The 108,451-nt window shown below is 59.0% G+C and carries 125 protein-coding genes, 6 tRNA genes and 1 pseudogene (2 of these 132 only partly in view); 98 read left to right on the forward strand and 34 right to left on the reverse strand.

The genetic code is table 11. From position 1 onward, the window contains the following. From leuC to AB4O16_RS26735, 19 genes are all read left to right on the forward strand, one after another. On the forward strand, positions 1–686 hold the 3' portion of the coding sequence (leuC, locus tag AB4O16_RS26645) for a 3-isopropylmalate dehydratase large subunit (RefSeq protein ID WP_460156217.1). Its footprint begins 745 nt before the window's first position; the window shows 686 of its 1,431 coding nt (coding positions 746–1,431); its start codon lies off the left edge, out of view; the stop codon is at positions 684–686. Positions 687–688: 2 nt separating this feature from the next. Next, positions 689–1,333 (forward strand): 3-isopropylmalate dehydratase small subunit, encoded by a 645-nt coding sequence (gene leuD / locus AB4O16_RS26650; RefSeq protein WP_460156218.1) that lies wholly within the window; start codon positions 689–691, stop codon positions 1,331–1,333. 135 nt (positions 1,334–1,468) lie between these two features. Next, positions 1,469–2,236 (forward strand): class I SAM-dependent methyltransferase, encoded by a 768-nt coding sequence (locus tag AB4O16_RS26655; protein ID WP_460156219.1) that lies wholly within the window; start codon positions 1,469–1,471, stop codon positions 2,234–2,236. Positions 2,237–2,287: 51 nt separating this feature from the next. Further along, entirely contained in the window at positions 2,288–3,370 is a 1,083-nt protein-coding gene (gene leuB, locus AB4O16_RS26660) for a 3-isopropylmalate dehydrogenase (RefSeq protein WP_460156220.1), read from the forward strand. Between the two features lie 66 nt (positions 3,371–3,436). Continuing rightward, the gene (asd, locus tag AB4O16_RS26665) at positions 3,437–4,549 is read left to right on the forward strand and encodes an aspartate-semialdehyde dehydrogenase (protein WP_057715575.1); all 1,113 of its coding nucleotides are present in this window, start codon (positions 3,437–3,439) and stop codon (positions 4,547–4,549) included. A gap of 281 nt (positions 4,550–4,830) precedes the next feature. After that, positions 4,831–5,841 (forward strand): aspartate-semialdehyde dehydrogenase, encoded by a 1,011-nt coding sequence (locus AB4O16_RS26670; protein WP_460156221.1) that lies wholly within the window; start codon positions 4,831–4,833, stop codon positions 5,839–5,841. A gap of 205 nt (positions 5,842–6,046) precedes the next feature. Further along, on the forward strand, positions 6,047–8,668 hold the full coding sequence (locus AB4O16_RS26675; protein WP_460156222.1) for a FimV/HubP family polar landmark protein: 2,622 nt from the start codon (positions 6,047–6,049) through the stop codon (positions 8,666–8,668). A 295-nt stretch (positions 8,669–8,963) separates the two neighbouring features. After that, positions 8,964–9,788, forward strand: a complete 825-nt coding sequence (gene truA, locus AB4O16_RS26680) for a tRNA pseudouridine(38-40) synthase TruA (protein ID WP_460158089.1) — start codon at positions 8,964–8,966, stop codon at positions 9,786–9,788. 63 nt (positions 9,789–9,851) lie between these two features. Then, positions 9,852–10,478 (forward strand): phosphoribosylanthranilate isomerase, encoded by a 627-nt coding sequence (locus tag AB4O16_RS26685; RefSeq protein ID WP_460156223.1) that lies wholly within the window; start codon positions 9,852–9,854, stop codon positions 10,476–10,478. Positions 10,479–10,688: 210 nt separating this feature from the next. After that, positions 10,689–11,609, forward strand: coding sequence for an acetyl-CoA carboxylase, carboxyltransferase subunit beta (accD, locus tag AB4O16_RS26690; RefSeq protein ID WP_008047319.1), 921 nt, complete (start codon positions 10,689–10,691; stop codon positions 11,607–11,609). After that, complete coding sequence (folC, locus tag AB4O16_RS26695) at positions 11,606–12,913, forward strand: bifunctional tetrahydrofolate synthase/dihydrofolate synthase (RefSeq protein ID WP_460156224.1); 1,308 nt, start codon at positions 11,606–11,608, stop codon at positions 12,911–12,913. The genes accD and folC overlap by 4 nt, the downstream gene beginning before the upstream one ends. Further along, the gene (locus AB4O16_RS26700; RefSeq protein WP_460156225.1) at positions 12,897–13,556 is read left to right on the forward strand and encodes an SPOR domain-containing protein; all 660 of its coding nucleotides are present in this window, start codon (positions 12,897–12,899) and stop codon (positions 13,554–13,556) included. Before folC ends, AB4O16_RS26700 begins: the two co-directional genes overlap by 17 nt. Positions 13,557–13,655: 99 nt before the next feature. Then, on the forward strand, positions 13,656–14,216 hold the full coding sequence (locus tag AB4O16_RS26705) for a CvpA family protein (RefSeq protein ID WP_056722189.1): 561 nt from the start codon (positions 13,656–13,658) through the stop codon (positions 14,214–14,216). 41 nt (positions 14,217–14,257) lie between these two features. Next, positions 14,258–15,763 carry an amidophosphoribosyltransferase gene (gene purF, locus AB4O16_RS26710; RefSeq protein ID WP_095943671.1) on the forward strand — a complete coding sequence of 502 codons (1,506 nt, stop codon included), beginning with the start codon at positions 14,258–14,260 and terminating at the stop codon, positions 15,761–15,763. A gap of 73 nt (positions 15,764–15,836) precedes the next feature. Next, the gene (locus tag AB4O16_RS26715) at positions 15,837–17,048 is read left to right on the forward strand and encodes an O-succinylhomoserine sulfhydrylase (RefSeq protein ID WP_150715390.1); all 1,212 of its coding nucleotides are present in this window, start codon (positions 15,837–15,839) and stop codon (positions 17,046–17,048) included. Continuing rightward, positions 17,045–17,821: an SDR family oxidoreductase gene (locus AB4O16_RS26720; protein WP_460156226.1), complete on the forward strand. Its 777-nt coding sequence runs from the start codon at positions 17,045–17,047 to the stop codon at positions 17,819–17,821. The genes AB4O16_RS26715 and AB4O16_RS26720 overlap by 4 nt, the downstream gene beginning before the upstream one ends. Before the next feature lie 207 nt (positions 17,822–18,028). Further along, positions 18,029–18,104 (forward strand) — tRNA-Val (locus AB4O16_RS26725). Positions 18,105–18,157: 53 nt separating this feature from the next. Beyond that, positions 18,158–18,234, forward strand: a tRNA-Asp gene (locus AB4O16_RS26730). Positions 18,235–18,328: 94 nt separating this feature from the next. Continuing rightward, a tRNA-Asp gene (locus tag AB4O16_RS26735) sits at positions 18,329–18,405 on the forward strand. Between the two features lie 180 nt (positions 18,406–18,585). Here AB4O16_RS26735 and aldA read toward each other — a convergent pair. From aldA to AB4O16_RS26755, 4 genes are read right to left on the reverse strand one after another with little or no spacing between them, the layout of a single operon-like run. Beyond that, positions 18,586–20,019: an aldehyde dehydrogenase gene (gene aldA / locus AB4O16_RS26740; protein ID WP_460156227.1), complete on the reverse strand. Its 1,434-nt coding sequence runs from the start codon at positions 20,017–20,019 to the stop codon at positions 18,586–18,588. A 19-nt stretch (positions 20,020–20,038) separates the two neighbouring features. Next, the gene (locus tag AB4O16_RS26745) at positions 20,039–20,839 is read right to left on the reverse strand and encodes an aldolase/citrate lyase family protein (protein WP_160389396.1); all 801 of its coding nucleotides are present in this window, start codon (positions 20,837–20,839) and stop codon (positions 20,039–20,041) included. Positions 20,840–20,853: 14 nt separating this feature from the next. Then, positions 20,854–22,038, reverse strand: a complete 1,185-nt coding sequence (rhmD, locus tag AB4O16_RS26750; RefSeq protein WP_460156228.1) for an L-rhamnonate dehydratase — start codon at positions 22,036–22,038, stop codon at positions 20,854–20,856. A gap of 33 nt (positions 22,039–22,071) precedes the next feature. Then, on the reverse strand, positions 22,072–23,367 hold the full coding sequence (locus AB4O16_RS26755; protein WP_460156229.1) for an MFS transporter: 1,296 nt from the start codon (positions 23,365–23,367) through the stop codon (positions 22,072–22,074). Between the two features lie 125 nt (positions 23,368–23,492). Here AB4O16_RS26755 and AB4O16_RS26760 point away from each other — a divergent pair, with 125 nt between their 5' ends. The 5 genes from AB4O16_RS26760 to AB4O16_RS26780 all read left to right on the forward strand — a co-directional run bounded on the left by AB4O16_RS26760 (position 23,493) and on the right by AB4O16_RS26780 (position 30,185). Then, the gene (locus AB4O16_RS26760) at positions 23,493–24,434 is read left to right on the forward strand and encodes a LysR family transcriptional regulator (protein ID WP_460156230.1); all 942 of its coding nucleotides are present in this window, start codon (positions 23,493–23,495) and stop codon (positions 24,432–24,434) included. 176 nt (positions 24,435–24,610) lie between these two features. Beyond that, on the forward strand, positions 24,611–27,439 hold the full coding sequence (locus AB4O16_RS26765) for a xanthine dehydrogenase family protein molybdopterin-binding subunit (protein ID WP_460156231.1): 2,829 nt from the start codon (positions 24,611–24,613) through the stop codon (positions 27,437–27,439). Then, a complete protein-coding gene (locus AB4O16_RS26770) occupies positions 27,432–27,971 on the forward strand; it encodes a (2Fe-2S)-binding protein (protein ID WP_007982256.1) in 540 nt (179 codons plus the stop codon). The genes AB4O16_RS26765 and AB4O16_RS26770 overlap by 8 nt, the downstream gene beginning before the upstream one ends. 2 nt (positions 27,972–27,973) lie before the next feature. Beyond that, positions 27,974–29,212 carry a c-type cytochrome gene (locus AB4O16_RS26775; protein ID WP_460156232.1) on the forward strand — a complete coding sequence of 413 codons (1,239 nt, stop codon included), beginning with the start codon at positions 27,974–27,976 and terminating at the stop codon, positions 29,210–29,212. A 1-nt stretch (position 29,213) separates the two neighbouring features. After that, entirely contained in the window at positions 29,214–30,185 is a 972-nt protein-coding gene (locus tag AB4O16_RS26780) for an XdhC family protein (RefSeq protein WP_460156233.1), read from the forward strand. Positions 30,186–30,311: 126 nt separating this feature from the next. Here the strand turns inward: AB4O16_RS26780 and AB4O16_RS26785 are convergent, their stop codons facing one another. After that, complete coding sequence (locus tag AB4O16_RS26785; protein WP_160389389.1) at positions 30,312–31,595, reverse strand: NAD(P)/FAD-dependent oxidoreductase; 1,284 nt, start codon at positions 31,593–31,595, stop codon at positions 30,312–30,314. A 184-nt stretch (positions 31,596–31,779) separates the two neighbouring features. On the opposite strand from AB4O16_RS26785, the gene AB4O16_RS26790 reads away from it, so the two are divergent. After that, positions 31,780–31,856: transfer RNA gene (locus AB4O16_RS26790), tRNA-Val, on the forward strand. Positions 31,857–32,336: 480 nt separating this feature from the next. Here the strand turns inward: AB4O16_RS26790 and AB4O16_RS26795 are convergent. After that, positions 32,337–32,543, reverse strand: coding sequence for a hypothetical protein (locus tag AB4O16_RS26795; protein WP_160389388.1), 207 nt, complete (start codon positions 32,541–32,543; stop codon positions 32,337–32,339). 251 nt (positions 32,544–32,794) lie between these two features. On the opposite strand from AB4O16_RS26795, the gene AB4O16_RS26800 reads away from it, so the two are divergent. Continuing rightward, positions 32,795–32,989 carry a hypothetical protein gene (locus AB4O16_RS26800; RefSeq protein WP_460156234.1) on the forward strand — a complete coding sequence of 65 codons (195 nt, stop codon included), beginning with the start codon at positions 32,795–32,797 and terminating at the stop codon, positions 32,987–32,989. A 57-nt stretch (positions 32,990–33,046) separates the two neighbouring features. On the opposite strand, the gene AB4O16_RS26805 is transcribed toward AB4O16_RS26800, so the two are convergent. Then, positions 33,047–33,799 (reverse strand): carbonic anhydrase, encoded by a 753-nt coding sequence (locus AB4O16_RS26805; RefSeq protein ID WP_460156235.1) that lies wholly within the window; start codon positions 33,797–33,799, stop codon positions 33,047–33,049. A 192-nt stretch (positions 33,800–33,991) separates the two neighbouring features. Here AB4O16_RS26805 and AB4O16_RS26810 point away from each other — a divergent pair, with 192 nt between their 5' ends. Then, positions 33,992–34,447: a DUF2214 family protein gene (locus AB4O16_RS26810; RefSeq protein ID WP_460156236.1), complete on the forward strand. Its 456-nt coding sequence runs from the start codon at positions 33,992–33,994 to the stop codon at positions 34,445–34,447. Positions 34,448–34,619: 172 nt separating this feature from the next. On the opposite strand, the gene csrA is transcribed toward AB4O16_RS26810, so the two are convergent. Continuing rightward, positions 34,620–34,811, reverse strand: a complete 192-nt coding sequence (csrA, locus tag AB4O16_RS26815) for a carbon storage regulator CsrA (RefSeq protein WP_053161267.1) — start codon at positions 34,809–34,811, stop codon at positions 34,620–34,622. Between the two features lie 251 nt (positions 34,812–35,062). On the opposite strand from csrA, the gene AB4O16_RS26820 reads away from it, so the two are divergent. Next, positions 35,063–35,428: an SPOR domain-containing protein gene (locus AB4O16_RS26820; protein WP_460156237.1), complete on the forward strand. Its 366-nt coding sequence runs from the start codon at positions 35,063–35,065 to the stop codon at positions 35,426–35,428. A gap of 83 nt (positions 35,429–35,511) precedes the next feature. Here the strand turns inward: AB4O16_RS26820 and AB4O16_RS26825 are convergent, their stop codons facing one another. The 3 genes from AB4O16_RS26825 to AB4O16_RS26835 all read right to left on the reverse strand — a co-directional run bounded on the left by AB4O16_RS26825 (position 35,512) and on the right by AB4O16_RS26835 (position 37,746). Further along, positions 35,512–36,201 carry an endonuclease gene (locus AB4O16_RS26825; protein WP_160389383.1) on the reverse strand — a complete coding sequence of 230 codons (690 nt, stop codon included), beginning with the start codon at positions 36,199–36,201 and terminating at the stop codon, positions 35,512–35,514. Positions 36,202–36,205: 4 nt separating this feature from the next. Then, positions 36,206–36,475 carry a DUF1654 domain-containing protein gene (locus AB4O16_RS26830; protein WP_160389382.1) on the reverse strand — a complete coding sequence of 90 codons (270 nt, stop codon included), beginning with the start codon at positions 36,473–36,475 and terminating at the stop codon, positions 36,206–36,208. Between the two features lie 182 nt (positions 36,476–36,657). Then, complete coding sequence (locus tag AB4O16_RS26835; RefSeq protein WP_160389381.1) at positions 36,658–37,746, reverse strand: asparaginase; 1,089 nt, start codon at positions 37,744–37,746, stop codon at positions 36,658–36,660. Positions 37,747–38,100: 354 nt separating this feature from the next. On the opposite strand from AB4O16_RS26835, the gene AB4O16_RS26840 reads away from it, so the two are divergent. The 8 genes from AB4O16_RS26840 (at position 38,101) to AB4O16_RS26875 (ending at position 45,755) form a co-directional block, all read left to right on the forward strand. Continuing rightward, positions 38,101–38,562: a hypothetical protein gene (locus AB4O16_RS26840; RefSeq protein WP_160389380.1), complete on the forward strand. Its 462-nt coding sequence runs from the start codon at positions 38,101–38,103 to the stop codon at positions 38,560–38,562. A gap of 194 nt (positions 38,563–38,756) precedes the next feature. Beyond that, the gene (locus AB4O16_RS26845; RefSeq protein WP_460156238.1) at positions 38,757–39,716 is read left to right on the forward strand and encodes a substrate-binding domain-containing protein; all 960 of its coding nucleotides are present in this window, start codon (positions 38,757–38,759) and stop codon (positions 39,714–39,716) included. A 54-nt stretch (positions 39,717–39,770) separates the two neighbouring features. Further along, entirely contained in the window at positions 39,771–41,324 is a 1,554-nt protein-coding gene (locus AB4O16_RS26850; RefSeq protein WP_460156239.1) for a sugar ABC transporter ATP-binding protein, read from the forward strand. Further along, the gene (locus AB4O16_RS26855; protein WP_160389377.1) at positions 41,321–42,298 is read left to right on the forward strand and encodes an ABC transporter permease; all 978 of its coding nucleotides are present in this window, start codon (positions 41,321–41,323) and stop codon (positions 42,296–42,298) included. Before AB4O16_RS26850 ends, AB4O16_RS26855 begins: the two co-directional genes overlap by 4 nt. Before the next feature lie 3 nt (positions 42,299–42,301). Further along, entirely contained in the window at positions 42,302–43,321 is a 1,020-nt protein-coding gene (locus AB4O16_RS26860; protein WP_160389376.1) for a LacI family DNA-binding transcriptional regulator, read from the forward strand. Between the two features lie 43 nt (positions 43,322–43,364). After that, entirely contained in the window at positions 43,365–44,282 is a 918-nt protein-coding gene (gene rbsK, locus AB4O16_RS26865; protein ID WP_460156240.1) for a ribokinase, read from the forward strand. Continuing rightward, positions 44,279–44,683, forward strand: a complete 405-nt coding sequence (gene rbsD, locus AB4O16_RS26870) for a D-ribose pyranase (protein WP_160389374.1) — start codon at positions 44,279–44,281, stop codon at positions 44,681–44,683. Before rbsK ends, rbsD begins: the two co-directional genes overlap by 4 nt. Before the next feature lie 43 nt (positions 44,684–44,726). Then, positions 44,727–45,755, forward strand: coding sequence for a nucleoside hydrolase (locus tag AB4O16_RS26875; RefSeq protein WP_460156241.1), 1,029 nt, complete (start codon positions 44,727–44,729; stop codon positions 45,753–45,755). Between the two features lie 24 nt (positions 45,756–45,779). Here AB4O16_RS26875 and AB4O16_RS26880 read toward each other — a convergent pair whose 3' ends face one another. After that, positions 45,780–45,992 carry a hypothetical protein gene (locus tag AB4O16_RS26880; protein ID WP_160389372.1) on the reverse strand — a complete coding sequence of 71 codons (213 nt, stop codon included), beginning with the start codon at positions 45,990–45,992 and terminating at the stop codon, positions 45,780–45,782. 132 nt (positions 45,993–46,124) lie between these two features. Between AB4O16_RS26880 and AB4O16_RS26885 the strand changes: the two genes are divergently transcribed. Together AB4O16_RS26885 and AB4O16_RS26890 are read left to right on the forward strand one after the other, a co-directional pair. Beyond that, positions 46,125–46,430 (forward strand): hypothetical protein, encoded by a 306-nt coding sequence (locus AB4O16_RS26885; RefSeq protein WP_160389371.1) that lies wholly within the window; start codon positions 46,125–46,127, stop codon positions 46,428–46,430. A gap of 165 nt (positions 46,431–46,595) precedes the next feature. Then, positions 46,596–46,916, forward strand: coding sequence for an I78 family peptidase inhibitor (locus tag AB4O16_RS26890; protein WP_460156242.1), 321 nt, complete (start codon positions 46,596–46,598; stop codon positions 46,914–46,916). Between the two features lie 69 nt (positions 46,917–46,985). Here AB4O16_RS26890 and AB4O16_RS26895 read toward each other — a convergent pair whose 3' ends face one another. Together AB4O16_RS26895 and AB4O16_RS26900 are read right to left on the reverse strand one after the other, a co-directional pair. Continuing rightward, positions 46,986–47,198, reverse strand: a complete 213-nt coding sequence (locus AB4O16_RS26895) for a cold-shock protein (RefSeq protein ID WP_003179963.1) — start codon at positions 47,196–47,198, stop codon at positions 46,986–46,988. A 292-nt stretch (positions 47,199–47,490) separates the two neighbouring features. Further along, on the reverse strand, positions 47,491–47,793 hold the full coding sequence (locus tag AB4O16_RS26900; RefSeq protein ID WP_150715356.1) for a hypothetical protein: 303 nt from the start codon (positions 47,791–47,793) through the stop codon (positions 47,491–47,493). Positions 47,794–48,168: 375 nt separating this feature from the next. On the opposite strand from AB4O16_RS26900, the gene thrS reads away from it, so the two are divergent. The 9 genes from thrS (at position 48,169) to AB4O16_RS26945 (ending at position 55,622) form a co-directional block, all read left to right on the forward strand. After that, the gene (thrS, locus tag AB4O16_RS26905) at positions 48,169–50,091 is read left to right on the forward strand and encodes a threonine--tRNA ligase (RefSeq protein ID WP_110656646.1); all 1,923 of its coding nucleotides are present in this window, start codon (positions 48,169–48,171) and stop codon (positions 50,089–50,091) included. Further along, positions 50,091–50,642 (forward strand): translation initiation factor IF-3, encoded by a 552-nt coding sequence (gene infC / locus AB4O16_RS26910; RefSeq protein ID WP_172668659.1) that lies wholly within the window; start codon positions 50,091–50,093, stop codon positions 50,640–50,642. The genes thrS and infC overlap by 1 nt, the downstream gene beginning before the upstream one ends. A gap of 60 nt (positions 50,643–50,702) precedes the next feature. Next, the gene (rpmI, locus tag AB4O16_RS26915; protein WP_002553160.1) at positions 50,703–50,897 is read left to right on the forward strand and encodes a 50S ribosomal protein L35; all 195 of its coding nucleotides are present in this window, start codon (positions 50,703–50,705) and stop codon (positions 50,895–50,897) included. A 28-nt stretch (positions 50,898–50,925) separates the two neighbouring features. Then, positions 50,926–51,282, forward strand: coding sequence for a 50S ribosomal protein L20 (rplT, locus tag AB4O16_RS26920; protein WP_007905879.1), 357 nt, complete (start codon positions 50,926–50,928; stop codon positions 51,280–51,282). A gap of 109 nt (positions 51,283–51,391) precedes the next feature. After that, positions 51,392–52,408, forward strand: a complete 1,017-nt coding sequence (gene pheS, locus AB4O16_RS26925; RefSeq protein WP_007992477.1) for a phenylalanine--tRNA ligase subunit alpha — start codon at positions 51,392–51,394, stop codon at positions 52,406–52,408. Between the two features lie 26 nt (positions 52,409–52,434). Continuing rightward, on the forward strand, positions 52,435–54,813 hold the full coding sequence (gene pheT / locus AB4O16_RS26930; protein ID WP_460156243.1) for a phenylalanine--tRNA ligase subunit beta: 2,379 nt from the start codon (positions 52,435–52,437) through the stop codon (positions 54,811–54,813). A 3-nt stretch (positions 54,814–54,816) separates the two neighbouring features. Beyond that, complete coding sequence (gene ihfA, locus AB4O16_RS26935; protein WP_002553164.1) at positions 54,817–55,119, forward strand: integration host factor subunit alpha; 303 nt, start codon at positions 54,817–54,819, stop codon at positions 55,117–55,119. Continuing rightward, positions 55,100–55,456: a MerR family transcriptional regulator gene (locus tag AB4O16_RS26940; RefSeq protein WP_003179985.1), complete on the forward strand. Its 357-nt coding sequence runs from the start codon at positions 55,100–55,102 to the stop codon at positions 55,454–55,456. Before ihfA ends, AB4O16_RS26940 begins: the two co-directional genes overlap by 20 nt. An 89-nt stretch (positions 55,457–55,545) precedes the next feature. After that, positions 55,546–55,622: transfer RNA gene (locus AB4O16_RS26945), tRNA-Pro, on the forward strand. Between the two features lie 79 nt (positions 55,623–55,701). Here the strand turns inward: AB4O16_RS26945 and AB4O16_RS26950 are convergent. Both AB4O16_RS26950 and AB4O16_RS26955 read right to left on the reverse strand, forming a co-directional pair. Beyond that, complete coding sequence (locus tag AB4O16_RS26950) at positions 55,702–56,865, reverse strand: tyrosine-type recombinase/integrase (RefSeq protein WP_460158090.1); 1,164 nt, start codon at positions 56,863–56,865, stop codon at positions 55,702–55,704. Beyond that, complete coding sequence (locus AB4O16_RS26955; RefSeq protein WP_460156244.1) at positions 56,751–57,170, reverse strand: hypothetical protein; 420 nt, start codon at positions 57,168–57,170, stop codon at positions 56,751–56,753. The genes AB4O16_RS26950 and AB4O16_RS26955 overlap by 115 nt, the downstream gene beginning before the upstream one ends. 373 nt (positions 57,171–57,543) lie before the next feature. Between AB4O16_RS26955 and AB4O16_RS26960 the strand changes: the two genes are divergently transcribed. Together AB4O16_RS26960 and AB4O16_RS26965 are read left to right on the forward strand one after the other, a co-directional pair. Continuing rightward, positions 57,544–57,891 carry a DUF6864 domain-containing function gene (locus tag AB4O16_RS26960; protein WP_460156245.1) on the forward strand — a complete coding sequence of 116 codons (348 nt, stop codon included), beginning with the start codon at positions 57,544–57,546 and terminating at the stop codon, positions 57,889–57,891. After that, entirely contained in the window at positions 57,891–58,259 is a 369-nt protein-coding gene (locus AB4O16_RS26965) for a hypothetical protein (protein ID WP_460156246.1), read from the forward strand. Before AB4O16_RS26960 ends, AB4O16_RS26965 begins: the two co-directional genes overlap by 1 nt. Before the next feature lie 312 nt (positions 58,260–58,571). On the opposite strand, the gene AB4O16_RS26970 is transcribed toward AB4O16_RS26965, so the two are convergent. After that, entirely contained in the window at positions 58,572–58,883 is a 312-nt protein-coding gene (locus tag AB4O16_RS26970) for a hypothetical protein (RefSeq protein WP_460156247.1), read from the reverse strand. Positions 58,884–58,977: 94 nt separating this feature from the next. Here AB4O16_RS26970 and AB4O16_RS26975 point away from each other — a divergent pair. Continuing rightward, positions 58,978–59,062: transfer RNA gene (locus AB4O16_RS26975), tRNA-Ile, on the forward strand. A gap of 50 nt (positions 59,063–59,112) precedes the next feature. Here AB4O16_RS26975 and AB4O16_RS26980 read toward each other — a convergent pair. Further along, positions 59,113–60,918, reverse strand: coding sequence for a DNA cytosine methyltransferase (locus AB4O16_RS26980; protein WP_460156248.1), 1,806 nt, complete (start codon positions 60,916–60,918; stop codon positions 59,113–59,115). An 88-nt stretch (positions 60,919–61,006) separates the two neighbouring features. Here AB4O16_RS26980 and AB4O16_RS26985 point away from each other — a divergent pair, with 88 nt between their 5' ends. Both AB4O16_RS26985 and AB4O16_RS26990 read left to right on the forward strand, forming a co-directional pair. Continuing rightward, positions 61,007–61,252: a hypothetical protein gene (locus AB4O16_RS26985; RefSeq protein WP_460156249.1), complete on the forward strand. Its 246-nt coding sequence runs from the start codon at positions 61,007–61,009 to the stop codon at positions 61,250–61,252. A 49-nt stretch (positions 61,253–61,301) separates the two neighbouring features. Further along, a complete protein-coding gene (locus AB4O16_RS26990; RefSeq protein ID WP_460156250.1) occupies positions 61,302–62,207 on the forward strand; it encodes a hypothetical protein in 906 nt (301 codons plus the stop codon). A gap of 54 nt (positions 62,208–62,261) precedes the next feature. Here AB4O16_RS26990 and AB4O16_RS26995 read toward each other — a convergent pair whose 3' ends face one another. Next, on the reverse strand, positions 62,262–62,411 hold the full coding sequence (locus AB4O16_RS26995) for a hypothetical protein (RefSeq protein WP_460156251.1): 150 nt from the start codon (positions 62,409–62,411) through the stop codon (positions 62,262–62,264). A gap of 156 nt (positions 62,412–62,567) precedes the next feature. Here AB4O16_RS26995 and AB4O16_RS27000 point away from each other — a divergent pair, with 156 nt between their 5' ends. The 3 genes from AB4O16_RS27000 (at position 62,568) to AB4O16_RS27010 (ending at position 64,041) form a co-directional block, all read left to right on the forward strand. After that, positions 62,568–62,846, forward strand: coding sequence for a hypothetical protein (locus AB4O16_RS27000; protein WP_460156252.1), 279 nt, complete (start codon positions 62,568–62,570; stop codon positions 62,844–62,846). A 227-nt stretch (positions 62,847–63,073) separates the two neighbouring features. Continuing rightward, on the forward strand, positions 63,074–63,706 hold the full coding sequence (locus AB4O16_RS27005; protein ID WP_460156253.1) for an SMI1/KNR4 family protein: 633 nt from the start codon (positions 63,074–63,076) through the stop codon (positions 63,704–63,706). A gap of 89 nt (positions 63,707–63,795) precedes the next feature. Next, positions 63,796–64,041 carry a hypothetical protein gene (locus AB4O16_RS27010; RefSeq protein WP_460156254.1) on the forward strand — a complete coding sequence of 82 codons (246 nt, stop codon included), beginning with the start codon at positions 63,796–63,798 and terminating at the stop codon, positions 64,039–64,041. Positions 64,042–64,044: 3 nt separating this feature from the next. Here the strand turns inward: AB4O16_RS27010 and AB4O16_RS27015 are convergent, their stop codons facing one another. The 8 genes from AB4O16_RS27015 to AB4O16_RS27050 form a co-directional block, all read right to left on the reverse strand. Beyond that, positions 64,045–64,356, reverse strand: coding sequence for a hypothetical protein (locus tag AB4O16_RS27015; RefSeq protein ID WP_460156255.1), 312 nt, complete (start codon positions 64,354–64,356; stop codon positions 64,045–64,047). Between the two features lie 69 nt (positions 64,357–64,425). Beyond that, positions 64,426–65,019 carry a hypothetical protein gene (locus tag AB4O16_RS27020; protein WP_460156256.1) on the reverse strand — a complete coding sequence of 198 codons (594 nt, stop codon included), beginning with the start codon at positions 65,017–65,019 and terminating at the stop codon, positions 64,426–64,428. Continuing rightward, complete coding sequence (locus tag AB4O16_RS27025; protein ID WP_460156257.1) at positions 65,016–66,653, reverse strand: YqaJ viral recombinase family protein; 1,638 nt, start codon at positions 66,651–66,653, stop codon at positions 65,016–65,018. Before AB4O16_RS27025 ends, AB4O16_RS27020 begins: the two co-directional genes overlap by 4 nt. Beyond that, on the reverse strand, positions 66,650–67,453 hold the full coding sequence (gene bet / locus AB4O16_RS27030; protein WP_460158091.1) for a phage recombination protein Bet: 804 nt from the start codon (positions 67,451–67,453) through the stop codon (positions 66,650–66,652). Before bet ends, AB4O16_RS27025 begins: the two co-directional genes overlap by 4 nt. Positions 67,454–67,621: 168 nt before the next feature. Beyond that, positions 67,622–67,816 (reverse strand): hypothetical protein, encoded by a 195-nt coding sequence (locus AB4O16_RS27035; RefSeq protein ID WP_460156258.1) that lies wholly within the window; start codon positions 67,814–67,816, stop codon positions 67,622–67,624. Continuing rightward, positions 67,813–68,004 (reverse strand): hypothetical protein, encoded by a 192-nt coding sequence (locus tag AB4O16_RS27040; protein WP_460156259.1) that lies wholly within the window; start codon positions 68,002–68,004, stop codon positions 67,813–67,815. The genes AB4O16_RS27035 and AB4O16_RS27040 overlap by 4 nt, the downstream gene beginning before the upstream one ends. Beyond that, complete coding sequence (locus tag AB4O16_RS27045) at positions 68,004–68,399, reverse strand: hypothetical protein (RefSeq protein ID WP_460156260.1); 396 nt, start codon at positions 68,397–68,399, stop codon at positions 68,004–68,006. The genes AB4O16_RS27040 and AB4O16_RS27045 overlap by 1 nt, the downstream gene beginning before the upstream one ends. Positions 68,400–69,321: 922 nt before the next feature. After that, positions 69,322–69,996 (reverse strand): polysaccharide lyase family 7 protein, encoded by a 675-nt coding sequence (locus tag AB4O16_RS27050; protein ID WP_460156261.1) that lies wholly within the window; start codon positions 69,994–69,996, stop codon positions 69,322–69,324. 519 nt (positions 69,997–70,515) lie between these two features. Between AB4O16_RS27050 and AB4O16_RS27055 the strand changes: the two genes are divergently transcribed. Then, positions 70,516–70,827, forward strand: coding sequence for a DUF1654 domain-containing protein (locus AB4O16_RS27055; RefSeq protein ID WP_460156262.1), 312 nt, complete (start codon positions 70,516–70,518; stop codon positions 70,825–70,827). Positions 70,828–71,065: 238 nt separating this feature from the next. On the opposite strand, the gene AB4O16_RS27060 is transcribed toward AB4O16_RS27055, so the two are convergent. The 4 genes from AB4O16_RS27060 to AB4O16_RS27075 all read right to left on the reverse strand — a co-directional run bounded on the left by AB4O16_RS27060 (position 71,066) and on the right by AB4O16_RS27075 (position 74,230). Next, entirely contained in the window at positions 71,066–71,908 is an 843-nt protein-coding gene (locus AB4O16_RS27060; protein WP_460156263.1) for a DUF3037 domain-containing protein, read from the reverse strand. After that, a complete protein-coding gene (locus tag AB4O16_RS27065; RefSeq protein ID WP_460156264.1) occupies positions 71,905–72,648 on the reverse strand; it encodes a HipA family kinase in 744 nt (247 codons plus the stop codon). The genes AB4O16_RS27060 and AB4O16_RS27065 overlap by 4 nt, the downstream gene beginning before the upstream one ends. Before the next feature lie 458 nt (positions 72,649–73,106). Beyond that, complete coding sequence (locus tag AB4O16_RS27070) at positions 73,107–73,310, reverse strand: hypothetical protein (RefSeq protein ID WP_460156265.1); 204 nt, start codon at positions 73,308–73,310, stop codon at positions 73,107–73,109. A 56-nt stretch (positions 73,311–73,366) separates the two neighbouring features. Beyond that, entirely contained in the window at positions 73,367–74,230 is an 864-nt protein-coding gene (locus AB4O16_RS27075) for a LexA family transcriptional regulator (RefSeq protein WP_460158092.1), read from the reverse strand. A gap of 83 nt (positions 74,231–74,313) precedes the next feature. On the opposite strand from AB4O16_RS27075, the gene AB4O16_RS27080 reads away from it, so the two are divergent. From AB4O16_RS27080 to AB4O16_RS27110, 7 genes are all read left to right on the forward strand, one after another. Then, positions 74,314–74,553 (forward strand): helix-turn-helix domain-containing protein, encoded by a 240-nt coding sequence (locus AB4O16_RS27080; protein ID WP_460156266.1) that lies wholly within the window; start codon positions 74,314–74,316, stop codon positions 74,551–74,553. A gap of 292 nt (positions 74,554–74,845) precedes the next feature. Continuing rightward, positions 74,846–75,268, forward strand: coding sequence for a phage regulatory CII family protein (locus AB4O16_RS27085; RefSeq protein WP_460156267.1), 423 nt, complete (start codon positions 74,846–74,848; stop codon positions 75,266–75,268). 180 nt (positions 75,269–75,448) lie between these two features. Next, entirely contained in the window at positions 75,449–76,420 is a 972-nt protein-coding gene (locus AB4O16_RS27090; RefSeq protein WP_460156268.1) for a phage replication protein, read from the forward strand. Next, a complete protein-coding gene (locus AB4O16_RS27095) occupies positions 76,407–77,201 on the forward strand; it encodes a hypothetical protein (RefSeq protein WP_460156269.1) in 795 nt (264 codons plus the stop codon). Before AB4O16_RS27090 ends, AB4O16_RS27095 begins: the two co-directional genes overlap by 14 nt. Beyond that, positions 77,201–77,671 (forward strand): hypothetical protein, encoded by a 471-nt coding sequence (locus AB4O16_RS27100; protein ID WP_460156270.1) that lies wholly within the window; start codon positions 77,201–77,203, stop codon positions 77,669–77,671. The genes AB4O16_RS27095 and AB4O16_RS27100 overlap by 1 nt, the downstream gene beginning before the upstream one ends. Next, positions 77,668–78,270, forward strand: a complete 603-nt coding sequence (locus AB4O16_RS27105) for a recombination protein NinG (RefSeq protein WP_460156271.1) — start codon at positions 77,668–77,670, stop codon at positions 78,268–78,270. The genes AB4O16_RS27100 and AB4O16_RS27105 overlap by 4 nt, the downstream gene beginning before the upstream one ends. Continuing rightward, on the forward strand, positions 78,267–78,812 hold the full coding sequence (locus AB4O16_RS27110) for a hypothetical protein (RefSeq protein WP_460156272.1): 546 nt from the start codon (positions 78,267–78,269) through the stop codon (positions 78,810–78,812). Before AB4O16_RS27105 ends, AB4O16_RS27110 begins: the two co-directional genes overlap by 4 nt. Positions 78,813–79,133: 321 nt before the next feature. Here AB4O16_RS27110 and AB4O16_RS27115 read toward each other — a convergent pair whose 3' ends face one another. Continuing rightward, on the reverse strand, positions 79,134–79,559 hold the full coding sequence (locus tag AB4O16_RS27115) for a type II toxin-antitoxin system HicB family antitoxin (protein ID WP_460156273.1): 426 nt from the start codon (positions 79,557–79,559) through the stop codon (positions 79,134–79,136). Between the two features lie 51 nt (positions 79,560–79,610). Continuing rightward, positions 79,611–79,790: a type II toxin-antitoxin system HicA family toxin gene (locus tag AB4O16_RS27120; protein ID WP_072458260.1), complete on the reverse strand. Its 180-nt coding sequence runs from the start codon at positions 79,788–79,790 to the stop codon at positions 79,611–79,613. Positions 79,791–79,891: 101 nt separating this feature from the next. Between AB4O16_RS27120 and AB4O16_RS27125 the strand changes: the two genes are divergently transcribed. From AB4O16_RS27125 to AB4O16_RS27240, 24 genes are all read left to right on the forward strand, one after another. Beyond that, positions 79,892–80,221, forward strand: a complete 330-nt coding sequence (locus AB4O16_RS27125) for a hypothetical protein (RefSeq protein ID WP_028236772.1) — start codon at positions 79,892–79,894, stop codon at positions 80,219–80,221. Then, positions 80,218–80,562 carry a hypothetical protein gene (locus AB4O16_RS27130; RefSeq protein ID WP_460156274.1) on the forward strand — a complete coding sequence of 115 codons (345 nt, stop codon included), beginning with the start codon at positions 80,218–80,220 and terminating at the stop codon, positions 80,560–80,562. Before AB4O16_RS27125 ends, AB4O16_RS27130 begins: the two co-directional genes overlap by 4 nt. 81 nt (positions 80,563–80,643) lie before the next feature. Then, on the forward strand, positions 80,644–81,120 hold the full coding sequence (locus tag AB4O16_RS27135; protein WP_460156275.1) for a hypothetical protein: 477 nt from the start codon (positions 80,644–80,646) through the stop codon (positions 81,118–81,120). A 386-nt stretch (positions 81,121–81,506) separates the two neighbouring features. Continuing rightward, positions 81,507–82,115 (forward strand): putative metallopeptidase, encoded by a 609-nt coding sequence (locus tag AB4O16_RS27140; RefSeq protein WP_460156276.1) that lies wholly within the window; start codon positions 81,507–81,509, stop codon positions 82,113–82,115. 31 nt (positions 82,116–82,146) lie between these two features. Continuing rightward, complete coding sequence (locus AB4O16_RS27145) at positions 82,147–82,608, forward strand: DUF2280 domain-containing protein (RefSeq protein WP_460156277.1); 462 nt, start codon at positions 82,147–82,149, stop codon at positions 82,606–82,608. Then, entirely contained in the window at positions 82,595–83,896 is a 1,302-nt protein-coding gene (locus AB4O16_RS27150; protein WP_460156278.1) for a terminase large subunit domain-containing protein, read from the forward strand. The genes AB4O16_RS27145 and AB4O16_RS27150 overlap by 14 nt, the downstream gene beginning before the upstream one ends. Continuing rightward, positions 83,893–85,353 (forward strand): DUF4055 domain-containing protein, encoded by a 1,461-nt coding sequence (locus AB4O16_RS27155; protein ID WP_460156279.1) that lies wholly within the window; start codon positions 83,893–83,895, stop codon positions 85,351–85,353. The genes AB4O16_RS27150 and AB4O16_RS27155 overlap by 4 nt, the downstream gene beginning before the upstream one ends. Next, a complete protein-coding gene (locus AB4O16_RS27160; protein ID WP_460156280.1) occupies positions 85,328–86,416 on the forward strand; it encodes a minor capsid protein in 1,089 nt (362 codons plus the stop codon). The genes AB4O16_RS27155 and AB4O16_RS27160 overlap by 26 nt, the downstream gene beginning before the upstream one ends. Before the next feature lie 66 nt (positions 86,417–86,482). After that, on the forward strand, positions 86,483–86,767 hold the full coding sequence (locus AB4O16_RS27165; RefSeq protein WP_460156281.1) for a hypothetical protein: 285 nt from the start codon (positions 86,483–86,485) through the stop codon (positions 86,765–86,767). Between the two features lie 166 nt (positions 86,768–86,933). Beyond that, positions 86,934–87,644, forward strand: coding sequence for a hypothetical protein (locus AB4O16_RS27170; protein ID WP_460156282.1), 711 nt, complete (start codon positions 86,934–86,936; stop codon positions 87,642–87,644). 11 nt (positions 87,645–87,655) lie between these two features. Then, positions 87,656–88,624 (forward strand): major capsid protein, encoded by a 969-nt coding sequence (locus tag AB4O16_RS27175; RefSeq protein WP_078825126.1) that lies wholly within the window; start codon positions 87,656–87,658, stop codon positions 88,622–88,624. 50 nt (positions 88,625–88,674) lie between these two features. Then, the gene (locus AB4O16_RS27180; protein WP_460156283.1) at positions 88,675–89,250 is read left to right on the forward strand and encodes a hypothetical protein; all 576 of its coding nucleotides are present in this window, start codon (positions 88,675–88,677) and stop codon (positions 89,248–89,250) included. Positions 89,251–89,309: 59 nt separating this feature from the next. Then, complete coding sequence (locus AB4O16_RS27185) at positions 89,310–89,813, forward strand: DnaT-like ssDNA-binding protein (RefSeq protein WP_460156284.1); 504 nt, start codon at positions 89,310–89,312, stop codon at positions 89,811–89,813. A 90-nt stretch (positions 89,814–89,903) separates the two neighbouring features. Then, positions 89,904–90,230 (forward strand): helix-turn-helix domain-containing protein, encoded by a 327-nt coding sequence (locus tag AB4O16_RS27190; RefSeq protein ID WP_460156285.1) that lies wholly within the window; start codon positions 89,904–89,906, stop codon positions 90,228–90,230. 51 nt (positions 90,231–90,281) lie between these two features. Then, positions 90,282–90,650 carry a hypothetical protein gene (locus AB4O16_RS27195; RefSeq protein WP_460156286.1) on the forward strand — a complete coding sequence of 123 codons (369 nt, stop codon included), beginning with the start codon at positions 90,282–90,284 and terminating at the stop codon, positions 90,648–90,650. Next, positions 90,647–91,303, forward strand: a complete 657-nt coding sequence (locus tag AB4O16_RS27200) for a hypothetical protein (protein WP_460156287.1) — start codon at positions 90,647–90,649, stop codon at positions 91,301–91,303. The genes AB4O16_RS27195 and AB4O16_RS27200 overlap by 4 nt, the downstream gene beginning before the upstream one ends. After that, complete coding sequence (locus AB4O16_RS27205) at positions 91,300–91,716, forward strand: phage tail terminator-like protein (RefSeq protein WP_460156288.1); 417 nt, start codon at positions 91,300–91,302, stop codon at positions 91,714–91,716. Before AB4O16_RS27200 ends, AB4O16_RS27205 begins: the two co-directional genes overlap by 4 nt. A gap of 71 nt (positions 91,717–91,787) precedes the next feature. After that, positions 91,788–92,435 (forward strand): phage tail protein, encoded by a 648-nt coding sequence (locus AB4O16_RS27210; protein WP_460156289.1) that lies wholly within the window; start codon positions 91,788–91,790, stop codon positions 92,433–92,435. A 9-nt stretch (positions 92,436–92,444) separates the two neighbouring features. Beyond that, a complete protein-coding gene (locus AB4O16_RS27215; protein WP_409078676.1) occupies positions 92,445–92,828 on the forward strand; it encodes a phage tail assembly chaperone in 384 nt (127 codons plus the stop codon). A 17-nt stretch (positions 92,829–92,845) separates the two neighbouring features. Next, positions 92,846–93,148, forward strand: coding sequence for a DUF1799 domain-containing protein (locus tag AB4O16_RS27220; protein WP_460158093.1), 303 nt, complete (start codon positions 92,846–92,848; stop codon positions 93,146–93,148). A 27-nt stretch (positions 93,149–93,175) separates the two neighbouring features. Then, complete coding sequence (locus AB4O16_RS27225; protein ID WP_460156290.1) at positions 93,176–96,208, forward strand: phage tail tape measure protein; 3,033 nt, start codon at positions 93,176–93,178, stop codon at positions 96,206–96,208. Continuing rightward, positions 96,208–96,546 carry a phage tail protein gene (locus tag AB4O16_RS27230; protein ID WP_460055559.1) on the forward strand — a complete coding sequence of 113 codons (339 nt, stop codon included), beginning with the start codon at positions 96,208–96,210 and terminating at the stop codon, positions 96,544–96,546. Before AB4O16_RS27225 ends, AB4O16_RS27230 begins: the two co-directional genes overlap by 1 nt. Positions 96,547–96,555: 9 nt before the next feature. Then, positions 96,556–97,305 carry a phage minor tail protein L gene (locus AB4O16_RS27235; RefSeq protein WP_460156291.1) on the forward strand — a complete coding sequence of 250 codons (750 nt, stop codon included), beginning with the start codon at positions 96,556–96,558 and terminating at the stop codon, positions 97,303–97,305. Positions 97,306–97,307: 2 nt separating this feature from the next. After that, entirely contained in the window at positions 97,308–98,072 is a 765-nt protein-coding gene (locus AB4O16_RS27240) for a C40 family peptidase (protein WP_460156292.1), read from the forward strand. 98 nt (positions 98,073–98,170) lie between these two features. On the opposite strand, the gene AB4O16_RS27245 is transcribed toward AB4O16_RS27240, so the two are convergent. Continuing rightward, a complete protein-coding gene (locus tag AB4O16_RS27245; protein ID WP_460156293.1) occupies positions 98,171–98,419 on the reverse strand; it encodes a hypothetical protein in 249 nt (82 codons plus the stop codon). 190 nt (positions 98,420–98,609) lie between these two features. Between AB4O16_RS27245 and AB4O16_RS27250 the strand changes: the two genes are divergently transcribed. The 11 genes and pseudogenes from AB4O16_RS27250 to AB4O16_RS27300 all read left to right on the forward strand — a co-directional run. Further along, positions 98,610–99,011 (forward strand): hypothetical protein, encoded by a 402-nt coding sequence (locus tag AB4O16_RS27250; RefSeq protein WP_460156294.1) that lies wholly within the window; start codon positions 98,610–98,612, stop codon positions 99,009–99,011. Between the two features lie 55 nt (positions 99,012–99,066). Continuing rightward, entirely contained in the window at positions 99,067–99,675 is a 609-nt protein-coding gene (locus AB4O16_RS27255; protein ID WP_460156295.1) for a tail assembly protein, read from the forward strand. Positions 99,676–99,732: 57 nt separating this feature from the next. Then, a complete protein-coding gene (locus tag AB4O16_RS27260) occupies positions 99,733–103,686 on the forward strand; it encodes a TipJ family phage tail tip protein (RefSeq protein ID WP_460156296.1) in 3,954 nt (1,317 codons plus the stop codon). A 308-nt stretch (positions 103,687–103,994) separates the two neighbouring features. Next, positions 103,995–104,864, forward strand: a complete 870-nt coding sequence (locus AB4O16_RS27265) for a hypothetical protein (RefSeq protein WP_460156297.1) — start codon at positions 103,995–103,997, stop codon at positions 104,862–104,864. Between the two features lie 9 nt (positions 104,865–104,873). Then, positions 104,874–105,653 (forward strand): phage tail protein, encoded by a 780-nt coding sequence (locus AB4O16_RS27270; protein ID WP_460156298.1) that lies wholly within the window; start codon positions 104,874–104,876, stop codon positions 105,651–105,653. Then, positions 105,653–105,943: a hypothetical protein gene (locus tag AB4O16_RS27275; RefSeq protein ID WP_460156299.1), complete on the forward strand. Its 291-nt coding sequence runs from the start codon at positions 105,653–105,655 to the stop codon at positions 105,941–105,943. The genes AB4O16_RS27270 and AB4O16_RS27275 overlap by 1 nt, the downstream gene beginning before the upstream one ends. After that, positions 105,940–106,200 (forward strand): hypothetical protein, encoded by a 261-nt coding sequence (locus AB4O16_RS27280; RefSeq protein WP_460156300.1) that lies wholly within the window; start codon positions 105,940–105,942, stop codon positions 106,198–106,200. Before AB4O16_RS27275 ends, AB4O16_RS27280 begins: the two co-directional genes overlap by 4 nt. 59 nt (positions 106,201–106,259) lie before the next feature. Then, complete coding sequence (locus tag AB4O16_RS27285; protein WP_460156301.1) at positions 106,260–106,685, forward strand: cell wall hydrolase; 426 nt, start codon at positions 106,260–106,262, stop codon at positions 106,683–106,685. Beyond that, positions 106,675–107,187: pseudogene (locus AB4O16_RS27290) on the forward strand (hypothetical protein); the annotation flags it as partial. The gene AB4O16_RS27285 and the pseudogene AB4O16_RS27290, both read left to right, overlap by 11 nt. Before the next feature lie 456 nt (positions 107,188–107,643). Beyond that, positions 107,644–108,387 (forward strand): hypothetical protein, encoded by a 744-nt coding sequence (locus AB4O16_RS27295; protein ID WP_460156302.1) that lies wholly within the window; start codon positions 107,644–107,646, stop codon positions 108,385–108,387. Next, positions 108,384–108,451 carry the start of a hypothetical protein gene (locus AB4O16_RS27300; RefSeq protein ID WP_460156303.1) on the forward strand. It continues 472 nt past the right edge of the window, so 68 of the gene's 540 nt are visible here — the first part of the coding sequence; it begins with the start codon at positions 108,384–108,386; the stop codon falls past the right edge of the window. The genes AB4O16_RS27295 and AB4O16_RS27300 overlap by 4 nt, the downstream gene beginning before the upstream one ends.

The following is a 108,451-nucleotide window of genomic DNA, read 5'->3' on the forward strand; positions in this document are numbered from 1 at the left end:
AGGGTCGTCCGTTCGCTCCGAAAGGCGCAGAGTGGGACCTGGCCGTCGAAGCCTGGAAAGACCTGGTGTCTGACGCCGACGCCAAATTTGACACCGTGGTCGAGCTCGACGCCGCGCAAATCAAGCCGCAAGTCAGCTGGGGCACTTCGCCGGAAATGGTCCTGGCCGTTGACCAGAACGTGCCGGATCCTGCCAAGGAAATGGACCTGGTCAAGCGCGATTCCATCGTCCGCGCCTTGAAATACATGGGTTTGACCGCCAATCAGGCGATCACCGACATCCAGCTCGACCGCGTGTTCATCGGTTCGTGCACCAACTCGCGGATCGAAGACCTGCGCGCTGCGGCCGTGATCGCCAAGGGCCGCAAAGTGGCCTCGACCATCAAGCAGGCCATCGTGGTGCCGGGCTCGGGCCTGGTGAAGGCGCAAGCCGAGTCGGAAGGCCTGGACAAGATTTTCCTCGAAGCCGGTTTCGAATGGCGCGAGCCGGGTTGCTCGATGTGCCTGGCGATGAACCCGGACCGTTTGGAAAGTGGCGAGCATTGCGCCTCGACCTCCAACCGTAACTTCGAAGGCCGTCAGGGTGCCGGTGGCCGTACTCACCTCGTCAGCCCGGCCATGGCCGCGGCCGCCGCCGTGAACGGTCGTTTCATCGACGTCCGTGAATTGATTCAGGGAGCGCAGTAAGCATGAGAGCATTTACCCAACATACTGGTCTTGTCGCGCCTTTGGATCGTGCCAACGTCGATACCGACCAGATCATCCCGAAGCAGTTCTTGAAGTCGATCAAGCGCACGGGTTTTGGCCCGAACCTGTTCGATGAATGGCGTTACCTGGATGTGGGGCAGCCGTACCAGGACAACTCCAAGCGTCCGCTGAACAAGGACTTCGTCCTCAACGCCGAACGTTACCAGGACGCCAGCGTTTTGCTGGCCCGGGAGAACTTCGGTTGCGGCTCCAGCCGTGAACACGCGCCGTGGGCACTGGAAGAGTACGGTTTCCGCAGCATCATCGCGCCAAGCTATGCCGACATCTTCTTCAACAACAGCTTCAAGAACGGCTTGCTGCCGATCATCCTGAGCGATGCCGAAGTCGATGAGCTGTTCCAGCAGGTCGAGGCCAATCCGGGTTATCAGTTGCAGGTCGATCTGCAGGCCCAGACCGTGATCCGTCCTGACGGCAAGGTGTTGAGCTTCGAAATCGATGCCTTCCGCAAACACTGCCTGCTCAACGGCCTGGACGATATCGGCCTGACCTTGCAGGACGGCGATGCGATTGCGACGTTTGAGGCCAAGCACCGTGCGAGCCAGCCTTGGTTGTTTCGCGACGCTTGATTTGATGTAGTCAGGGCCGGCCTCATCGCGGGCAAGCCCGCTCCCACAGGTTTTGTGTACACCGCAATTACTGTGGGAGCGGGCTTGCCCGCGATGAGGTCGGAACAGGCACCACAAGACTAAAAGGAAGTCCCCATGACCAGCACCGCCCAGCACAGCCAGGTAGTCCAGAAGCAATTCGGTGAACAGGCTTCGGCCTATCTGAGCAGCGCCGTACACGCTCAAGGCACCGAATTCGCGCTGCTACAGGCCGAGCTGGCAGGGCAGGGCGAGGCGCGGGTGCTGGACCTTGGCTGCGGCGCCGGTCACGTGAGTTTCCACGTCGCCTCGTTGGTGAAAGAAGTCGTGGCCTATGACCTGTCGCAGCAGATGCTCGACGTGGTGGCGACCGCCGCTGCCGATCGTGGATTGAGCAATGTATCCACGGTCAACGGGGCCGCCGAACGGCTGCCGTTCGCCGATGGCGAGTTCGATTTCGTCTTCAGCCGCTATTCGGCGCATCACTGGAGCGATCTCGGCCTGGCCTTGCGCGAAGTGCGTCGGGTGTTGAAGCCGGGCGGCGTCGCAGCGTTCATCGACGTGTTGTCACCGGGTAGCCCGCTGTTCGACACTTACCTGCAAAGCGTCGAAGTGCTGCGCGACACCAGCCATGTGCGCGATTATTCCGCCGGCGAGTGGTTGCGCCAGGTCAGCGAGGCGGGGCTGCACACCCGCAGTACCACCCGTCAGCGTTTGCGTCTGGAGTACAGCAGCTGGGTCGAGCGCATGCGCACACCCGAGGTGATGCGCGCGGCGATCCGCGCGTTGCAGCAGTCGATGGGCAATGAAGTACGCGAATATTTTGAGATTGAGGCCGATGGTTCGTTCAGTACCGATGTACTGGTGCTGATGGCTGAGCGATAGAATTTTTCCGGGTGCGTCCAAGGGCGCACCGACTGATGACATGAGGAAAGCATGAGCAAGCAGATTCTGATTCTCCCAGGTGACGGTATTGGCCCGGAAATCATGGCCGAAGCGGTTAAAGTACTTGAGCTGGCCAGCGACAAGTTCGCATTGGGTTTCGAGCTGAGCTTTGATGTGATCGGCGGCGCCGCCATCGACAAGCACGGCGTGCCGCTGGCCGATGAAACCCTGGAACGCGCCCGCGCATCCGACGCCGTGTTGCTGGGCGCTGTGGGTGGCCCGAAATGGGACGCCATCGAACGTGACATCCGCCCTGAGCGCGGCCTGCTGAAAATCCGTGCGCAACTGGGCCTGTTCGGCAACCTGCGTCCGGCGATCCTGTACCCGCAACTGGCCGAGGCTTCCAGCCTGAAAGCCGAAATCGTTGCCGGCCTGGACATCCTGATCGTTCGCGAACTGACCGGCGGCATCTACTTCGGCGCGCCACGCGGCACCCGTACCCTGGAAAACGGCGAGCGTCAGTCCTACGACACCCTGCCGTACAGCGAAAGCGAAATCCGCCGTATCGCCCGTGTCGGTTTCGACATGGCGATGGTGCGCGGCAAGAAGCTGTGCTCGGTGGACAAGGCCAACGTACTGGCGTCCAGCCAGCTGTGGCGCGAAATCGTCGAAGAAGTGGCCAAGGATTACCCTGAGGTCGAACTGAGCCACATGTACGTCGACAACGCCGCCATGCAACTGGTGCGCGCACCGAAGCAGTTCGACGTAATCGTCACCGACAACATGTTCGGCGACATCCTGTCCGACCAGGCCTCGATGCTCACCGGCTCCATCGGCATGCTGCCGTCGGCGTCCCTGGACACCAACAACAAGGGCATGTACGAGCCGTGCCACGGTTCGGCGCCGGACATCGCGGGCAAGGGCATTGCCAACCCGCTGGCGACCATTTTGTCGGTGTCGATGATGCTGCGTTACAGCTTCAATCAGCAGGCTGCCGCCGATGCCATCGAGAAAGCCGTGAGCCTGGTGCTGGATCAGGGCTTGCGCACGGGCGACATCTGGTCGGCCGGTTGCACTAAAGTCGGTACGCAGGAAATGGGTGACGCAGTAGTCGCCGCGCTGCGGAATCTGTAATCTCTCGGGCCCGCTGCCAAAATCAAGACAAGGCAGCGGTCCACATTTCAAGAAGGTGTAGTTGCGATGAAACGTGTAGGTCTGATCGGTTGGCGCGGTATGGTCGGTTCCGTGCTCATGCAGCGGATGCTGGAAGAGCAGGATTTCGATCTCATCGAGCCGGTGTTTTTCACCACTTCCAATGTCGGTGGCCAAGGCCCGTCCGTGGGCAAGGACATTGCTCCGCTCAAGGACGCTTACAGCATTGAAGAGCTGAAAACCCTTGACGTGATTCTGACCTGCCAGGGTGGCGACTACACCAGCGAAGTTTTCCCGAAACTGCGCGAAGCCGGTTGGCAGGGTTACTGGATCGACGCCGCTTCCAGCCTGCGCATGCAGGATGACGCGGTGATCGTTCTGGACCCGGTGAACCGCAAGGTCATCGACCAGCAGTTGGACGCGGGCACCAAGAACTACATCGGCGGCAACTGCACCGTCAGCCTGATGCTGATGGGCCTGGGCGGTCTGTTCGAAGCGGGTCTGGTGGAGTGGATGAGCGCCATGACCTATCAGGCGGCCTCCGGTGCCGGCGCGCAGAACATGCGTGAACTGATCAAGCAAATGGGCGCGACCCACGCCGCTGTCGCCGATCAACTGGCCGATCCGGCCAGCGCGATCCTCGACATCGACCGTCGTGTGGCCGAAGCCATGCGCAGCGACGCGTACCCGACTGAAAACTTCGGTGTACCGCTGGCCGGCAGCCTGATCCCGTGGATCGACAAGGAACTGCCGAACGGTCAGAGCCGCGAAGAGTGGAAAGCCCAGGCCGAGACCAACAAGATCCTCGGTCGTTTCAAGAGCCCGATCCCGGTCGATGGCATCTGCGTGCGTATCGGCGCCATGCGCTGCCACAGCCAGGCACTGACCATCAAGCTGAACAAAGACGTGCCGATCGCTGATATCGAAGGTTTGATCAGCCAGCACAACCCTTGGGTCAAGCTGGTGCCGAACAACCGTGAAACCAGCATCCAGGAACTGAGCCCGAACAAGGTCACCGGTACCCTGAACATCCCGGTTGGCCGTCTGCGCAAACTGAACATGGGTTCGCAGTTCGTCGGCGCGTTCACCGTCGGCGACCAACTGCTGTGGGGCGCGGCCGAACCGCTGCGCCGCATGTTGCGGATCCTGCTCGAGCGTTGATCGACTGAAGCAATGAAAGAACCCGCGCCTTGCAAGAGGTGCGGGTTTTTTTATCCCTGACAACCTTGAGTTTATGGGTTGCCCATACCGGCCTCTTCGCGGGCAAGCCCGCTCCCACAGTGTTCGGTGTCGATCACAAGGTTTGTGTACACCGCTGAAACCTGTGGGAGCGGGCTTGCCCGCGAAGGGGCCATCACAGGCACCACAAGCCCCGGCGGAATTGCTTGGATGCCACCCACCCGGTAAAGTGCCGCTCCCCCCGTTTCGCCAGAGGCAGAACCATGACCCAGACCATTGATATTGCCGTGATCGGCGCCACCGGTACTGTCGGCGAAACACTCGTGCAGATTCTCGAAGAGCGCAATTTCCCGATCGGCACCCTTCATCTGTTGGCCAGCAGCGAATCGGCCGGCAGTTCGGTGCCGTTTCGCGGCAAGAACCTGCGGGTGCGGGAAGTCGATGAGTTCGATTTCAGCAAGGTGCAGCTCGGGTTCTTCGCGGCCGGCCCGGCGGTTTCCCTGAGTTTTGCTTCCCGGGCGATCGAGGCCGGCTGCTCGGTGATCGACCTGTCCGGCGCCTTGCCGGCCGACAAGGCGCCGCAGGTCGTGCCCGAAGCCAATGCCCAGGTGCTGGCCGGCTTGAAAAAGCCCTTCCAGCTCAGCAGTCCAAGCCCGTCCGCCACCACGCTGGCGGTGGTGCTCGCGCCGCTGATGGGGTTGCTCGATTTGCAGCGCATCAGCCTGACCGCCAGCCTGGCAGTGTCGGCCCAGGGCCGTGAAGCCGTGAGTGAGCTCGCCCGGCAAACCGCCGAACTGCTGAATGTACGACCGCTGGAACCGAAGTTCTTTGACCGGCAGATGGCGTTCAACCTGCTGGCCCAGGTCGGCAAGCCGGATGAGCAGGGTCATACGCTGCTGGAGAAACGCCTGGTACGTGAGCTGCGCCAGGTCATGGCGTTGCCTTCACTGAAGATTTCCGTCACTTGCATTCAAGCCCCGGTGTTTTTTGGCGATAGCTATAGCGTGGCCCTGCAATGCGCGAGTGAAATCGATCTGGCGAAAGTCAATGCGGCCCTGGAGGACGCTCCGGGAATCGAGCTGGTCGAAGCGGGCGATTACCCGACGCCGGTGGGCGATGCGGTAGGGCAGGATGTGGTCTACGTGGGTCGGGTTCGCCAGGGTATCGACGACCTGTCGGAACTTAATTTGTGGCTGACGTCAGATAACGTACGCAAAGGCGCCGCGCTCAACGCTGTGCAGCTGGCTGAGTTGTTGATAAAAGACCTGCTGTAAAAGATACTTTGCAACAATTTGTCGAATGATTCCGGGCGGGCCTATGCTTGCCGGAATGCTGAAGGCGAGCCACTCTGCGGGGCTTTCCGGGGCATCAATCAAATGATCGCGCGCGACGACCTTTGCCGTTGCACGCAATGCCTTACGGCGGCGGCTATCAATATCTTCTCGCTGGCCGAGGAATGTTCAAACTAAGGATGAGCTAATGGTTCAAGTTCGCAAACTGGTGTTAGCAATAGCGGCCGCCTCGGCGCTGTCCTCCGGTATGGCGCATGCTCTCGGGCTCGGGGAGCTGACCCTGAAATCGACGCTCAACCAGCCGCTGGTAGCGGAAATCGAGCTGCTCGATGTCAAGGACCTCACCGCCGCCGAAGTGGTGCCGAGCCTGGCTTCGCCGGAAGATTTCGCCAAGGCCGGTGTCGACCGCCAGGCGTTTCTCAATGACTTGACCTTTACTCCGGTGCTGAACGCCAGCGGCAAAAGCATCCTGCGCGTGACTTCCAGCAAGCCGCTCTCCGAGCCCATGGTGAAATTCCTGGTTCAGGTCATGTGGCCGAACGGCCGCTTGCTGCGCGACTACAGTGTGCTGCTCGATCCATCGAAATTCTCGCCGCAAACCGCCGAGGCGGCCGCGCAACCGGCACCGACGCCAGCCGTCGCCGCGCCGGTTACCGGTGCGACCAAGCCTTCCCAATACACCACCACGCCGCGCGATACCCTGTGGGAGATCGCCGCGAAGGCGCGTAATGGCGGTTCGATCCAGCAAACCATGCTGGCCATCCAGGCGCTGAATCCGGACGCCTTCATCGACGGCAACATCAACCGCCTGAAAACCGGCCAGGTGCTGCGCATGCCGGACCAGGCACAGAGCACGAACCTGCCGCAGCCCAAGGCGATCAGCGAGGTGGCAGCGCAAAACAAGGCTTGGCGTCAGGGGCGTCGTTATGTGGCCAAGCCCGGGGCAGGGCAGCAACAGCTCGACGCCACCCATCGTGCTCGCACCGATGGCGCTCCGGCTCAACCGGCCAGCGACAAACTGAGCCTGGTTTCTGCCGAGTCCGGCAAGAACCGTGGCAAAGGGGCCGCAGGAGATGCCGCGGCCCTCAGCAACAAGCTGGCGGTGACCCAGGAAAGCCTCGACTCCAGTCGTCGTGATAACGCTGAACTGAAAAGCCGCATGGCCGATCTGCAGAGCCAGATGGACAAGCTGCAGCGCCTGATCGAGTTGAAGAACAATCAACTGGCCAAATTGCAGGCCGAGGGCGCAAATGGGGCGCCAGCTGTAGCGGCAGCAGCTCCGGCAATGTCGGCCGAGCTCACAGCAAGCCCTGCGCCTGCTCCGGCTGAAAGTGCGCCACCTGCGCCAGCGTCCGAGGCAGCTCCGGTTCCGGCCGAGAAACCTGTCGAGGCGACTCCGGCCGCCTCCGACGAGCAGAAATTCAATGAGCTGCTGAGCAATCCGGTGCTGTTGGGCCTGGTGGGTGGTGGCGCGGTGATTCTGCTGCTCCTGCTGCTGTTGCTGGCGCGCCGCCGCAAAGCCCAGCAAGAAGCCGAGAAGCATCTGCGCATGGCACGTGCCCTGGCCGAAGAACAGCCGTTCTCGGCGGATCTCGACCTGCCGGAAAGCAGTTTCGAAGGCCTGGAAGTCCCGGCGCCGAGCGTGAAGCTGGCGACAGTCTCGGCACCGGCAATGGCACCAGCCCCAGCCCCCGCGCCGGCCCCGGTCATTGCTCCGGTGGTGATGACCACGCCGATCGCCGCGCCATTGGTGGCGCCGGCTGCCGAGCGTTCTCACGACGTGTTGGGTCAGGCTCAGTCGCACATCAATGCCGGTCGTCTGAACCAGGCTGCCGCGTTGCTCGAAGACGGCGTCAAGCAAGAGCCTCAGCGCAGCGACTTGCGCTTGAAACTCATGGAAGTCTACGGCCAGCAAGGCGATCGCGATGCGTTCGTCGCTCAGGAGCGCAAGTTGGTGGCCAATGGCGACAACTTCGCCCAGGTCGAAAAACTCAAGAGCCGTTTCCCGGCCATGGCGCTGGTGGCTGCCGGTGGTATCGCCGCAGCCGCCGTTGCGGCCGAACTGGATGCGCAATACGTCAAGGATCTGTTGCTCGATGAGCCGCCGGCTCCCGCGCCGGAGCCGGCACCGCTCGATGACGACCTCGACAGCGCCTTCGACCTGAGCCTGGATGATCTGGACACGATCAAGCCCGTGGCGCCTGCACCTGAGCCTGAAGTGACGGCGCTGGCAGACCTGGACGAGTTCCCGCTGGATGACGATCTGAGTTTTGAGTCGGTCTTGCAGCAGCAGACTGAAATCAAGGAAAACCTCGACGATCTGTCGGACTTCGATCTCGATCTGGACCTCGGTGCAGAACCGTCGCCGGCGATGCTGGCTGAAGACGATTTCCTGCTGGATCTGGATGACGGCGTGAAGGATTTCCCGGTCGCCGAAACCCCGGCTGTTCCTGACGTGGCGCTGGATGACCTGGATCTGCCGGCCGATTTCGATCTGTCGCTGGCCGACGAAACGGGCACGCCGGATGCGTTCGCGGCGGAGCTGGATGATGTCAACGCCGAGCTGGAGAGCTTGTCCAACAGCATCGGCGAGCCGACCTTCACCGAGGCGGATGCCGCACTGGGCGACGATGATGACTTCGACTTCCTCTCGGGGACCGACGAAGCGGCAACCAAGCTCGATCTGGCCCAGGCCTATATCGACATGGGCGACAGCGACGGCGCCCGCGACATCCTCAATGAGGTCGTGAGCGAAGGCAATGCCGAGCAGAAGACCGAAGCGAGGGAGATGCTGTCGCGCCTGGCTTGAGTGATCGGTAGGTTGTAAACAGAACGGCAGCCCATTGAGGCTGCCGTTTTTGTCTGGCCGGTGATGCGTTGGTGTCTGCGAAATTGCTATCGCGGGCAAGCCCGCTCCCACAGTGATTTGTGTCGTTCACAAAACCTGTGGGAGCGGGCTTGGTCCGGGCGGCGATCCGACGATGGGGCCCGAACAGTCAAAGGAGATCCCTCTGGCATCCCCGCCCGACGGCCTTATAATGCCCGCCTTTGATACATCATCAGGCTGTCCCTCCTTGGCAAATATAGATAACCCGGCCGCCGAAATGGCCGCCGACGGCTTTTTCCGGATCGCGCTGGGCGTCGAATACAAAGGCTCGCGCTACCGCGGCTGGCAGCGCCAGGCGTCCGGGGTGCTCACCGTGCAGGAAACCCTCGAGAACGCCTTGTCCAAAGTCGCCGACTCGCCCGTTTCGCTGATGTGCGCCGGGCGTACCGACGCCGGCGTGCATGCCTGCGGGCAGGTGGTGCATTTCGACACCCAGGTCGAGCGTTCGATGAAGGCCTGGACCATGGGCGCCAACATCAACTTGCCCCACGACGTCAGTGTCAGTTGGGCCAAGGTCATGCCGGCGCATTTCCATGCACGGTTCAAGGCCATCGCCCGGCGTTATCGCTACGTGATCTACAACGATCAGATCCGTCCGGCGCAAATGAACGAAGAAGTGACCTGGAATCACCGTCCACTGGACGTCGAGCGCATGGCCGAGGCCGCCCGGTACTTGCTCGGCACCCATGATTTCAGTGCATTCCGCGCCGGTCAGTGCCAGGCCAAGTCGCCGATCAAGGAACTGCATCACCTGCGCGTCACCCGCCACGGCAAGATGATCGTGCTGGACATTCGCGCCAGCGCCTTCCTGCACCACATGGTGCGCAACATTGCCGGGGTGCTGATGACCATTGGCGCCGGCGAGCGTCCGGTGGAGTGGATGAAAGAGGTGCTGGAGAGCCGGATTCGCCGCACCGGTGGCGTGACCGCGCATCCGTTCGGCCTGTATCTGGTGCAGGTCGAGTACCGCGACGAGTTCCAATTGCCCGAGCGTTACATCGGTCCACACTTCCTGACCGGCTTCTCGGAACTTGGCGGCTGACGCCCTCGAATGCTTTTGTTACCATCCGGGACTTTCCCGGATTTGTCTTGGAGTTGTGTCGACATGTCAGCCGTTCGCAGCAAGATCTGTGGGATTACCCGCATAGAGGATGCGTTGGCAGCCGTCGAGGCCGGGGCGGATGCCATCGGATTCGTGTTCTACGCCAAAAGCCCCCGTGCGGTGACGTTCCAGCAGGCGCGCTCGATCATCAAGGCGCTGCCGCCGTTCGTGACCACCGTGGGCCTGTTCGTCAATGCGAGCCGGTGCGAGTTGGGTGAGCTGCTCGACGCGGTGCCCCTGGACCTTCTGCAATTTCACGGCGATGAAAGCGCAGAGGATTGCGAAGGCTGGCACCGCCCGTACATCAAGGCGCTGCGGGTCAAGGCGGGCGATGACATCGCCGCGGCCTGCGATGCCTATGCCAGTGCCAGTGGAATCCTGCTCGATGCCTATGTCGAAGGCGTTCCCGGAGGAACCGGCGAGGCCTTTGACTGGTCACTGATACCGCAGGGCTTGAGCAAACCGATCATTCTGGCCGGCGGTCTGACGCCGGATAACGTCGCCGAAGCGATTGCCCGCGTCCGGCCTTATGCCGTGGATGTCAGCGGCGGGGTAGAGGCGAGCAAGGGCATCAAGGATCACGCAAGGATCCAGGCATTTATCAAAGCGGTACGCGGTAGCACCTGTTGATGTGACGGCTGGCAGACTGCCGCCGTCCACTGCACTGTACAAAGCGGATGCACTGCACAATGCAGGCAGATCCGAGGGTTTGTGGTTGCACGCAGGTCATGTTTCGCGCTGACCGCGGCAGTCCATCACCGCACACATGAATTTAGCGCTAGGGCATACACGGGGCTGCGAACCAGAGCGTTCGGGCCGCCGGTACTGGAGAAAGAAAGCATGAGCAACTGGTTAGTAGACAAACTGATCCCTTCGATCATGCGTTCCGAGGTCAAGAAGAGCTCGGTGCCTGAAGGTCTTTGGCACAAATGCCCGTCTTGCGAGGCTGTGCTGTATCGTCCGGAGCTGGAAAAGACCCTGGACGTTTGCCCCAAGTGCAACCATCACATGCGTATCGGCGCCCGCGCCCGCATCGACATCTTCCTCGATGTTGAAGGCCGTGCCGAGCTGGGTGCGGACCTTGAGCCGGTTGACCGTCTGAAATTCCGCGACGGCAAGAAGTACAAGGACCGCCTGACCGCTGCACAAAAGCAGACTGGCGAAAAAGACGCACTGGTTTCCATGAGCGGCACGTTGCTGGGCATGCCGGTGGTGGTTTCGGCGTTCGAGTTTTCCTTCATGGGCGGTTCGATGGGCGCCATCGTCGGCGAGCGTTTCGTACGCGCCGCCAACTACGCCCTGGAAAAACGTTGCCCGATGATCTGCTTTGCCGCTTCCGGCGGTGCGCGGATGCAGGAAGCGCTGATTTCCCTGATGCAAATGGCCAAGACCTCTGCGGTGCTGGCGCGTCTGCGCGAAGAAGGCATCCCGTTCATCTCCGTGTTGACCGATCCGGTCTACGGCGGCGTTTCCGCCAGTCTGGCGATGTTGGGTGACGTGATTGTCGGCGAGCCGAAGGCTTTGATCGGTTTTGCCGGTCCGCGCGTGATCGAGCAGACCGTGCGTGAAAAACTGCCGGAAGGCTTCCAGCGCAGCGAGTTCCTGCTGGAGCACGGTGCCATCGACATGATCATCGACCGTCAGGAGTTGCGTCCGCGCCTGGGCAACCTGCTGGCGCAAATGATGGGCCTGCCGACGCCGAAGTTCGTCGCTGCACCCATCGAGCCGATCGTGGTTCCACCGGTACCTGCCAGCCTATGACCCAACGTACCCTTGGCGAATGGCTCGCCTACCTTGAACAGTTGCACCCTTCGGCCATCGACATGGGGCTGGAGCGGTCGCAGCAGGTAGCGTCCCGCATGGGACTGGGCAAGCCGGCGCCACGGGTGATCACGGTCACCGGGACCAACGGCAAGGGTTCCACCTGCGCGTTCGTGGCGTCCTTGTTGCGGGCCCAGGGCTTGAGAGTGGGGGTCTACAATTCCCCACACTTGCTGCGCTACAACGAGCGGGTGACGGTCAACGGCGTCGAGGCCAGTGACGCCGAGCTCTGCGAGGCCTTTGCTGCGGTCGAGGCCGGGCGTGGCGACACTTCCCTGACGTACTTCGAAATGGGCACCCTGGCGGCGTTCTGGCTGTTCCAGCACTCCGGGCTCGATGCCGTGGTGCTGGAAGTCGGTCTGGGCGGTCGCCTGGACACGGTCAACGTGGTGGACGCCGACATGGCGCTGGTTACCAGTATCGGCGTCGATCATGCCGATTACCTCGGTGACACCCGTGAGTCCGTGGCTTTCGAGAAGGCCGGCATATTCCGTCAGGACGCGCCTGCGCTCTGCGGCGACCTGAATCCTCCACAACCCCTGCTGGACAAGGCGCGCGAGCTCAATTGCGCGTTTTTCCTGCGTGGACGTGATTTTGATCTCGGCCTCACCGATCACAACTGGCAGTGGCGCGGTGTCGATGCGCAAGGGCGTGCGGTTGAGCTGCGCGATCTGCCGCTGCTCGATCTGCCGATGGAAAACGCCGCGCTGGCGTTGCAGGCTTACCTGCTGCTCGGTCTGCCTTGGGTGGATGCGCAGATTGTCGAAGCGCTGCGGGCAACGAAGGTGGTCGGTCGCCTGGATCGCCGCGAAATCGAATGGCAAGGCAAGCGTTTGAATTTATTGCTGGATGTGGGGCATAACCCGCATGCGGCGGAGTATCTGGCCCGTCGCCTGGCCAGCCGTCCACCGGTCGGCAAGCGCCTGGCGGTGTTCGGGTTGCTGGCGGACAAGGATCTGGATGGTGTTGTCGGCGAATTGAGTGCTAGTGTCCAGCACTGGGCTGTCGCACCGCTGGATTCGCCCCGGGCGCGTCCGGTTGCGGACCTGCGCGATGCATTGCAGGGTCTTGGTGCTTCGGTCACGTCATACGACAGTGTCGCGGCCGCTCTGGAAGGGCAGTGCGCGCAGGCCACGAGCGACGACGAAATACTGTTGTTCGGATCATTTTATTGTGTCGCCGAGGCCCTTGAATGGCTGGCCCGGCGCTCCACGGAGGAAGCGGCAAATGGCATTGCTGGATAAGGCATACAAACAGCGCATGGTTGGCGCCCTGGTGTTGGTCGCGCTGGCGGTGATTTTTCTGCCGATGCTGTTTTCCCGCCAGGACGAACAGCGCCAGGTGACGGTCGAGGCGCCCGCGGCTCCGCAGGCGCCTGCGTTGCCGCCGGTGCAGGTCGAGCCCGTGGTGGTGCCTGAGCCGCAAGCCTTGCCTCAGGAACCTGTGCCGAGCGACGACGAAATCGCCCAGCAGGAATCGGCAGTGCCGGTTGCGCCCGTTGCTCCGGCACCGGCCGCCAAACCGGTTACGCCATCGCCTGCACCGGTCCCGGCGCTGGCCGCCAAGCCTGCAACTGCGCCTGCCCAGCCGATCACGGCGGCACCGGGCAAGCCGGACACCACGCCAAGCCGCGTCGATGCCAATGGTTTGTCGGTCAGCTGGTCGGTGCAACTGGCCAGCCTGGCGAGCCGTGAAAGCGCGGAAAAGCTTCAGAAAACCCTGCGCAGCCAGGGCTACAACGCCTACATCCGTACCGCCGACGGCAAAAACCGGGTGTTTGTCGGGCCGCTGATCGAGCGCGCAGAAGCCGACCGTCTGCGTGACTTGCTCAACCGCCAGCAGAACCTCAAGGGGTTTGTGGTGCGCTTTCAACCGGAACGTGGCTAAAAACTATCGCCCCGATATGAAATGCACTGACAATCGCAGCTTACCGATAAGCATGGGCTCTGCTAAAATGCGCCGCCTTATCCGTCTGTAGGCTGCACTGTGCCATTTACCTGGGTTGACTGGGCGATCGTAGCAATCGTCGCCATCTCCGCATTGATCAGTCTGAGCCGCGGCTTCGTCAAAGAAGCGCTGTCGCTGCTGACCTGGATCATCGCAGGAGTCGTTGCCTGGATGTTCGGTGGCTCACTGTCCGAGTACCTCGGCGGGTACATTCAAACACCGTCGGCCCGTATAATCACGGGCTGTGCCATCATGTTTGTCGCCACTTTAATCGTAGGCGCAATGATCAATTATCTTATCGGCGAACTGGTTCGCGTCACCGGGCTCTCCGGGACCGACCGATTCCTCGGCATGGCCTTCGGCGCCGCGCGTGGCGGGTTGCTGGTGGTCATTGCCGTCGGGCTGTTGAGCCTGGGGCCGGTACAGCAGGACGGGTGGTGGAAAGAGTCACAGCTCGTGCCAAAATTTCTATTGGTCGCCGACTGGTCCAAAAACCTGATCCTCGGGTGGAGCAGTCAGTGGCTTGCCAGCGGAATCAGCGTGCCCGCTGATATTCCGTTCAAGGAGCAACTCTTGCCGACGGCCAAAACGCCTCAGTGAGTAGTGCTCAGTTCAGATCCATTAAGTAGGGGTTGCGTCGCATGTGTGGCATCGTCGGTATCGTCGGTAAGTCGAACGTCAATCAGGCGCTGTATGACGCGCTAACCGTCCTCCAGCACCGCGGCCAGGACGCTGCCGGTATCGTGACCAGCCATGATGGCCGGTTATTCCTGCGCAAGGACAACGGCCTGGTGCGTGACGTGTTCCAGCAGCGTCACATGCAGCGCCTGGTCGGTCACATGGGCATTGGCCATGTGCGTTATCCGACCGCGGGCAGCTCGACGTCGGCCGAAGCTCAACCGTTTTACGTCAACTCGCCTTACGGCATCACCCTGGCGCACAACGGTAACCTGACCAACGTTGAACAACTGGCCAAGGAGATTTACGAATCTGACCTGCGCCACGTCAACACCAGCTCCGATTCGGAAGTGCTGCTCAACGTGTTCGCTCACGAACTGGCCCAGCGCGGCAAGTTGCAGCCGACCGAAGAAGACGTGTTCGCCGCCGTCACCGACGTGCACAACCGTTGCGTCGGTGGTTACGCCGTCGTGGCGATGATCACCGGCTACGGCATCGTCGGTTTCCGCGATCCGCACGGCATCCGCCCGATCGTGTTCGGCCAGCGTCACACCGACGAAGGCGTCGAGTACATGATCGCCTCGGAAAGCGTTTCCCTGGACGTGCTGGGCTTCACCCTGATTCGCGACCTGGCACCGGGCGAAGCGGTCTACATCACTGAAGAGGGCAAGCTCTACACCCGTCAGTGCGCGACCAACCCGTCCCTGACCCCGTGCATCTTCGAACACGTCTACCTGGCGCGTCCGGATTCGATCATCGACGGCGTATCGGTCTACAAGGCCCGCCTGCGCATGGGTGAGAAACTCGCCGAGAAGATCCAGCGCGAGCGTCCGGATCACGACATCGACGTGGTCATCCCGATCCCGGACACCAGCCGCACCGCCGCGCTGGAACTGGCGAACCACCTGGGTGTGAAGTTCCGCGAAGGCTTCGTGAAGAACCGCTACATCGGCCGGACCTTCATCATGCCGGGCCAGGCTGCGCGCAAGAAATCCGTACGGCAGAAACTCAACGCCATCGAACTGGAGTTCCGCGGCAAGAACGTGATGCTGGTGGATGACTCCATCGTTCGCGGTACCACGTGCAAGCAGATCATCCAGATGGCCCGCGAAGCCGGCGCCAAGAACGTCTACTTCTGCTCCGCGGCGCCAGCCGTTCGCTACCCGAACGTCTACGGCATCGACATGCCGAGCGCGCACGAGCTGATCGCACACAACCGTTCGACCCAGGACGTGGCTGACCTGATCGGCGCCGACTGGCTGATCTATCAGGACCTGCCTGACTTGATCGAAGCGGTCGGTGGCGGCAAGATCAAGATCGACAAGTTCGATTGTGCGGTGTTCGATGGCCAGTACGTCACCGGCGACGTCGACGAGGCTTACCTGAACAAGATCGAACAGGCACGCAACGATGCCTCGAAGGTCAAGACGCAGGCAGTCAGCGCGATCATCGACCTGTACAACAACTGAGTAATTACCGGCCCTGAGGGGCCGGTTTTGTATCTGGCTTTTAATTTTCGAGATTAGGGAAAGGAGTGACAGCATGAGTCAGGATTGGGATGCCGGTCGGTTGGACAGCGACCTCGAAGGCGTAGCGTTCGATACCCTGGCCGTACGTGCCGGTCAGCACCGTACGCCGGAAGGCGAACACGGTGATCCGATGTTCTTCACTTCCAGCTATGTATTCCGTACCGCTGCCGACGCCGCTGCACGCTTTGCTGGCGAAGTACCCGGCAACGTTTACTCGCGCTACACCAACCCGACCGTGCGCGCCTTCGAAGAGCGCATCGCCGCGCTGGAAAGCGCCGAGCAAGCCGTGGCCACTGCAACCGGCATGGCGGCGATCATGGCGGTGGTGATGAGCCTGTGCAGCGCCGGCGATCACGTATTGGTGTCGCGCAGCGTGTTCGGTTCGACCATCAGCCTGTTCGAGAAGTACTTCAAGCGTTTCGGCATCGAAGTCGATTACGTGGCCCTGGCGGATTTGTCCGGTTGGGACGCAGCGATCAAGGCCAACACCAAACTGCTGTTCGTCGAATCGCCGTCCAATCCGCTGGCCGAACTGGTCGACATCGCCGAACTGGCGAAAATCGCTCACGCCAAAGGCGCGATGCTGGTAGTCGACAACTGCTTCTGCACCCCGGCCTTGCAACAGCCGCTGAAAATGGGCGCGGACATCGTCGTGCACTCGGCGACCAAGTTCATCGACGGCCAGGGTCGTTGCATGGGCGGCGTGGTTGCCGGTCGCAGCGAGCAGATGAAAGAAGTGGTGGGTTTCCTGCGTACCGCTGGGCCGACCCTGAGCCCGTTCAACGCCTGGATCTTCCTCAAGGGCCTGGAAACCCTGAACCTGCGGATGAAGGCGCACTGCGCCAACGCCCAGCAACTGGCCGAGTGGCTGGAGCAGCAGGACGGCATCGAGAAAGTCCATTACGCCGGCCTCAAGAGCCATCCGCAGCACGAACTGGCACTGCGCCAGCAGAAGGGCTTCGGTGCGGTCGTCAGTTTTGAAGTGAAGGGCGGCAAAGAGGGCGCCTGGCGCTTTATCGATGCCACGCGCCTGATTTCGATCACGGCCAACCTGGGCGACAGCAAAACCACCATCACCCACCCGAGCACCACGTCCCATGGTCGTTTGGCGCCGCAGGAACGTGAAGCGGCGGGCATTCGTGACAGCCTGATCCGCGTGGCGGTCGGCCTGGAAGACGTGGCGGATCTGCAAGCCGATCTGGCGCGCGGTCTGGCTGCGCTGTGATCGAGTTGTCTACGCCGACCTCGGGCTCGAATGGCCGCGTAGCGCTGGTGACCGGTGCTGCGCGCGGTATCGGCCTGGGGATCTCGGCCTGGCTGATCAGTGAAGGCTGGCAAGTCGTGTTGACGGACCTGGACCGCGAGCGCGGTTCGAAAGTGGCGAAGGTGCTGGGCGACAACGCCTGGTTCATCGCCATGGATGTCTCCAATGAAGGGCAGGTTGCGCTGGGCGTGGCCGAGGTGCTCGGCCAGTTCGGGCGCCTGGATGCGCTGGTCTGCAATGCCGCAGTGGCCGACCCGCACAACATCACCCTGGAAAGCCTCGATCTGGCTCACTGGAACCGGGTGTTGGCGGTGAACCTCAGTGGGCCGATGCTGCTGGCCAAGCACTGTGCGCCGTACCTGCGTGCTCACAACGGTGCCATCGTCAACCTGGCCTCGACCCGGGCCGGGCAGTCGGAGCCCGACACCGAGGCTTACGCGGCGAGCAAGGGCGGCTTGTTGGCCCTGACTCACGCGTTGGCCATCAGCCTTGGCCCGGAGATCCGGGTCAATGCGGTCAGCCCTGGCTGGATCGACGCCCGCGACCCCTCGGTGCGCCGTGCCGAGCCGTTGACCGAAGCCGATCATGCCCAGCATCCGGCGGGCAGGGTAGGGACGGTCGAGGATGTCGCGGCGATGGTGGCCTGGCTGCTGTCGAGGAACGCCGGGTTTGTCACCGGCCAGGAATTCGTGGTCGATGGCGGCATGACCAAGAAGATGATCTACAGCGAGTGACACTGGCGGATCTGATCAACTGTAGGAGCGAGCCTGCTCGCGATCGGTCGGAACATTCAGCATCCAGGTTGGCTGGCAGGCCGCCATCGCTGGCAAGCCAGCTCCCACAGGTTTTATGCGGATTTTGTCTTTTTCAGAAAAACTTCAATCCTGCTATTGACTTAGGTTCGCTACCTGCGTAAATTTCGCGGCCTCGGAGATGCAAACGGGTGATTAGCTCAGCTGGGAGAGCGTCTGCCTTACAAGCAGAATGTCGGCGGTTCGATCCCGTCATCACCCACCACTTCCGAGATACTTGCGAAAGCAAGAGGTAGGCTGAAATGCCTCCACCGACGCGCAGCGGTAGTTCAGTCGGTTAGAATACCGGCCTGTCACGCCGGGGGTCGCGGGTTCGAGTCCCGTCCGCTGCGCCATTATTTACGAAGCAGATTTCGATCTGGTTCGCGATTGAAAAGCACCGAAGCTTTCAGTCACACGAGTTACTTGGGCGAAAGTCCAAAGCGATACGCAGCGGTAGTTCAGTCGGTTAGAATACCGGCCTGTCACGCCGGGGGTCGCGGGTTCGAGTCCCGTCCGCTGCGCCATATCTGCCCCGAGGCCCACTGAACGCCTTGGAGCTACGAAGAAACCAGTGGTTACTTCGAGTCGATAGCAAAGACCCTGGTCGAAAGACCGGGGTTTTTTGTGTCTGAAATTTGAGTTTTTGCGACCCACTCTGCAGGAGCGAGCAAGCGCGCTCCTGCACGGTTGTTGGTGTTGCGCAATCAGCCTTGCAAATACACCGCATGAGTATGGGTGTACTCATACAACCCATGCTTGCCATCCGCACCACCAATCCCCGATTTGCGCACGCCGGCATGGAAACCCTGCATCGCTTCGAAGTTTTCGCGATTGACGTAGGTTTCGCCAAAATCCAGCTCACGCATCGCCTGCATGGTTTTGCTCAGGTCGCGGGTGTAGATCGACGAAGTCAGGCCATAGTCGCAGTCGTTGGCCATGGCGATGGCTTCGTCCAGGTCATCGACGATCTGGATTGGCAGCACCGGACCGAAAATCTCTTCGCGCATGATCTCCATGTCCGCACGGCAACCGGCGAGCACCGTTGGCTGAAAGTGGAAGCCATTGGGCAGGTCGGCAATCTGTCCACCGCTGATCAGGCTGGCGCCCTGGCTCAACGCGGTGCGGACCTTGCGGTTGACGCTGTCCAGGCCCTGGCGATTGATCAGCGGACCCATTTCCACATCAGGCTGCGCAATCGGATCGCCGTAGCGGGTCGCGCTCATTGCCGCAGCGATGCGCTCGATAAATTGATCCGCCACCTTGCGCTCGACATACACCCGCTCGGCGCAGTTGCACACCTGCCCGCTGTTGATGATCCGCGAATCGCGGATCGCCCTCACCGCAAGGTCGAGGTCTGCATCCGCCAGCACAATGGCCGGCGCCTTGCCGCCCAGCTCCAGATTGAGCTTGGTGATGTTTGGCGCGGCGGCGGCCATGATCCGCGAGCCGGTGTCGACGCTGCCGGTGAAGCTGATCATGTCCACGCCTTTGTGCGCGCTCAGTGCCGAGCCCACTCGACCGTCACCGCAAACCACGTTGAATACGCCGGCCGGCAAGTCGGTTTCGGCCACCAGTCGGGCGAATTCGAAACAGTTGTTCGGGGTTTCTTCGCTGGGCTTGATGACGATGGTGTTGCCGGTCAGCAGGGCCGGGGCCATCTTGCGGGCGATCAGGAAGAAGGGGAAATTCCACGGCAGGATCCCGGCCACCACGCCCAACGGTTTGCGGAACAGGAAGATGTTTTCGTTCTGGCGGTCGCTGGTGATGATTTCGCCTTCGATGCGCCGGGCCCATTCGGCCATGTAGTCGAGGTAGTCGGCGGTGAAATTCACTTCGACTTCCGCCAGGCCACTGATCTTGCCTTGTTCCAGGGTGATGGTGCGCGCGAGGTGCGCAACGTTTTCCCGCAGTTTGGCAGCAATGCGGCGCAGGTAACCGGCGCGCTCGTTCGCCGGTTTGCGTGCCCAGTCCTTTTGCGCGGAGCGGGCGGCAGCGAGGGCGCGATCGACGTCTTCGGCGGTCGAAGCCGGGACTTTCGACAGCACGGCGCCGGTGGCCGGGTTGATCACATCGAGGTGGGCAGCGCTGGCCACGAACTGGCCGTTGATGAAGTTTTCGTAAACAGGCACGGACGGCATGGTGCGACTCCTTGGCAGATCAGTAAGTGCGTGAAGGTGCTTGAGCGCTGGCGGGTTCGCGATAGCGGGCGAGGGTGGCCATGGCGCCTTGGCGCAGCAGGCTGATGTCGATGGCCACCGCAATGAACTGGCAGCCCCAGCGCTGGTAGCGGCGTGCGTCTTCTTCGTTGGGGGCGAGAATCCCGCAGGCCTTGCCCGCCGCCAGCGTGGCGTTCACGGCATGTTGAATCCGCTCCTGGACTTGCGGGTGGCCGGGGTTGCCGGCATGGCCCAGGCCGATCGACAAATCCGCCGGCCCGATAAACACCGCATCCACGCCCTCGACGGCGGCGATCGCTGCGACGTTTTCCACGCCGGTGCGCGACTCCACCTGCACGATCAGGCACAGTTGTTCATGGGCGGTATTCAGGTAATCCGGCACGCCGTCCCAGCGGGTGGCGCGGGTCAGGCCGCCGCCGACTCCGCGAATGCCGTGGGGCGGGTAGCGCATGGCGCGCACCAGTGCCTGTGCCTGCTCGGCGGTTTCGACCATCGGGATCATCAGCGTCTGCGCGCCGATATCCAGCAATTGCTTGATCAGGTTGGCGTCACCATTCACCGCGCGCACCACCGGCGCGGTCGAGTAAGGCGCCACGGCCTGCAACTGAGCGAGTACGCCGGGCACTGTATTTGGCGCGTGCTCGCCATCGATCAGCATCCAGTCGTAACCGGTGGTGGCGACGATCTCGGCGGCGTAGCCGGTGGCGAACCCGGCCCAGATTCCGTACCGGGTTTCGCTGTTGTTCAGCGCGGCTTTAAACGCGTTTTGCGGCATGTTCATGTCCAATTCCTTGCTCAGCGGTTGTACGGCCGATGCAGTTGGCATTCCGGGTTGAGGGTCACGCCGAAACCTGGCTGGTCGAGCGCGGACAGGCGCATGCGGCCATTGACCGGCACCGGCTCACCGAGTAATTGCGGGTGGAACATCGGCACCACTTCGTCGGCCTTCGGCGCCATCATCAGGAACTCGGCGAACGGGCTGTTATGCCGGGTGGCGACGAAGTGGTAGCTGTACACCGACGAACCGTGAGGGATGACCAGCGCGTTGTGGGCGTCGGCCAGGGCGGAAATCTTCACCAGTTCAGTGATCCCGCCGCACCAGCCGACATCCGGCTGGATGATGTCGCAGCAACCCATCTCCAGCAGCATGCGAAAGCCCCAGCGCGTGGCTTCGTGTTCACCGGTGGTCACCAGCATGCCCTTGGGCACGTTGTTGCGCAGGGCCGCGTAGCCCCAGTAATCGTCCGGCGGCAGGGCTTCCTCGATCCACTTCAAGCCGTATTCGTGGGCGCCGACCGCCAGTTTGGTGGCGTAGTTGAGGTCCAGGCTCATCCAGCAATCGAGCATCAGCCAGAAGTCCGGGCCGACGCGTTCGCGCATGGTCGCCAGTTCCTGGAGGTTCTTGCGCAGGCCTTCCTCGCCTTCGGCCGGGCCATGGTGCAGCGGCATCTTGCCGCCGATGAAGCCCATTTTCTGCGCCAGGTCCGGGCGGGCGCCGGTGGCGTAGAACTGCAATTCGTCACGCACCGCACCGCCGAGCAACTGATGTACGGGCTCCTGGCGGATCTTTCCGAGCAAGTCCCACAGCGCCAGGTCGACGCCGGAGATCGTGTTGATGACAATGCCCTTGCGCCCGTAATACAGGGTCGACTGGTACATCTGGTCCCAGATTTTTTCGATGTCGGTGACCCGGGCGCCTTCGAGGAAGCGCGCCAGGTGCTTTTCGACAATGTAGGCGGCAGGCTCGCCGCCCGTGGTCACGGCAAAGCCGACGGTGCCGTCGCTGGCTTCGATTTCCACCACCAGGGTGCCGAGCACGTTGATACCGAAGGTGCGGCGGCTCTGGCGGTACTCCGGGTATTTGCTCATTGGCGTGGCAATGTGATCGTCGATCCAGTGGCCGTCGGCCTGGTCGTGATAATCCGCGCCGCCGCCTCGCAGAGTGAAAGCGCGGACGTGTTTGATGGTTGGAATGCCCATGGTGTGATTCCTTTTGTTAAACGGCGGTCAGAATTAAACGGTGGCCGGTTTGTTCGAGGCTTTATGGCCGGGCGCGCGTATGCCCAGCACCAGCAACGCGGCGATGACGGTGGTAGCGGACAGCACGTACAAGCCTGCTGCCGGGGAATGGAAGGCGCCTTCGGCCCAGTTCTTCAGTACCGGGGCGATGAAGCCACCGAGGGCGCCGAACGAGTTGATCAAGGCAATCCCGGCTGCGGCGGCGCTGCCGGCGAGGTAGCTGGAGGGGAAGGTCCAGAACACCGGTTGCACGGCGATGAAGCCGGAGGCGGCAAAGCACAGGGCGATGATCCCCAGCAGCGGGTTGCTGAAGGTCACCGAGCAGGCGATCCCGGCGGCGGCCATGAGCAAGGTCAGGCAAGCAGTGCGGCGACGTTCGCCGGTGCGGTCGCTGTAGCCGGGAATCAGGTAGGCGGCGATCAATGCGCAGATCCACGGGATTGCCGTCACCAGTCCAACCATCAGCCCGACCTTGGTGCCGAGCAGTCCGCCGACCTGGCTCGGCAGATAAAACACCACGCCGTAGACGCTGGCCTGGATCAGCAGATAAATCAGGCACAGGTACAGCACCGAGGGTTGGCAAATCACATTGAGCAGGCTGCGGCCGTGGTTCTGTTTATGGCTGTCTTCCTGATCGAGCAGGCTCTGTACTTGCTGGCGTTCCTCGACGGTCAGCCACTTGGCATCGGCCGGGCGATTGTCCAGGTACCAATAGGCCCAGATGCCCACCGCCGTGGCCATCAGGCCTTCAACGGCGAACAGCCACTGCCAGCCGTGGAAACCGGCAAAGCCGTCCAGCTCCAGCAGCAGGCCGGACAGCGGGCTGCCGAAGATGAACGCCAGCGGCGCACCGAAATAGAAGAAACCCATGGCCTTGCCGCGTACGGCGCTGGGAAACCAGTAGGTGAGGTAGAGGATCACGCCGGGGAAGAAGCCGGCTTCGGCCACGCCCAGCAGGAAACGCAGGACGTAGAAGCTGGTTTCGCTGTGGGCGAAGACCATGGCGGCGGAGACCAGGCCCCAGGTGACCATGATCCGGCACATCCACAGACGGGCGCCGACGCGGTGCAGGATCAGGTTGCTTGGCACTTCGAGCAGTGCGTAACCGACGAAGAACACCCCGGCACCGAAGGCGAAGGCGGCATCACTGATATGGGTGTCGGCCTGGAAGGCTTGCTTGGCGAACCCGACGTTGGCGCGGTCGAGGAAGGCCATGATGTACATCAGCAGGAGAAACGGCAGCAGCCGCCAGGAAATTTTGGCGAGCAGAGGCGCGGGTAGAGTCTTCATCGCAGTTTTCCTTTGGTAGGGCATTTGTTCTTATGGGGAAGACTGTACGGCCGCTGATCGATACGTTACAAATCGAATCTAGCTCACAGCTGATACCTTCAGGGTATCGATAAAAAAGGCCCGCCATGACCACGCCGACCATCTCTCGCAGCCTGCTCAATCGCCTGCGCTACAAGCATCTGCACATGCTGGTGACGCTCAGCACCAGCCAGAACCTGCACCGCGCTTCGCATAGCCTGAACATGTCGCAACCGGCTGCAACCCGCATGCTCCATGAGATTGAAGACATGTTTGGTTGCGACCTGTTCGAACGTTTGCCTCGGGGCATGCGCCCGACGGCACTCGGCCAGGAATTGATTCGCTTCGCCGAGTCGGCCATCAGTGGCCTCGACCGCTGCGCCGAGGACCTGATGGCGCGGCAGCAGGGCGGCTACGGCTATCTGTCGATCGGCACCATCATGGGCGCGGCGCCGGGGCTGGTGATGGATTCGATCGCTGAAATCAAGTCGCTCAATCCGCAGTTGCGGATTCGCATCATGGGCGACACCAGTGACCAGGTGATCCAGTTGCTGGAACAGGGGCGCATCGACCTCGCCATCGCCCGGCGCAATGCCGCAACCGACAGTGAGCACTATGTCTTCGAGCAACTGGGCAATGAGCGCCTGCTGGTGGTGGTGCATGCCGGCCACCCGCTGGCCCGGCGCAAAAAACTGGACATGGCCGAGTTGGTCAACGACTGGCCGTGGATCCTGCAACCGGAAACCAGCCCGGCGCGCATCGGTCTGGACCAGGCGTTGCAACGCCTGGCGTTGCCGTTGCCGGCGGACATCATCGAGTGCAGTTCGGTGTACTCCATGCAGCAGCTGATCCAGCTGACCGACGCGATCATGGTCCTGTCGGAAACCGCATTGCGCGACTATCTTAAAATGGGCCTGGTTGTGGCGCTGCCGGTGGAGCTGGATGTGCAGATGGCACCATTCGGGCTGCTGTTGCGCAAGGGCGAGCACATCAGTCGGGAGTTAGGGTTGTTCATCGAACTGCTGCGTCGAAAAGTCGCGGTTTTTTGATTCCTTGGTCAGTTTTTAGTTTTCCGCAAAGGCATAAGCCTATAAACTTAACCTTTCGGTCAGCTTTGCACTGTCAACAACAGCCCTTTGCATCGTCGAAAAGGGCCTCTGCAAGACTCGAGATTTCCAGAACATAACCAGAAGGGCGGACCCCATAACCGCCCAGAGGATGATCCATGTCCAACCGTGATATATCCCGGCGCTCGTTCCTTCAGGGCGGGCTGGTAGCGGGTGTGAGCGTGACGCTCACGCCATTGAGCAGCCAGGCGCTGGCCGCCTTGATGGAAAACAGCGTGACCGTGCCGTCCGAGCAGTGGCTCGGCAACAACGGCAAGGCGCGCGCCCGTAACGATGCCTTGTCCAAGGTCTGCGGCAGCAAGGTATTTGCCCGCGACATCCGCGCCAAGGACATGCCGGGCTGGCCGCAGCAGCAAGGCCACGCCATGCTGCTGAAAACCATCAAGGCCGACCACATCTTTGCCGGCATCGACCTGTCGTGGCTCGACGGGTTGCAGCCGGACCGCATCGTCACCGCCGAAGACCTGGTCAAGGACGGCATCGTGTTCCCTGAGGAGCACGCCCCGGATCCGCTGTTGCCGGCCGGCAAGGTGCCGATGTTCATCGGGCACCCGGTGGCGATCCTGATCTGGAACGACTTCGAGCGCTTCCGTCAGGCCAAGAACCAACTCAAGTTCAATGACAAGGCAATCCGCTACGGCGAGAAAGTACCGTTCTACGAAGGCGATCCCTACGGTAGCTTCCGCTACGTGCGCGTCGGCGGTGCGACCTCGGCCGACGAAGACGAGTTCGCCAGCCTCAAGGACTCGATCCTGTTCCCGATGCTGAAAAACCGTCGTCCGGTGTGGAACTCCCAGCCGAACCTGCACGGCAACCTGACCGAGCGCGGGTTGTTCTACGCCGACCGCATGAAGCAGCAGATCGACACGCCGCCGGACAACTGGCTGGTGTTCGACGAGCGCTACAAGACCCCGTCGATCGAGCCGGCCGCCCTGGAGCCGGACAACGGCAACGGCTGGTACGACCCGGCGACCAAGACCCTGCATTTCGTCGTCGCCACCCAGTGCCCGCTGGAAGCCGCGACCGAAACCGCGAAGATGATCGCGCCGTCGCGTTTCGGCCTGGCCAACCTGAACATGCACCCGGGTTACACCGTCGGTTACGGCTCGAAAGACCACAACATTTTCGTCTACTACGCAGCATTGGCTGCGTTGTACGGCGCCGGTGTGCCGGTGCGCCTGGCCAATGACCGCTACGAGCAGTTCCAGAGCGGCATCAAGCGTCACCCGTTCGACATTCGCTACCAGTTGGCGGTGGACAAGAACGACTACAACTTCAAGATTTTCCGCTCCGAGATGAGCGTCGACGGCGGCGGGCGAATCAACTACAGCCCGTCGGTGGCTGCGGTGGGCGCCACGGCTGCACAGTCGATCTACTACATGCCGCAGAACGATCTGCAGGTCACGGCCTATCACTCCCGCGCCGTTGAAGCCGGGTCGATGCGTGGCTACGGCACCCTGCAGAGCATGGCCGCGACCGAGATGATGGTCGACGAAATTGCCGATCGCCTCGGTGTCGATGCCATCGAACTGCGCCGCAAGAACGCACTGCGCTCGGGCATGAAAAACACCCAGGGCGCGATCCCGGCCGGTGCCTTGCGCCTGCACGAGATTCTCGACAAGGCGGCCGTCCACGACACCTGGAAAAACCGCGCCGCGATCAAGCAGCAACGTGAAGCCGCCGATCCGGATAACTGGTACGGCATTGGTTTTGCCATCTGCCAGAAAGACTTCGGCACCGGTTCCGAAGCGCCGATGGCCAGCATTGAATTCACCGCCGAAGGGCGCATCAGCCTGCGCCACATCGGTATCGAAATCGGCACCGGCATGTCCACTTCGCAGGCGATGGTCGTGGCCGATTTCCTCGGTCTGCCGGCGCACGAAGTGAAGACCGGCGAAACCGAATGGAAAGAGTTGCAGTTGGTCAGCGGCGGCAACCCGTACATCATGAGTCAGGCCGAGCAGGACAACTTCCTGCGCAATCCACGCTGGGTCGGCAAGGTGGCTTCGGCGTCGTCGGCCACCAACTCGGCGTACTACTTCAGCCACGCCACCCGCGAAGCGGCGCGCGTGCTGTTCAACCACGGCCTGTGGCCGGCGGCCATGGAAATCTGGCGCCAGGGCCCTTTCGGCGGCCAGGCCAACCCTTACGTGGTGCGCCGCGAAGACGCCCATTGGGTCGACGGCAAGCTCACCGCCAACGGCATGGAACCGCTGCCGTTCGCCATGCTGGCCAAGCGCGTTCACGAGCGTGGTCTGGTGAGCGGTGCCACCGTGCACGGTTTCAACCGCTGGAGCTGGGCCGAGGCCGAGTTCAGCATCGACGGCGTGCGTGAGCGCTTGCCGCTCGACGGCCTGGCGGTCAAGTACGGTGACGGTGCCCCGAATGCGAAGAAGGCGCAGATGAACAGCGCCGGTTTCCATCTGCTGGACCGGCAGGGCATCGCCTACCCGGCGACCCAGCTGAACAACGCGGCGGTGACTTACTACAGCCCGGTCGCCACGCTGGTGGAAGTGAAGGTCAACAAGGGTTCGAACGAAGTGTCGGTGCTCAACCACCACTCGTGGGTCGAGTGCGGTCGGGTGCTGGTGGAAGAACTGGTCAGGGGCCAGCTCGAAGGCGGCATCGCCATGGGCATCGGCCATGCGCTGATGGAAGAGATGCCGCTGTACGAAGGCGGACCGGGGGAGGGTGACTGGAACTTCAACCGTTATCGCCTGCCGATGGCGCGTCACGTTGCGGTGTGGAAACAGACGGCGGACATCCTGCCGCCACTGTCGCCAAGCGACCCGTCCAAGGGCATCGCCGAGGTGGTGATGATCCCGGTGGTCGGCGCCATCGGCAACGCCGTGGCCCATGCCATCGGTAAACGTGTCCGCGACCTGCCTATCACTTCTGCACGCATCAAGGAGGCCCTCAATGGCTAACCGTCCGCTTCAACTGACCCTCAACGGTCAATCCGTCGGCCCGGTGGACATCCCTGATGACCTGCCGATGATCGACTACCTGCACGAATACAAGAACCTCACCGGTTCGCGCCTGGGCTGCGGCCAGGGCATCTGCCACGCCTGCGTGGTGATCGTCGACAACCCCGACGGCACCAGCGAAGAAGTGCGCACCTGCATCACCGGCGCGCACTATTTCGAAGGCAAGAAGGTTCGGACCATCGAAGGCCATGCGACCCGCGACGAGCAGGGCAAGGTCACCGAGTTGAACCCGATCCAGCAGCGCTTCGTCGATGAATTCGCCTTCCAGTGCAGCTACTGCGCACCGGGTTTCGTCAATGCCGCGACCGTGCTGGTGGAAAAGCTGCAGCGTCAGCCGATCGTCAAGAGCCAGCTGGAAAAAGTCATCGAGGACAGCCTCGGTCATCACATCTGCCGTTGCACCGGGTACGTGCGCTACTACAGCGCCACCCGCAACGTGCTGACCGATCTCGGCCTGGTCAAGGAGGGTTAAGCATGAAGCTTCTACTTAGCCGTCTGGCATTGGCGGTTGGTCTGGCTGCGCCTGTGGTGGCAGCTCACGCCGATGATGCGCAGGTCAAGCAAGGCGAATACCTCGCCCGTGCCGCCGACTGCATGGCGTGCCACACCGCACCGGGTGGCGCGCCCTATGCGGGCGGCCTGCCGATCGTGTCGCCGTTCGGCACGATCTACGGCACCAACATCACCCCGAGCAAAGAGCACGGCATCGGTCTGTACAGCGACGACGAGTTCTTCGCCGTGCTGACTGAAGGCAAGCGCCGCGATGGCGCCAACCTGTATCCGGCGATGCCGTACACCTCGTATCACCTGATCCCGCGTGCGGATTCCGACGCGATTCACGCCTACCTGAAAACCGTCGAGCCGATCGAGCGCGCCGCGCCGGTCACCAGCCTGAGCTTCCCGTTCAACGTGCGCCTGGGCCTGATGGGCTGGAACATGATGTATGGCAAGGACGTGAAGCTTGCGCCTGCCGAAGGCAAGAGCGAAGCCTGGAAGCGCGGCCAGTACATGGTCGACGTGCTCGGGCACTGTGGCGAATGCCACACCCCACGCGGCTTGCCCGGTGCGATGCAGATGGACAAGCGCATGACCGGCGGCATTCTCAATGGCTATCTGGCGCCGAGCCTGCTGGCCACTGACCTGGCGGCCCGTGGCTGGAATCATCAGGACCTGAGCTCGTTCCTCAAGCACGGCATGAGCGCCCAGGGCACGATGTTCAACGAGATGTTCCCGGTGTTCCACAACAGCACCCAGGGCCTCAGCGATCCGGACCTGGCCGCCATGGCGACCTTCCTGCTCGGCGATCAGCCGCCGGCGGCGAAAGTGCTCACCGAAGTGCCCGTGGACAAGCTGAGCCCGAGCGCCCAGCGCGGCCGTCAGGAATATTTGAATGTCTGCGCCGGTTGCCACGCTCCTGGTGGCGAAGGCAAGCCGCACATCGCCGTGGCCATGCGCGGCAACACCACACTGCGCCTGGAAGATCCGCGCAACCTGGTAAGGGTGATCGACGACGGTATCGGTGAACAGAAGTTCTCCGGTTTCGAGCACATGCAGCCAATGCCAGGGTTCGCCAAGAAGTTGAGCGACGAGCAACTCACGGATCTGCTGAACTACCTGCGTCAGGGCTGGGGCGGTCAGCCGAATGACCTGGCGGTAAACGACGTGCAGAAGCTGCGGGCCGATGCGCCGCCGCTCGAGCACAAGGCCCACTGATATGCAGCATCTCGATCTGCAAGTGGTGCGCCGGGCGCTGGAGTGGTCGGCGGCCGGTCAGCGCATCTGGCTGTGTACGGTGCTGGCCACTTACGGCTCGGCGCCGCGCGCACCGGGTTCGCTGCTGGCGGTGAACGCTGAAGGGCAATGGATTGGCTCGCTGTCCGGTGGCTGTGTCGAGGAAGACTTTCTCGAGCGAGTCGCCGAGGGCGCGTTTCTGGAGCCGGTCAGCGTCGTTCGTTACGGCGAAGGCGACGACCCACGCTCGCGCGTCAGCCTGCCGTGCGGCGGGGTGCTGGACGTGCTGGTCGAGAAGCTGGAGGCCGATTGCGCGGTGCAAGCGCATCTGCGCGAGCTGGAGTCGGCGCTGTCGGGCCGGCGTCGGTTGATCCGCGAAGTGGATCTGCAAAGCGGTGCGCGCAGCCTGTTCGATGATCGTGAGCAGGGTGTGCGTATCGAGCGTGAAATCGACCGGGTGCGTGTGCGCGTCGGCGCAGCCCAGCGCTTGCTGCTGGCGGGGTATTCCAGCGTCGCCCAAGCCTGTGCGGAGTTTGCCGTGGGCCTGGGTTTCGAGGTGATTCTGTGTGATCCGCGGGACGAAGTGCTGGAAGGCGTCGTGCTGGAAAACGTGGAGATTCGCCGTCAACTGCCGTCGGTGTTCATCGCCGACGGTGGCTGTCACAGCGACACCGCGGTGGTGGCGTTGACCCACGATCCGCGTATCGATGACCTGGCGATGATGGAGGCTGTGCGCACCGAGGCGTTCTACATCGGTGTGATGGGCTCCATGCAGACCTCGCAGAAGCGCTTCGAGCGTTTGCGGCGCATTGGCGGGCTGGGGGAGGTCGAGTTGGCGCGGATTCACGCGCCCATCGGGCTCAACCTGGGCAGCAAGACGCCGGCGGAGATTGCCCTGGCGGTATTGGCCGATATCCTGCGGATTCGCAGCGGTATCCCCCGAGATCGTCTCTAACCCCCCCACCCAAAAAAAACTGTGGGAGCGAGCTTGCTCGCGATGTCGGTCTGGCAGCCAACGAATATGTTGGATGTTACGACCTCATCGCGAGCAAGCTCGCTCCCACAATGTATTGCGTGTCGCTTAGTATCCGAACCTGTCCCGCAACCCGTAATACCAGGCACCCAGCGCCGCGAACGGCGTACGCAACATTTGTCCACCCGGGAACGGGTAATGAGGCAGGTCGGCAAAGGCGTCAAAGCGCTCGGCCTGGCCGCGCAGGGCTTCGGCCAGCACCTTGCCCGCCAGGTGCGTGTAGGTCACGCCATGGCCGCTGCAACCCTGGGAATAGTAGATGTTGTCACCCAGGCGCCCGACCTGGGGCAGGCGCGACAGGGTCAGCAGGAAGTTGCCGGTCCAGGCGTAATCGATCTTCACGTCCTTGAGTTGCGGGAAGGCCTTGAGCAGCTTCGGTCGAATGATCGCTTCGATGTTCGCCGGATCCCGCGCGCCGTACACCACGCCACCACCGAAAATCAGGCGCTTGTCGCCGCTGAGGCGGTAGTAGTCGAGCAAGTAATTGCAGTCTTCGACACAGTAGTCCTGGGGCAGCAGGGTCTTGGCCAGTTCTTCGCCCAATGGCTCGGTGGTAATCACTTGAGTGCCGCACGGCATCGACTTGGCGGCCAGCTCCGGCACCAGGTTGCCCAGGTAGGCGTTACCGGCAACGATGATGAATTTGGCCCTGACCTTGCCCTGCGGCGTGTGCACGACCGGATTGGCGCCGCGCTCGATGCGTACGGCCGGTGACTGCTCGTAGATCGTCCCGCCCAGGGATTCGACGGCCGCCGCTTCACCCAGCGCCAGGTTGAGCGGATGGATGTGCCCGCCACTCATGTCGAGCATGCCGCCGACGTATTGATCGCAGGCCACGACTTCTCGGATGCGGTGTTGATCCATCAGTTCCAGCTGGGTATGACCGAAACGTTCCCACAGGCGCTTCTGCGACTCCAGATGCCCCATCTGCTTGGCGGTCATCGCGGCGAACACGCCACCGTCCTTCAGGTCGCACTGAATGTTGTACTTGGCGACGCGCTCTCGAATGATCCGGCCACCTTCAAAGGCCATCTGCCCCAGCAACTGAGCTTGCTTGGGACCGACCGTGCGCTCGATCACATCGATATCACGGCTATAGCTGTTGACGATCTGCCCGCCATTACGCCCGGACGCGCCGAAACCCACCCTGGCCGCCTCGAGCACCGTGACCTTGAAGCCGTTCTCCAACAGAAACAGGGCAGAGGACAGCCCCGTATAACCGGCGCCGATCACACAGACATCGGTCTCGATATCATCCTGCAATGCTGGGCGCGGCGGAACCGCGTTGGCCGATGCGGCGTAGTAGGATTCTGGGTAGGGGGTGTTAGCCATCCTGCAGCCTCTGTTTAATATATTTTACGAGTGCATCGATCCTACCCGAGTTGAAAATCCCCCGCCAGCCACCCGGAAAATCTTCTTTGCACCCACGAAATTAAATATTTTGCATATTCATAGGGTTAGCTCGAAAAAAGGTGTTGACACCCCTCCGGAATTCCGTAGAATGCCGCCTCACAGCAGGCACGTAGCTCAGTTGGTTAGAGCACCACCTTGACATGGTGGGGGTCGTTGGTTCGAGTCCAATCGCGCCTACCAAACAAAATCCGCTCTGCTGGGCGGTCTGGAAGGGCTCACCGAAAGGTGGGCCCTTTTTTGTTGTCCTGGATTTGATGCGGGGCGTTCACAACGCAACGCCCGGGTTCTGTTGTCACTCTTGAGTGGGAAAATCCGCTCGCAATTCCTGCAGGGTGCGCTCACCGAGCCTTCTCGGGTTGCAGCACATCCAGCAAGAGCAGACCTTGCCATGATTTGCGAAGACGCCAGCATCTCGAGCAGTGGCTTCCCAGTCCTTGGTTCTCTGGTTTCTTTCGAAACGAGCCTTTATGCGGCGTGTATCGTGTCGTCGTTGAGCTCTAGACATGTCTTTCTCCTAAGCCGAAGACGACAAAGCCCCGGCAGATTTCTCTGGCGAGGCTGGTTCGGCTCACATCCTGGATGTGCAGGAGTGACAGGGTCGGATGAATTTTGCTCGTTTGCCCGGTGGTGTCAACAGGCAGTCGCTTGCCTCATCAAAGGTCAGAGCGCGTAACCCGTCACCTGGGCTAGATGCCCATCCTGCGCACCAGCGATCAAGTGCAGCGGGATATTCTGTTGCACATCAATGGACGGTATTTCGAAGCTCCCGACTATCTGGAGGTGGCGCTCGCTCAGTTCGATCGACTCTGCTGCCTTTTCCTTAGCCATTCGCGCGTGGTTCATTGCGATTTCGTTGAGCGTTGACACGTTGTATCTCCCGGTGACTGACCAAGCGTATCGCTGGCGTCCTTAAGCATTGGTTGAATGGCTGCAGCGTCAGAATTATGTCGGTTCAGCGCTGTTATGCGCGTTCTGTGCAATCCTCAAGCCACGGGCGCCAATGAATTGCTCGTTGTGATTTGGCAGGCGACGAGTGGCGGGCCGCTGAGGGGGATGGGCCGGATTCTTGATCATTCGGGCGTAAACTGGGTGTGCGACCTCATTGAAAGGAGCTGCCCATGAACGAGGATCAAGCGAGCAAACACGCGCCCGCAGACAAAGCCGTCTGGGATCGATACTTCTGCGCTGCATTGATTGCCGAAAGCAATCTGACTGCCCCGATTGTGGGCGGGGTTACCCACGAAGACAGGCAGAACCTGCTGATCGAGAGGGCCAGGACCCTCGCCGACAAGATGTTGGAAAACCGCAGGTAACCGGAGCCCAGCCTTCGCGCTGGGCTCTTCGCATGCTGGTGCTGTGCGTGTTGCGGATCAGGCGATCAGCTCTACCTTGCCGGTCGCCAGGCGATAGACGCCGCCCACGATCTTCAGCACGCCTTTGCTCTGCGCATCGGTCAGCAAGGGTGAGGCCTGTTTCAGGCTGTCGACGGAATTTTTGACGTTCTGCTCGGTGGCGTTTTCCATCAGGCTCCCGGGTTGCTTGAGCACTGTCTCGACCGCCGACTTGAGTGCGTCGGTCAGTTTCGGGATATGGCCGGGGAAAATCGTCTGATCCTTGACGGCCTTGATACTGGCCTCGATGGCGCCGCAGCTCTCATGGCCGAGCACGAGTATCAGCGGTGCACCCAGTACGGCGACCCCGTATTCCAAACTGGCCAAGCCTTCCGGGGTCACGAAGTTGCCCGCGACGCGGATGGAGAAAAGATCACCGCGCGCAGTGTCAAACGCGTACTCCGGGGCGATGCGCGAGTCAGAGCAGCTCAGCACTGCCACGAACGGATTTTGCCCCGACACCAGGGCCTCTCGCTCAGCCTTGAAGTCATGGGTTTTGGAAGTGCCGGTTACATATCGCTCATTGCCCTCCATCAGTCTTTTCAACGCCATGTCGGGACTGATCACGTTTTGCGGTTTTGGTGGGGCTGACGGTTCTTCGGCTGCCTGGAGGATCTTGCCGGGCAGTATGCCGGTCAGCAGCAGGGCGCCTGCGCTCAATCCGGCAAATTGAAGAAAACGACGACGGCCTGTGGTGTTTGAAGCAGAGCTTGAATCACATGATTTACACATGATTTTGTTTACTCAGTTCAATGCGGTGAGAGTGAGTTGCGGTTGGGGGCTGGCCTTGCCTTGGATGCTCGAACCAGCGCAGTGGAGTCTAGTTGGTCTGTCATATTGTGTAGCGGACTGCCGTGCAGCCGACCATTTCATGGGCTACTACTGACAGGCTCATACAATCTTCGAACTGGCAGGAGCTTCTCGATGCTGACTCACTGGATTCTGGCGGCGGTTCATCTTTTGGCATTGGCCCTGGGATTTTGGGCGGTGTTGGTTCGAGGCACGGCTTTTCGGCGTTTGGCCGATGGGACCGCACAGGTGCGCGGTGTCCTGATGGCGGACAATGTCTGGGGGATTTCAGCTGTCGTTTTGCTGATCAGTGGAGGGATGCGAGCCTTTGGCGGGTACGAGAAAGGCGCGGACTATTACCTGCATCAGCCGCTGTTTCATCTGAAGATGACCCTGTTCGTGCTGATCCTGCTGCTGGAGATCGCGCCAATGGTGACGTTGATCAAATGGCGGATAGCGCTGGGCCGTAAAGTGGCCTTCGATACTGGGCGTGCGAAGCTGTTTGCACGCATCAGTCATGTCGAGGCGCTGTTGGTGTTGTTGATGGTAGTGGCGGCGACTGGCATGGCGCGCGGGGTGATGTTCGGTTAACCACACAATGAACGCGTGCTTCCCTGGGGTAAACCGGAAAAGTCTGACAGCCTGGGCATTGGGCTTGCCGCTAGTATCGAACCCCTTGAGGCTTGCGGGAGTGAGGCGATACTGAATCTTTAGCCAGCCGTGGTTGCACATTGAACGGGCTGGCTACTGACTGCAGCAGAATTCAGGGTTGCGGCTTTTCCGGGGCGGTCAGGCCGGCCTGAATGCGCTGGTAAATTTCTTCACGATGCACTGCAACGTCCTTCGGGGCGTTGATGCCGATCCTGACTTGCTGGCCGCTTACGCCCAGGATGGTGATCGTAATGTCATCACCGATATTAATGCTTTCACCGACTTTGCGGGTGAGTATCAGCATGGTCTTCTCCTTGATTGCTTTGTGGGGCACCTGATTCGGACAGTGCAGAAGTCGGTGGTATGTATAGATTAGTGCGAAGTCTGACGGTTTGGGTGCCTCTTTCTGACGCACAGATGTGGCATTAATTCCCAAGGCGTAACTATACAGAGGCCGCAACCATCATTCTCGTTGTTTCGAGCCCATTTTACGGCACTCGCGAAGTATTCATGGATGGTAAAATCGCCGCTTTATGCATATTAGAGGGAAACGCCGTGCGCAAAATGGTTCTGGTAATCGCGATATTGGCACTGGCAGGGTGTGGCGAGGGCAGCGGAGTGGATGCGCCGAAGCCGAAACCGGCCATGGCTGCCGTACCGGCGGCAGTGTCCGGCCCGCAATGGGACCTTGAAGTGCGAGGTGAAACCCCTCAGGCCGTCAGTGATTTGAGTGGCTGGCTGATCGAGCACAGTTTCATGTCCAGCATCCTCAAGGAAAATGGCAATACGCGAATCCTGATGGGGCCATACAATTCCAAAGCCGAGGCCGAAGCCAAGCAGGATGAAGTCCGCGCGGCGCTCACTCGCGCGAAGAAACAGAACATCGAATTGCTGGTGCTTGAGCGTCCTGCCGCTCAATAACCTTCTGTAACGCAGATATCCAGTGAACAAAAAAGGCCTCGGGGTTCAGTCTCGAGGCCTTTTGTTGTTTCAGGTATGCGGGTTCAGCCGCAGGCCTTCATGTCCACCGGGCCGACGAACTCGTTGGCGCGCCCCATGACGCACGCCACGCTCTGGTTACGTTGGCGTTCCCAGGCCTGTACCGGATAGGTTTTGTTCCAGGCTTCGTACAGCTGCCGATCCTGTTTCGACAGGCGCAAGCCATATTGCTTGCTCATGTAGAAATAAGTCCGGGCGATCATGCCGCGAATGGAAGGGCGGGGCATGACTTTCTTGGCCTTGAAATCGACCTGGGTCAGGCAGGAACCATACTGCCCCGATTGCTCGGGCAGCCAACCGAAGCTGAAGTTGCTGCGATCGCCATTGACCTCGCCAATGCTCGGCACCAGGTTGTGCAAATCAGCCTCGGCCTTCTGGTAAACCGGGTCGTAGCGGGTGCAATTCTTGCGGCCGCCTTCTTGCCAGCACTGGCGTTGATGACCGATTTGCCAGGCCGGAACGATATGCTCCCATTCGATGCGGGATGCGCGCTTGGCATTTTTGCGTGGCACATAACCGCAGGCGGCAAGGTTCACCCGGTTGCCGGTGTACTTGCAGCCGCAGTAAAACTCGGTGGATTGAGGGGCGTAGAGCTTCCAGGCGACCTTCTTCGCTTCGGTGAAAGTGCGCGGGGCATCGGCCTGCGCACCCATGACAAAAAACAACAGCAGTAAAACAAACCAGCGGGCACTCATCGACTCAATCTTCCTTCGGCACAACCCAGAAAATCTGCACGCCGCCATCGTCGCGATAGGCGAGGGTGACGTTGTCGTTTTCGTCGATTTCCTCCAGCAGGCGTTCCCATTCATCCACCGGCTCGTCGGCAAGGCGGAAGATCAGTGCTGCCCTGGCCTTTTGTGCGGTGGGTGAGTTGATGATTTTCTGAACGCGCAGGCCCATGCGTACATAGGTCTCGGGAGAGTCGGAGGTGGTGTCCACAGGATTATCCTTATTAAGCTGTACGTGCATACAGTATTTAACTGTAGGCCATTTCGCAACTGCTTATAAATCAAGAAATTCCTCTGACAGCGGTTTGTCCCGTTTGGCGTAAGGCGAAGGAAGTTTTTTTGTCAGATCGTACGGCAACCATTCGCCAGGGCTGGCGAATGGTGCTCGCGGTGCCCGACCGGATCCGGTCGGGCGAGGGCGAATCAGTATTCCCAGAACATCCGTTGCAGCTCTTTGCTGTCATTGGTCTTGGTCAGTGCGACCATCGCCAGGATCCGTGCCTTTTGCGGGTTCAGATCGTGGGCAACGACCCAGTCGTATTTATCGTCGGGCTGTTCGGCGTTGCGCAGCACGAAGCCACCGGCGTTGACATGGGAGGAGCGAATGATCTGCACGCCATCCTTGCGCAGGGCTTGCAGGGCAGGGACGACCCGCGACGATACCGAGCCATTGCCGGTGCCAGCGTGGATGATGGCCTTGGCGCCGGATTGAGCCAGCGCCTTGTAGGCGGTATCGCTGACGTTGCCGTAGGAATAAGCGATCTCGACGTCAGGCAGGCTCTCGATGGTCTTGATGTCGAATTCGGAATCCATGGTGTGACGCTTGGCCGGCAGGCGGAACCAGTAGGATTTGCCTTCTACCACCATGCCCAGCGGACCCCAGGCGCTTTTAAACGCTTCGGTCTTGATGTTGATCATTTTGCTGACGTCGCGACCCGACTGGATTTCATCGTTCATGGTCACCAGCACGCCTTTGCCCCGTGCGTCTTTGCTGCTGGCCACGGCCACCGCGTTGTACAGGTTGAGCATGCCATCGGCGGACATCGCAGTGCCCGGGCGCATGGAGCCCACGACGATGATCGGCTTGTCGGTTTTTTCCACGAGGTTCAGGAAGTACGCGGTCTCTTCCAGGGTGTCGGTGCCGTGGGTGATCACGATGCCATCGACGTCTTTGCTGTCGGCCAGTTCGGCTACGCGGCGGCCCAGTTGCAGCAGGTTTTCGTTGGTGATGCTTTCGGAGGCGATTTGCATCACCTGTTCGCCGCGAACGTTGGCCAGTTGGCTCAGTTCCGGAACGCCGGCGATCAGCTGTTCAATGCCGACTTTCGCTGCTTGATAGGTCGCACTGTTGGCGGCGCTGGCACCGGCGCCGGCAATGGTGCCGCCGGTGGCGAGGATTACCACGTTGGCCAGTTTCTGTTGGGTTTCGGCTTCTTTGGCCTGAAGGGCGGTAGGCAGAAGCAGTAGCAGGGCCAAGGCGCCCGGAACAAAGGTCTTGAGAGCAGATGTCATTATTTTTCTCTTCTAGTTGTGAGACGGTGCAGATGCAGGTTCATCTAGATGCGCCTCGGGCGAATCTGAACGCCGGAGGTGCCAGGAGAAGAGCAGGATCTGTACCAGTAACACCCTGAATCGAAAAACACGCTTAACTTAATGATTTGTAACGGTATTGCCGCATGTGTCCGGAAACGGTTTCGGGTCCGGGCGTCCGGATTGCCGAACATGTTTATCTTTTGTGTTCGGCGATCCGAAACGGCTGGCAGTTCTGTTGAAGATTTAAACGCATCAATTTGTCGTTAACCGACTAAAGAAAAGCGTGCCCCGGTCGATGCTCCTTCAAGGGATCTTTTTTCTGCAGGAGTTCACATGTCGTTATCTGTTGGTTTCCCAAACGCTGCAGGCATCACCATCGGAGGAAAGTCGGCGACGACCATTCGTGCGGTGGGCGATGCGACAGAGGAGGCGGCTGCCAGCGCGCTGGGGGTAAAGGGCAGTGACAGCAACAAGGTCAAAACCGGTCCGGTAGGCCTGGGAGAGAGTGCCGGTGCAAAGGCGGAACCGCAAGCGAGCGATAACACCAGCATTGCGGTGAAGGTGCTGCTCAAGCGTCTGCAGGAGTTGCAGCAGCAATTGCGTGAGCAACAGCAGCAATTGGCGCAGGCCCAGGCGGCTTCCTATCCGACCCCGGAAGCCAAGACCACCGCGGTGGCAGCCATTCAGGGGCAGGTTGCCGACACCAACGGCGCCATCCTGCAAGTCAGCGCGAGTCTGATCAAGGAGCTGACCAAGGGTTCCGGCACGGGATCGGTGGTCAACACCACCGCATGAGTTGCGTGCCGATTTTTTAGCCCATCCGTTCTGAAAGCACTTTTCAGGTCGTTGACAAATACCGGCAGGGTTCGCATAGTTTGCTTCACGCAAACGTTTGCGCGACCCCGAGTGATGGCATTCCTCACTCTGGGTCGTGAAGCTTACGCCAGCGCAAGCGTTGCTCACAATAATCATAAGATCGGAGTGAACCCATGAAGCTGCCATTCGCTGGACGCCTTCTCGCTGTCGCTATGCTGGCTGCCGCATCCGCTGCACTGCCTGTTTCTTCGGCTTTTGCTGAAACCACCCCTGATAAGCCCAAAGTCGCCCTGGTCATGAAATCCCTGGCCAACGAGTTCTTCCTGACCATGGAGGACGGCGCCAAGGCCTACCAGAAGGATCACTCCGGCGAATTCGAGCTGATCTCCAACGGCATCAAGGATGAAACCGACACCGCAGGCCAGACGCGCATCGTCGAGCAGATGATCCTGGCCAAGGTCAATGCACTGGTGATTGCACCGGCAGACTCCAAGGCCATGGTGCCGGTGATCAAGAAAGCCATCGATGCCGGCATCACCGTGATCAACATCGACAACCAGCTGGACCCCGCCGTCGTCAAAAGCAAAAACATCAATGTTCCGTTCGTGGGCCCGGACAACCGCAAGGGCGCACGGCTGGTCGGCGACTACCTGGCCAAACAGCTGAAGGCCGGTGACGAAGTCGGCATCATCGAAGGTGTGTCCACCACCACCAATGCCCAGCAGCGCACCGCAGGCTTCAAGGATGCGATGGAAGCGGCGCAGATCAAGGTGGTGTCCCTGCAATCCGGTGACTGGGAGATCGACAAGGGCAACAAGGTCGCCGCGTCCATTCTCAGCGAATACCCGCAAACCAAGGCCCTGCTGGCCGGCAACGACAGCATGGCGGTCGGCGCGGTGTCTGCGGTGCGCGCCGCGGGCAAGGCCGGCAAGGTGCAAGTGGTCGGTTATGACAACATCAACGCCATCCAGCCGATGCTCAAGGACGGTCGGGTACTGGCCACCGCGGACCAGTTTGCGGCCAGGCAGGCAGTGTTCGGCATCGAGACGGCATTGAAAATTCTCAAGGGTGAAAAGGTCGAAGGTGGCGCCAATGGCGTGATCGAAACGCCGGTTGAGCTGGTTACCAAGTAGTCCACTGGTGACGTAACGGCGCTCGTCCAGCCGGACGGGCGCGTGGAGAGTTTTATGTCAGCTTCCACTCCGAACGCAGTCCTCTCGGTCAGCGGTATCGGCAAGACCTACGCCCAACCGGTTCTGGCCGGCATCGACCTGACGCTCATGCGCGGTGAAGTGCTGGCATTGACCGGCGAGAACGGCGCAGGCAAAAGCACGCTGTCGAAGATCATTGGCGGACTGGTGACGCCGACCACCGGCCGGATGCAGTTTCAGGGGCAGGACTATCAACCGGGTAGCCGGGCTCAGGCTGAGGCGCTGGGTGTCCGCATGGTCATGCAGGAACTCAATCTGCTGCCGACCCTGTCTGTGGCGGAAAACCTGTTCCTGCACAACCTGCCCAACAATGCCGGCTGGATCAGTCGCAAGCAGTTGCGCAAGGCGGCCATCGCGGCCATGGCCCAGGTCGGGCTCGACGCAATCGACCCGGACACCCTGGTCGGCGAACTGGGCATCGGTCATCAGCAAATGGTGGAGATCGCCCGCAACCTGATCGGCGATTGTCATGTGCTGATTCTCGATGAGCCGACGGCGATGCTCACTGCGCGCGAAGTCGAAATGCTGTTCGAACAGATCACCCGCCTGCAGGCTCGCGGCGTATCGATCGTCTATATCTCCCATCGCCTCGAAGAGCTGGCGCGGGTCGCGCAGCGCATTGCCGTGCTGCGCGACGGCAACCTGGTCTGTGTCGAGCCGATGGCCAACTACAACAGTGAGCAACTGGTTACCTTGATGGTTGGTCGCGAGCTCGGCGAACACATCGATATGGGCGCTCGCGCGATCGGCGCGCCGGTGTTGACGGTCAAGGGGCTGAGTCGTGCCGACAAGGTTCGCGACGTGTCGTTCGAAGTCCGTGCCGGCGAGATTTTCGGCATTTCCGGTCTGATCGGCGCGGGACGCACCGAATTGCTGCGCCTGATCTTCGGCGCCGATATCGCCGACAGCGGCACGATTGCCCTGGGCTCGCCGGCGCAAGTCGTCAGCATCCGTTCACCGGTGGATGCAGTGGGTCACGGCATCGCGATGATCACCGAGGACCGCAAGGGCGAAGGCCTTTTATTGACCCAGTCGATCGGCGCCAATATTGCCCTGGGCAACATGCCCGGCATCTCCAGCGGCGGTTTTGTCGACAACCGGGAGGAGGGCGCCCTGGCCCAGCGTCAGATCGACGCCATGCGCATTCGCAGTTCCGGGCCGGTCCAGTTGGTGTCCGAGCTGTCCGGTGGCAATCAGCAGAAAGTCGTCATCGGTCGTTGGCTGGAGCGCGACTGCTCGGTGCTGCTGTTCGACGAGCCGACCCGCGGCATCGACATCGGCGCCAAGTTCGATATCTACAACCTGCTCGGTGAGTTGACCCGCAAGGGCAAGGCGCTGGTGGTGGTCTCCAGTGACCTGCGCGAGCTGATGCTGATCTGCGACCGGATCGGCGTGCTGTCGGCAGGCAGCCTGATCGATACGTTCGAGCGTGACCGCTGGACCCAGGATGAGTTGCTCGCCGCTGCTTTTGCCGGCTACCAAAAACGTGATGCGCAGCTCTTTGAAGCCGCGCCTAGGGATCTTCCATGAAAACCGCTTCTTCCGCCGGCCTGCGCAGTGGCAACTTCTACGGCCTGGGCACCTATCTGGGCCTGGCCGGTGCCTTGTTGGCGATGATCGTGCTGTTCTCGGTGCTGAGCAGTCACTTCCTGTCCTACGACACGTTCAGCACCCTGGCCAACCAGATTCCGGACCTGATGGTGCTGGCGGTCGGCATGACCTTTGTGTTGATCATCGGCGGCATCGACCTGTCGGTGGGTTCGGTGCTGGCGCTGGCGGCGTCGACCGTGAGCGTGGCGATTCTCGGCTGGGGCTGGAGTGTCCTGCCGGCGGCGCTGCTGGGCATGGCCGTCGCGGCGTTGGCCGGTACCGTCACCGGTTCGATCACGGTGGCGTGGCGGATCCCGTCGTTCATCGTGTCCCTGGGCGTGCTGGAAATGGCGCGCGGGGTGGCGTATCAGATGACCGGTTCGCGTACGGCCTACATCGGCGATGCGTTCGCCTGGCTGTCCAATCCGATCGCCTTGGGCATTTCACCGTCATTCATCATTGCCTTGCTGATCATTTTCATCGCCCAGGCCGTGTTGACCCGCACGGTGTTCGGTCGCTACCTGATCGGTATCGGCACCAACGAGGAGGCCGTGCGACTGGCGGGGATCAATCCCAAGCCATACAAAATCCTGGTGTTCAGCCTGATGGGATTGCTGGCCGGTGTGGCTGCGTTGTTCCAGATTTCTCGCCTGGAAGCCGCCGACCCGAATGCCGGTTCCGGCCTTGAGCTGCAGGTGATCGCCGCCGTGGTGATCGGCGGCACCAGCCTGATGGGTGGCCGCGGTTCGGTGATCAGCACGTTTTTTGGCGTCCTGATCATTTCCGTGTTGGCCGCGGGGCTGGCGCAGATCGGGGCGAGCGAACCGACCAAGCGCATCATTACCGGCGCGGTGATCGTGGTGGCGGTGGTGCTGGACACTTATCGCAGTCAACGCGCAAGCCGGCGGACCTGAGTCATGGCGACGATCAAAGATGTGGCAGCCCTTGCTGGCATCTCCTACACGACGGTTTCCCATGTGGTGAACAAGACCCGCCCGGTCAGTGAAGAAGTGCGGATCAAGGTCGAGGCGGCGATCAAGACCCTCGACTACGTCCCCAGCGCCGTGGCCCGTTCACTCAAGGCCAAGACCACCGCGACCATCGGCCTGTTGGTGCCCAACAGCCTCAACCCGTATTTCGCTGAACTGGCCCGGGGCATCGAGGATTACTGCGAGCGAAACGGTTACTGCGTGATCCTGTGCAACTCCGACGACAACCCGGACAAACAGCGCAGCTACCTGCGTGTGCTGCTGGAAAAACGCATCGACGGCCTGATCGTCGCCTCGGCCGGCGGCGACAGTGGCCTGGTACAAGGTCTGAAGGGCGTCCGTACGCCCATGGTGATCGTCGACCGCGGGCTGGACGGTGTCGACGCGGACCTGGTGCGCATCGACCATGAGTACGGCGCGTATCTGGCGACCCGGCACCTGCTGGAGCTGGGGCACCGGGACATCGCCACGATCAGCGGGCCGGAAAACACCAGTGTGGCGCAGATGCGTCTGGCGGGTTATCGCCGGGCGTTGAAGGAGGCGGGCATCGACGTCTCTTCCGAGCGCATGCTGGAAAGCGATTTCACCAGCACCGGCGGCTACAGCGCTGCCGCGATTCTGCTGGAAGGCAATCCGCCCACCGCTATTTTTGCCGCCAACGACATGATCGGCATCGGCGTGCTGCGGGCCGCCGCCGAGCGCAATATTCGCGTACCGAGCGAGTTGTCGGTGATCGGCTTCGACGATATCCAGATGAGTCGGTATGTCTACCCATCGTTGACCACGGTCGGGCAATCGATCCTGCAACTCGGCGAAATGGCCGCTGAAGTGCTTTTGCGGCGAATCGCCACGCCGGGCCTGGCGACCGATCAGCGCATCGTGACGCCGAGTATCGTCATACGTGAATCGACGGCGCCGCTGGCCGGCGTGTTTGCCCAGTTCCGCTGAAAACAGATAGCCAGCGTCCAAACAGAATCGTGAGTAGCAATGTATGTCAGCAAAAGTAGTGGTAATAGGCAGCTTGAACATGGACCTGGTAACCCGGGCGCCACGCTTGCCCAAGGGAGGTGAAACGCTGATCGGTCAGTCGTTTACCACTGTTTCCGGCGGCAAGGGCGCCAATCAGGCCGTGGCTGCGGCGCGACTGGGAGCCCGGGTGTCGATGATCGGCTGCGTGGGCAGCGACGCTTATGGCGAGGCGCTGCGCGGGGCGCTGCTGGCCGAACGGATTGATTGCCAGGCGGTGAGCACCGTTGACGGCTCCAGCGGCGTGGCGTTGATTGTGGTCGACGACAGCAGTCAGAACGCCATCGTGATCGTCCCCGGCGCCAACGGTGCATTGACCGCTGAAGCCATCGACCGTTTTGATTCGGTGATACAGGCGGCGGACGTACTCATCTGTCAGCTGGAAGTGCCCGACGCTTCCGTCGGCCATGCGCTCAAGCGCGGTCGCGAACTGGGCAAGACGGTCATCCTCAATCCGGCACCGGCCAGCCGCCCGCTGCCATCGGACTGGTATGCGTCGATCGATTACCTGATTCCCAACGAGAGTGAGGCATCGGCCCTGACGGGGTTGGTGGTGGACTCCCTGGAAACCGCGCAAGCCGCAGCGACCCGCCTGATTGCCATGGGTGCCGGCAAGGTGATCATCACCCTCGGTGCGCAAGGCTCGCTGTTTGCCGATGGCCAGCGCTTCGAGCATTTTCCTGCGCCCGTGGTAAAGGCTGTCGACACCACGGCGGCGGGCGATACCTTCGTCGGAGGTTTCGCTGCAGCGCTGGCCGGGGGTGAAGATGAAGCGCAGGCAATCCGTTTCGGGCAGGTGGCTGCGGCGCTGTCGGTCACCCGTGCCGGTGCGCAACCGTCGATTCCCGCCTTGAGCGATGTGCAGGCGTTTAAAACCCCATGAAAAAGACACCCTTGCTCAACGTTGCGTTGTCGCGGCTGATTGCCTCATTGGGGCATGGCGACATGGTCGTCATCGGGGACGCCGGTTTGCCGGTTCCTCCAGGCGTTGAATTGATCGACCTGGCCTTGACCCATGGCGTCCCGGATTTTGTCAGCACCTTGAAGGTGGTGCTCAGCGAGATGCAGGTCGAAAGCCATGTGCTGGCGCAGGAAATCTTCGATAAAAAGCCCTCGGCCCTGACTGCACTGGATGAGCTGGACGGTGACGGCGCACTGGGTCGGCGTGAGGTGCTCACCCATGAACAGTTCAAGGTCCTGAGCCGACAAGCGAGGGCGATCGTTCGTACAGGCGAGTGCCAACCGTACTGCAACATTGTGCTGGTCGCCGGCGTAACGTTTTGACTGGCTATCCGCGTTTTGATGTCCCATGCACAAGGAGTGCGCCATGTATCGCTATGCCCAGAAACTGCACCAACTACTCCGGAGTCTGCTGATTTTGTCCCTGATTACCGCAACGAGTGCCCAGGCAGCACAAAAGATCGACCTGATCATCGATACCGATCCAGGGGCTGATGACGTCGTCGCCCTGTTGTTCGCCCTGGCATCGCCGGATGAGCTGAATGTTCGCGCGCTGACTACCGTTGCCGGCAACGTTCGCCTGGACAAGACCTCGCGCAATGCGCGGCTGGCCCGGGAGTGGGCGGGGCGCGAAGAGGTTCCTGTCTATGCGGGGGCGCCGAGACCCATGATGCGCACACCCATCTACGCCGAGGACATTCATGGCAAGGAAGGGTTGTCGGGCATTGCGGTGCATGAGCCCAGGAAGGGTCTGACGAAGGGCAGCGCTATCACCTATCTGATCGATACCCTGAAATCTGCCGAGCCCCACAGCATTACCATCGCCATGCTTGGCCCGCAGACCAACCTGGCCCTGGCGCTGATCCAGGAGCCGGGTATCGTCCAGGGCATCAAGGAAGTGGTGGTCATGGGTGGCGCGCACTTCAATGGCGGCAACATCACGCCGGTGGCCGAGTTCAACCTGTTCGCCGACCCGCAAGCGGCCGAAGTGGTGCTCAAGAGCGGTGTGAAGCTGACCTACCTGCCTCTGGATGTGACCCACAAGATCCTTACCAGCGAAGCGCGCCTACAACAGATTGCCGCGCTCAATAACAATGCCAGCCGGTTGGTGAGCGACATTCTCAATGAGTACATCAAGGGCGACATGGAGCACTACGGCATTCCAGGTGGTCCGGTGCATGACGCCACGGTGGTCGCTTACCTGCTCAAGCCGCAATTGTTCAGCGGTCGTTCGGTCAACGTGGTGGTCGACAGCCGCGAAGGACCGACCTTTGGACAAACCATCGTCGACTGGTACGACGGCTTGAATGCGCCAAAGAACGCCTTTTGGGTAGAAAGCGGCGACGCCCAGGGCTTCTTCGACTTGTTGACCGAGCGTCTGGCCCGGCTGAAATAAGCGTCAGGCGCCCGCGTGCGGGGATTACTCCCGCGCGCTGACGGCTTCGGCCTTTTGATCCGATAGATGTTTTTCGAAAATCTGCTCGATGAACGATTGCGCGGCTTCGGTTCCAATATCCCTGACCAGCAGGTCGATACCGATGATGGCCAGTTCTTCCGTGCTGCCTGGACTGTAGGAGCTGTGGCCGTCCTGCCACTTGGCCTTGATGTCGGCGTCGATGCTTACGGTGGTCATGATGGCACTCGTGCGGTCGGGGAGATCGGAGTGCCGAGTTAACCATTTTGCGGGGCTTTTGACACGCCGACTTAGGCAGCAAAGGAGCGCTATGCGACACTTGGTCCCTGACGAATATTCAAGGAATGCGCTGTGCAGATCGATTTGAGCTCTCCAGATGGCCTGACCCTCGAGGCTGTGCGTCAGTTACTGGCCGGCGCCAGTGACGATGAGCACACTCAGTTGCGAGTCACCAAGGCAGGCATTGCCTATATTTCCTCGGGTGTCGTGGGCGGTACGGATATCGACGGCTTGTTGTTTCGTCTCGAAACCTGGGCCAAGGGCTCCGGTTATGTCGGGCGTGTCGCGGCCAGCGATGAGGTCTGGGTCATGCAGATTTTCAACGCCCTGAAAGAGAACTGGCCCAATCCGCCCTACGACTATATCGACGTCTATTGAGCGCCGTTCATATTCAGTCACGATTCAGTGGTCAGGGGGAGGGCGGCGTTCAGGCAAAATCGCGGATCGTGCGGATGCCGGGCAGGGCGCCAGCACTGCCTGTGAAACCAAACACCAGTCTGGTTGTCGCACGATCTCTGCTTAATTATTGAATAAGGAGGCTTCATGCCTTGGAAGCTCGCGTCATTGGGTACTTTGCTGGCCGTTGCCACGCTGGCCGGTTGCAGCACTACCCCTACGGAGTCGGCAACCCCTGATGTTGCGACGACTGACACGGGGCACAGCCGCTGTGAAGCAAAGGCTGCCGAGTTCACCATCGGCAAACAGGCATCGCCGCAACTGCTGGAGCAGGCGCGTAGCCGTGCAGGAGCGCAAAGCGCACGGTTCCTGCTGCCAACCGATATGGTGACGCTGGAATACCGTTCCGATCGCCTGAACCTGAACACCGATGCCAACAAGGTGGTCACCCGCGTCAACTGTGGCTGATCCCGGGCTTTTGTTTCACCCATAAAAAACCCCGTCACATGGACGGGGTTTTTTTAGCGCGCCGGGAAATTACTCTGGGCGAACTTGAGCAGCTTGCATACCCTTTTGGCCTTTCTCAGCCACGAAGGAAACAGTCTGGCCTTCTTTCAGGCTTTTGAAACCGTCGCTTTCGATAGCTTTGAAGTGTACGAACAGGTCGTCACCGCCACCTTGAGGAGTGATGAAGCCGAAGCCTTTTTCATCGTTGAACCATTTAACGGTGCCGGTTTGGCGATTAGACATGGTGTATCTCCAAGAAACATATATTTTCAGTAGTACTGTGCTGCTCAGGCCAACTGGGCACACCCGGGTATCATAGTCGAAATGTTCGGTTTGGGAGCCCCCCGGGCGCGCTGTTTGCCGACCAGTCGTGGTTTCTTTATCTCTTGAAATGGCTGGAAGCCCCGTTTTATAAGGCTCTCAGCCGAAAGTAAAGACGATAAAAAAAGCTGTAAAACCTGCATCAATTGTACGAAATGACCCGTTTTGGGCGCTTTTTAACAGTATTTCAGGGGCTCAAAGCGCGGGGGTGGGCTTATTTTTGCTCTTTGTTGGTGGCCTTGCAGGCTGCAATTTTGCCCAGTGCCTGCTGCTTCAGTGTGTCGCTGGCGGTGTTGTTCATCAGGGCCTGAATATCGGCGGCAGGGTACGATTTGATGGCATCGGCACCGCAGGCGCAGTGGGATTTCGCTGCTGGCGTGCCAATCTTCTCGGCAGCGGCAGGCACGCACTGTGCCATGTATTTCTCTCGTTCGCCTTTCGGCCATTCTGCATGGGCGGCCAGCGGCAGCAGGAGAATGACGGGGGCGACTACTGCGAACAAACGATTCAGACGCATGCTGAGATACTCCTTGTGGGTCAAATATCTTGATATCTGAGGGCGACAGTGCGCTTCAAGTTCAGCACTGTTGCATAAAAACAGCCAATTTACCCTGCGGCAAAACCTGCGCACCTTGGCAACCGTTCATCTGTGCTAGCATGCGTGGCTCGAGCGTTTGCGGGCTCCGACGGACCTTCAGTCCCGGAAGCGGCAGATGCACGATTAACCCTGATTTGAATCCCAGTCACTCTGGTTCGGTTTTCCGGTTGGCCGCAAGGCTCCTGCCGCTGTAAGGCAGGCGTTCGTCATTGAATGGCCTGGACCGGATCTTGTACTGGCTCATCCCAACCCACGTGACCTTTGGTAGGGGTCACCACTAGGAGAGGAGGCGCCATGCCAACTATTACTCTTCCCGACGGCAGTCAACGTTCATTCGATCACCCGGTTTCCGTAGCCGAGGTCGCCGCATCCATTGGTGCAGGCCTGGCCAAGGCCACCGTTGCCGGCAAGGTCAATGGCAAGCTGGTCGACGCCAGCGACATCATCGACAGCGACGCGTCGCTGCAAATCATCACGCCAAAGGATGAAGAGGGGCTGGAGATCATTCGCCACTCTTGCGCCCACCTGGTTGGCCACGCGGTCAAGCAGTTGTACCCGACTGCCAAAATGGTGATCGGTCCGGTCATCGATGAAGGTTTTTATTACGACATCGCCTTCGAGCGTCCTTTCACTCCGGACGACCTGGCCGCCATCGAACAGCGCATGCAGCAGCTGATCGAAAAAGATTACGACGTGATCAAGAAAGTCACTCCGCGCGCCGAAGTGATCGAAGTGTTCAAGGCCCGTGGCGAAGACTACAAGTTGCGCCTGGTCGAGGACATGCCGAACGAGCAGGCCATGGGCCTGTACTATCACGAAGAATACGTCGACATGTGCCGCGGTCCGCACGTGCCGAACACGCGCTTCCTGAAATCCTTCAAGCTGACCAAGCTGTCCGGCGCCTACTGGCGTGGCGATGCCAAGAACGAGCAGTTGCAGCGCGTCTACGGCACCGCATGGGCGGACAAGAAGCAACTGGCCGCTTATATCCAGCGCATTGAAGAAGCCGAAAAACGCGACCACCGCAAGATCGGCAAGCGCCTGGGCCTGTTCCACACCCAGGAAGAGTCGCCGGGCATGGTGTTCTGGCACCCGAACGGCTGGACTTTGTACCAGGTGCTTGAGCAGTACATGCGCAAGGTTCAGCGCGACAACGGCTATCTCGAAATCAAGACGCCGCAAGTCGTTGACCGCAGCCTGTGGGAGAAATCCGGGCACTGGGCCAACTACGCCGACAACATGTTCACCACTCAGTCGGAAAACCGCGACTACGCGATCAAGCCGATGAACTGCCCTTGCCACGTGCAGGTGTTCAACCAGGGCCTGAAAAGCTACCGCGAGTTGCCGATGCGCCTGGCCGAATTCGGTGCCTGCCACCGTAACGAGCCTTCGGGTGCCTTGCACGGCATCATGCGCGTGCGTGCGTTCACTCAGGACGACGCCCACATCTTCTGCACCGAAGAGCAGATGCAGGCCGAATCCGCAGCGTTTATCAAGCTGACCATGGACGTTTATGCCGACTTCGGCTTTAAAGACGTCGAGATGAAGCTGTCCACTCGTCCGGAAAAACGCGTCGGTTCCGACGAGCTGTGGGATCGCGCCGAAGCAGCACTGGCCGCAGCCCTTGATAGTGCGGGCCTGCCGTACGATCTGCAGCCGGGTGAGGGCGCCTTCTACGGTCCGAAGATCGAATTCTCGCTGAAAGATTGTCTTGGTCGGGTCTGGCAGTGTGGTACCCTGCAGCTCGATTTTAACCTGCCAGTACGTCTGGGAGCCGAATACGTCTCCGAAGACAACAGTCGCAAGCACCCGGTGATGTTGCACCGGGCGATCCTCGGGTCCTTCGAACGTTTCGTCGGAATCCTGATCGAGCACTACGAGGGTGCATTCCCGGCGTGGCTTGCTCCGACCCAGGCAGTGGTGATGAATATCACCGACAAACAAGCGGATTTCGCCGCCGAGGTTGAAAAAACCCTCAACGAAAGCGGATTCCGTGCCAAGTCTGACTTGAGAAATGAAAAAATCGGCTTTAAAATCCGCGAGCATACTTTGCTCAAGGTTCCTTATCTCTTGGTTATCGGAGATCGGGAAGTCGAGATGCAGACTGTCGCTGTGCGTACTCGTGAAGGTGCTGACCTGGGCTCGATGCCCGTCGCCCAGTTCGCTGAGTTTCTCGCGCAAGCGGTTTCCCGGCGTGGTCGCCCAGATTCGGAGTAATTATTATTAAGCGTGAAATGAGACAAGATAAACGAGCTGCACCGAAAGCCCCGATCAACGAGAATATCTCGGCCCGCGAGGTTCGGTTAATTGGTGCTGAAGGTGAACAGCTTGGGATTGTGTCAATTGAAGACGCGCTTCTTAAGGCTGAAGAGGCCAAGCTGGATCTGGTGGAGATTTCCGCCGATGCAGTACCACCTGTTTGCAAACTGATGGACTACGGCAAATCGATCTTCGAAAAGAAGAAACAGGTTGCTGCGGCCAAGAAAAACCAGAAGCAGATCCAGGTTAAAGAAATCAAGTTTCGTCCAGGGACGGAGGAAGGGGATTACCAGGTAAAACTGCGCAACCTGGTACGTTTCCTGAGTGATGGGGACAGGGCCAAGGTATCCTTGCGATTCCGCGGCCGTGAGATGGCCCACCAGGAGCTGGGGATGGAACTCCTCAAGCGAGTTGAAGGTGACTTGCTCGAGTACGGTTCGGTCGAACAGCATCCTAAGATGGAAGGACGCCAGCTGATCATGGTCATCGCCCCGAAAAAGAAGAAGTAATCAACAGGGCACGGCAGGCCTTCTGATTATGTTTATCAACTGAATGCGGAGTATCCGAACATGCCAAAAATGAAGACCAAAAGTGGTGCTGCTAAGCGGTTTCTGAAAACTGCTAACGGTATCAAGCACAAGCACGCTTTCAAGAGCCACATCCTGACTAAAATGTCGACCAAGCGTAAGCGTCAACTGCGCGGTAGCAGCTTGCTGCATCCGTCTGACGTGGCAAAAGTCGAGCGCATGCTGCGCCTTCGTTAATTTTAGTCAAGAATAGAGGAAGTAACTCATGGCTCGTGTAAAGCGTGGCGTCATTGCCCGTAAGCGTCACAAAAAAATTCTGAAACTTGCTAAAGGCTACTACGGCGCACGCTCCCGCGTATTCCGTGTTGCCAAGCAAGCGGTAATCAAGGCAGGCCAATACGCCTACCGTGACCGTCGTCAGAAAAAACGTCAGTTCCGCGCTCTGTGGATCGCTCGTATCAACGCTGGTGCTCGTATCAACGGTCTGTCCTACAGCCGTTTCATCGCCGGCCTGAAAAAAGCGTCCATCGAGATCGACCGTAAGGTTCTGGCTGATCTGGCAGTGAACGAAAAAGCGGCGTTTGCTGCGATTGTCGAGAAAGCTAAAGCCACCTTGGCTTAAGTACCCCCGACAGTCACCCGGCCTCGCATCTGTGGGGCCAGGTGTTAAACGTCATAAATAGGGGAAGAGCCTTCAAGCTCTTCCCCTATTTTGTATCTGGAGTCTGTACATGGAAAACCTGGATGCGCTCGTCTCTCAAGCTCTAGAGGCTGTGCAAAGCGCTGAAGATATCAATGCCCTGGAGCAAATCCGGGTTCACTACCTTGGCAAGAAGGGTGAATTGACTCAGGTGATGAAGACCCTGGGGAATTTGCCGGCAGAAGAGCGTCCGCAAGTCGGTGCGCTGATCAACGTTGCCAAGGAGCGTGTCACAGAAGTCCTCAATGCGCGCAAGGCATTGTTTGAAGAAGCCGATCTGGCTGCCAAACTCTCCGCCGAGTCCATTGACGTGACCCTGCCTGGCCGTGGTCAGACCTCCGGTGGTCTGCATCCGGTTACCCGCACTCTGGAACGCGTCGAACAGTTCTTCACCCGCATTGGCTACGGCATCGCCGAAGGCCCTGAGGTCGAAGACGACTATCACAACTTCGAAGCGCTCAACATCCCAGGCCATCACCCGGCCCGGTCGATGCATGACACCTTCTATTTCAATGCGAACATGTTGTTGCGCACCCATACCTCGCCGGTACAGGTCCGCACCATGGAGTCCAAGCAGCCGCCGATCCGCATCGTCTGCCCAGGCCGCGTATACCGCAGCGACTCCGATATCACCCACTCGCCGATGTTCCACCAGGTCGAAGGCCTGCTGGTCGATCGCGACATCAATTTCGCCGACCTCAAAGGCACCATCGAAGAGTTCCTGCGGGTGTTCTTCGAAAAAGAACTGGCTGTGCGTTTCCGTCCTTCGTACTTCCCGTTCACCGAGCCATCCGCTGAAGTCGACATGGAATGCGTGATGTGCAGCGGTAAAGGCTGCCGCGTCTGCAAGCAGACCGGCTGGCTGGAAGTGATGGGCTGCGGCATGGTTCACCCGAACGTGTTGCGCATGTCCGGGATCGACCCGGAAGAGTTCTCGGGCTTTGCTTTCGGCATGGGCGTTGAGCGTCTGGCCATGCTGCGTTACGGCGTGAACGACTTGCGTCTGTTCTTCGACAACGACTTGCGGTTCCTCGCGCAATTTCGCTAGTCGTAACGAATTCTTAGGAGAGCAGGATGAAATTCAGTGAACAATGGCTGCGTGGCTGGGTTAGCCCGCAGGTAAGTCGCGACGAGCTGGTTGCTCGTCTGTCGATGGCCGGTCTTGAGGTCGATAGCGTTACGCCGGCCGCCGGTGTTTTCAATGGCGTGGTGGTTGGCGAGGTGCTGAGCACCGAGCAGCACCCGGACGCCGACAAGCTGCGCGTGTGCCAGGTCAGCAACGGCTCGGAAACCTTCCAGGTGGTTTGCGGTGCGCCAAACGTGCGCCCGGGCCTGAAGATTCCTTTCGCCATGATCGGCGCCGAGTTGCCAGGCGACTTCAAGATCAAGAAGGCCAAGCTGCGTGGCGTCGAGTCCAACGGCATGCTGTGCTCGCAATCCGAGCTGCAGGTCGGTGAAGGCAACGACGGTCTGATGGAGCTGCCGGCCGATGCGCCAGTGGGCGAAGATTTCCGCGTTTATCTGGATCTGGAAGACGCCAGCATCGAGGTCGACCTGACCCCGAACCGTGGTGACTGCCTGTCCCTGGCCGGTCTGGCCCGTGAAGTCGGCGCGCTGTACGCCGCTCCGGTGGTCCGTCCGGTGGTGGCTTCGGTGCCTGCCGCGCACGACGAAGTGCGCTCGGTAGAAGTGCTGGCGCCGGCCGCGTGCCCGCGCTATCTGGGTCGTGTGATTCGTAACGTCGACCTGTCCAAGCCGACGCCGCTGTGGATGGTTGAGCGCCTGCGCCGTGCAGACGTACGCAGCATCGACGCTGCCGTCGACATCACCAACTACGTGATGCTGGAGCTGGGTCAGCCGCTGCACGCTTTCGATCTCGCCGAAATCAATGGTGGCATCCGCGTACGCATGGCTGAAGACGGCGAGAAGCTGGTGCTGCTCGACGGTCAGGAAGTCAGCCTGCGTAGCGATACCCTGGTGATTGCCGACCACTCCCGCGCACTGGCCATCGCCGGCGTCATGGGTGGCGAGCACAGCGGTGTGTCCGCGACCACCCGTGATGTGTTCCTGGAAAGCGCCTTCTTCGACCAGATCGCCGTAGCCGGCAAGGCCCGTTCCTATGGCCTGCACACCGATGCATCGCATCGTTATGAGCGTGGCGTGGATTGGCAGCTGGCCCGCGAAGCCATGGAGCGCGCGACTGGCTTGCTGCTGGACATCACCGGTGGTGAAGCGGGTCCGATCATCGAGACCGTCAGCGAACAGCATCTGCCGAAAATTGCTCCGGTCACCCTGCGTGCCCAGCGCATTACCCAGATGCTGGGCATGGAAATGGATTCGGCTGAAGTGGAGCGTCTGCTCAACGCTTTGGGCCTGGCCATTACTGCCGACGGGGCAGGGCAGTGGCGTGTAGAAGTGCCAAGCCATCGCTTCGATATCAGCCTGGAAGTCGACCTCATCGAAGAACTGGCACGCCTGTACGGCTACAACCGCTTGCCGGTTCGTTACCCGCAAGCGCGCCTGGCGCCGCAAGCCAAGGCAGAGGCGCGTAGCGATCTGCCAGAACTGCGCCGCCTGCTGGTTGCCCGTGGTTATCAGGAAGCGATTACCTACAGCTTCATCGATCCGAAACAGTTCGAACTGTTCAATCCGGGTGTTGAGCCGTTGCTGCTCGCCAACCCGATCTCCAACGACATGGCGGCCATGCGTTCGTCCTTGTGGCCGGGCCTGGTCAAGGCGCTTCAGCACAACCTGAATCGCCAGCAGGATCGCGTCCGTCTGTTCGAAAGCGGCCTGCGTTTCGTTGGCCAGCTTGAAGGCCTGAAACAAGAGCCGATGCTGGCCGGTGTGGTTTGCGGCAGCCGCCTGCCGGAAGGCTGGGCGCAAGGTCGCGACACCGTCGACTTCTTCGACGTCAAGGCTGACGTGGAAGCGGTGCTCGGCTTCGCCGGTGCCCTGGATGCATTCACTTTCGTACCGGGCAAACATCCGGCGCTGCACCCGGGTCAAACCGCGCGCATCGAACGTGACGGTCGTCTGGTCGGCTTCATTGGCGCGATCCACCCCGAATTGTCGAAAACCCTCGGTCTCGACCGTCCGGTCTTCGTTTTCGAGTTGGTTCTGGCTGAAGTGGCGTCGGGCAAAATGCCGAAATTCCACGAGTTATCGCGCTTTCCTGAAGTGCGTCGTGACCTTGCACTGATTGCGCACAAAGACGTTGCAGCCACGGCTGTACTGGACGTAATCCGTGAAAATGCAGGCGAATGGCTGACAGACCTCAGGCTATTTGACGTGTATCAGGGTAAAGGCATTGATCCTGATAGAAAAAGCCTTGCAGTCGGCTTGACCTGGCAGCATCCATCGCGCACTCTTAATGACGATGAGGTGAATACCGCAACGCAAAACATCCTCACCTCGCTCGAACAAAGGTTGAACGCCACGTTAAGGAAGTGACGTATGGGGGCTCTGACGAAAGCTGAGATGGCGGAACGTCTGTATGAAGAGCTGGGCCTGAACAAACGGGAGGCCAAGGAATTGGTCGAACTGTTTTTTGAAGAAATCAGGCACGCTCTTGAAGACAACGAACAAGTCAAATTGTCCGGTTTCGGCAATTTCGACCTTCGGGACAAACGCCAGCGGCCTGGCCGCAATCCGAAAACGGGGGAAGAAATCCCGATCACGGCTCGCCGTGTGGTCACCTTTCGTCCAGGGCAGAAGTTGAAGGCCCGAGTTGAGGCTTATGCTGGAACCAAGTCATAACGACGAGCTCCCCGTCATCCCGGGCAAACGCTACTTCACCATTGGTGAAGTCAGCGAGCTGTGTGCGGTAAAACCACACGTGCTGCGCTACTGGGAGCAGGAGTTTCCTCAGCTCAACCCTGTCAAACGCCGCGGAAACCGCCGGTATTATCAGCGCCAGGACGTGCTGATGATCCGGCAGATCCGCGCGCTTCTTTACGATCAGGGGTTCACCATCGGCGGAGCGCGCCTGCGCTTGTCCGGTGATGAAGCCAAAGACGACACAACCCAATACAAACAAATGATCCGCCAGATGATCGCCGAGCTCGAAGATGTGCTGGTGGTACTCAAGAAATAAATTCCTGCTTTTAAATACTTCCAGTTTTCAAAAGCTTGCGATATATTCTTGAGCGTTCCTCGAGGTGAGGAACAAGTTACACGCCTAGTCGGGGCGTAGCGCAGTCCGGTAGCGCACTAGCATGGGGTGCTAGGGGTCGAGTGTTCGAATCACTCCGTCCCGACCATATAATTCAATGACTTAGGCCAATGTTCACAGCATTGGCCTTTTTCATGTGCGTGACTTTTGCGTGACTTCTCGATTTTTCACGCTTGCTTCCTCTTCAAGATTGTCAGCACCGGTCCACGCGAATCGGTTGCTGATACCATGTTCGCAGCTTCAATCAGATGCCCGAGCTCAGCGCCTGAGTAGTGACTGGTGATACTGCCGTTCTTGTGGCCCAGAAGTGCCTTCCGGTCTTCCTCGGTGACGCCTGCTGCGCGTAGCCGACGGCCAAATGTGTGTTTGAGGTCATGAATCCTGATGGATGCATAACCTGGGTGAGCGGGGCGAAGGTTTTCCTCCTGCCAGAGTTTCGCCGCTCTCACCCGCGCCTTCTTCCAGGCCGAGTCGTTCATCCGGTGCATCGCGCTGCCGTTGTAAGGGAAAACCCAGTCCTTGCTCAGGCCGCGCTGCTTTTCGATGATCGACTTCGCCACGTTGTTGAGCACGACCAGTCGCTCATCACCGTTTTTCACTCCAGACCGTTCGTGTCTCCCGCCAAAATCAGCAGGTATCAAAAAAACACTGGTCCCGAGCTCCGGTACCGCAATCTCCCAATCCCATCTCAGCTTGCAGACTTCCTGCTCCCGGGTGCCGGTGTTCACCTTGAACAGCGCCATCGTTTGCAGGTGGGCCGGCAATTCCGCAAATAGAATCGACTGCTCCTGCCAGGACATCGGGTACGGCTTGCGGCTCGACTTCTTCTCTTCCAGCTTCGTGAGCATCGGCACGCTATCCAGCCACGGCCTGCGCTCATCGTCTCGCCACTTCCTGGCACATAACGATAAAACTCGAACCACACGCTCGATCGAGATATTCACCGTTCTGTTGCTCACCCCCAGCTTTACCTTGCCGTCCTCGAGCTTCTTGGTCGCCAACCTGTCCTTGATGAACGGCGCCAGAGCCTGATCATCAATGTGGGTCAGCGGCATGTCGCCAATGAACGGGTCCAGCTGGGAAAGGTGGTGTGCTGAAAGCTTGATTGAAGGCTGGTCTTTGAACTCCAGTAGGAAGCGAGTCGCCGCTTCCCGCCAGATCCTCACCTTCTTTACGCCGTACACCTTTTGTTGCCGGATCTGCTCCAGGCGGTAGATCAGGTAGCGTTCCGCTTCTTCCCGGTCACAAGTTCCAGTGCTTTCGTAAAGTCGTTCTCCGTTGATTTTCTTGTCGATATGCCAGATGCCTTTCCTCTCGGAGAGGCCTGTGATCGATTTTCGCGCCATGATTTATCTCCTTTCAGGCGCTCGCTGCGGGGCAATTGTTGCTCCGGGGCGCGTTTTTTATCAATTGCTTTGGCCTCGACGTACGCCGTTGCCCAGTCATCAAGCTCCTGCCGGTCGAAGCCAACACCGCGCTCGCCGATCGGAAACTCGCTGACATAAGGGCGCACGGTTTTGTCGAACTCGGCGCGGCACATGCCCAGGTAGATGGGCGCGGCGCCTGCGCGAATGAATCGGGGGAGGATGCTTTCGCGCCGGGGCCGGGAAGGCGCCTGCGCCATTTCTGCAGACATAGATGCTCCATGCCGCGCGTGGCGGCAGAAGGTAGTTATTGTACTGGCCAGCCGAGAGGAAGACCGTTCTCGCGGACCAGGTGGGAGCTAGGTCCTCCTGCATGCATATTGGGTGCTGGTTTGGGTGGCACATGTGTGACAACCGGTAGGCCCGCCCCGGCAGGTCGGATGGATATGCGGGAAGCCGCTTTGGCATCTCGACTGACGCTCGTCGTATTGCGAGCATTGAATCCGTTCAGACATGACGCTTCCTCGCCCGCCGTTCACCGGAAGGCTGGTAGGTGTACAGAGATTAATAAATACTGAGCTTGTGTGGATAAATTAGAGTGCATGTATTAAATTGCTTGGTTGTTGCTAATTGTGAGGGTGTTCTGTGTCGATTTTGAATGTAAAAACTAAAGTTGGTAATTTGGCGGTTGTGCATACTGGGGTCGCCCATCTGCATGGATCTCAAAGCTTTGAGATCGATATAAATAGTTATATTTGTACAGTAAAGTTTGTGTCTGACCCCGGTGGGTCGCGTTACGTTGGAACTTCATTGGGGACATCGTATTTGGTAAGTTGCTATAATCATTTGAATAATTTTGGTGAGGCGATATTTACGCCTTTTGCTATTGGTCAGCTAAATGGCAAAACAATTTATATGACTTACTACACAACATTAGTTTCCTTAGAGAATAGTGTTAGAAGGTTCGAGTATTCGTTATGGATGGAGTCATAATGACTCAAGCCATTGGGGTAACGCCTCCTGAGCCTGCGGAAGGGCCTATCACCACCTCATCTGACGACTCTTTGAAACCTGGAAAAGTATCATCAGTAAATTCGACGCCCGTTGAGGGGAAACCAACGGAGGGGAAGATTGCACTCGAAATTGGTACGGGTGACTCGGCCAAAGATTCTTTTGTGTACTTAACCATTAAATGGAGTTTTTTGGTTGGGTCTATAACGACAGCTGCTCTGTTTATTAAAAGTTGTTTTTCTGTAGATGTTGATGGGCTGGCAGGGATGGAGGTTGTCAAAGGTGTTTGGAGCGTTTTTTTACCAATCATCACGCTAGCTCTTGGGTACGCATTTGGTAAAGGCCGATAAAAGTTACTGCCTATATTAAGTCGCTACCGATATTTGCTTGTTTGGAAAGTGAGGGGGTTGCAGCTTGGAGTGAGTCGCGTTCCAGCGCTCGAAAGCTTCTTGCGTTGTGGCCGCTGTAATATTCTCGTCGCACTGGTAGCAGGCCGCTACACAGTCGGCCGCCCCCACATCACGATGCCCTTGCTTGCAGGGATTCATGACCCAGTCATCTACCTCATCCGGATCTGCGGCAGCAGCTTCGACGGCCAGCGTCTTTCCGCACGAGTGGCAGAAATGCATGCCGTTTTCTGCAGGGCCGTACTCGTGGAATGATCAGGTCACGCCGCAACTGCTATTCCAAATACCGCTATCGTCTTCCTGGCTCCACTCGCATGTGCCGGCGCGGTTATCACTCCGCTGATTCGCTGCGTTCAGGCGCTGCTGCAGGGTTTGCTCGCGAGCTTTTACATCCTCTAAGTGCTGCGACAGCGTGCATGCGAAGTCGCCGGCCAGCAGCTCATTGATGTACTGGCGGTAGTCGTGACGCTTGAGCACGGTCTTGAACAAGTCGGCGATGTAACCGCGTCCGCCATCGGGTGTATTCAGGTCAAAGCCAGGCTCGGCCGGTTTGTTTTCTGTGGGCATGGGTAATCCTTACCGGTGATGGCGTATTGATATTTCTTGGGGCGTGGGTTAAATTTGCAGCCGCTCAGCCTCCTGCGGAAAGCAGCGGTTTTCCAGAGGTGGCAGAGTGGCCGATTGCACCGTCCTAATAAGTCGACGAACGGGTAACCGTTCCATGGGTTCGAATCCCATCCTCTCCACAAAACCCCTTCCAGCAATGGAGGGGGTTTCGCGGTTCTGGGGTATCGATTTATGCGGCAAGCTTTAGGTAAAGCTCAATGATGTCGGCGGCGTTGGCGCCGACCAGTGCTTCGGCCTCATCGGGACACACGCTGTTGCCGATTAGCCGGACCTGATCCGTTTTGTTGATGTCGCGCCACTCTTCAGCACCAGTGACCGGGTCGACGAAGAGGCCGCGGTCGATGATGTAGTCCTTGTCGAAACCTTGCGCTGCCTTCAGCTCTGGCGGCTGCAGCATGCGCAGGGTGATATCCACCAGCACATAGCCGCCGACCATGACCAGATCCGCCGGGTCTTTGAAGTGCTCCGGAAGATGTTCGTGCATGAAGGCGGCACAGCGGCGGGCGCCCTCCAACTGCTCCGGCGTCAGCGTATCCGGCACCTGCACGACCTCGACCAGCGCGACCCGATCCTTCGTCGGCAGGGTATGCATCGGTTCGGTCAGCGAAATGCCGTCCTTCTCGTTTCCGTAGTACTTCACCAGGTAGGCGTTCACCAATCGCTGGTTGGCGCCTGATTGGCAGATAGTCGAGATCGGGTCGTAGGCCGATCGGCCGTCGCCTTCGTAATACCCGTCATTCGCCTGTTCCAAGAATGCAGCTACGACACCGTGCCGCGCGGCGCCAGCCAGCACGGTCTGTGTTGGATCGTCCGGCGAGCTACCGACGGCGTTCTGCCCGAAGGCCGTCATGTGTGTGGCAACCATCGCGAAGTGGCCGCCTTTGACCTGGGCGACCTGCGTACGCAGGGGCTCTTGCGCGTCAAAGTTGCGCTGCGAAGAGCCGTTGGCGCACTCGGTGAGGAATGGCGCCGCTACCGGTTGCACCAGCGCGTGATGCGTGCCGCCGGCGCTGATGGTTGATAGCGCCTCGTCGACGCCGTGGGTGCTGGTGTGCGCTTCCGATGTGCCCCGCATTGGGACAATGAACGGCTTCGCGCTGGTCAGTACATGACGCCAGCAGCCCTTGGCCACGCGGCGCATGGTGTTCACCGCCATCGGCTTGTCTCGGAAGATCGTGCGGCCCAAGTTGCTCCAGTCGATGCACTCGGCAGCGGTGCGCCAAGGCTGCTGCTTTGCCGTCGGCACTTTATGGCGCGTTGGTGCTGGCCAGACGATCGACTTGCCGTCACTGCGTGCCACCAGGTACAGGCGCTTGCGGATGGTCGGGGTACCGGCGTTGGCCGCAATGCGCTCCCGCCATTCGACGTTGTAGCCGAGTCCACGCACCAAACTTTCCATCGGCACGAACTCGCCGATCGATTGCAGGATCTCCGGCATGTCTGGGTGATCGGCGGCAAGGCCGGTGCTGAGCGCGGCAATGAATGCCCTGAACGTGCGCCCGCGCTCGGCCTTGATTGGTTGGCCTTCCTCGTCAATCGGCCCCCAGTCGCAGAACTCTTCGACGTTCTCCAGGAACATCAGGCGTGGCCGGGTTGCATGTGCCCAACGCACGACAACCCAGGCCAGCCCGCGAACACCTCGGTCCCGCGGGGCGCCGCCCTTGGCCTTGCTGTGGTGGCGGCAGTCAGGCGAGGCCCAGAGGATTCCGACCGGTTGGCCGCCGGTGGCGTGGACCGGATCCACCTCGAACACGTCCGCCACATAGTGCGCTGTCTGCGGGTGGTTGGCGCGGTGTACGGCCAGCGCGATCGGGTTGTGGTTCACGGCCACGTCCGGCTCCCGATATGCCCGGGCAATGCCGGTGCTGGCGCCACCGCCGCCGGCGAACAGGTCAACAACTAGTTCCTTTTTGAATGGCAGGCCCATGCTTGGCTGACGGTTGATGTACTGGGGCAATTTCTGTTCTGCGGACATAGGGGATCCTCGCCGGCTGGCGTGATTAGTTGAATTTGGCTATTTGCTGATGGTCCGGCATGGAGCCGGTGGGGCATTCGTGATGGTCATGAATACTGAACAAAAGAACGCTGCTGGAGAGCTGCTGGCTATTGCGGGCGGTGCGCTGTTTTTTCTGTGTGCGATGCCTGTCGCTTATTTGCTTGTCCTAACGCTCGCAGGTGCGTATTCGATTGGCACCTTCATTAGCGTTTTTCTTCAGTTGCCAGAAATGCTGCTCTGGTGGACCGGTGTTCTCACCTGCGTAATGTGCTTTCGCTTCAGGAGGGTCGTATTGGGGAGTCAAAAGCCTTGACGCTCCAGTCAGGCGCTGTCCTCTATGAAAGGATAAAACGAATTATCTGTTGGAATTGACCTTCGAATTATCTACCATTCGTCCGCCAAAATTTAGGGAACAATGGGTTATGTACGCGCTAGTTACGATGGCTCTCGTAGTGGCTTTGTTTTTTGCAATTGCCAGTGCGATTTATTTTTATAAATTGGCTAATGCTGGTGCTCTCGATGCGCCGGTTGAACCGTTTAATCAGTTTTTAGTTGCTGTGTTCGCATCTGCTTTTGCACTGTTTATATTATTTTTGTTTTATTTTTTTGTTGGTGAAGGGTTTGAAATAAAAAATAATATGGGGCAGGTAGGAGATTTTGTCGGAGGGTTAACTAACCCTGTTTTAAGCTTTATTGGGCTTGTTGTGTTGCTCCGAACTACACTAATTCAAACTAATGAAGCTCGGAAAACATCAGTTATTATGCTCGAGCAGCAAAAGCTATTTGAGCAAGAGCGATTTGAGTCGGCATTTTTTATCTTGCTTGAAAGGTATGAAGCTGCTGCCGAAGCACACCTAAGATTGAAGCATGGCAAAGATAAGCTCACTCTCGGGTTGAGGGTTCTGCAAGACCTCCGGAAAAAGCGAGGGGAGCTTGACGGTCTGCCGATAAAAGCACGGATTAAAGAAATTGATGCGCATGTCAAAATGATTCTAAATCCTGATAGGCACAAAAAAGTTATAATGCGTGTGTGGCAAGTCTTCCATTTTATTAATAGATCAAACTTGCCGCTAGCCAGAAAAAGATATTATTTTTTAATTTTGGTCGATGCAATGGAGCCATGCGAGTTGGTTATTTTTCTATCTGCCGCATTTTTAAGTCGTGCGAATAGAAAGAATGTAAAGCTTTACGCACCATCAAAAAATGTAAAACCTCAATTTTTTGTGGCTGAAGTTGTTCATGAGTATTTCAAGTCGCCGCGATTCTGAGTTAAAGCGCTAGCTCTTTAGGTGTAAGTACTAATACTTCGCCAATATCCACGATCAGTTTTCAATAACGTTGAATTCAGGTCGCGACATGTTGGCGAAGCGGGCGGAATCTTCGGCAGGCGCGGCAGGCGCGGCGGCGAGGTTGATGAGGAACGTCGACACCGTTTCCTGCCACTCCTCGAAGTCGTGGCGCTCGCCTAACATCCGTCAGCCAAAACTTCCAACCAGACGCCCCCCTCCGTGACCGGATTCGACAGTGGGTTGGTTGTAAGTATTGGAGTACGCGACAAAGTGTCACAAAACTGGCTTGATTCGTTGAAGTGGGGTATTCGTTACAGCTCGAACCTGAGGGAGAGCCGTATGACGCTTGAAACGATTGCCAGCAATGGCTCGCTAATTTTTGCCTTTGTGTCCGCAATTTGTTGGGTCATTTCCGCTGTGGTGAAAGCTCCGCCGGCTGAAGGACTTGAAGGAAAGCCAGACGGTAGCTATTGGGGCGGCAATGTTCTCAATGGCGGAGATCTGTATCGAACGCTTAGAGCCCAGGCGAAGTGGAATAGCATTGCAGCGTTTTCTACTTCGGTTGCGGTGCTGCTACAGATTGCAGCAGGCTTATTGGCGGCCGGCTCAGCGCAATAGGTGAGGGCGGGTCAGTCGTGCAGGTGCTCGCGATGCCCGGTTTCCTGATAGTGCAGGTCCTGGATCGCGAGCTGCTGTTCGATGGTGAAGAGTGGATTGCAGGTGTTGCAGTGACCGGTGATTTTGATCGCTGAGTAGTCAATTGAGACTGAGGTGTAATCTCGCCGGCACTGGGGGCAATTGATGCCGTCCATACTGCAACATGCCAACGCCGAATCAGGATCGTCATGAATGTCGTCGCACACCGGGCAAACATAGATGGTGTACACAGCTGGAATGCAACACTCGCGCGCTCCATCTTCATCATCGTGAATTTCGCGGCACTCACCGCAGCGGTACAGCTCTTTAATTTGAATCTTCAAGGCTGCTACTCCAGTCAGGCGCCGCCCTCCGTGACCGGTGGTGGCAATTTGGTTTGGGTTGGGGTAATACAGGCGACCGGCATCGGGCCGAATCAAGGAAGTCTATCAGTGAAAATTAACTCAAGCTGGAGCGGTAACGAGGGGGCCTCTGCCGCGGCTTTGGACACTCTCCGTGCTGTAGCGCCCCGAAAACTACCCTCCGAGTACTACCAGTTTCTGGAATACAGCAATGGTGGGGAGGGCCCGCTTCCCGACCCTCTCTTTAATCTTTGTCTTGATCCAGCTGAAACGGTCTCGGACTTTGAGCAAATAGGAGTGTTTGCGAAAACTGCTCCTGGTCTATTTGTTTTTGGAGGCGATGGCGGTGGCCAGCTGTTCGCTTTTAACCTGCGGGTGACGGCTCCCTGGCCGATAGTTACCTTCGATGGTTCCGACCCAGACGGAAGCATGCAGACGGTGGCAAACAGCTTTGCTGAGTTCACAGCGCTGATCGGGTAACGCCGCCCTCCGTGACCAAGTGTGGCAATTTGGTTTGTGGTGGAGTATTTGTGTTCGGCCCGGCATGGAGCCGGTTGAAAGGAGTGGTGATGCTTGCGCGAATTTTTGTAGGAATCGTGATCGGCTTAGTGGCCGGCCTAATCGAGGCTGGGTCGCTTTCCCTGTCGAAGCGGCAAAATCAAATTGCCGAGGCGCTTATCTTCATCGTAGGCGCAGGCTTTATAGGTGCATCCTTCATGTTTGGCGCGATCTACGGGGTGATGGCAATAGCGGAGATCGCCATCGGCTTCTACGCATTTGGCAAGCTATTCAAGAGGAACAAGACCATCCCTTAAGATTCACTCGTCGTGACAAATGCGAAGCGCTTCGCGGTTGTAGGCGAGCTCAAGTTTGCGCGACACGTTTTCGCTGATGGTGAATATGTGTCGCGGCGGGGCAAGTAGCGGAGCGGACTTTTGAGGCCCTAACGCATGAAGATGATGAATCATCAGCGTCATGGCCTCGCCCTGTTCTTCGATGCCGTTCCAGGCCATCAGCTCAGCGAGTGCCTGCCGGGTTCCGGCCATGCAGTGCAGCCGGATTTCTTCCTCGCCGCGAGTCTTTCGCCTCGCCGCGGTCTTTGCCGATCGATCTTTCTGCGCCGCTGCCATGGGATACCTCTTCTATGCCGCTGGCCGGCAATGCCAACCAGGTTTGTCGTTTACGTTGTTGGACGCGAGCTATGCGGCGCATGAATTACTACCTCGGCGCGCTTTCGGGTAGTCGATGCCGTGGGCCGTAATGATCCGCTCAAAGGCTTTGTTGCCGATGGCCAGCTTCCCGCAGCACTGGCGCCGGGTGATGCCCAGTTCCATGAAAGCCCTGATCCGCTCGGCATATTTTGCGTCTCTGGCATCTGCTTGCTCCTTGCGCAGCGCGTCATTCGCGCCTCCACGGGTTGGGCGCTGAAACGTGATGCCGTGCTCTTTGGCGATGCTGTAGATAGCCTTCCTGCTTACGCCGACGACCGCCGCAACTTCCACTTGGGTGTGTGTGCTGCTCAACCCACGAACTTGATCGACCATCCTTTCGCGCGCCTGCTGGCGGGCATCGAATGCATCTGGTAGCGGAGGCGGTGCTTCAACCCGGCGCCGAACAAATGGCTTCGGTGCCGGCGGCATCTGGTTGCTGTAGCTGATCGGCTTGGGCTTGTAATTGTAGGGGGCGGCTTCTTCGATCTTGCCGCCCATAGCCACGAACTGGGCGACTTGAGCCGCCAGCTCGTTTGACTTGGGCCGAAGCTGCTCAACCAGATTGAGGTGATTGCTGATCATGCGGCCACCTTCACCAGCCTCACGCCGGCAGCGCTGAAGCTTTGCCCCTTGGCGGCAACCATGGCGTCGAGAGCTTCCCAGTTGACCGACAGGACCGAAATCGGCACCTGCCCGCCTGCGACGGCATGGACCAGCGCCTCAAGGTCGAAGACTTCGGCCTGAAGGCTCAGTGGCGTCTGCGCTGTCGCAGCCACCGGCTTCGGCGCTGCCTGGGTGACTGGTGCGGGCTTTACCAGCTCCGGCGTAACCACCGGTGCAGGCTCGGCGACAGGCTCAACCACCTGTTTTGCCTTGTCTTCGTCCTCGATGCGCTTCAGTTCTTCCTTTCGGATCTGCTCGCGCTGGGCTTCGGCTTTCGCTTCCTCGGCTTTCTGGTGCTCGGCGATCCGAACCTTGATCAGCGCGACCAGGTCGTCGTTGGCCTTCATCACCAGTTGTTGAGCGTCGACGAACAGGAAGGCGTGCTCAGTGGCCAGAGTGCGCAGGCTTTCGAGGTTTAGGCGAATGCCGTCGGCCGCCTGGCTTGCTTCAATCTTCGCCCGGGCCAGTTCGGTATCAACGGCATCCTGCAGGCTGGCGATGGTGCGCTTGTTCTTCATGGCGCCCGCGAAGTCCGCAGTCACGGCCGGCAGCGTCACTTTGCCCAGGGTCTTGTTGATCGCCGCGACGTGATCAGTCAGCGCCTGCTCGGCCTTCTGTTTGATGTTGGTCTTGACCAGCAGCTCTTGAGCCTTCACTAGTTTGTCGACCTTCAGGCGAGTTTCCCGGGCGTGCTTGCTGATGCGATCCAACGAGCAGAACAGCTCGTCGATGGTCTGGGTTTGCGACAGTGCCTGCTTCTTCGCCGCCGTCACGGCGTCTTCAACATCGCCGCACCACTTCACGGCCTTTTTCGCGTCCGCGAAGTCTTGGTCAGTGGTCAGCGTGGTTTTCACCGAGTCGATGACGGCCAGAGCCGACTGCTCGAACACTTTCAAGTTGCTGGCGGTAACCATGCCAGTCAGTTCGATGCGCAACGCTGGCAGTTCGTCCGGGGCCTTGCCGACAACGATCGACGGTGCATCTTCCACTTCGTGGCCGGCGAGATCCGCCTCGAACTGTTTCCAGCCTTCGACCAACTGCGCGGCGCGGCCGGCAACCGGGCGATATTCCATGCTGACGAAGTTCTCGGCGGTGCCGTCGGAGCACACGAAGATCACGCGCTCGGCGCCGCTCACCAGAAGCTGCTGCTCAAGCTGCCAGTAGTAGTGCGGGACCAGGTTTTCCGATTTCACCTGGGCGACCAGCGATTCGTTCCAGAGTTTGTGCTCGAACAGCGTCTCACCGAGCATCGTCGCTCCATCCATCGAGGCGAGCAGGTTGCCCTCGGTGCCTACGACCGGATACAGCTCTTCGCCGATCATCGCTTCCACCAGCGGCCGGGCAAGGGTCTCAGTGGCGTGCCCTCTGTCGAAGATGTGCTGCTGCGACGGGGGCACGTCAGGCGCAATGCCGGTCTTCTTCAGGGTCAGCAGGTCGGTGCGGGTCTGGTACTTCGAGGCACCCATCATTGCTGGCGCTTCGGATGCGGTGAAGTGCTGGGCGCGGAGGGCGTGCCACTCGGCGGAGCCTTGAGCTACGTTATGAATTTTCATGCAGGTTCTCCGTCGAGGGCTTTGAGGTTAGTGATGGTTTCGATCTGGTCATCGCGCAGCGAGTACTTGCTGCTGACATTGACGATGATGTGTTCCGGACTGGTGCGTCCGGCGTCGATCAGCGGCTGCCACTTTTCAATGTTTTCAGCCAACAGCTCGTCGGGATAAGGAGGCTTCGCGTCCGGATCTGGCTGGGCCTGCCGAGAGGGCGAGACATCCCTGGCGGCCTCCTCGAATGACTTGCCTTCCATTTCGTCGGCAGTGGGGGCCGATCCGACTTCGGGAAAGGCCTTGCGCAGGGCTTGGGCTTCGGCGCACTTGGCGAGCTGGGCGTATGCCCTTCTTTTCCACATGGCGTTCGGTGCGATGGTGTCGCGACCGGAGGCTGCATAGTTCTCCATCCAGCGCTCGCTGGCGGTGAACTCGGCCACAAGCCCGTTCGACATCTGGCGCTTGACCGTTACCCGACACCATTCGGGATATGTGACTTCAGCCCCGGCCAGGTTGGCAGTGATAGGCGGGCCGAATTCAGGGTCGCTGATGCCGGCGTATTGCCCGGTGCGCGCCGCCTGAATGCGATACAGGCCAATCCCCGGCATTACCACGTCGACCATGCCGCGGCCTTTCTGGTAGACCGGAACGATGTGGACCGGCTTCAGCATCGGGTCCAGGTGCGCGGCCTGGCAGTAGGCCAAGACCATTACGACCGAGTTGTGCGCGGCGCCCGGGTACAGGCTGCCACTCAAAACCTCGACAAGTGCTGACTCAGACATGGCCGGTGCTTGGTCGACCTGTTTCATTACTGCGGACATGGGGAATCCTTGCCGCGATGCACGCAGCGTTTGAAGGTGTGGGTTATTGGGTGAGCTGGCCGGAGTAGGCGCTTGCCAAAATCCAGGCAGTGAAAAGCAGCAGGGCGATGGCGGATCCGCGCCAGGTGTGGAGGCGCTTGGCGCGCTGGTAGGAGCTCATGGCCGTACCCTAACCGCGATCCGTCCGCCCTTCATTGTCGCGGCCAGGCGCTGCGGCAAGTTGGCTACCAGCTCGTCACGTTGTCGTCCGATCACCTCGTTGAAGGGAAGGCCAAAGCCAAGCACGGCGATTTTGCGTTCGATGTCTTCCAACAACTCGTCGGTCAGACTTTTAACCGGTGCAGTACTCATGCGAACTCCTTGCGCTGCCTGCAATGCTTCAGCAGGCGCTGGCAGTAATGGCTGAATTCTTCGAGGGTGATCAGCTGGTCCGTCATCAGGTTGGTGATGATCTGCTGAACCAGAATGCTGTTGCCGGGCGGGTTGTCTGGATGCGCAAGGCTATCCAGTGCTTCGTCGATGAGGATGTGCGGGCTCATCAGGCGACATCCTCCCGGGCTTGTTCCATGGCCAGATCAAACCAAGGCTTGACCAGCTCCAGGGCGATGTCTTGAAGGTCGTGCGGGCCGAGCAGCTTTTCCGCGAAGCCCCTGACATTGCCTCCCTTGATTGCTGCGATGACCAGCTGGGCAAAAAGGTCTTCGTCGTCCTCCCCGTCGATCTGGCGCTGATTCAGCTGCGCCTGAATCTTGCCGAGAAACTCCGCGTACCCGATGACCTTCGTCTGCCGGCGAGTGCGAATCACAACGTCACAGCCCAGCACCAGTTGCTCTGCGGCGTTGTAGGACCAATTGTCTGCGGCCTCATCACGCGCTGAGGTGTCGTAAGGGGTCATGTGGTCCCAGCGGGACTGTGCTGCTGCGAGTGCGTTCATGGTCGCCTCCAAGAGTGGCGGGTGTTGATCCAACAAAACTCGGCTGCACTCATCCATTCCGCTGGTTGCCGTTGGGCGCGGAGGGGAGTGCATGCGGGTGGTGTCGGAGTAGGGGGGACTGCTAATTCAACGATGGTTTTGGCTTCTGGGTTTGATGTAACTCACCAGTGAATCATTGAACCGGCTCACGGTCTTATCGCCGACTTTAGCTTTTAGGACGTTCAAATGAGGCGTGCAGTAATAATGTTCATGGCCATTTCAGGCTCTCTCCTGCTGGGAGGTTGCGGGCCTCACTGGCACGACGGAGATAGGTACGGTCGTGATCGGGGTTATGATCATGGTCGTGGGTACGACCGAGGGTATGACGATGATCGAGAGCACTACCGTAGACATGATCGTCGCTACGATGATCATGGGTATGAGCGCAATCGCGATCGTGATCATGACGATAGAGACGACTAATTCGCTCTGATCCCACTACCTCTCCACCAAGTCTAATTTGTGAAAACCCCAGGCCCGCAACTGGCGACGGCCTGGGTGTGCAGCATCAGTAATGTGCGGTGTGTCTTCGGTTGGGCCTACCGGTCCGCGGTTGATGCGCGGTCACATCCTCGGCCCTGCTTTCCGCTGCCTGCCAGGATGTTGGGCGCAGCCTTCAGGCTTACTGCGCCACGCAGGTGGATCGCTTACTGGTGCATGGCTGCAATCCTCCGTGCGGTGTGGATGTAGGAATGCAGGGGGCCGCGTTGCGCGGTGCAGAATCATCCGCATCGGGGTGTGATCTGCCCTGACTTGCTCCGGCGTACCGGCTGTCCGGGGGAACCTTTTGGCCTGCGTCTCAGATCACACTCCGATGCGGCCTGGTGCTGGGGAATACCAGGACCTCGGGCAGTTATCGTCAGGCTGACGTGAATGAGCGTTCTCAGCCGTGGGTTATAGATAGGTCGCTGATGACGCAGACCGATCCGTCATCCGGGTCGGTGGTGTCGGAATAATCAATCTGGTTGTACACGCCGCCATGGAAGGCGAGAGTTTTCGTGTCCCAGGTACTGTCGAGACGCATAATTGCGGAAGTGGATTTGACGCCGTTGCAGCTCGCCGACACGGAAACGGCACCGCTTGAATTCGCGTGGATGTTGATTTTGAAAAGTGCACCCAGCGGCACGTTTTCCAGCACCGTCGAGTTGACTGGGTCGTCTTGCAGGTAGCTCGACCGGAATCCCATGGTGATTTTGCCTTTGTTCCAAAACACCTTCACCGGGGGGCGCTCGGAACCCTGCACATGAATCTGGCTGATCACCACTTTCTGCAGCGAGTTGACTTTCATCAGTCGCATTTCTTGCCGGTTCCAGTGATCCGCGGCGCTGGAGAACGGCCAGTAACCGGGCTCCTTCCACTCGCAGCGTGTGCGCTTCGTGCTCTTGCTGGAAGCACCGAGTGTGGGCGCTGTCATCTGTAGCGAGCCGTCGGGAAGCATTGAGACGATGTCAGGGCATTCAAGCAGCGCCCGCCAGCCGATCAACTCAAGAGCAATCGGGTTGGTCTCGGAAATTGGAAGGGGAGTCGCGATGGTGAAGTTGCTGATGTCCACAGTCATGGTCTTTACCTCATCCCATTTATGTTGCCTGGTTGATTTCCCGTCTGGCCCTGTCGCCAAGGCCAGCCAGTGAAATCTGTTGTCCGCCCCATGCGCGGCGCCGCGGTTTCCCCACCTGGCCGGCGTCACACATTTCGTGTTCGGTGTTATTCGCCGGCTGGCTTGCATGGTTTGGCGTTCTCCCTTGTAGGGAGCCCGGCCAGTTCCAGAGCTGGCATGGAGATCGAAATTTGTGTTTCGCGCTGTACCCGTTGCCGAGGATCGATCCGCGAAGATTCCTGACTGTTAAAGAGCGGTCAGGCCTTTTGAGGCCCTTCGCAGTGGCCGTGTGTCGCTGCGATGGATTAAATATGAACTATAAGTTCACAAGTGGTCAAGTACCAAAAGTACATAATTTTTTGAAAAAGTACAGATCTGTAGGATTTCGCGCGATTGCCTGCAGGGGGATTTACCGCGAACCAATGGTTCGCTATTCTTTGTAATTACTGGATATACATACAGTTAAAAGGGGTTGTGAGCATGGCGCAGGGCAAAGCGAAACCAGCAGCACGAATTGAGATGTCCGGTGTAGAGCGCTTGGGTCTGCGGGTTTCTTCAATGATCAATCACCCGGTTGCGCAGATTCAGCGCTGGGTAACGATCCACCGCCTGGACACGGATGGGGATCGGGAGTGGGAAGAGGTGATGGGGTTGTTGTCCGAGACGGACGGCATAGACATGACGTTCAACGACGATGAGTCGGTGACTCTGAGGTGGGAGGCGAGTGCGGATCAAGACCGCGTAATGGAGGTCGACAGCATGGAGGAGGTGGAGGAGGTCGCGCCTTTCTGATGGGCGTAAAAAAGCCCGCACGAGGCAGGCTGCTTTTCTCAGTAGGCGCTGATCCATCAGTTGAAATCAGCGTTGACGGCGTCTTCCGGAATGCAAGCCAGAATGAAAAAGCCCGGCGCAATGGCCGGGCTCTTGATGCATGTGGCCAAATCCCTTTGGCTAACTGCATTGTGCTGGGTGGATGTGACGAAGGCGTGACAGACAGATACGAAAAGCCCGGCGCTGGGCCGGGCTTTACTTACGCTATTTCAGCTGAGGCTGGAATGCCTTCCTTAATTAGACTCACCATGCTTGCTCGATCTTCTTCTGAACTGATTACGCGAACCTCTGGAAACGCGCTCAATTCTATCGAAACCTCTTTATAAGCCTTAAAAAGCTTCGGCTTGCCAGCGATAGGAGGGCCTGCGACAAACAAAGTATCAGGTGGTAGCTGGCCCTTTGCGCTTAGGCGTCGGACCCGTGATATCCATGCATCCCCGTGTTCATAAATTTTTCCGGATTCTTCGTGACCAAGGTGCAATGGTTTGATTGCCTGCACAGGCTTGCCGCCCTGGATCAGTACGAATGGAAATTTCACCGGGTAGTCAGCTGAGCCCAGCTTTCGATCCACGTAATGCTGTTTCAGATTGACGTCAGCCAACAGCCTGCCTAGCTGCTTCTCTAGAGCTGCTTCTTGATATTCCTTTGTTGCAAAGCTGTGCTTCACATAGTGGTCAAATAGAGCCTTTAGTGCCTGGTCTGAATTTGCCGCGACTATTGATCCTGGCTCGCTGAAGCGCATCATCGTTTCCCGCGGATGCACTAGGTGGCTGAACGTGGCAGAGAGGGCTTGGCGATCAGACCTATGGCTCGTGAAAAAGCCGCTAAGTCTAGCAAGCTCCGCATTTACTTCTTTTCGTGCCCTGATAAAAATCTTTGCATCAAGACTTGGGAAAAATGTTGTTACGCGCTGGCGCTTGGCCTCCACGGCGAAACGAAAATCGCCATTATTGGCAAACAGCACTATCCCGATGTTTACAAACTCACCCGTCTCTGGGTAAGGGAGAAACCTCAAAATCGAGTAATTACATATGATTCTCATAGGGCCCCCCAGAATCGCTCTTCCTTGAACATCTGCAGAATTTCTAGCCGGTTTGCTAGCGTTGGCTCTGTCAGGTCGATGAGGTCTGCATCCCTATAAAGCCAGTCTTCGGTCAAAAAGGTGATGATCGTATCCCAGTTCGACAACGCTTTGCTCAGAATATCAGTGTATTCCTGACGAACGAGGTAGTCCCTAAAATCTTTACGGCACTCGCAGAACACGTGTTCTTCAAGAAACTCTTCCGGATTGAATGACTTATGAAATGCCATGTTGTGATCGATGACGGCCAGTTCGCCACGACTGTCCAATATGAGGTTCACGTTCCCACCCATTGGGCCGAGAATCCTGTCTCCATTTTGTACCCACCAATCAAAAAGCAGAACCTTCCTCATCAGGTCTCGAGGAGTGGATTTCAGATGGGCAATGTTGAAATCAACAGCGCTTTCGACCGCTTGCGATGCAAAGGCTAATCCCCCTTCCAGATCGGAGACGTTCGGAACCACGCTGAAGTCGATCAGATCTTGAGGGACGTGCATCTTTTTCCATGGAGGAATAGGCAATCCGAGAAATTTGCCTAATTCTGCGCTGAGTAACTCCGATATCAGTGCAGGACCGCCGGATTTGGAAAGCCCTTTTACAAAGTAGGTTTCACCATCGTCAGCACGAATAATGAAAGGCTTTATGGATATTCCCTGATGGCTTTGACGAACAATTTCGACAGCTGTTACTAGGTCCGACATAGCCGTACTATCCCTGAGCTAAATTTAAATGCGTAACTTTCTAGCCGTACGGCCCGGGTTACGTTCTGATTATGCTTCCCGCCTTCACCTCATCCGCGTAAGCAGTCAGCCTGACATCGCGATTCTCAACGCTACCGCTGCTTCAAGCAGCTTATTTGCCTGGGCCGAGACGGCCAAAGCTAAGTCTTCTTCCCCAGCTTCTCTAAGCGTTGCTGCCAAATCGAGCAGCTTCCCCACCTCAGCCTCAATGGTTCGGATGGATTCGCCTATCTGGTATCGAAGTGAGTGCGCCATGCCGTCAGCCCTCGTTCCAGGTTGGCTAGGCTCCCATGCGTTGGGGGATCCGCCGCAGCTCTAATGGTTGTCGCGACAACTGTTAACCGGGTTAACCCTCAACCCTATGCACCTATAAAATCCCCGTCGCCCTAGATGCTGTTTCGATGAGTCCATGATTTTCTTCAATGAAGAGTCTTGCGGCTTTCGCCAATCCTGATCCGGTCTAGCGCCCGGTTCAATGCATCCAAGGCATCGAGGAGGGCTTTAGCCTCCGCTTCCCGGTCATCTCCCCAAAGGCGTTCAGCCATTTTATTCAAAGCCTGAATAGAACGCTCGATTTCAGCTGCAGTCACCGCAGCCTGACTTTCCGGCTTTTTCTTCGGCATTGTCAGTACCTCTGCAGCGCCCGCACTCCGGGCCAGATGCTGAGCCCGCAACGCAGTTACACCAGGTGCGCATTCCACACCAGCAGCACCCGAGCCTGGATGTAGGTCTCATCAGCCCTGATCGTTTGCGGGGGATGCTTGTCGTTATCGGAAATCATCTTGATTTGACCGTCACCAATCCACTGGAGGCGCTTGATGTAGAGGTGACCTTCCCAAGAGAACATGTAAATCCCGTCCCCCACGAATTCCCGAATACTGATGTCGACGAGTAGCGGGTCTCGGTGCTTGATCGTAGGCGCCATCGACTGGCCCCAGCCGGTCACCATCTTGAGATGGAAGTGCTCCTTGAACTCGACGCCCATCTCGCGCAGGTGCTGAGGACTTACTCTCACGTCCTGGAGCAATTCCGGGTAGTCGTGCGGTATTTGGCCACCACCCATAGCGGCACGGACATCGTAGTGCGCGATCCACACCTCGTCACCCACTACGCCAGGGCGGTAGTAATCGACCTCTATGGCGCTGCCGGCATCTTCAGCCTCTGCAACCGCAAGTAGTCGTCTACGGGCATCCCCTGAAAGTCCTTTTCCCTGCTTGGTGAGCATCTCAAGCACGATATCGGCGGCAGACTTCACCTCGGAACCAGTTGGATCGTCGACTACCGGCATGCGCGAGAGCGTGGGATCTACTCCTGATCCGTGCTGAAGCCACTCAATCTTCACGCCGAGCGCATCCGCGATTGCTTGCATCTTCGCAGGGCCCGGCATCGACTCGCCGTTCAGCCATTTGCTGGAAGCCTTCGGGGTGACCTTGGCGATTTCAGCTAGGCGAGCGCCTGCGCCCCACTGGTCAATGCCGTGAGCAGCCAAGGATTTCTTTAAACGAGCCACAAAGGCTGTGCGAATTTCTTCTATCTGAACCATAGGTTCAATATCGCACGTGCTTGCATGTACTTTCAGTTCCGACATAATATGTACTGTAAGTTCATAAATAACTCGGAGGCCTTATGCGGCCGCTCAAGAAATCGATCGATGACGCTGGCGGAGTTCCAGTCGTTGCGTTGGCCTGCGGAAAGTCTCCTCGAGCTGTTTACAAATGGCTGACCGCTGACTGTTTGCCGCGCACCGAATACACCGGCGAGACGCGATATGCCGAGCGAATTGCTGCTCTGGCTGCCGCGAATGGAAAACCGTTCGAGCCGTCTTGGCTGCTCTTGGAAGCTCACCCAAAGAAGTCCGCCGCCTAAACCACAGCACGCTGCGAACTTAGCGTAGCAGTCGCCCGCTCAAACCCTCGCAGCTCTTCAAGACCAAGCCGCGCCCTTAACGGACCGGCAACCCGCTCAAACGCAGGCCATAGCCGGAGTTGAGACGACAAGGAAAGGGTGGAAGCCAAGGCAACTACCAAGCAGCAAAGGGCGGTTATCTCGCCATGTAATTCGGAATGAGTGGTCATGGATGCGTCCTTGATCTGGTCATGACCAGATCATCGCTTTGTTGGCGTAACGCCACCACGGAAACAAATTTGAGGTTTTACGAATGGAAGATTTTTTGCGGGCTTGCCAAAGCGCTGTTCTGGATAACGAGGCAAAAGCACTGGCGGCAAAGATGGGCGTTCCGCACGTTGGTCTGCTCCAGCGAGCCAACCCGGACAACGACGCTCATCACCTGACCGTGGAGCATCTGTTTGGGATCTTGCTCCATACCGGAGACATGCGCCCCTTGATGGCGCTCGCAAATGAATTCGGTTTCGACCTAGTCGCCAAGTCTGCTCCCCAACCTCAAGCACTGACCAAATCTCTGATCAATGTGGGCAAAGAAGTGGCTGATCTGACTATCGCAGTGCACGAAGCACTCGGAGACGACCACGTCAGCACCTTCGAAAAATCCTTGATTCGCCAAGAAATCCACCATGTCCGGCAGAGCCTGGACGTGATGGATGCATCGGTGAAGGCCGCCTGAATCCCGGGCACAAAAAAGCCGGGATTGCGCCCCGGCTAATTCATTACCACTTGATGAGGCCGATTATGCAGAGCCAACCCAATTCAAGCAACACCCCTTCCAATGTCGCGACATGTTTTCAGATTCTGAAAAACGTGTCGCGTGCTTCTGCGTTTTTCCACATGGTCAGGAATACCTGACATGCAATACACCGTCACGATCAACCAGGTGAAGGCATTGGAGTGGGGGCTGAATTCTCAGCAAGCTCTGCTGTTCGCCTTCGTCTACGGCTGCCCGAGTTGGACCAAGCCAATCAAGACTGATGACGGGATCTTCTTCGCGTTGAGCAAGGCCAAAATCATTGAGGAGCTGCCGCTACTCACCGATAAGCCAGACACCGCTTACCGCATGCTGAAGGCCCTGGAAGAGGCCGGTTTGATTGAGCTTTCCAGCACCTCGAACATCACGCTGTTTCGCCTGACCGAGAAGGCGGTCGAGTGGAACCAGAAGCTTGATGGGTCGGAAAAATATCCGACCCCACCGAATAACAAAGGTCGGAAAAAAATCCGATCTACCTCGGAAAAAAATCCGAGCAGGGTCGGAGAAAAATCCGGGCCAAGGTCGGAAAAATCTCCGACAAATCAGGATACCAATCATCAGGGTACTAATCAGGATACCAGTCAGGACTTTCAAGGCAGCCCGGACAAGCCGGCCTGCAACTTGGTGCTGGTGGTTGATCGTACCGATGCGCCACGGGTAGAGATTCCCGCCGACATGCCGGGTCCCAAAGACCAGACCTGCAAAACCTTCAAGGTCTGGGCGAACTACGCGATGGCTTACCGCAAGCGCTACAACACCTGGCCGGTGTGGAACGCCAAGGTCGGCGGCCAACTCGGTCAGCTTGTCGACCGCCTCGGTACCGACGTCGCCCACCACGTTGCAGCCCACTTCCTGAAAACCAGCGATGCTGCCGTGCTGCGCAAGTGCCACAGCCTCAACGAATTGCTGGCGAATGCTGAGAGCTATCACACCCAGTGGGTGACTGGTCAGCGTATCAACGGGGCCACGGCCCGCCAGATGGAGCGCACTGAGGCGAACGTCTCTGCAGCGGAACAGGCCGCCCAAATGGTCTTGGCCAAGCGCCAGGCAGGAGAGCGCAATGAATACCTGTGAAATGAATGACGCTCAGGTAGCAGGGTTGGCGGCGGCCATCATTGCCACGGCGGAAGCCATGGGCCAGGAGATGAGCCCCGGTACCGCGGCAATCATGGCTGAGGACCTCTGCGTCTATCCCGTATCGGACATCCGCGCAGCACTGAAGGCTTGCCGCTTCGAAGTAAAAGGCAAGCTGACCATGGCTGACATCCTGCAGCGTGTTCAGGCTGCCGATGGTCGCCCGGGCAAGGATGAGGCGTGGTCGATTGCTCTTTGCGGGCACGACGAAAGCGAAACCGTGGTTCTGACCGCTGAGATCCAGCAAGCCATGACCGCGGCCGCTTCGATTCTTCGATTGGGCGACAAGGTCGGGGCGCGCATGGCGTTCATGAGCGCGTACGAACGCCTGGTAACTCAGGCTCGCGCCGAAGCAGCTCCGGTGACATGGAGCGTGTCCCTCGGTTTCGACCCAGCTCGACGGGTGACTGCCATCGAATCGGCGGTACGCATGCAACTGATCACCCAGCAAGCCGGAACTCAGTATTTGGCTGATTTGCGTATTGCGCCCACCACCGCAGATGGTCAGGCCATTGCTGGGTTGCTGACCGGGTCAACTGTTCAGCCATCCGCAAAGCTGCATGCTCGTTGGCAGCAAGTCAGGGATGAGCTGCAGGCACACCGCCGTCGCAAAGACATTCAATCTCGATGGGCTGCCCGGTTAGAGCGCCGGCGACTCGCCTCTCGCAAGGCTGACCAACTGAAAGCGGTAGAGCAAATGACTCGCAAGGAGCGCCTGTGATGACCGACAAAATCAGCGTTAACTGCCAGGCCAAGCTCTCCGAGGCCATCACCAAGCTGAGCGCCATGTACCGCGACAAGAAGTTCGTAGTTGTGTCCCTGCGTCCTGGCAAAGACCGCACGCTGGACCAAAACGCCCTGTGGTTCGGAATGTACAAGCGCATTTCTGAGATGACCCAGATCGGTGACGCGGCCGATGCCCGCCGCTACTGCAAGCTGCACTTCGGCGTGCAGATCCTGCTGAACGAGGATTCGGGGTTTCAGGTTGCGTGGTACCGGGTCATGCGTCATCTGCCCTACGAGGAGAAGCTGGCCATGATGGGCGGCTGCAAGTTGTTCGGGCCTGACGGATTCCCGGTGACCAGCCTGTTCAATCGCGCCCAGGGCATCCAGTACACCGACCGAATCGCAGCCTACTTCACTGGCCATGGGGTGGTTTTCACTGACCTGCTGAGCGAGGAGGCGGCATGAGGACTGCCATCAAGGAAGTGAAGCAGAAGAGCTGCAAGGCCTGTGGCAACAAGTACCGGCCCTCACTCTCGACGCAAAGGGCCTGCAGCGTTAGGTGTGCGCTGGACTTGGCCAAGCAGCCGGCCAACCAGCAATTAGCCCGGAAGGCCATCGATCAGCGCGAGCGCCGCGAGATCAAGCTCCGCAAGGAGAAGCTGAAGAGCAGGGCGGATCATCTGCGCGAAGCTCAGACCGCAGTCAATGAGTACGTGCGCCTGCGTGACGCGCACCTGCCGTGCATCAGCTGCGACTCGCTGCCCAGTGATCACGACCTGATCACCGGCAGCCGCTGGGATGCTGGGCACTATCGGTCGGTCGGCGCCTGCCCTGAGCTGCGTTTCGAACCACTGAACATCCACCGCCAGTGCGTGAAGTGCAATCGGAACCTATCCGGTAACGCGGTTGAGTACCGCATCCGGCTGGTGAAGCGCATCGGCGCCGACAAAGTGAATTGGCTGGAAGGCCTTCATTCGGCCCGCAGGTACACCGTGGACGAGATCAAGGCCATCAAGGCCGAGTATCGGGCAAAGACAAGAGAGCTGAAGGGGAGAGCAGCATGACCTATCGCAACGTGGTATCCGCAGTTGTTCGGGCGCTCGCCGCCGAAACCATCAACTCTGCCGGCGGCTGCGACTTTGAGCCAAAGGTGCAATGCGCGAAGCAGAAGGGGGAGATCGTCGGCAAGGAAGCTGCTTTCCTCACGGACTGCTGGGTGTTTGGTCGTCTGCGCAAAGCCCTCTCGGCAGCGCATTGGCGCGTGCTGGTGGCGAAGTTCTCGACTCACACTGAACGCAAGCATGCCGCCATCGCTGAGTTGACGAGGCTCATGCGCTCGCCGGCGCCTGAGCGGTTCCTGCATTGCGCCGTGGTCACTTGGGCATTGCCGAAGTTGCCGGGCGTGGATGGTAAGCGCTCGACTAGCGTGTTGCCGGCGGGCTGGTACGAAATGGATAACTGGTCGAATGAGCCGCATCCAATCAAGACGCAAGAGCGGTGGCGGCGTGACATCCGCAAGGCGCTGGAGCGCGAGGTTGACGAGGCTTTGGTGTCTGCTGAAACGATACTGGATGCAGAAGAACTGATTGAGACAAAAGCCGCTTGACGACCACTGATCCAGTGAGCCATTATCTCCCCATCCTGTCATTCCTGCGTGTGTAGGAGTGACACAAAAAAGCCCGACCATTGCGTCGGGTTTTTTATTGCCCAAAGAAAACCGTTCACCGCAGCCAGGGCGGCCTCACGGAAGGCCTGGACACTGATAAGCCGGCAAGTGCAGTGCTACGGATCAACACCGGCAGCCCGCGCACCCTGACCTCACATGCTTGCAGGGTGGCGCGAGACTGGATCAGCGAGATCGATGCAATGGAGCGTCGACGCTGGGAAGGTCTTTGGCGGACAGGAGGGGAAAGGCCCTCGCACCTATTCAGGCTGCCTCGACAGTTACCGAAAGACGCTTGCCGAGAGCAGCCAAAGCGTTTTCCAGTTGTTCCATTTTCGATGTGTGCAGGAAGTCGACCAGACGATCGCCCTGGGCCTGGTGCACACCGAGCAACCGGCACAAATCTGCCTTGCGCATATCCCGCTCCATCATGGTGTTCCACAGCACGATCTTCGCCACGGTTACTGCTGGCAAATGAATAACGTGTTCATCGTCCAGTGGTGCAGATGCTGTCGGAATGGCGCGACGCTCGTCGACATAGAGTGAAAGAGTAGATTCGATCGCGTCCAGGGCTTCGCTAATAGCGTGCTCTCGGTCATCGCCATAGCTGTTCAGTTGCGGCAGGTCTCGGCAGAAGACGGCAACACCTGGTCCATCATCTTCTTCAAAGCGGATTGCATAGTCGTACATGGTCACTCCTCGGAAGTGATGGTCCAGCATTCAGATGTGGTGAAGGGGCTCTCAGAGCCCCAGTTGTTTAATGATCGCCTTGCGGGTCGGTTCTGGCATTTCCTTGCTGCCGTGATCCGCGAAGGTGGTCTTGTTGCCGTTTGGGGCGGTGACTTTGAAGTGGCTTCCTTTGCCGGCTTCGAAGGTCACCCCTTGGGCCTTCAACCATCGTCTGAACTCGCTGAACTTCATCACCTCGCCTCGTTGTTTGGATGAGTCCATTCTACAACACTTTTGTTTTAATACAACATTTATGTTTTATTTGTTTGTCATGCCACTACGGAGTCGAGCGCATGGAGTTTCTACAGCGCCTGTTCGATAAGCTCGACTGGGCATTTGCCGGACTGTTGGGCGCTATCGCCGCCAGCTTCTGGCACCGCGATGATCTGGTCGACCGTAAGGCCTGGGCCATCTTCATTTTCTCGGGAGCTGTCTGTGCCCACTACCTCACCGGCCTGATCAGTTCCTACTTCGGTGTGGTCGAGCCGCGCAGCGTGGCGGGTGTCGGCTTCCTGCTCGGCACGTTCGGCGGGTCACTCATTGCCGCTATCACCCGCGCCATCAAAGCCGCTGACCTCTGGGCGTTCATTCGCCAGCGGTTCGGGGGAGGCAACCCGCCATGAACTACGAAACGTTGAACGCAGTCGCCTGCGGGCTGATCGGTTTGTGGGCGACCTGGTGCGTGCTGAGCGGGAAGGTTCGTGATGGGGTGGTGGGCAAGATCATCTACGCCGCGATCGCTATCAGCGGCTACGCGATCCTGGCTCGCAATGATCACTTCATCCTGCCGCCCACCGGCGCAGGTGTGACGCTGCATGTGTCCCTGGCTCTCGCCGGCATCCGCCACATCTTCATGGTTACCTGGTGGCAGCGGGTGAAAGCCTGGCTTTGCCGAACGCTGAACTGTGAACACTGCATGCGCTGTGACAAGGCGCCGGGTGGGGTCGAGCGGCGCAAGTCGTAGGCCGCGCCACAAATTCAAGGTGCGCCTTTCGTGGCGCAACCAAGATGGCATACTGCTCATCAACCTCGGTGGAGTGGTGCCATGAAGCATTTTCCAATTACGGAAGAGCAGCGCAATTCAGTTAAGGCGGTTACGTTAGAAATTGGCAAGATCACGATGCACGCACGCGCTATTTTCACGAGGCTGCAAAATCTCGTTTGTAATCAAGAAATATCCAAAACGCTTGGTGTCAGCATATCGCATGCGGTTAATACCAACGATAGAACCGAAATGGGTCTGGTTACTCCCTTTGGGGGTGTGAAGATTCAGTTACTCCCATTTGTCAGCGATGAGGGCGTTCTTGGTCGGTGTGTAGTTAGCAGAAAAGATGTTTCCGCGTCGGATAAGGTCATCTGGGTAGATATTTGGTTTTTCTGTGTCACTCCACATGGGACATTTTTTCAGGGGGCTGACTCCTCTACTTCAGCTAGTGCCATGCAAACGCGTCTTTTGGCAGACGATAAGGACGTTTTTGACCTGCTACTTTCAATTATTTTTGTGGCGGGAAAGGAGCAATAGATGCTCCCAGCTACTGAGGGAGTAACAAGCCATGCCAGCAAAGCAACCCGACTGGGGGGCGATCGAACGTGCCTATCGGTCGGGTCGCTTTTCGGTTAGAGCTTAAACAGTAGAGTCAGTGCGGTTCCTCCCAGCACCACCACAAATGCGGATGTCCAAGAGAAGAATCTTCTCAGCCAAGGCCATGCCAGGACCACGCAGAAAAGTATGTTCAGGGCGATGTCAAATTTGCTCATTTTTAACTCCGTGCTTGTAGAGCAACCCATCCTCCCTGCCTCAATTGCGCGTGAGTGGCGAATTCGCGCCATTTTTTGGGCGGAAATATGATTCGACCACGTCGTCGCCTCCCTCACGGGGCATGAGGAACAGCGTCAGAGTGAGTTTCCATGAGAAGGCCAGCACCACCAGAAGATTTGCTGCAGGCGGGCAGCATCACTCTGAGCCCAGCACCTGAGGTGTGGGAGTGGCTCCAGTCCGAGATACTCGCTGACACAGGCAGCATCCACAACGAAGACCATGCCCATCTACTCGATGCAGACATCCGGATCATGTGGGCGTCCTCGAGCTTCGAGAAGCAGGGCCGTACAGTCCAAGGCCAGGCCGAGCAGGTAGCGTTCCGCGCCGGCGGCTGGCAGAAGGCCCGGATGGAGCAGCAGATGCGCGATTGGTTCGGTGAAGTGCCGGCTTTCATCATCACACTGGCTGCGGATTACTGCGCACAGTGCAGTGATGTCGACTTCTGCGCTCTGATTGAACACGAGCTTTATCACCTAGCTCACGCGACCGATAAGTACGGTCAACCAGCATTCACCCAAAACGGTACCCCGAAGATCAAGCTGCAAGGCCACGATGTTGAAGAGTTCGTTGGAGTGGTCCGCCGCTATGGTGCGAGCCCTGACGTTCAGGCGCTGGTGGATGCTGCAAACAGTCCTGCCGAGGTGGGGGAATTGAACATTGCGAGGGCCTGCGGAACCTGTCTGCTCAAGTCGGCCTGATGTGAGACAGGCATGAGACGGAAACCAATCTATGGCAGCCCTGAAAAACGATGTGAAAGCCTTCATCGTTCAGGCTTTGGCGTGTTTCGACACTCCAACCCAAGTCTCGCAAGCGGTGAAGCAAGAATTCGATATTGATGTGACACGGCAACAGGTGGAACAGCACGACCCCACCAAACGCGCTGGCGTGAACCTGGCTGCGAAATGGGTGACCCTATTCAACGACACCCGTAAGCGTTTTCGTGAAGAGACTGCCGAGATCCCGATCGCCAACCGTGCGTTCAGGCTTCGAGCACTTGGCCGGTTTGTCGAGAGGGCCGAGACGATGAAGAACATCGGCTTGGCCATGCAGATTCTGGAGCAGGCCGCAAAGGAAGTCGGCGACATCTACGTCAATCGCAACCGGAAGGAAGAGCCTGACGACGAGCCGGCGATCCCGACCCGCATTCAGGTAGATGTGGTGGATGCGAGGAGGCCGAATGCCGAGCCTTAACGTTCCGCAGTCGCAGTTCCTTTTGTTGCCCCACAAGTTCCGCGCATTCGTTGCTGGTTTCGGCTCAGGAAAGACCTGGGTGGGATGCTCGGCACTGAGCAAGCATTTCATGGAGTGGCCCGGCGTGAACGCTGGCTACTTCGCACCGACTTACCCGCAGATCCGTGACATCTTCTACCCCACGATGGAAGAAGTGGCCTACGACTGGGGGCTGAAGACCAAGATCAATCAGGCGAACCATGAGGTTCACATCTACAGCGGCCGGCAATATCGCGGCACTGTGATTTGCCGGTCGATGGAAAAGCCGCAGACCATCGTCGGTTTCAAGATCGGTCACGCACTGGTGGACGAGCTGGACGTGCTGACGTCGCTGAAGGCTCAACAGGCATGGCGCAAGATCATTGCTCGAATGCGCTACAACCTGCCTGGGCTGAAGAACGGCGTAGATGTGACCACTACGCCTGAAGGATTCAAGTTCGTCTTCCTGCAGTTCGTGAAGCAGCTGCGTGACAAGCCGGCGCTGAAGGTTATGTACGGCCTAATTCAGGCCAGCACCTTCGACAATGAACTGAACCTGCCGGACGACTACATCCCATCGCTGATGGAGTCCTACCCCGAGCAACTGATCCGCGCCTACCTCAATGGGCAGTTCGTCAACTTGACGTCCGGCTCGATCTACCACGCGTACGATCGCAAGCTGAACGGCTGCTTCGACACCGTGCAGCCGGGCGAGCCGCTGTTCATCGGCATGGACTTCAACGTCGGCAAGATGGCTGCGATCACCCACGTTAAACGTGACCAGGGTCTGCCGCGCGCCGTGGATGAGCTTATGGATGGCTACGACACGCCGGACATGATCCGCCGCATCAAGGAGCGCTACTGGCGACACAACGGCAACGACTTCGAGAAGACCTGCGAGATCCGGATCTACCCGGACGCCTCTGGCGATTCACGGAAGTCGGTCAACGCAAGCGTCACTGATCTGGCCATGCTCAAACAGGCTGGTTTCGCCGTCATCGCGCCGGCGGCCAACCCACCGGTGAAGGATCGGATCAACGCTATGAACGCCATGTTCTGCAACGCGCAGGGAGAGCGGCGTTACCTGGTCAATCCGTTCACCTGTCCGACTTATGCAGACGGGCTTGAGCAACAGATCTGGGCGCCAAACGGCGAGCCAGATAAGAGCCAAGGCAACGACCACGCCAACGACGGCGGTGGTTACTTCATCCACCGCGAGTACCCGATCGTGAAGCCGGTCACCTCAATGAAAATGGGAGTCGCCCGATGAAGGACGTCACTTTTACCCGTCCCGAGTACGACGCGGCACAGTACCGCTGGCGCTTGGTGCGCGACGTCTGCAAAGGTTCGGAAACTATCAAAGCTGCTGGCGACCGATATTTGCCGAGGCCGAATGCATCGGACGCCAGCCAAGACAATAGGGACCGCTACGACGCATACAAGAAGCGGGCGGTGTTCTATAACGCCACCGGCAGGACGAAACACAGTTTGGTGGGCGCAGTGTTCCGCACCTGGCCAACGCTGACTGTTCCGGGTGCTATCGAATACGTGTCAAAGGACATCGACGGGCAGGGCGTGAGCATCTACCAACAGTCGCAATCGGTCATTGGGCATCTGCTCGAAGTCGGTCGTCATGGTCTGTTGGTTGATTACGCCGCCGTGAAGTCCGGCACTGTGAGTAAGGCGGATGAACAAGCGGGCCGAGCTCGGGCGAGTGCTGCAAGCTACCCGGCGGAAGCCATCATCAACTGGAAGACGCGCAAGGTCGGCGGTCAGCATCTGCTGAGTCTTGTCGTGCTGCGAGAAACGGTCGACGTCGATACCGATGACGGTTTTGGCAGTGAGCAGGTCGTGCAGTACCGAGTGTTACGTCTCGATGGTGCTGGTATCTATACGCAGGAAGTGTGGGAAGAGGGCAGTAGCACCACAACAATGGTCACTGCGCCTTTCTCTCCGCTGAATGGTGCCGGCCAGCAATGGAAGGTGATCCCGTTCCAGTTCCTTGGTAGCGAGAACAACGACACCAGCATTGACGATTCGCCGCTATACGACATGGCTGAAGTGAACATCGGCCATTACCGCAACAGCGCGGACTACGAAGAGGCGGCCTACCTGGTGGGCCAGCCGCAACCGTGGATGGCAGGGCTCGATGAGCAGTGGCGCGACCACATGGAGAAGAACGGCATCTTCCTCGGCTCCCGTGCGCCCTGGCTACTGCCGGTCAGTGGCACATGCGGCGTATGGCAGGCTCAGCCGAACACGGTGGCCAAAGAGGCCATGGACGCCAAGAAGGAGGACATGGTGTCGCTGGGCGCCCGGCTGATCGAGCGCGGTAGCGCAGTGAAGACCGCAACCCAGGCCGACAACGACAGTGCAGCTGAACACAGCGTCCTTTCGTTGGTAGTGAGCAACGTCAGCGAGGCTTACAGCCAGTGTCTGGCGTGGATGGCAGAGTTCGTGAATGCCACGGGCGAAACGCTCTACAAGCTCAATCAGGACTTCAGTCAGATAACCCTGGACGCGACGATCCTCTCAGCCCTGTTCAACGCAGTGCAGGGCGGCAAGCTGCCGGCAGGTGACTTCTGGCAGTACCTGCGTGATCGCGGGGTTATCGATCCCGAAAAGACCGACGACCAGATTCGCGACGAATTGGAAACCGAGAACCCCGGGCCTGACCTGGATGACGACGAGGTAATCCCGGATGGCCGAAAACCAAGCGATCCTTGATGCCACGATTCGCCACGCTGTTTTCCTTGAGCAACTGAAGTCGGGGGAGGTCGCCAAGTTCGGGCCTTTCCTCAAGGAGATTGACCGGTCGATCCGCGAGCGGCTGACTCGGGCTGACCTGACGGATTACACCGTCGCACGGCTGGAGCGATTGCTGAGCGAGGTGGACAGCTTGCTGCTGGGCATCTTCAACAGGTATAGCGAGAAGCTGAACCTCGACCTGATCGACATCGCCAACTACGAGGCCGAGTTTGAAGCGACCAGCTTGACCCGAGCGGCGCCGGTGGGCGTCTCGTTTGATGCAGCGGTGCCGGGCGCTGCTGCAATCAGGGCGGCCATCCTCGGCAACCCGCTCAGTGTGCGCGGCGCAGATGGCGGGAAGCTACTCAAGTCGTTTATCGATGGCTTCACCGCAACCGAGCGGCAACGCCTCACTGGCGCGATCCGGCAGGGCTTCTTCGAAGGCCAGACCAACTTCCAGATCATCAAGAACATTCGCGGAACGAAGGCGCTTCAGTACAACGACGGTATCCTGGCTACGACCAACCGGAATGCCGGCGCCGTGGTGCGAACTGCGGTGCAGCACGTCGCCACCCAAGCACGCATGGAGACTCTGAAAGAGAACGCCGACGTCGTGCAGGCGGTGGAATGGGTCAGCACGCTGGACACGAAGACCACCAGCCAGTGCCGGACGCTCGACAAACAGCGCTTCAAGCTGACCGAAGGGCCACGGCCGCCGATCCACATTAACTGCCGCTCGACGGTGGTGGCAGTGACTCGATTCAGTGCGCTGTTCGCCAAGGACTCCACCCGAGCATCCATCGGTGATGGGGGCGCCCAGCAGGTGAGGGCAGACCTCAGCTACTACGACTGGCTCAAGCAACAGCCGGGCGCGTTTCAGGACAAGGCTATTGGCCCAGTCCGCGCAAAGCTGTTCCGCGAAGGCGGGCTGAGTGTCGAGCGTTTTGCCGAGCTGCAGCTTGATCGCAACTTCAAACCACTTAACCTCATTCAGATGAAGGCTTTAGAGCCGCTGGCGTTCGAACGGGCTGGATTGTCTTAGTAGACAGACGTTAGGATCGGGTCCTTCGCTCAACTTCTAGAGCGACGCAACCAAAGGATCTGGGTGATGGCTGCCCCATATAATTATTCTCTCTCGCAGGAGCCTGTGGATGAATGCCTTAACAAGCAAACAGACCATCAGCTGGTAAGAAATTATGCCCAAGGTACACACAGCGTTTACGAACTGAGCGACGCGCAGTTTGATGAGGTGTACAAAATCGTTGTGGGAAGCGGCAATTTCTTCACCGATGATTGGGTTGAAAGCAGGCCTGTCACAATCAATGGTGAAGCACTGATGTGGCTCAAGCAGCGAGGCGACCACGTTAGAATCATCGCTCCCGTCCACACTTAGTTCGGACCAACTTTCAACGGTCCAACATTGTAAAAGAGTCACAAATATCAGACCCCGGCCTTCGCTGGGGTTTTTTTATGCCAACGATTTACAGAGGCCTCGTCAATGACGGGGCTTTTTCATATCTGCGGGCAGGGCCTGCAACTCGTCTCAGGGAGACAAACAAATGGGCTTGAAGTATCAGTTGGACACTCTCGATGGTCTCGACGACTCCGTTAAATCGCTCTACACCGAGAAGGACGGCAAGTACGTCCTCGGCATTGAAGGACTGCCGCAACCCGAAGACGTTTCGGGCCTGAAGTCGAAGGTTGAAGAACTGCTCGGCGAGAAGAAAGCGGCTGAGAAAGCCCGCAAGGATGCCGAAGATCAGGCTCGCCTAGAGCGCGAAGAAGCAGCCCGCAAGTCCGGCAACGTCGAGGAGCTCGAAAAGTCTTGGTCCGAAAAGTACAACCGCCGCGAAGCTGAGCTGAACGGCACGCTGGAGCAGGAGCGCGCAACGTTGGGCGGGCAGATCCGGGATCTGACTGTCGGCCGTACCGCTACTGACATCGCGTCTGCCCTGGCAATCCCAGGCAGCGCCAAAGCCCTGTTGCCGCACATCGAACGCCGTCTGAGCGTCGAGCAGCGCGACGGGAAGCCTGTTGTGGTTGTCCTCGATCAGCAGGGCAAGCTCTCGGCGGCAACGCTGGATGAGCTGAAAGCAGAATTCGCAAACGACTCGGCCTTCGCGCCGTTGATCGCGGGTAGCAAGGCATCTGGCGGCGGGGCGGCCGGTGCTGGCAATGGCGGCGGGGCCGCGAAAGGAAAAATCGGCGGCACCAAAGAGGAACGACAGGCAGCTATCGCAAGCCGGTTCCCGGATCTCCCTCAATCGTAAGGAAATAACTCATGTCCCTGTCGCAAATGCAGGTTTTCAACGAATACATCATGCCGGCGACTCTCGAGACGCTGGATCAGTATCTCGCCGCGTTCAATGCTGCCAGCCGTGGGGCTATCGTGCTGTCCCCGGACGGCTTCACTGGCGACTTCCTCCAAGAGTCGTTCTTCCAGACCCTGGCTGCTGCCCAGCGCCGCGTGGATCGCTACAGCGCAAACGCTACTGTCGCTGCTACCGACCTGACCGAGCTGAAGAACACTTCGGTGAAGGTAGCCGGTGGCTTCGGTCCGATCCGCTACGAACCGTCGCAAATGACCTGGCTGGAGCGCCCAACCGCGCAAGGCATTGAGGTTGCGAGCCGCGCGTTCGCTGAAATCCTGCTGAAGGATCAGTTGAACACTGCGATTGCTGCCCTCGTCGCCGCGATCACCGCCCAGGCCGCCGCGGTCAACGATGTGTCGGCCACCGCCGGCATCACCTACGCTGGCCTGAATAACGCACACGCGAAGTTCGGCGATGCAAGCCAGAACCTGGTAACCCAGGTGATGCAGGGCACCAGCTACCACAAGCTGGTAGGTCAGAACCTGGCGAACCAGCAGCAGCTGTTCCAGGCGGGCAACGTCCGCGTGGTGGACATCCTCGGCAAGATCTCCGTTGTGACGGATGCCCCTGCACTGATGCAGGCCGGCACCCCGAACAAGGAAATCATCCTGTCCCTGGTACAAGGCGCTGCGCTGGTCCACGACGGCCGCGACATCATCAGCAACGTCCAGACCACCAACGGCAAGGAGCGTATCGAAACCACGCTCCAGACCGACTACACCTTTGGCCTGGGCCTGAAGGGCTACACCTGGGACACCACCACCGGCGGCAAGTCGCCAACCGACGCCGAGTTGGCGACCGGTACCAACTGGGACAAAACCGCCACCAGCATCAAGCACACCGCCGGTGTCGCTCTGATTGGCGATGCTTCCAAGTAACTCCTGACAACTGAGCCGGGACTTGTGCCCGGCTCGGTGAGGAAATGATCATGAGCAACAAGAACATCTGGTATCTGCCTGGGCCATTCCATCAGTATCAGGAAGACGTCAAGGCGTTAGCCAAGGATCATGGCTTGCGCATCATCGACGCGAACGCTACAGAAAGTCGTGAAGATGGCGCCGACGAAGTGCCTGACGTGACGGCCAAGGAAGTGCCGACGGTGCTGCTGATCGATGGTGGCAACTCCAGCATCAACATCGACGCTTTCCGCGCCGAGCTTGAATCTGTCGGCCTGATCGTTGAGTCATTCGCTGATCAATCGCTGGTGCGCCCAGAAGGTGATCTTGGCCCTATCGCTGATCGCCTGTTACAGGTGTTCGAAGCGGTAAGTTCAGGCGTGGAAAGACTCACCCGCGAGCGTGACGGTGAAGTTGAAAAGGTGAAGACTCTGCAATTGCAGGTAGATGACCTTATCCAGCAGGCCGACAAAGCCGGTCAGGTGGATGCGGAAGCGAAGGAAATCGCCGACCTGAAGGCCAAGCTGGATGACGCGAAGGTGCCGTACCGGGCCAACGCTTCGAAAGACTCCCTGGAAAAGCTCGTCGCTGATCTTCCCAAGGCCTGATAATGCTGGCTGCCGTTGATCCGGCGGCCAATCTTCAAACCATTGCAGCGAGTTGACGCATGACACTCATCATCGAGGACGGCACCGGCAAACCAGGCGCCGAAAGCTACGCGAGCGCCGCGGACCTGGTCATGTACGCCGTGAAGTTCGGTGTGACCATCCCTGCGGACGAGCCAGCGCAAGAAGCGCTACTTCGTCGGGCTGCCTTGGCGATGGATGGAAAGACCTGGAAGGGGCGCAAGACGGACAGCGATCAGGCTCTGGCTTGGCCGCGCCGGGGTGTTGAACTGGACTACCAGATCAAGCCCGATAACTACCTGCCGGCGCGGATCCAGTACGGGCAAATGGCGCTGGCAGCCGAAATTCATCAGGACGACATCGACCCGGTCGAGAAGCGAAAAGGCGCTATCACTCTGGAGCGCGTGGAAGGCGCAGTCACTCGCGAGTACGCCACGATCCCGAACACCAGTGGGCGATTGCTGCCGGCGGCACCGGACCGGCCGAGCGCAACGCAATTTGCTGACTACCTTCAGAAACGGGGGTTGTTCGCTGTACGTGCATGATCGTAAAGGATCACTAAATTGATTAAAAAGTACTTGTGCACTACTCATTGGTGATGCATTATGCCTGCATAAACCAACGAGAGGTGTTTCATGCTACCTAATCCTAAGCACAAAAATTTTCCCGAAGCTCTTCGTAACGCCCGAAAAGCAGCAGGTATGACTCAGGCCGAACTGTCCATCGCAGCAGACATTTCGAACGTAATGGCGGGGCGCTATGAGCGTGGAATGCACAGCCCAGAAATGAGCACTTGGGCAAAACTGAACAAGGCGCTATTTCCTGAAGTGAATCAGAGCGAGTTGGAGGCGATCATCCAGGACGACTTCACTGAGATTGCTCTGGGCGAGGCATCTATCGAAGAGATTATTGAAGAACTGAAAAAGCGTGGCTTTGCCAAGGTTACGCTAGCCAGCGAATGAATTTTCAGTCCCGTTAAGCCCGCCTTGTGCGGGCTTTTTTATGAGGTGCACATGGCCTTCTACGATAAAATGGCCGTGATGGCTCTGGAGATGATCACAGAGTTCGGCCAGCCCGTGACCATTCGGGCAACCAGCACCGGCGAGTACGATCCGGATACCGGCAGCGCACAGCCTGACACCATTACCGAGCAGACCGCCCAAGGCATCCTGCTCGACTTCACCGGTCAAGAATTTCAGAACAACAGCCTCATCAAGCAGGGCGACAAGAAGCTCAAGATCGCCGCGCAGGGGCTTGAGTGGGTACCTGGTCTGTTGAACAAGGTCATCATTCAAGGCCGCGCCTGGTCGATCGTCCCACCGCTGAAGGAGATCAACCCGGCCGGGACGCCGATCCTGTATGAACTGCAGGTGCGGTCGTGAGCCGGGCCGGTGCCGGACAATCCGGCAGCTTCGCCTTGAGCCTCGCCGAGTTCGCAGCGCAGGCCACGGAAGCCATCGACACTAGCCTGCGCGAGATCATCATCGAGGTTGGCAGCAGCGTCATCCGCATGTCGCCGGTGGGGAATCCCGAGATTTGGGCCGCAAACGTCGCTCACCGGGCGGCCAACAAGCGTGCAGCCGATGACTATAACTTCAAGGTGGCGGTCCGCAACACGGTCATCAACCTGACCGACAGCAATTTCACCAAGTCCGGCAAGCTGAAGGCAGGTGTGAAGCATGCCAAGCCCCTGACCAAGACCGAGCGCGACCAGAACTTCAACGTGAACGGTCTGGTTGCGGGTAAGGATTACGTCGGTGGGCGGTTCCGGGCCAACTGGCACCTTTCGATTGATGTCATCGAGAACGTTACCTTCGATGAGGTTGATCCGGGTGGCCAAGAGACGATCGCCGCACTGGTTTCAGCAGTCAGCGACTTCACTGCCGGCCAGACTGCCTACCTCATCAACAACCTACCGTACGCGATCCCGCTCGAGTTCGGGCATTCGACTCAGGCACCCGCCGGCATGGTCCGCATCACCGTGGCCCGCTTCCAGCAGATCGTGCTGGAGGCCATCAGGAACAACCAGGTATGAGTCACAACATCATCGCCTCGATTTACGAAGCCAAGTTGATCGCCTGGGCAAAGGCGTTACCGGTGCCGCTGAAGGTCGTTGTCGAGAACGAGGCCTACACGCCAGTTGACGGCGCCACGTACTTGATGGCCTTCACGCTCCCGGGCGACACCGCAAGCAACACGCTCGGCGGCGACCACAGGCTCTACACCGGCGTATTTCAAGTCAGCATCGTGACGCCTGCGGGCGAGTATCGCGGCGCGGCCGGCGCGCTCGCTGATCAGATTGCTGCGTTGTTCCCGCTGTACGAGCGGAACATGAAAGGCGCGCTTACGGTGGTGACCATGAGTCCGGTAGACCCCGGCCCCGGCATTCCGGACGACACCACCTACACGGTGCCGGTCTCATTCCTTTACCGAGCCGACACCAACTAAATTCGCCCGTTGGGCAACCCCGGAACCCGCCATTGAGCGGGTTTTGTCATATCTGCAAAGAGGAAAAACCAATGGGCTACAAACTCCCCAACGGCGCAACCATCCAGCACGGTGCCACCTACGCCGCCGAGCTGCCATTCACTGCGATGTCCAATGCCACAGAAGCAGTCGCTACGGTGGTGGGCAGCACATTGGCAGCAGGTGACATCGTCTTGGTCACTGCTGGCTGGAGCCGTCTGAACAACCGTGTAGTGCGAGTCAAAGCGGCCACTGCGACGTCGACCACTCTCGAAGGCATCGATACGTCCGACATCCAGGTCTATCCGGCTGGCGGTGGTGTTGGCACCCTGAAAAAGGTCCTCACCTGGGTGCAGATCCCGCAAGTGACCGACGTCGCGTTCTCCGGTGGAGAGCAAAACTACCTGGATGTGGTTTTCCTCGAAGACGACCAGGGCAAGCAAATCCCGACAGATAAATCTGCTGCGAGCATGGCGCTGACTATTGCCGATGACCCGGCACAAGCTTTCAACGCTGTGCTGCTCGCAGCAGATGCGGGCAAGAAGATCCAGGCTGCACGGATGAACCTTCCAGGTACCGATACCGTTCTCTACGGCGCGTACACCTCGTTCTCGAAGCAGCCGGCGGTATCGCGCAACAACCTGCTGACCCGCACCGTCAACCTGGCGCTTCAGGCTGAACCTACCCGCTACCTGTCGTAAGGATTTCTCATGGCAAAGTTTTCCATCGCACCGAAGCCGACGTTCACTGTCGACGTAGCTATCCCGCAGGTCGGCGGCAAGGCGGCCGTGGTGCCGTTCACGTTCAAATACCGTGACCGCACTGCGCTGGCGGAACTGTTCGACGCCTGGAAGGAAAGGGCAGAAGCCATCGGCGAGCGCTTCAAGGGCACTGAGCCGACGTTGTCTGAGGTCACCGCCGCAGAAGTCGAGCAAGGCATCGACCAAATCAAAGACCTAGTCGTGTCTTGGGGCTTCACCGACAAGCTCAGCGACGAATCCATCACCGCGTTGGTGAAAAGCTGCATCGGCGTCTCGGATGCGGTGGTGAAGGCCTATAGCGAAGCGTTCGGTAAGGCCCGCCTGGGAAACTGACCGACGTCGCACGCGCGCTGTACGAGCAGACCACTGATTTCGATGTCCTTTCGGTATTTGGGCTTTCTCCTTCAGATATCGATGACTCCATTGAAGTCTGGCCGGACAACTGGCCGTCTTTCCTCGTCATGGAGTCGATGGGGACTCAGTGGCGTACCGGCACGTGCGGCGCAACCGGTCTCGATTACGGCGTTCTGCCCAGCGTAATGAAGTTCGTCGGCATCCCGGTGAAGGATCGCCCCGGTGTGTTTCAGGACATCCGCGTTATGGAGTCGGAAGCCATCGCGGTTATGGCTGACGCACGCGACAACAGCCCGTGAAGACGGGCAATTATTCAAGGTGAGTCGATGAACATTGCAGAACTCGGCATCAAGGTCGATTCGGCTGATGCCGCCAACGCTGCGACCGATCTCGACAAGCTGACCAAGGCTGGCGATCGCGCTGAGCAGTCCGCCGTCGGCCTGATGAAAGAGATGGAGGCGCTGGAGAAGTCACTTTCGAAAGGCGCGACCTCCACGCAGGAACTGGCCAAACAACGTGACAGCCTGGCAAAGCTGACCCAAACCGGTGCCTATGGTGAAGCTGAATTCACCAAGATCACCGCGCAGCTCGACAAGCAGCAGGCGGCGCTGGCGAAGTCGACGCTAGATGAACAGAAGGCTCTGAACAGTCTGCTGGGTGCGATCGACCCGGCCCGGGCGGCCATGGCCAAGCTGGACACCCAAGTTGAGCAACTTGGGAAACACCTCGACGCCGGTCGCATCAGCCAGGACCAGTACAACTCGGCCCTGAGCAAGATCGATAAGGATTACGCCAAGCTCGAAAAGACCGCCACCGGTTTCGACAAACTTCGCCTCGGCACTCGCCAGGCGCAAGAGAACGTCGTGCAGTTGGGGAATGCGCTGTCCTCGGGGGACTGGGGTAGCGGTGTTCGTGCAGTCGCTCAGTTGGGCGCCGGGGCGGGCGAGGGCGCCGCGGGGCTGCTCGCGATCCTTGCGCCGCTAGCGCTGGCCACTGCGGCAGTGGGCGGTCTTGCATATGCTTTCTATAAGGGCAGCGAAGAACAGGACAGCTACAACAAGTCCCTGATTCTCACCGGCAACTACGCCGGTGTCAGTTCTACGCAACTGGGGGAAATGGCGCGGCAAGTGAGCGCCACTGTCGGCACGACCGGGCAGGCAGCTGAGGTTCTGGCCCTTCTGGCCGGCAACGGCAAGATTGCGGGCGAGAGTTTCATCGGTATCACCCAGGCTGCCGTGTCTATGCAGGAGGCGACCGGAAAGGCTGTCAGCGAAACCGTCGCTGAGTTCTCGAAGCTGGCAGATGACCCGGTCAAGGCTTCCGCTGCACTGAACGAGCAGTACCACTACCTGACTGCATCGGTTTACTCGCAGATCGCCGCACTGGAAGAGCAAGGCGACCACGCGGGCGCCGTGAAGCTGGCGACTGAGCAGTACGCGGACGCCATCAACGAGCGCACGCCGAAGATCCTCGAAAACCTGAGCTTCTGGGAGAGGGGCTACAACGCTGTCGCGCGCGCCGCGGACAATCTGAAGAACATCGGGCGCCGCGACATAAATGCGGAGATCGAGACTGCGCAGAGCGATCTCCGTGAAGCCGAGACCATGGACGGCTTGTTCCAAAGCCAAAAATCCAAGGATGCCCTTATCGAGTTCAGACGCAATCGGCTGAACATGCTGGAGGACGAGAAGGCAGCTCAAGCAGACATCGCCAAGTGGGAGGGTGAGCAGGCGAAAGCCCAAGGCGCTGCGGTTATTGCGATGGGTAAAGTCGACGCTCTCACCAAGTCTTCGTGGACGAATGAACAAAAGCGCACCGAGGCTCTGAAGGAATACAAGCAGCAGCTCGACGATATCCGCAAGGTGACGCCGAACGACCCGCGCCTGAGCCAAGCGGCCATCGACAAGAACATCGCGAACATCAACGACAAGTTCAAGGATCCAAAGGTCGCCGCAGGTAGCGTCGACACAACCGGATTCAATAACGCGAAGAACTCACTGGCCGAAACACTGGCCTACTACAAAAACGCCGACAAGGAGCTGGAAGCCTCCCAGCGCGCCGGCGTGATCAGCCAGGCCAGCTACACCGAGCAACGGGTCAGCCTGTTGAAGCAGCAGGCCGACGAAGTTGCCCAGGGCTATCAGGCGGAAATCGATGCGCTCGAAGCAGCCAAGGCCAAGAAGGGCACAACCGCTGCGCAGGTCATCCAGATTGATCAAAAGATCTCGGATGCCCGATCGGCCATGGTCAAGGCCCAGCATGACAGCGACAGCGAACTGGCCCTCATCGCTACCAACGAGGAAGGACGCCTGCGCAAGCAGACCCTCGCAGTCAACACTTACACCAGCGCCCTACAGCAACAGGTCGACACGCTGCGGCAGCAGGGGTTGCGGGCGGCATCTGGCCTTGGTCAAGGTGACCGTCAGCGCGCACTGACGGATCAGCAGAACGGAATCGATGACCGCTTCAACCAGCAGCGCCTAGGGTTGGCCAACCAGTACGGCGACGGCTCGCGCGGCATGAGCCTGGACGAGTACAACGCCAAACTGAAGGCGTTGAAAGCGACTCAGCAGGATCTGCACGACACTGTTCAGGCCAATTACGACGATATGACCGCCGCCCAGGGCGACTGGAGCGCCGGCGCATCGTCGGCATGGCAGAACTATCTGGAGTCGGCGCGTGACGTGGCCGGGCAGACCAAAAGCCTGTTCAGCAATGTCTTCAGCTCGATGGAAGACGCGATAGTCAACTTCGCCATGACCGGCAAGTTGTCGTTTGCGGACTTCACCAAGTCGATTCTGGCCGACATGGCGCGCATCGCTACACGGCAAGCCAGTTCGGCATTGCTCGGCAGCCTGGTTGGTGCCGCTACCAATTATTTTGTTGGTAGTGGCACGGGTAATGGGCTGCCTGCTGGTTCTGCCGGTGCTACCTCGTCGAATCTTGGTGCCTCGCAGGCTGGCTACACCAATGTCGATTTCTCAGGCTACCGAGCCTCTGGCGGTCCGGTCGCGGCGAATTCGTTGTATGAGGTCAATGAGTTGGGGCCTGAGCTGTACAACGAGGGCGGCCGGTCCTTCCTAATGACCGGGGCGAATGGCGGCAGCGTCACGCCGCTAACTTCTGGCGGCGGGCCAGCGCTGGCCGCGATATCTGGTGGTAGTGGTGGCAACACGTACAACTTCCCCGTGGCGGTTTCAGTGCAGACCACTGGGGAGAATGGTGCGATACCGCAAGAAGCCTCAAATCAGCTCGGAAAAAGCATCCAGCAGGCGGCCAAAACCGAAGCGGAAACGGCAATTGCCCGAGCGCTTCAGCCGGGTGGATCAATCTGGCGCCTGACAAATGGGAGGGGCTGATGGCCATCGAGAAATTCACCTGGCCAACCGAACGTGGTGACTCACCTGAGATTTCTTACAGGGTGCGTACCGCGCAGTTTGGAGGCGGCTATAAGCAGCAGGTCGGCGACGGCCCCAACAACAAAGAGGATTCCTACCCGATCACCTTCACCGGCCTGAAAGTAAAGGTGCTGGAGATCATGGATTTCTTCGATCGCCACGCGGGAGCCAAGGCGTTTCTATGGACGACACCACTCGGCCAGCTCGGCCTGTTCACCTGCAAAAATCCCGTGCCCACCCCGGTGGGCGGTGGTGTTTTCAAGCTCACGGCTACGTTCGAGCGAGCCTTCCAACCATAAGGGGCAATCATGCCGCTGATCAGTGATATCCAGGTGCTCGAGCCTGGCAGTGAAGTGTTGCTCTTCGAATTGGACGGCAGCGAATACGGCGCAGACGTTCTGCGCTTTCACGGGCATTCGATTCCGCACACGGCGGCCGAGCTGATCGCCGCCGGCGCCAATGCCGACCAGTTGCCGGCCAAGGCTATCTGGTGGCAGGGCAACGAGTACGGTGCCTGGCCGATGCAAATTGACGGCATCGAGTCGAATGGCGACGGCACAGCAGTGCGGCCGACGTTGTCTGTCGGCAACGTCAGCGGGCGCATCACTGCGCTCTGCCTGGCGTTCGCCGATCTGCTCGAGTTCAAGCTCACGATGCGCCACACGCTGGGCACGTACCTCGATGCCCAGAACTTCCCGGCCGGCAACCCGACGGCAGATCCAACGCAAGAGACGATCGAGGTCTGGTACATCGACCAGAAGACCAACGAGGACGGCGAGACGGTCAGTTGGGAGTTGGCCAGCCCTGGCGATGTCGGCGGCGAGTCCATTGGCCGACAGGCCACAACGTTGTGCCACTGGTGCCTCACTGGCGGCTACCGGGGGCCGAACTGCGGTTATACCGGTGGCTACGTCACGAAGGATGGCGTGCCAACCGGCAACCCGGAGCTGGATGAGTGTGATGCAACCATCGGGAAGGGGTGCGAGCCACGCTTTGGAATAGGTAATCCGCTGCCGTTCGGTGGCTTCCCTGCGGTTTCCTTGATCGCCCGGAGCTGACTATGCGCAAGTACATTTTGATCGCGATCCAGGCGCACGCCGCCGCCGAGTACCCGAAAGAGTGCTGCGGGCTGCTGCTGGCGATCGGACGCAAACAGCAGTACTACCCGTGCCGCAATGTCGCTTCCGAGCCGAACGAAGAATTCCGGATCGATCCGGAGGACTACGCTGCGGCCGAGGATATCGGCGAAGTGATCGGCGTGGTTCATTCACATCCAGACGCGACCAGTCGGCCATCACCGCGCGACCTGGCCATGTGCGAGGCGACGGCGCTGCCGTGGCACATCCTGAGCTGGCCAGAGGGCGACCTGCGCACAGTCATGCCGAGCGGCGAGGTGCCGCTACTGAAGCGGCCATTCGTGCACGGGGCGTGGGACTGCTGGCAGGTCTGCGCCGACTGGTACAAGCGGGAGTGGGGGCTGGAGTTCGAGGCCTTCAAACGTGCCGATGGCTGGTGGGAGAGTAAAGAAAGCACCAGCCTTTACGAAGCGAACTACGAGGCCGCCGGCTTCTACAAGGTCGATCAGCCGCAGCGCGGTGACATGATCGTGATGGAAGTAGGGCGAACGGTTCACCCGAACCATGCCGGGATATTCCTTGGCAGTGAGCCGTCACTACCCGGGGAGGATGTGGGGACCTTCGGGCCTGGTCCGTTTCTTTTGCACCACCTGTACGGTCGCCCGAGCGAAATCATCGTCTTCGGTGGTCCATGGCTGGATCGGACACGCCTGGTACTCAGGCACAAAGATGCGCAACCAACCACGTGATGCGGCTGGGCCGCGGGAGCAAAAAATGATCGAGTCAGAAAGAAAAACTGCCAGCGGAAAACCGATCTGGCAGATTACGAAGCAGGGTGGGTTCGAAACTAATTCGTGACCTTGTCTGCGTTCAGCATGTTTTGAAGCTGAGAAAGATCTTTAGTCAGAACGCACAATGGCCACTCGTAAGCCTCGAAAGAAGCACCCTCGGCACATCCTTGAGCAGGTTCATTGATGAAGTGCTGAGCTGCTTTTGTTAAAGCATCACCATCGAATCCTGGTGTTGATCGCAGGGTTGCAGTGATAGAGACGAGGGCCATTAGCACCCCCTTTTCGAATGGAGACAGCATTTCCATATTGACCTCCAGGTCATAAACGCGCCGAAATTGGCGCAATCCCAGTCCTTGGGCTTGCAGGCAAAGGACTGGGGGGTATCCGTTGCGTGAAGGCAAGAGGCTACTATCGGATCACAGCGGGGCGTTACTGGGTTTTCGTACAGGCGCGCCCCAGTGATATGGTTGGCGCTTTCCCACAGGAGTGACCTGCATGAAATTGTTCGTAGGGGCGTTGGCCGTTGCAGTACTGGCTGGGTGTGTGACCTCACCAGTGCCAGCAGATAAAGCTGACCCTGTGCCAAAGGGACGGTTATTTGCTTTCAGTGAAAAGTCCGATGCTCAGCTTTTAGTAACTCGGGACAGCGGCCTCTACGGTTCTGGCTGCAACTACCGGTTATACATCGACGGGACGCTGGCTGCTGAATTCGCTTCTGGTGAGGTTGCTATGTTCGGAGTGAAAGCCGGCAAGCATATCCTTGGGTTGAAGCCTAGCGCCGCATGTGGGGGATGGGGTTTGGTCGAGCGGGAACTTGATGTAAAGGCTGGCGATACCGTGCGACGTAGAATCACGCTATCTGGTGACAATTTCGACATCTCTCCCACAGCAATTTGACATTCACTTATCAAGCTCGCTTCGGCGGGCTTTTTTGTGCCTGGAGGAAAATATTATGGCTGCTTCAGCTGCCAGCTACAGCCCTATGACGACAATTCTTCTCTCTGGATCCCTTGCCGCTAAGTTTGGTCGAACTCATCGACGTCAGATTGATAGTCGACAGGTGTGGGAGGCCTTCAAGGCTCTGAAAGCGACCATCGAAGGTTTTGAGCAGGAAATTAAAAGGCTTGATCGGCTCGGCATGCGATTTGCCATTTTCCGTAACAGGAAGAACGAAGCGTTAGACACCTTTGGCCTGGGTGGAACGAGGGAAATTCGAATTGTGCCAATTGTTTCCGGCAGTAAGCGGGCAGGCCTCATGCAGACGATTCTTGGGGTAGCCATGATTGCCGTCGGCTTTTTTGCCTATGGTTCTACCACCGCCCAAGGGGCGGCGCTTATCGCTGGCGGTGTTGCATCGACGGCCGGCGGCGTGATCCAAATGCTCAGCCCTCAACAGAGTGGCCTGTCGCACAGTTCGTCACCTGAAAACGCCCCGTCCTATGCCTTCGGCAGCGCCAAGAACACCACGGCCAGCGGCAACCCGGTGCCGATCTGCATCGGCGAGCGCCGGTGGGGCGGCATGATCATTTCCGCCTCGATCCTGGCCGAAGACAAAACATAGTCAGCACGCAGTCAGCAGGCCGCCCGAGAGGCGGTTTTTTTATGCCTGGAGGAAAGCATGGGCGCAGTACAACAGATCGATATCCATGGCGAGAAGGGCGGCAGCAGCAAGCCAAAGTCGCCGATCGAAGCCAGCGACAGCCTGCGCTCCACCAACCTGGCCAAACTGTTGATCGCCGTGGGTGAGGGCGAGTTTGACGGTACTCCGACCGATTACGACATCTACCTGGACAACACGCCGATCCGCGATGCCAGCGGCAACTACAACTTCCCCAACGTGAAGTGGGACTGGCGGCCGGGCTCGGTGGATCAGACCTACATCCCGGGCATTCCGTCCGTGGAGAACGAAACCTCGCTGAACGTTGAGCTGCGCAGCGGCACTCCATGGGTGCGCTCGATCACCAACACCCAGCTGTCGGCTGTGCGCGTGCGTTTCGCCTGGCCCGCCCTGCAGCGACAGGACGACAATGGCAATGTGGGCGGCTACCGCATTGATTACGCCATCGATGTGGCCACCGACGGCGGCGCCTATCAGCAGGTCTACCCAGATGCCGTGGATGGCAAAACCACCACGCGCTACGAGCGCTCACGCCGGATCGATCTGCCACACGCTACCACCGGCTGGCAGATCCGCGTCCGCCGCCTGACGCCGAACCAGAACAGCAACAAGATCGCCGACACCATGCTGATCGCCGGCATTACCGAAGTGATCGACGCCAAGCTGCGCTACCCGAACACCGCGCTGCTCTACATCGAGTTCGACGCCGAGCAGTTCACCAACATCCCGGCCGTGACCGTGAAGTGCAAGGCGCGGCGCTGGATGGTGCCCAGCAACTACAACCCGGTGACCCGCACCTATACAGGCACTTGGGACGGCAGCATGAAGTCGGCCTGGACCAACAACCCGGCCTGGATCACCTACGGCGTATGCACCGAGGACCGCTTCTGCTTGGGCAAACGCATCAAGCCGTGGATGGTCGACAAGTGGGAGCTGTACCGGATTGCCCAGTATTGCGACCAGCTGGTGACCAATGGCCTGGGCGGCACCGAGCCACGCTACCTCTGCGACATGAACCTGCAAGGCAAGGCCGATGCCTGGTCGCTTCTGCGTGACATCGCCGGCATCTATCGGGGTATGACTTATTGGGCTCAGGGCCAGTTGGTGATGCAGGCCGATATGCCGCGTGCCCAGGACTTCGACTACGTCTTCACCCGGGCCAACGTCATCGATGGCAAATTCTCCTATGGCAGCGCGTCGGCGAAGACCCGCTACACCCGGGCGCTGGTCAGCTACGACAACCCGGCGAACAACTACGACACTGACGTCATCCCATTCGCCGACCTGGATTTGCAGCGTCGGTATGGCGACCGGCCGATGGAGTTGAGCGCCATCGGTTGCACTCGAGCCTCCGAGGCCCAGCGTCGTGGCAAGTGGGCGATCCTCAGCAACAACCAGGATCGCACCGTGTCGTTCAAGACCGGCATGGAAGGTGTGATTCCACTGCCTGGCCACATCATCCCGGTGGCGGACTCGCTGCTGGCAGGACGCGAGGTCGGCGGGCGCATCTCGGCGGCCGCCGGCCGCGTGGTGACGCTTGATCGCAACACCCAGGCCAAGGCCGGTGATCGTTTGATCATCAACTTGCCGGGCGGGCGCGCGGAGGGCCGTACCGTGCAGAGCGTGAATGGCCGCGCGGTGACCGTGACCACCAGCTACAGCGAGCCACCGTTGCCGCAACTGCAATGGGCACTGGATGCTGATGACCTGGCGATTCCGTTGTATCGCGTCCTGCGGACCAAACGCACGGCCGAGGGCGACTACGAAATCAGCGCACTGCAGTACGAGCCGAGCAAGTTTGCCTCCATCGACACTGGTGCTCGCCTCGAGGAGCGGCCGATCAGCGTCATTCCGATCACGGTGGTGCCGGCGCCGGCCAGCGTCACCCTGTCGGCAAGTTCAGTCGTTTCCCAAGGCATCGCCGTCGCGACCATGACGATCACCTGGCCGGCGGTACCCGGCGCGGTCGGCTACGACGTGGAGTGGCGCAAGGACAGCGGCAACTGGATCAAAGTGCAACGCACCGGGCTGACCAGTGTCGACGTTACCGGCATCTATGCTGGTGCCTATGTGGCCCGCGTCCGCGCGGTGAGTGCCTTTGACATCTCGTCGATCTGGCGCAACTCGATCCTGACCAACCTCAAGGGCAAAGCAGGTTTGCCGCCGGCGGTGACATCCCTGACCGCAACAGCGTTGCTGTTTGGCATTCGCCTGAAGTGGGGCTTCCCGGCTGGCGCCGAAGACACGCAGCGCACGGAGCTCTGGTATGGCCCGGCCAACAACCTGGGCGCGGCAACGAAGCTGGCAGACCTTGCCTACCCGCAAAGCGACTACTCGATGCAGAGCCTGCAGGCGGGCACCACCTTCTTCTTCTGGGCGCGCCTGGTTGACCGGATCGGCAACATCGGTCCGTTCTATCCAGTAGTAGGCGGCGTGATGGGACAAGCCAGTTCGGAGGCTGGGCCGATCCTGGACATGATCGCCGGCCAGATCACCGAGTCCGAACTTGGCCAGCATCTGCTCGATGAGATCGACAAGATCTCTGGCGACGGACCGGAGTCAGTAAATGGTCGAATTGATGCGGCCAAGGAGGAGCTTCAGGACCAGATCGATGGCATCACTGATGCACTGGAATACGTCCCGAAGAAAAGCTACCTGAAAGACGACAACGTGCGCGGCGGCCAGCGCCTGTATACCGCCATCAAGGCCGTGCCTGCCAACGCCGGCGGGGCCAATGCGCCGCCTAATTCGACCTACTGGCTCGACATCGGCGGCATCGTGACGACGGTCAACGCCCAGACTGTGCAGATCGATAAAAACACGAGCGACATCAGCACGGTGGACGGCAAGATCACGGCGACATCGTCTTCCCTGCAATCACTACAGGCGTCCTACCGGGATGAGGATGGGGAAGGGGACTTGGCCGGGGCGCTGAGTGGGTGGGACAGCGCCGCGAAATTTTCGGAGGAAGTGCGAACCCGCGCTACGGAAAGCGAGGCAACGACCATCCACCTGACCACGCTCGATGCGCAGGTCGCAGGTAACCAAGCCGGAATCCGTACTCTGGAGACGGTGCTGGCTACCGACCGCATTGCATCAGCGAGCCGCCTGGAGTTGTTGAGTGCAAAGGTTGGCAGCAATACCGCCGACATCGGCTTTGAGTCCGAGGCCCGCGTTGGGGCTGATGACGCGATCGGGAGAAGGATCGATACGATTGACTTGGTGGTCGGCGACAACACGGCGAAGATCCAGGACGTACAGGACGCTCAGGTGGATACCGACGCGGCGGTGGCTTCGATGCGGACAACCGTCGAGGCCATCTACACGGTAGGTCGGGATGATAATGCTGAGGGCGCTTTGGCTGGAGCATTGGACTCGTGGGACTCGACGGCGAAGTTTGCCGAGGAAACCCGCGTCAGGGCGGACGGTGATACAGCCCAGGCGCGCCGCTCGGAACAGCTGGAAGTGTCTATCGGCAGCACGAACGCAGCCGTGCAGACAGTCAGTGAGGCGGTGGTATCGCTTGACGGCAAGGCCCGCACGATGTGGTCGGTAAAAATGCAGCTGAACAGCCAAGGTCAGTACGTGGCGGCGGGCATCGGCCTGGGCATTGAGAACGGGCCGGCTGGATTGCAAAGCAAGTTCCTGATTAGCGCCGATCTTTTTGCCGTGGTTAACGGCATCAACGGCACGTTGTCCTCCCCGTTTGCAATCACTGGTGGTCAGGTGTTCATGAACTCGGCCTTCATTCAGGACGCCAGCATTACCAACGCCAAGATCGGGGGCTCGCTCCAATCAACCGACTACATCGCAGCCACTCAGGGGTGGATCTTGCCGAAGACCGGCCCGTGGGAACTGAACGGTACGGCGGGCGGGGCACGGATGCAGCTCACCAACACCTCCATCAAGTTTTACCATCCCAACGGAGTGCTGGGGATCGACATGAGTCTCTGAGGGGGGGCAATGACTGGACTTGTACTCAAGGACGCACTAGATCGGGTAATGGTCGATATGACCATGAACATCAGCCAGACAATGGGGTCGGTTACGACGGGCGCTGTAAATGGTGGGACAACCATACCGGCGCCCCCCGCTGGAAAGACCGCGTATTTCATCGTCGTGCCCATCGTGAGCGTAGGCCTCTACGGGAAGATACCCGGCGTGACTCTATCGGGCACGTCGTTGACCTGGGTTTACTCCTTTCCCACGAACGGTTGGGGCTTCTTCGCAGCCAACGCTAGAATCTACTACGGGTACTACTGATGACTGGCCTGATCGTCAAGAAGTTGGACGGTAGCCTGCTCTTCGATACTAGCAAGATCACATATGGGTTGGTGAAGAGCGGGAACCTTGCCTACATCAGCAATTGGGGGCGGAGGGGGCTCAAGTCGCCTGGGCTGGATAAGAACGATGGTGCAAGTTGGACGGCACCTACCGAGATTGTTGCGAATGACAACTCGCTCGATATCATGCACGGGTTCACGCTGGCCAACTTCAAGTCACCCATCGTGTTCCTTGTCGGGCCTGGCTGTCTGAATGGAACCACGCAGTCGGGGACAAACATTACATTCTACTATGTCAATGCGAGCCCCTCGACTAAGTACTACTGCTTTGACCTGATGGCGGACAACATCGCCGGGTCTCCGTACCTGAAGACGTTTGATACCTCGGGTAACTGCACGTTCAATTCACTCCAGCCCGCCTTGAACATCATTGGGACACAGACTCCACCCGCGCCATCCGGCCTCCCCTACACTGGGGGTACTAACCAGATGCTGCAGACGAGTGGGACTAGTGCATCTGGTCGGATCATCTACCCCCGTGCGCAATGCACTTTCACCTACAACTTAACTGCGGGCGTCGAGTACGCGGCCCACCTGCCATGGTCTCGCGGGTGTGGTCTTACAATCGGCACTGACCTGAGTCCTATTGCCCAGGCATCAAACTCGGGGTGTGTTGAGGGCGTATATGGGGGAACGGGCTTTATAACCTTCATGATGGCGAATTCTGCCGCGTCAACCTACGACACCCAGATCCTAGCCGTGAACGGTTTTCAGTGGCAGAACATTCCAACCCTGCTCCCAACGGCGCTGATCATCAGAACTGCAAACCTCCCATTTCCCTTCGGATAAGGAACAACCATGCCCTGGTACAGATCAGGAACAGTCGCTGTCACAAGCGGCAGCACCACCGTGACCGGCACCGGTACGGCCTTTGCCGCCAACGCGCGCGTGGGCGACGGTTTTCAAGGCCCGGATGGGCGTTGGTACGAAGTCTCGAACATTGCCAGCGCTACGGTGCTTTCGATTCTTCCCGCATATCAAGGTGCTACCGCCGCTGGCGGGGCGTATGCCGTGGTCCCGGTGCAGGGGTACGTGAAAGAGTCCGCCGACCGCCTACGGCAATTGGTCGACCAATGGGGGGCGACGTTGGCCGGACTCGGCGCGGTCTCTGTCGAAAACATTGTGCCCGTTGCAAAAGGCGGGACGGGTGGCAATTCCCAGGGTACGGCACGTGCTGGCTTGGGCCTGGGCGCAGCTGCCGTCGCGGCCATTCTCGGAACCGTCTCGCAAGGCGGCGGCGTACCTTCTGGCGCCATATTTGAAAAGGTGGTGAACGCGAACGGCGAGGCCACTAAATTTGCAGACGGCCGGCTTATTTGTGTTGGTCCGATCCCGGACTTCACCGTAGCGGCTGGTGCCGTCGCAACTGTTTCGCCGCTTGCTCAGTTCCCGGTTTTTTTTGCCGACACCGCCTACTCCTTTCAAGCCTTTGGCACACCTCAGGCAAGTCTTGATGTGTATGGCTACACCACAGATACCTCGAGGCTGAACTGGTCTGCCAAGGGGATTTTCCGCAATGGCCCGACCGCTCAAACAATCGCCAATGGTCGGTATTTAGCAATAGGAAGGTGGTTCTGATGATCATCAAGCTTTCACCGCAGGGCGGCCGGCCGCCGCTTTCAGTTCAAAAATCCGGCGATGTGCTGATCATCAATGACGAGTCGTTCGATTTTCGGCAGCTGCCGGAGGGTGCGGTTCTGCCCTGGTCGGCCGTTCATTGTCAGCATGTGGTGGGCGATGTGACCCGGCGCAATGGTGACCTCATTATCGCCCTGGGGATTCCTTGCGACGCGGATTCCAGTATCGCGGTCCGCTTCCCCAGTGACATCGTTAATCCTCCCGATGGTGATGTGAGGCTTCCAGAATGAACATCGACTTCAGTCAAATGGTTACCGCCGAGCAGCAGCAGGAAGATCGCAAGAATGCGGAGCTTGAAGCTGCGCTCAATGCGCGTCGAACCGCTTACCTTGCCGAGTCAGATCCGTTGCGGTTGGAGGCTGACTATGACGCTCTCTCCCAAGGCCTGGAGCCTGACTACACCGCGTGGCTCGCATCGGTGGCCGCCATCAAAGCCCGGTACCCGTTGCCGGTGAGTGCCGAAGCGTCCGAGTCCAACGAAGCCTGAGTGCCAAGCGCACACCAAGGCCCGCCAAGTGCGGGATTTTTTTTGCCCGGAGAAAAGTGATGACCGTATCCGAGAATGACCGCGACATCCTCGCTCGCACGCTGTGGGGCGAGGCCCGCGGCGAATCCTTGGCCGGCCAGATCGCCGTGGCCTGGACCATCCGCAACCGCGTTAACGACGGCAAGACCAAGTCATGGTGGGGGGAGGGCTATGCCGGCGTGTGCCAGAAGCCTTACCAGTTCAGCTGCTGGAACAGGAACGACCCGAACTTCATCTACCTTAGTGGCGCCAAGAAGATTCCATTTCGTGAGCTCGCGCAGGCGCGGATTGCCGCTGACCGAGTGGTCGATGGAAAGGTGCCGGACCCTACCGGCGGTGCCACGCACTACTACTCGACCACCATGCCGAAGCCGCCGGCCTGGGTAAAAGGCGCCAAGCAGACGCTAGCGCTCGGTCACCACCTGTTCTTCAAGGATGTGCCATGAACCCGGGCACGGTGAGGTTGACGCTGGTGGGTTTGCTGGCGCTGCTGCTGATTACTGCCGAGGCGTTTGGAAGGTGCAGGACTGGCGCTACGGTGGGCAGCTCGCCGTCCAAGCGCTGCTTCACCAGTCCGACCTGGGCACCCTCAGCAATGCGGCCGCCGCCCGGATCCGGGCCGATCAAAACAAGCGCCTGGCGCTAGAGCAGCAACTTTCGGCCAGCGACCAATCCCACTACGAGGCTTTGACCAATGCACAGAAAGACCAGGCTCGCCTGCGTGATCGCCTTGCCACTGCTGATCTGCGGCTGTCAGTTCTTCTCGACGCCACGGATTCAGCCAGCGGCTGTGCAGTGCCAGCCGGTACCGGCGCCGGCGGCATGGTTCATGGAGGAACACACGCCCGACTTGACCCAGCGCATGCTCAACGAATTGTCGGAATCACCGACGCCGGTGACCAAGGACTGATAGCGCTCGCGGCGTGCAAGGCTTATGTGCGGACTATTGACTATCGCGCTCCCGCTTCTCTTGAGCAGTTTTTGGTTCTCTCGAAACTAGTGATCCCCTTGATCGGAAGCGAGTAAAAAAGTCTGCGGACTGTTCCCAACAGCTCGGAGTTGTCGTCGTGGAGACGTGTCAAACGGGCGAAATGGCACGGAAGAAGGGTGTGATGTCGTTGATATATTGTAATATTTCCAAGGGTTGAGCTGTTGTGTGCCGGCATGGACGACTGCGCAAATCCCCAGAATTTAGTGCTTTTCAGCATAGGTACACTGGATTAAATCAAGTAGTAATGCTTGAGTAGACCTATGGATATTGCGATGAGACGTTTTCATGGAACCGCACACGTAATACACTCCACCGATGAAAGGTCTACCATTCTGCGCCACGGGCATCACGAGATTGCTCACAAGGCGGGTAGGACAAATGGTTGCATTTTGATTAAAACGAGGAAATTGCAGATGGCTTTGCCGGAAACCAGCGCATGGCGCGTTGAATCCCTTAGGTTTTCCTTTTTTTTCGCCGAGCAACAAGATGGTCGTAGTAAAGATTGGTGGAAAGGGTTCACTGGGGCAGAGCCGGAAGCCGCTGTGAATAAACCCCAAATGGGGGAGTATACCGAAGCCGGTGTATATAATGGCGGTCAACTTGAACTCAAGGTCGCCTTCAATCGTATTGATTGGGTTTGGTCATTCCCATTTGTTGGTATGCCAGGTCTGCAAATGAGCCAGAGCACTCCAAACATTGATGAAGCCATTCGGATCATGATCCAGCAGATTGAAGGATGGCTCGTTACTGCGGGTGCTAATTGTTTAAGGATTGCGTTTGGAGCAACATTGCTGATGCCGGTTGAGTCAGTTCGGGAAGGTAATGTTAATATTTCAGCGTATTTGCCATTTTTTAATCTCAATCCTGAGTCCGCAGCTGATGTATTTGTCCAGATAAACGTTCCTTCGGTGACGCCGCTAGTTAACGGTTTGTCGGTGAACAATATAACTAAGTGGGCTGTTATCGGTGGCCAGTTCATGCAAATGATGCCAGGTGGCTTTCCTCAAATAGTAACTAATAACCTTTTGCGTTGTGAGTTTGACCTGAGCACAGCCGCTGATCGTGCTGAGGTTCTTCCTCAAGGAAAGCTACATGGGTTGTTCATGGAGATGATAGATTTTTCTAAACTGACTCTAAAGGCCGGAGTGAGGCAATGAAAGTATTGAATGGCACAGCATATGAGGATGATGAGGTAACTTTAGACTCGATGCGTGAGCTATC

The organism is Pseudomonas sp. S2_H10 (assembly GCF_054668285.1).

Coding starts and splice junctions, on each gene's coding strand:
- leuD (WP_460156218.1), top strand. CDS start 689: ATGAGAGCATTTACCCAACATACTGGTCTTGTCGCGCCTTTGGATCGT.
- AB4O16_RS26655 (WP_460156219.1), top strand. CDS start 1,469: ATGACCAGCACCGCCCAGCACAGCCAGGTAGTCCAGAAGCAATTCGGT.
- leuB (WP_460156220.1), top strand. CDS start 2,288: ATGAGCAAGCAGATTCTGATTCTCCCAGGTGACGGTATTGGCCCGGAA.
- asd (WP_057715575.1), top strand. CDS start 3,437: ATGAAACGTGTAGGTCTGATCGGTTGGCGCGGTATGGTCGGTTCCGTG.
- AB4O16_RS26670 (WP_460156221.1), top strand. CDS start 4,831: ATGACCCAGACCATTGATATTGCCGTGATCGGCGCCACCGGTACTGTC.
- AB4O16_RS26675 (WP_460156222.1), top strand. CDS start 6,047: ATGGTTCAAGTTCGCAAACTGGTGTTAGCAATAGCGGCCGCCTCGGCG.
- truA (WP_460158089.1), top strand. CDS start 8,964: ATGGCCGCCGACGGCTTTTTCCGGATCGCGCTGGGCGTCGAATACAAA.
- AB4O16_RS26685 (WP_460156223.1), top strand. CDS start 9,852: ATGTCAGCCGTTCGCAGCAAGATCTGTGGGATTACCCGCATAGAGGAT.
- accD (WP_008047319.1), top strand. CDS start 10,689: ATGAGCAACTGGTTAGTAGACAAACTGATCCCTTCGATCATGCGTTCC.
- folC (WP_460156224.1), top strand. CDS start 11,606: ATGACCCAACGTACCCTTGGCGAATGGCTCGCCTACCTTGAACAGTTG.
- AB4O16_RS26700 (WP_460156225.1), top strand. CDS start 12,897: ATGGCATTGCTGGATAAGGCATACAAACAGCGCATGGTTGGCGCCCTG.
- purF (WP_095943671.1), top strand. CDS start 14,258: ATGTGTGGCATCGTCGGTATCGTCGGTAAGTCGAACGTCAATCAGGCG.
- AB4O16_RS26715 (WP_150715390.1), top strand. CDS start 15,837: ATGAGTCAGGATTGGGATGCCGGTCGGTTGGACAGCGACCTCGAAGGC.
- aldA (WP_460156227.1), bottom strand. CDS start 20,019: ATGCCGTCCGTGCCTGTTTACGAAAACTTCATCAACGGCCAGTTCGTG.
- AB4O16_RS26745 (WP_160389396.1), bottom strand. CDS start 20,839: ATGAACATGCCGCAAAACGCGTTTAAAGCCGCGCTGAACAACAGCGAA.
- rhmD (WP_460156228.1), bottom strand. CDS start 22,038: ATGGGCATTCCAACCATCAAACACGTCCGCGCTTTCACTCTGCGAGGC.
- AB4O16_RS26755 (WP_460156229.1), bottom strand. CDS start 23,367: ATGAAGACTCTACCCGCGCCTCTGCTCGCCAAAATTTCCTGGCGGCTG.
- AB4O16_RS26760 (WP_460156230.1), top strand. CDS start 23,493: ATGACCACGCCGACCATCTCTCGCAGCCTGCTCAATCGCCTGCGCTAC.
- AB4O16_RS26765 (WP_460156231.1), top strand. CDS start 24,611: ATGTCCAACCGTGATATATCCCGGCGCTCGTTCCTTCAGGGCGGGCTG.
- AB4O16_RS26770 (WP_007982256.1), top strand. CDS start 27,432: ATGGCTAACCGTCCGCTTCAACTGACCCTCAACGGTCAATCCGTCGGC.
- AB4O16_RS26775 (WP_460156232.1), top strand. CDS start 27,974: ATGAAGCTTCTACTTAGCCGTCTGGCATTGGCGGTTGGTCTGGCTGCG.
- AB4O16_RS26780 (WP_460156233.1), top strand. CDS start 29,214: ATGCAGCATCTCGATCTGCAAGTGGTGCGCCGGGCGCTGGAGTGGTCG.
- AB4O16_RS26785 (WP_160389389.1), bottom strand. CDS start 31,595: ATGGCTAACACCCCCTACCCAGAATCCTACTACGCCGCATCGGCCAAC.
- AB4O16_RS26800 (WP_460156234.1), top strand. CDS start 32,795: ATGAACGAGGATCAAGCGAGCAAACACGCGCCCGCAGACAAAGCCGTC.
- AB4O16_RS26805 (WP_460156235.1), bottom strand. CDS start 33,799: ATGTGTAAATCATGTGATTCAAGCTCTGCTTCAAACACCACAGGCCGT.
- AB4O16_RS26810 (WP_460156236.1), top strand. CDS start 33,992: ATGCTGACTCACTGGATTCTGGCGGCGGTTCATCTTTTGGCATTGGCC.
- csrA (WP_053161267.1), bottom strand. CDS start 34,811: ATGCTGATACTCACCCGCAAAGTCGGTGAAAGCATTAATATCGGTGAT.
- AB4O16_RS26825 (WP_160389383.1), bottom strand. CDS start 36,201: ATGAGTGCCCGCTGGTTTGTTTTACTGCTGTTGTTTTTTGTCATGGGT.
- AB4O16_RS26830 (WP_160389382.1), bottom strand. CDS start 36,475: ATGCACGTACAGCTTAATAAGGATAATCCTGTGGACACCACCTCCGAC.
- AB4O16_RS26835 (WP_160389381.1), bottom strand. CDS start 37,746: ATGACATCTGCTCTCAAGACCTTTGTTCCGGGCGCCTTGGCCCTGCTA.
- AB4O16_RS26840 (WP_160389380.1), top strand. CDS start 38,101: ATGTCGTTATCTGTTGGTTTCCCAAACGCTGCAGGCATCACCATCGGA.
- AB4O16_RS26845 (WP_460156238.1), top strand. CDS start 38,757: ATGAAGCTGCCATTCGCTGGACGCCTTCTCGCTGTCGCTATGCTGGCT.
- AB4O16_RS26850 (WP_460156239.1), top strand. CDS start 39,771: ATGTCAGCTTCCACTCCGAACGCAGTCCTCTCGGTCAGCGGTATCGGC.
- AB4O16_RS26855 (WP_160389377.1), top strand. CDS start 41,321: ATGAAAACCGCTTCTTCCGCCGGCCTGCGCAGTGGCAACTTCTACGGC.
- AB4O16_RS26860 (WP_160389376.1), top strand. CDS start 42,302: ATGGCGACGATCAAAGATGTGGCAGCCCTTGCTGGCATCTCCTACACG.
- rbsK (WP_460156240.1), top strand. CDS start 43,365: ATGTCAGCAAAAGTAGTGGTAATAGGCAGCTTGAACATGGACCTGGTA.
- rbsD (WP_160389374.1), top strand. CDS start 44,279: ATGAAAAAGACACCCTTGCTCAACGTTGCGTTGTCGCGGCTGATTGCC.
- AB4O16_RS26875 (WP_460156241.1), top strand. CDS start 44,727: ATGTATCGCTATGCCCAGAAACTGCACCAACTACTCCGGAGTCTGCTG.
- AB4O16_RS26880 (WP_160389372.1), bottom strand. CDS start 45,992: ATGACCACCGTAAGCATCGACGCCGACATCAAGGCCAAGTGGCAGGAC.
- AB4O16_RS26890 (WP_460156242.1), top strand. CDS start 46,596: ATGCCTTGGAAGCTCGCGTCATTGGGTACTTTGCTGGCCGTTGCCACG.
- AB4O16_RS26895 (WP_003179963.1), bottom strand. CDS start 47,198: ATGTCTAATCGCCAAACCGGCACCGTTAAATGGTTCAACGATGAAAAA.
- AB4O16_RS26900 (WP_150715356.1), bottom strand. CDS start 47,793: ATGCGTCTGAATCGTTTGTTCGCAGTAGTCGCCCCCGTCATTCTCCTG.
- thrS (WP_110656646.1), top strand. CDS start 48,169: ATGCCAACTATTACTCTTCCCGACGGCAGTCAACGTTCATTCGATCAC.
- rpmI (WP_002553160.1), top strand. CDS start 50,703: ATGCCAAAAATGAAGACCAAAAGTGGTGCTGCTAAGCGGTTTCTGAAA.
- rplT (WP_007905879.1), top strand. CDS start 50,926: ATGGCTCGTGTAAAGCGTGGCGTCATTGCCCGTAAGCGTCACAAAAAA.
- pheS (WP_007992477.1), top strand. CDS start 51,392: ATGGAAAACCTGGATGCGCTCGTCTCTCAAGCTCTAGAGGCTGTGCAA.
- pheT (WP_460156243.1), top strand. CDS start 52,435: ATGAAATTCAGTGAACAATGGCTGCGTGGCTGGGTTAGCCCGCAGGTA.
- ihfA (WP_002553164.1), top strand. CDS start 54,817: ATGGGGGCTCTGACGAAAGCTGAGATGGCGGAACGTCTGTATGAAGAG.
- AB4O16_RS26940 (WP_003179985.1), top strand. CDS start 55,100: ATGCTGGAACCAAGTCATAACGACGAGCTCCCCGTCATCCCGGGCAAA.
- AB4O16_RS26955 (WP_460156244.1), bottom strand. CDS start 57,170: ATGTCTGCAGAAATGGCGCAGGCGCCTTCCCGGCCCCGGCGCGAAAGC.
- AB4O16_RS26965 (WP_460156246.1), top strand. CDS start 57,891: ATGACTCAAGCCATTGGGGTAACGCCTCCTGAGCCTGCGGAAGGGCCT.
- AB4O16_RS26970 (WP_460156247.1), bottom strand. CDS start 58,883: ATGCCCACAGAAAACAAACCGGCCGAGCCTGGCTTTGACCTGAATACA.
- AB4O16_RS26980 (WP_460156248.1), bottom strand. CDS start 60,918: ATGTCCGCAGAACAGAAATTGCCCCAGTACATCAACCGTCAGCCAAGC.
- AB4O16_RS26985 (WP_460156249.1), top strand. CDS start 61,007: ATGAATACTGAACAAAAGAACGCTGCTGGAGAGCTGCTGGCTATTGCG.
- AB4O16_RS26995 (WP_460156251.1), bottom strand. CDS start 62,411: ATGTTAGGCGAGCGCCACGACTTCGAGGAGTGGCAGGAAACGGTGTCG.
- AB4O16_RS27000 (WP_460156252.1), top strand. CDS start 62,568: ATGACGCTTGAAACGATTGCCAGCAATGGCTCGCTAATTTTTGCCTTT.
- AB4O16_RS27005 (WP_460156253.1), top strand. CDS start 63,074: ATGAATGTCGTCGCACACCGGGCAAACATAGATGGTGTACACAGCTGG.
- AB4O16_RS27010 (WP_460156254.1), top strand. CDS start 63,796: ATGCTTGCGCGAATTTTTGTAGGAATCGTGATCGGCTTAGTGGCCGGC.
- AB4O16_RS27015 (WP_460156255.1), bottom strand. CDS start 64,356: ATGGCAGCGGCGCAGAAAGATCGATCGGCAAAGACCGCGGCGAGGCGA.
- AB4O16_RS27020 (WP_460156256.1), bottom strand. CDS start 65,019: ATGATCAGCAATCACCTCAATCTGGTTGAGCAGCTTCGGCCCAAGTCA.
- AB4O16_RS27025 (WP_460156257.1), bottom strand. CDS start 66,653: ATGAAAATTCATAACGTAGCTCAAGGCTCCGCCGAGTGGCACGCCCTC.
- bet (WP_460158091.1), bottom strand. CDS start 67,453: ATGAAACAGGTCGACCAAGCACCGGCCATGTCTGAGTCAGCACTTGTC.
- AB4O16_RS27035 (WP_460156258.1), bottom strand. CDS start 67,816: ATGAGTACTGCACCGGTTAAAAGTCTGACCGACGAGTTGTTGGAAGAC.
- AB4O16_RS27040 (WP_460156259.1), bottom strand. CDS start 68,004: ATGAGCCCGCACATCCTCATCGACGAAGCACTGGATAGCCTTGCGCAT.
- AB4O16_RS27045 (WP_460156260.1), bottom strand. CDS start 68,399: ATGAACGCACTCGCAGCAGCACAGTCCCGCTGGGACCACATGACCCCT.
- AB4O16_RS27050 (WP_460156261.1), bottom strand. CDS start 69,996: ATGACTGTGGACATCAGCAACTTCACCATCGCGACTCCCCTTCCAATT.
- AB4O16_RS27055 (WP_460156262.1), top strand. CDS start 70,516: ATGGCGCAGGGCAAAGCGAAACCAGCAGCACGAATTGAGATGTCCGGT.
- AB4O16_RS27060 (WP_460156263.1), bottom strand. CDS start 71,908: ATGAGAATCATATGTAATTACTCGATTTTGAGGTTTCTCCCTTACCCA.
- AB4O16_RS27065 (WP_460156264.1), bottom strand. CDS start 72,648: ATGTCGGACCTAGTAACAGCTGTCGAAATTGTTCGTCAAAGCCATCAG.
- AB4O16_RS27070 (WP_460156265.1), bottom strand. CDS start 73,310: ATGCCGAAGAAAAAGCCGGAAAGTCAGGCTGCGGTGACTGCAGCTGAA.
- AB4O16_RS27075 (WP_460158092.1), bottom strand. CDS start 74,230: ATGGTTCAGATAGAAGAAATTCGCACAGCCTTTGTGGCTCGTTTAAAG.
- AB4O16_RS27080 (WP_460156266.1), top strand. CDS start 74,314: ATGCGGCCGCTCAAGAAATCGATCGATGACGCTGGCGGAGTTCCAGTC.
- AB4O16_RS27085 (WP_460156267.1), top strand. CDS start 74,846: ATGGAAGATTTTTTGCGGGCTTGCCAAAGCGCTGTTCTGGATAACGAG.
- AB4O16_RS27090 (WP_460156268.1), top strand. CDS start 75,449: ATGCAATACACCGTCACGATCAACCAGGTGAAGGCATTGGAGTGGGGG.
- AB4O16_RS27095 (WP_460156269.1), top strand. CDS start 76,407: ATGAATACCTGTGAAATGAATGACGCTCAGGTAGCAGGGTTGGCGGCG.
- AB4O16_RS27100 (WP_460156270.1), top strand. CDS start 77,201: ATGACCGACAAAATCAGCGTTAACTGCCAGGCCAAGCTCTCCGAGGCC.
- AB4O16_RS27105 (WP_460156271.1), top strand. CDS start 77,668: ATGAGGACTGCCATCAAGGAAGTGAAGCAGAAGAGCTGCAAGGCCTGT.
- AB4O16_RS27110 (WP_460156272.1), top strand. CDS start 78,267: ATGACCTATCGCAACGTGGTATCCGCAGTTGTTCGGGCGCTCGCCGCC.
- AB4O16_RS27115 (WP_460156273.1), bottom strand. CDS start 79,559: ATGTACGACTATGCAATCCGCTTTGAAGAAGATGATGGACCAGGTGTT.
- AB4O16_RS27120 (WP_072458260.1), bottom strand. CDS start 79,790: ATGAAGTTCAGCGAGTTCAGACGATGGTTGAAGGCCCAAGGGGTGACC.
- AB4O16_RS27125 (WP_028236772.1), top strand. CDS start 79,892: ATGGAGTTTCTACAGCGCCTGTTCGATAAGCTCGACTGGGCATTTGCC.
- AB4O16_RS27130 (WP_460156274.1), top strand. CDS start 80,218: ATGAACTACGAAACGTTGAACGCAGTCGCCTGCGGGCTGATCGGTTTG.
- AB4O16_RS27135 (WP_460156275.1), top strand. CDS start 80,644: ATGAAGCATTTTCCAATTACGGAAGAGCAGCGCAATTCAGTTAAGGCG.
- AB4O16_RS27140 (WP_460156276.1), top strand. CDS start 81,507: ATGAGAAGGCCAGCACCACCAGAAGATTTGCTGCAGGCGGGCAGCATC.
- AB4O16_RS27145 (WP_460156277.1), top strand. CDS start 82,147: ATGGCAGCCCTGAAAAACGATGTGAAAGCCTTCATCGTTCAGGCTTTG.
- AB4O16_RS27150 (WP_460156278.1), top strand. CDS start 82,595: ATGCCGAGCCTTAACGTTCCGCAGTCGCAGTTCCTTTTGTTGCCCCAC.
- AB4O16_RS27155 (WP_460156279.1), top strand. CDS start 83,893: ATGAAGGACGTCACTTTTACCCGTCCCGAGTACGACGCGGCACAGTAC.
- AB4O16_RS27160 (WP_460156280.1), top strand. CDS start 85,328: ATGGCCGAAAACCAAGCGATCCTTGATGCCACGATTCGCCACGCTGTT.
- AB4O16_RS27165 (WP_460156281.1), top strand. CDS start 86,483: ATGGCTGCCCCATATAATTATTCTCTCTCGCAGGAGCCTGTGGATGAA.
- AB4O16_RS27170 (WP_460156282.1), top strand. CDS start 86,934: ATGGGCTTGAAGTATCAGTTGGACACTCTCGATGGTCTCGACGACTCC.
- AB4O16_RS27175 (WP_078825126.1), top strand. CDS start 87,656: ATGTCCCTGTCGCAAATGCAGGTTTTCAACGAATACATCATGCCGGCG.
- AB4O16_RS27180 (WP_460156283.1), top strand. CDS start 88,675: ATGAGCAACAAGAACATCTGGTATCTGCCTGGGCCATTCCATCAGTAT.
- AB4O16_RS27185 (WP_460156284.1), top strand. CDS start 89,310: ATGACACTCATCATCGAGGACGGCACCGGCAAACCAGGCGCCGAAAGC.
- AB4O16_RS27190 (WP_460156285.1), top strand. CDS start 89,904: ATGCTACCTAATCCTAAGCACAAAAATTTTCCCGAAGCTCTTCGTAAC.
- AB4O16_RS27195 (WP_460156286.1), top strand. CDS start 90,282: ATGGCCTTCTACGATAAAATGGCCGTGATGGCTCTGGAGATGATCACA.
- AB4O16_RS27205 (WP_460156288.1), top strand. CDS start 91,300: ATGAGTCACAACATCATCGCCTCGATTTACGAAGCCAAGTTGATCGCC.
- AB4O16_RS27210 (WP_460156289.1), top strand. CDS start 91,788: ATGGGCTACAAACTCCCCAACGGCGCAACCATCCAGCACGGTGCCACC.
- AB4O16_RS27215 (WP_409078676.1), top strand. CDS start 92,445: ATGGCAAAGTTTTCCATCGCACCGAAGCCGACGTTCACTGTCGACGTA.
- AB4O16_RS27225 (WP_460156290.1), top strand. CDS start 93,176: ATGAACATTGCAGAACTCGGCATCAAGGTCGATTCGGCTGATGCCGCC.
- AB4O16_RS27230 (WP_460055559.1), top strand. CDS start 96,208: ATGGCCATCGAGAAATTCACCTGGCCAACCGAACGTGGTGACTCACCT.
- AB4O16_RS27235 (WP_460156291.1), top strand. CDS start 96,556: ATGCCGCTGATCAGTGATATCCAGGTGCTCGAGCCTGGCAGTGAAGTG.
- AB4O16_RS27240 (WP_460156292.1), top strand. CDS start 97,308: ATGCGCAAGTACATTTTGATCGCGATCCAGGCGCACGCCGCCGCCGAG.
- AB4O16_RS27245 (WP_460156293.1), bottom strand. CDS start 98,419: ATGGAAATGCTGTCTCCATTCGAAAAGGGGGTGCTAATGGCCCTCGTC.
- AB4O16_RS27250 (WP_460156294.1), top strand. CDS start 98,610: ATGAAATTGTTCGTAGGGGCGTTGGCCGTTGCAGTACTGGCTGGGTGT.
- AB4O16_RS27255 (WP_460156295.1), top strand. CDS start 99,067: ATGGCTGCTTCAGCTGCCAGCTACAGCCCTATGACGACAATTCTTCTC.
- AB4O16_RS27260 (WP_460156296.1), top strand. CDS start 99,733: ATGGGCGCAGTACAACAGATCGATATCCATGGCGAGAAGGGCGGCAGC.
- AB4O16_RS27265 (WP_460156297.1), top strand. CDS start 103,995: ATGACTGGCCTGATCGTCAAGAAGTTGGACGGTAGCCTGCTCTTCGAT.
- AB4O16_RS27270 (WP_460156298.1), top strand. CDS start 104,874: ATGCCCTGGTACAGATCAGGAACAGTCGCTGTCACAAGCGGCAGCACC.
- AB4O16_RS27275 (WP_460156299.1), top strand. CDS start 105,653: ATGATCATCAAGCTTTCACCGCAGGGCGGCCGGCCGCCGCTTTCAGTT.
- AB4O16_RS27280 (WP_460156300.1), top strand. CDS start 105,940: ATGAACATCGACTTCAGTCAAATGGTTACCGCCGAGCAGCAGCAGGAA.
- AB4O16_RS27285 (WP_460156301.1), top strand. CDS start 106,260: ATGACCGTATCCGAGAATGACCGCGACATCCTCGCTCGCACGCTGTGG.
- AB4O16_RS27295 (WP_460156302.1), top strand. CDS start 107,644: ATGGCTTTGCCGGAAACCAGCGCATGGCGCGTTGAATCCCTTAGGTTT.